The sequence below is a fragment of the Alkaliphilus peptidifermentans DSM 18978 genome (assembly GCF_900101495.1).
Taxonomy (GTDB): domain Bacteria; phylum Bacillota; class Clostridia; order Peptostreptococcales; family Natronincolaceae; genus Alkaliphilus_C; species Alkaliphilus_C peptidifermentans.
The window spans coordinates 1-101816 of record NZ_FMUS01000017.1; the positions used below are offsets into that span (position 1 = coordinate 1).

Genomic DNA, 101816 nt, shown 5'->3' on the forward strand with positions numbered 1-101816 from the left:
AGACTTAGCCGATAAGGCTAGAAGATTTATGAAAACTGAAAAAGGTAAGCGTTACTATAAACGCAGAAAAGAAACCGTGGAAAGAATCTTTGCTGACGCAAAGGAATTGCACGGCCTTAGGTATGCCCACTATCGTGGACTCCATTTAGTTCAGATGCAGTGTTTAATGACTGCTACTGCACAAAATATCAAAAAAATAGCCACTAAGCTATCAAAAGTCCAGGAATAATCTTGGGTTTTTGATAGTTTAGTAGCAGAAACAATTAAAAATTTCATTTAAATCAATTTACAAAGAATTTAACCACCAGATTAGATAAAATCTGGTGGTTTGTAATCAACCTCAGGAAAAAGACTGTCGAAAGACAGTCTTTTTCCTTTATATTTTGAATATGAAGTTATAAAACCCTTCAATAAATTAACTTTTCCCGGGAAATATGTAAATTAAAGAACTATTTTGTTTGAGATTTAATTAATAAAATGCCGTGAAAAGGAATCTATGCCCTCTGATAAAGTCTGCATCTTAGATGTAAGTGACTCTAACTCTGTAATTAAACGAGGATCCTTCACTCTACCATTATTATCATCAACCACCAATAATTGAATTGCTGCAATTGCCTCCTGAGTTTTCACGTTACTATCCCTTAACATATCAAGCTGATTCTTAATCACTTCATAATCTTTTTTGTTGTTCATATAAAAACCTCCTTCTAGAATGCTATATCTATTTTTCCCCAATAGAATAAATCAATACTAAATAAAATCCATAAAAAAAAGTATATATTGAAGAATAGGAAAGATTGGTTACCACTAAGGCATATAAATAGATATATGGTAGTACTAACTGAAAATTGAGAATGGAAGATGAATTAATGAAAAGAGAAAAATTTACAATAATCATCAAGCAGGGATGGTGAATCTGTCCAAATTAGAAATGTAATTTTAGTTATCCAAAAAGGAGGAAGATAGAGTTGACATTCATTATTATTAGAAAGCGTTGGATTTACATATCTATAGTAGCTATAGCTGCAATCCTATTGATAATTTTAACCAGTGGTCTATGGAACAGATCAATTACCACATCGAGCGTGCCAAGTACAACAAAAACCATAATTATTGATGCAGGCCATGGTGGTATAGACCCAGGAGCAATAGGTAAAAGTGGAGCTATAGAGAAAGACATTAATTTAACTATTGCCAAATATTTAAGAGAATACCTAGAACAGAGCGGAACCACTGTTATTATGACAAGAGAAACAGATACTGGATTATACACGTCATCTGGCAGTATAAGAAATAAAAAGAATGAAGACCTACGAAATAGAAAAAATCTTGTTAAGAACAGTAAAGGAGATTTATTTATATCAATTCACTTAAACAGTTTTCCCCAGGCACAGTATTATGGTGCTCAGACTTTTTATTCTTCTGATAATCCACAAGGTAAGATATTAGCTAAAAAAATTCAAGATGAATTCATAAATACCTTAGATAAAAATAATACAAGAATAGCTTTACCTAAGGATAATATGTACTTAATAAAGGGACTGGATATACCAGCAGTACTAGTAGAGTGTGGTTTTCTCTCTAATGCTGCAGAAGAGAAAAAGCTAAAAAATTCAAATTATCAAAAGAAGATAGCATGGTCTATTTATGTAGGAATTCAACAATATTATGCAGAGCAATGAAAAAAATGTGGATAAATAATGTTGATAATGTGGATAAGTTTGATATTAGTAAATCATTACTGAGATTACTACAATATAAAAAATAATATAACAAAGAAACTGTGCATATAATATCCGGTGGTTGTGGATAAATTAAATACCACCCCTTTAAATAAGAGGTGGTATTGAAAAACTTTACATAGTTTTTCCTGGTATTACAATATCTATTAATCCTATAACTATAGCACCTAAAATTGCACCTATAGCTGTTACACGCATTGCAGGTACAAAGAATTGTGTAACATATATCACTACTGCTGCTACTATGAAACCAGTGATACCTCTTCCAAAGGGTGTTGCATCAAATTTTGCAATTCTAAAGATAATGTAGTCAATTATAGTAATAACCAAAGCTGCTATCAGAACGCTCCATAACCCACCAATGGCAAAACCCGGGGTTAAAAAGGCTGCTATTGCAATAACAATGGCTGATACTATAAATCTGATAATAACACCAACCCAGCTTTGCGAATCCTGAGTTCTAGTATCCCTTCTCTCATTAGACATAATCATTCTCCTTTCATATGTTTATCAGTATTAGCATTAGAATAATATATGATTTTTATACTTTTTTATAAAATTGTTATTAGAAAGAAGGTGTTTTTTAAGATGAAAAAAATGTACCTACTATCCATATCAAAAAAAGTGTTATTGTATATTTTGCTATGCTTTTTTTTGATAGCTATTTTGATAATAGTTAGTAAGTTAAAAGAAGCATATTTCGATAATAGCAGAAGTAGTTCTTTAAATACTGGTGAAATCAAAGGAAGAGTAGTTATAATAATAGATGACTTTGGGAACAATGGAGCAGGTACAAAGGAGATGTTACAGATCAACAGACCATTAACCTGCGCAGTCATACCTTTCTTAGAATATACTAAAAGTGATGCTAGAGAAATTGTTCTACATGGACATGAAGTAATTATTCATATGCCTATGGAGCCCCATAAGGGGAATCCTAAATGGCTGGGAGATAAAGGAATAACAGTAGATCTAGATATAGACACCATTCAAAATATAATCAAAGATGCTATAGAGGATGTACCCTTTGCTGTGGGAATGAACAATCATATGGGTTCAAAGGTAACGGAAAATAGAGTAATTATGGAAACTATTATCATGATGTTGAAGGAAAACAATATGTATATTGTAGATAGCAAAACAAGTGAGAATTCTATTGTGAAGGAAGTAGCTATTGAAAATAATGTTCCCTATTTAGAAAGATTAGTTTTTTTAGATAATGACAAAAGCTTGCTATCAATTAAAAAACAATTAAAATTACTGGGAGAATTAGCCATTAAGCATGAAACTGCAGTAGCAATTGGTCACGTGGGTCCAGAAGGTGGAGTAGTTACTGCACAAGCAATCAAAGAGATGATTCCTGAGCTTGAAGCAATGGGAATAGAAATAGTACCAGCATCTATGATATTAAAAAATTGATAAATCTTACATTTTGTTTAAATCCATAGTATAAGGAAATAATTGTAATAAAATCCTATGCGATTGGAGGAAAAGCCTGTGGAAAAATGTCAAGGTTGTGAGTATTTTAAAGATGGTGAATGTGGATCATCAAGCTGTACTTTTATAGAAAAGGGTAATGAGGCCAATAAAATTAAATATGTAATTGGAATCATGAGTGGTAAAGGCGGAGTAGGAAAATCTTCAGTTACAGCTATGATGGCTAATGTACTTAAAAATAATAATTATAAAGTAGGGATACTTGATGGCGATATAACAGGTCCAAGTATAGCAAAAATGTTTGGAGTAAGGGGGCCTGCAAGGAATGTCGAGGGTGGCATACAGCCTGTAATAACTGAAAATGGTATATCCATAATGTCTATGAATCTGTTACTGCCTAATGAAACAGATCCAGTAATATGGAGGGGGCCAATAGTTAGTGGCGTTATTAAGCAATTTTGGAATGACGTAATTTGGGGAGAGTTAGATTACCTTCTAGTGGATTTTCCTCCCGGAACAGGAGATGTTGCATTAACAGCAATGCAATCATTACCCCTAAATGGCGTTGTCATGGTTGCTTCTCCTCAAAATCTTGTTCATATGATAGTGAAAAAAGGTATAAAAATGGCGGAAGGTATGAAAATACCGATTATTGGGTTAATAGAAAACATGAGCTACGTTCAGCCACCTGGCCTTGATAAACCTTACTATTTATTTGGTGAGGGTAAAACAGAAGAAGTCGCTAATGAGCTTGGATTAAACTTCTTAGGTAGAATCCCTATTGAGAGAGAATTTGTTGACTTAATGGATTCTGGCGAAATATATAAATATAAGCATTCAGCTTTTGAAAAATTAATAGAACATTTATTAGATATTATCAAAGTAAGTATTTATTGAGTAATAGATTATAATATTTAAAAATATTAAGTAGATAGTAATATAAACCAATTGGGATTGAATCCATTAAATCGGATTTAATCCTTTTTAATTGCATAAGTCATTCGAAACTTCCTATGAAAACCATTTTTTTACATTATTACAACTCATTAAATGCTTTTGTCTTTTAAATGCAAATTTATTTAAATAATTACCATTAAGTGATAAATATCAAAAAAGAAGGTGACACACATCACAGTTGTATACAGTGCACCATGATAATATATAGATAAAGAAAAAATCAATTAAAGAAGGGATGATATAATGAATTCAGCAGAAATGTTTTGTCATCAATGTCAAGAAGCAGCAAAAAATACAGGATGTACCGTTAGAGGTGTTTGTGGAAAAACCAGTGATGTATCGAATCTTCAAGATCTTTTAATATATGCATTAAAGGGAATATCAGCATATAACCTTGAAGCTAAGAAATTAGGAATTAATACTAATAAAACAGACAGATTTATCACTGATGGTTTATTTGCAACAATCACTAATGCCAACTTTGATAAAAAAGAGTTTGTTAATAGAATAAAGACAGCTTTATACTTAAGACAGGAAATTAAAGAAGAAGTAATTAAGGCTGGTGGTAAGGTTGAAGACATTAATAATGATTCAACCCAATGGTTTGCAGATTCAGAGGAATCATTTGAAGAAAAGGCTAAGTTAATCGGATTTTTATCCATTGAAAATGAAGATGTACGTTCGTTAATTAGCTTGATTACTTTTGGATTAAAGGGATTAGCTGCTTACACAGAGCATGCATTTAATCTTGGATATGAAGATGAAGAAATCTATACATTTATTCAGCAAGCATTAGTAGATACATTAGATGCTACTAAAACAGCAGATGATCTAGTTGCACTAAACCTAAAGGCTGGAGAGGTTGGAGTTAAGGCTATGGCTTTACTTGATAAGGCCAACACATCCACATATGGACATCCAGAAATAACAAAAGTTAACATAGGTGTAGGCAATAAGCCTGCCATCTTAATCAGTGGTCATGATCTAAAGGATATGGAGGAACTATTGAAACAAACAGATGGTACAGGGGTTGATGTATATACCCACAGTGAAATGCTACCTGCAAATTACTATCCAGCCTTTAAGAAATACCATCATTTCATAGGAAACTATGGAAATGCTTGGTGGAAGCAGGATAAAGAATTTGAAAGCTTTAATGGGCCAATTCTTATGACAACAAATTGCTTAGTACCACCTAAGCCATCCTATAAGGATAGAGTATATACAACAGGAGCAGTAGGCTTTGAAGGACTAACTCACATTGAGATAAATGAAGATGGAACAAAGGATTTCTCGGTTATTATTGAGCATGCAAAAAAATGTCAACCACCTACAGAAATAGAAAAGGGAGAGATTATAGGCGGTTTTGCCCATAATACAGTACTAAGCCTTGCTGATAAAGTAGTAGATGCTGTAAAATCAGGTGCTATTAAACAGTTCTTTGTAATGGCAGGCTGTGACGGAAGAATGAAGAGTAGAGATTATTATACTGACTTTGCTCAAGCATTACCAAATGACACAGTAATCTTAACTGCTGGCTGTGCAAAGTATAAATATAATAAACTAGATCTAGGTGATATTGGCGGCATTCCAAGGGTATTGGATGCAGGACAATGTAATGACTCATATTCCTTAGCAGTAATTGCTCTAAAGCTTAAGGAAGTATTTGAATTGAATGATATTAATGAACTGCCAATTTCATATAATATTGCTTGGTATGAGCAAAAAGCTGTAATCGTTCTATTGGCGTTACTGCACTTAGGCGTTAAGAATATTCATTTAGGGCCAACACTTCCGGCCTTCCTATCACCAAATGTAGTAAATGTCTTAGTAGAAAACTTCGGTATTGGTGGAATAACCAATGTTGAAGATGATATTAAAATGTTTTTAGGATAATTGATTTAAAAAAATGAGAGCTACCCGTTACTAAATGGGTAGCTTTAACTTTTTATTGACCCTTATAGAATAAAGAGTAATCAGCAATATTTCATTTGCTCCCACCCATTATAGATATTTTAAACTTATATGGAAATAATAATTTAGAAAAAATAATAAAAAAGAGGTGTAAAGATGATAAATATAGCAACAAAAGAGTTAAATTATCTGAAGGATTTCTTGTCATGGGAGCTATTAAATACTAAAAAATGCTATCAGTACGCTCAACAAGAAACAGATCAAAAAGCGCAACAAATATTCTTGAACTCAGCAAAGGTGCATCAAGACAACTACATGAATTTATTAAACTATGTTGAGCAAATGAACAATCAACAAAACAATATTAATTTCCCAAATATGAATTAGGAGGAAAACAATATAATGAATACAGAACAAACAGTAACCTCAAAAACTGGCGTATTAAAAATTGGCAAATCAGTATCTGATAAATTGCCTCAAGTTAAAGATCCATCAATAAACATAAGGGATAGACTAAACGATGTATTATTATTAGAAAAACATAGTTTAGTAAGCTATCAAATTGGAATAAACGAAATAATTAATGATGATTTAAGACAGTTAGTCATAAAAAATAGAGATAATATTCAACAATTACATACCCAATGCTTTAATGAATTATTTAACTTAGGTGAGTACCAGGCAAATGCTGCAACAAAGTCAGAAATCGCAGACCTAGTAGAGATTTTTAAAGGCTACCAAGTACAGCTTCCTCTTCAACAATAAAAAATAGCATAAGAATTGGAGGAAAGATATGAAGATAGCAATTATGGGAGCAGGGCTATCAGGACTAGCCTGTGGTATTACATTAGAGAAAAATGGTATAGAAGATTTTACTATATTTGAAAGTAGGAATGAGGTAGATGATAGATTTGTAAATGGCGAAATTTTTCTTAGTGCATTAAATGCCCCTATTGAGGACAGTATTTCATATTTATCAGAAGAATTTGGTATCTATTTGCAACCAGTTGGTGATATTAAGAAACTAATTATTAGATCAGAAAATGAAATGACTACGATAACTGGCACTCTAGGCTTTAATGTAGTAAGGGGTAGAAGAGGTGATTCCATAAGCAAGCAAATGGAATCACAGCTACACAGTAAAATAGTATTTAATTCTAAGCATACATATGAAGATTTAAAAAAGGGATATACACATATTATATTAGCTACAGGTGATGCCTCATATAGCGAAAAAATGTGGAACTATAATAGAGACTTTACTGTATCATTAAAGGGAGGAATCGTAAAGGGGAGCTTTGATAGATACGCCACAATGGCATGGCTCAATAATAACTTTGCACCAAAGGGATATAGTTATTTAATCCCTTTATCAGAAACAGAGGCAAATATTGTTATTGCCTACCCAGATCTTGAAGAAAATACTTATTTAGACTTTGATATGCTTTGGAATAGGTTTTTTGAAGCTGTTAAAATTGATTTAAAGGAAAAAATGGAGTTGGTAGATAGCTTTGAGATTACTAAGTATATAATAGGCCACTGTAAAGAGGCTAGAATAGGTAATACTTTTTTTACTGGAAACTGCTATGGTGCAATTATGCCCTTCTTGGGTTTTGGACAGTTTTCCTCAATTATGACGGGTATTTATTCTGCACATGATTTATGTGGTAAAGGAAAATATGATAAGCTAATAAGAACCTTTGATAAAAGCTATGAAAATTCTCTAATTTTAAGGCGAGCTATGGAAAAAATGGATAATAATGATTTTGACTTTTTAGTAAAGCATTTAAACGGTCATATTGGTAACATAGTATTAGATTTTAACAATATAAATTTTTTAAATATAATCAGTAATATTTTAAAGTCGGTAGGGCTATTTAATAGTAGGGAGAGCTAACCAAATGTAATAATATTAAAAGGCAAGAGTATAAGTCAAATAACAAAACTCTTGCCTTGTATTTATCTATTTTTCAGCATTAGGAATAAATAATGATTGACCATAAATATCCTTGCCAAACTCACCAATAAGCTGTTGGCCCTTTTCTGAAAGAATCCAATTTATAAGTTCCTGTGCACCAGAATGATTAATTTTTGCACTTTTTTCAGGGTTAACGGCTATAATTCCATATTGGTTGAAAAGCCTATTATCGCCCTCGATTATAATTTCCAATTCAATTTTATCCAGCATAGATAAGAATGTTGCCCTATCAGATAATGTATAGGCAAGTTTTTCATTAGCGATTTGTATTACCTGACCCATACCTTGACCCACGGAAAAATACCAATCCCCCTGTGGTTCAATACCTATCTCCTGCCATAAGGACAGCTCCATCTTATGGGTACCTGAATCATCTCCTCTAGAAATGAAGGTAGCATTATGTTCATGTATACTATATAAACCCATAGCTATATCCGCCGAAGCAAACTCCTTAACATTTAATGGATCATTAACTGGCCCAATTAGAATATAATCATTATACATAACATTAAATCTTTCCAATCCATGACCAGCTTTTATAAATTCTTCTTCTGAGCTTTTGGCATGTACTAATAAAACATCTGCATCTCCATCCTCACCCATTTTCAGGGCTTGACCTGTACCTACAGCCACTACCTTTACCTCGATTCCAGTGTCCTCTGTGAAAGTTGGAAGCAGAAAATCTAAGAGTCCACTATTTTCGGTGCTGGTGGTGGTCGATAAAATAATACTAGAACCGCCAGTAACTCCTGTTGCTTTAACTAGACCTTCATCCCTACAGGCAATAGTTAAAGATAATATAAAAACAAGAATAAAAATAAAGTACACCTTTTGACGAAATTTTTTTTTCATGTTACATCTCCTCTTTAATAGTATATCTTCTAATAAGTGTGATTTCCTCAGCATGGCAGGGGGAATGTCCATAAAAAAAAGCCTATAAAGGCGTATTTATGTAAACATATAAACCAGTAGTTTATATATACGCTCCTTTCCACACTGGGAGGCATTATAGTTTCCTATAACACCCTATAGGTCTATACGCCGTAGAGAAAGCTCTTTAGGAGTATAGACTCGGAGTTATTCAATTAACCACATTGTAATATATTTAATATCCTTTGTCAATGTATTATCAGTAACAATGTTGCATCCTCAAAAGAGCACAAGAGGCCTCTTTAAAAATCATATTATGGAAGGATTACCTATATAGCATGTAGAATATTGGATATTGTTAAACATTAAATTATTGACTATATGGGGGATATAGTTGATAGGAGGGGGACACATTAATGCTTTATAGAGAAAAAAATGCTACAAATGATAGTGTTATTAAAATGCTATTTTTCATTATATTATCCTTATCAGTCGCTACATATATAAGTACAATTAATTATTTGCTTTTCCATACAATAGTTGAGCTATTTAGCGTAGTAGTGGCTTGCAGTATATCACTTATGGCATTTAATAATTATAATATAAGTAAAAACCATTATATTACATTTTTAGGAATAGCCTATGGATTTATAGCGGGCTTTGATTTACTTCATACCTTGGCCTTTGAAGGAATGGGAGTTTTCAAAGTAGGTGGAAATAATCTAGCAACTCAGCTTTGGACTATAGCAAGATATATGGAGAGTATTTCTTTACTTATTGCATTATTATACTTAAAGAAAAAGTTGAATACTAAACCTGTAATTATTACTTATCTTATTACTTCACTAACCTTTTTAATGGTGGTATTTTACTGGAGTATCTTTCCAGATTGCTATGTTGAGGACATTGGGTTAACAATGTTTAAAATTGTAAGCGAGTATATAATATCTATTATTATAGTAATAACTATTGTTTTATTAATGTATAATAGAAGATACTTTAAATCGCAAATTTTTTGGCTTATATGCTTTTCCTTAATAGCTACAATATTATCAGAGCTAGCTTTTACCCTTTATGTAGATGTATACGGTATTTTTAATATGACAGGCCATCTCTTAAAGCTATTATCATTTTACTTTATCTACAAAGGGATAGTAGAGGTTAATTTTAAGCTTCCCTATGAAGAAGCTCATAAAAGTCAAGAAAGCTACAAAAACCTCGTTGATATAATTCCCACTGGGATTTGCATAATAAATGAAGGGACGCTATGTTTTGCCAATTCTGGATTTCTAAAGCTTTTAGGGGTTAATGCTTTAGATCAAATATTAGATAAACCTATTTTAAATTATATAGACAGTAGTTCTCATAATTTACTTACTGAATGTATTAATCAAATCAAAGAAGAAAAGATTAATGAATCTAAGGAGATAGAATTGCGTAGACACGATGGTAAGATTCTCTTTATAGAATTTAAAGGAACAAAATATGTGGATTTTGCAGAAAATGCAATTCTAATTATAATGCAAGATATAAGTGCACAAAAAAAAGCAGAAAAATTAGAAAACAACTTAATAAAACAAAAAAATCTATTAAGACAATCAGAGGAATATGATAGGTTAAAAACAGAGTTTTTTAATAATTTATCCCATGAGCTTAGAACACCTCTAAATTTAATTTTCAGCACTATTCAATTACTGGAAATTAATTTACAGGCTTTTAAGGATGTAAAGGTCAAAAAATATATGGGGTCATTAAGGCAGAATTGCTATAGAATGTTAAGATTAATAAACAACCTATTGGATATAACAAAGCTTGATGAAGGCTACTTTAAACTTAACTTAAGAAACCATAATATCGTTGCTATAGTCGAAGATATAACATTATCTATAGCTCAACAGGCAGAAAAAAATGGGATAAATTTAGTCTTTGATACAAATGTTGAAGAAAAGACTTTGGCTATTGATCCCAATGCAATTGAAAGGATTATACTTAATCTACTATCGAATGCCTTAAAATTCACAAATAGAGGAGACGAGGTAATAGTGACATTACTAGATAAGGGTGAAACTATTACTATATCAGTTAAAGATTCAGGAATAGGGATTCCGCAAGATAAATTAAATGACATTTTTGATAGATTTAAACAAGTGGAAAAGCCCCATAAAGGAAATCATCAAGGAACAGGAATTGGCCTGGCTCTAGTTGAGTCACTAGTTAAAATGCATGAAGGTGTAATTATTGCACGCAGTAACTATGGTGAAGGTGCAGAATTTATTATTAGTTTACCAGTTAAGGAAATGAGAGAAGACAATCAATTAAGCCTTTCAAACCAAAGTGAAGATAATCTAAAGAGGCATGTCGAATCCATTAGAATCGAATTCTCTGATATATATTCCCTAGAGCATCTAGGCCAAAATTAGTTATAAATATGAAGGATAAAACTATTTCTTAAACAAATAATATACTTAAGCTAGTCTTTATTAAAAATTTAGTATTTAGGAGGAAAATTAATGAAAGCTAATAAAAACATAGGTTGCACAGTAAATGAGTGTAAATTTCATTCGAAAAACGATTCCTTCTGTAGCTTAGATCATATAAATATTGTGAAGCATGAAAATAAGGCTACAAGACAGGAAACCACCGATTGTGGAAGCTTTGAGGCGGATAAATAGAAAAGACTATTTTAAGGTATTTTAAATAATAAACTTCAAAAAGATAACAGCTATTCATTTGAATGTCTGCTATCTTTTTCTTTTATTCACTATTCCATTGGCTAATGGTCAATAAGCGTAGATAAGAAATTCAGAGACAAGTAGAGGTTATTGAAGGATTAAATAGAGGAGATATTGTTATGCTCTCACCAAACACAAAGCTGGAGGAAGGAGTTAATGTAAAGCTAAGGTAAATCCTGTTTACTACCTTCGGAAAAGATGCTAAAAATACGCAATAATTTACATACTAAATATATATATCGGAAAATTCTATATTGATCATCTCAATTTTTGCATTTTTATTGCCATTAGAATATGCTTTTTCTTCAAATGTTGTAACATCTTTTGCTTTTTCTGAGATAGTACTATTAGGTAGTGATAATATAAATTCACTACCTTCTCCTTCTCTACTATTTAAAGCTACAGTTCCATTATGCATTTCCATTATTAGCTTTACTAAAGATAAACCAATTCCACTACCTTCTTGTTTTCTTCTTGTTGACTGATTTACCTGAATAAATCTGTCAAATACCTTTTCTTGCATATCAATAGGGATGCCAATACCAGTATCCTTTACAGAGACATTAATTGTTTCAACTTCATCATAGATATTAATATATATACGCCCATTCTCAGGAGTAAACTTTATTGCATTTGAAATTAAATTCAACAATACTCTTTCGATTTTGTCGGGGTCACATGCTATTACTTTTTCCTCAACCTCAGTATCAAAAATAATATCAATAGCTTTGGCTTTTACAAAAGGAACCACCGATAATGTTATATCTTCAACTATTTGGACAATATCATAGTTTCCTAGACGAACCTCAAAGCTACCAGAATCAAATTTTGTAATGTCTATTAGGTTGCTCTGTAACCTAATTAACCGGTAACAGTTTTGTCTAATAGCCTTTGTGTATTTTAATAGAGAAGCAGTTTCTTCATTAAATGAATTTTCAACAATTTTGTAATTCATAAGCTGTTGAGCTGATAGAATTACATTAAGAGGAGTTTTAAGCTCATGAGATATATTGGCAAAGAATGTATTTCTTAAGCTTTCATATTCCTTTGCCTTCTTTAAAAGTCTTTCCTTCTCTTCATATTGAAGTCTTCTTTGTATAGCTTCTATTTCAGCAACATGCCTTAAATTAATTTCGTCGATGAGTTTTTCATTAGATTTCATCAATTCTTTCGCCCGCTGCTTCACTGCTTCTTCTAATTTTTTATGGGATATGTTTAATTCATTATTTTTTTCGGTTATAATTTTTTGATGTACAAAATTATTTGCGTGGGCTTTATATTTTATTAAAGTAACCCCAAAAGCCAAAATAGTAAGGAATAATCCATTTATTATATGCGCAGTCAGCTCTTGGGAACCAATGCTCATTTTAAAAAGGCCTAATATAAAAAGTAATAAGGTACTTGCATATAAGAATAAACCCTCAGTTGGACTCAAAATTATGACTGATGCTAGGCAAAATATACCAATGATATATGCAGAAATCTGGCCATGAATCTCCTGTGCATTTATAGCTAAAAAAACACACCACATCAAAGCAATTACAACAAACATAAAATTCCATGCCTTACTCGTTAAATAATTGCTATTAGATATCTTTATTAAATTAATTAGGCATAAATATATTGATGAAAATATTATTATGAGAAGATGGGAGTAAAACAAGTATTTATAGTTGGGAATTGTATCCCATAGAATTGAATAACGTGTAATATCAATATATAACAAAGCTATATTTACAATTATAATGATAACAGCAATAATCTTTATTCTTAAGCTATTTATTTTAACCTTTTCCTGCGAGAAAGCATCATAATATTGCGGATAACCATTGAAATAACGGAGATTTAATATTTTTGATCTCGTATCAGAATCTAATATACTAAACATAAATTATTAATCCCCCTTTATGGAACAGGCTTTACATAAATAGTTATTCTGCGTAATCTAATAGAATCCTTCTAATAATGATGTATTTAATACAGTGAAGGATAATTTGTTTTGCACTAAATTATTAGTCAGTAATTAAATTAGTTGAAGTTTTATCTATTCTAGCCCATAATAGTAATAGAAAGAATTCTTTAAATATATATACTAAAAAAGAAATTGTAAAAGGAAGGTAGCCTATGTCTGAAGAAAATATTACTAGAATAGATTTAGATGGTAAGGAAATTATCTTAATAGGAACAGCCCATGTATCAAGGCAAAGTGCTGAACAAGTAAAGGAAGTTATTGATTTAGAAAAACCCGATTCAGTTTGTGTAGAATTAGATGAGCAAAGATATCAATCTATTGTGGCAGGTAATAAATGGAGAGAAATGGATATATTTAAGGTTATTAAGGAAAAGAAAGCAACCTTCCTATTAATGAATCTAGTTATATCCTCCTTTCAAAAGCGATTAGCAAAGCAATTTGATATAAAGCCTGGACAAGAAATGATTCAAGGGATTGAATCAGCTAAAGAGGTAGGTGCTAAACTGGTTTTAGCTGATAGAAACATACAAGTAACCTTTGCAAGAATTTGGCATGGCATTGGGTTAAGAGGAAAGGCGCAGCTTCTTGTTCAAATTTTCTTTAGCATCTTTAATGATGAAAACATTTCAGAAGAGGAGCTTGAAAAGTTAAAATCTCAGGATATGCTTAATTCTATGCTTAATGACTTCACTGAGTCATTTCCTAGGTTAAAGGTTCCCTTAATAGATGAGAGGGATCAGTATCTAGCTCAAAAGATTAAGGAAGCGCCAGGAAACAAGGTTGTGGCTGTTCTTGGGGCGGCACATGTTCCTGGAATTAAAGAAGAAATTAATAAAGAAAATGATGTAATAGCCTTATCACAAATTCCAGCAAAATCAAATATACCTAAAATCATTGGCTGGCTAATTCCTATTTTAATACTTAGCATTATTAGCTATACATTTTATGTAAATCGTTCTGCTGGAATCAATCAGACAATGAGCTGGGTTCTATGGAATGGCTTCGCCTCAGCAATTGGTGCATCCATTGCATTCGGTCATCCTCTTGCCATCATTACTGCCTTTATTGTAGCCCCACTCAGCTCACTGAACCCTCTATTGGCGGCTGGATGGTTTGCCGGAATTGTTGAAGCATATTTTCGACGCCCAAGCGTAGCAGACTTTGAACAACTGTCAGAGGATGTATTTACCATTAAAGGATTCTGGCGAAACAAGGTAACCCGTATTCTACTTGTGGTAGCACTTACAAATTTAGGCAGTACCCTTGGTACATTTATTGGTGGTGCAGAAGTAGTTAGGTTATTCATTAAAACAATTTTGGGGTCATAAATATTATAACATTTTTCTATTGATTAAAAATGCAAAAGCACTTTATGGCTTAATCAGCTATTAAAGTGTTTTTTTCTTTCTCATGTTATATATCCCCAATTAAATCATAGCTTTTTTGATTTCAGCCTTCAACTCCACCAATAAATACCAGTATAGGCTATAGTAATGCAATAAATACTAATGGTGTAAAAATTAGTGATTTTTTCCACAATACAATTAGTATTGTGTAGTCTAATAGTAAATCTGAAACTGGTTCTATTATGGCATGAGAGGGAGGATATAATGGATAAAGAAAAACAGCAACAACAGTTTTCACTACATGAAAATAGCAAGAATGAGGGTCTGGAATTTTTCCGTGTAAGCCATGGCGAAAAGCTTCTTACTACAAATCAAGCAGTAGGAGTTTCCAACACAGATGATTCTCTAAAGGCAGGGGTTCGGGGACCTACCCTTATGGAGGATTTTCATTTTAGAGAAAAGCTTACCCATTTCGACCATGAACGTATCCCGGAGCGTGTGGTTCATGCCCGTGGATTTGGAGTACACGGTTACTTTCAAGCCTATGAATCAATGAATGAGTTTACTAAAGCAAAATTTCTTCAAGATCCAACAGTTAAAACCCCAGTTTTTGTGCGTTTTTCTACAGTTGTTGGTTCCCGTGGTTCGGCAGATACTGTTAGAGACGTTCGAGGGTTTGCTACTAAATTCTACACAGAAGATGGTAACTACGATTTAGTAGCTAATAACATCCCAGTATTCTTTATTCAAGATGCAATCAAATTTCCAGATGTGGTACATGCAATTAAACCAGAACCTCACAATGAGATACCACAGGCCTCAGCCGCCCATGATACATTTTGGGATTTCGTAGTTAATACTCCAGAGACTGCCCATATGATTATGTGGTTACTTTCTGATAGAGCTATTCCAAGAAGTTTTCGTATGATGGAGGGCTTTGGTGTCAACACCTTTAGATTTATTAATGACCAGGGTAAGGCACGCTTTGTTAAATTTCATTGGAAGCCTTTACTGGGTATACATTCCTTGGTTTGGGACGAGGCTCAAAAACTGGCTGGCAAAGATCCAGATTATCATAGAAGAGACCTTTGGGAGGCCATTAACATGGGAGAATATCCTGAGTATGAGCTTGGGGTACAGATGTTAGAGGAAGAAGAGGAATTTAGCTTTGACTTTGATATTTTAGATCCTACCAAGATTTGGCCTGAGGAAATTATCCCTGTGAGACGAATTGGAAAGATGACACTAAATGGTAACGTAGATAATTTCTTTGCTGAAACAGAGCAGGTTGCTTTTCATCCTGGCCATGTAGTACCAGGTATCGATTTTAGCAATGATCCTTTACTACAGGGCAGACTGTTTTCCTATCTGGATACACAGCTTATTCGACTGGGTGGTCCAAATTTTCATGAGATACCAATTAATCGACCTGTGGCACCAATACATAATAACCAAAGGGATGGCTATCATCGTATGACGATTGACCGTGGCTCCGTTAGTTATTCACCAAACACCCTTCAAGGGAATGCGCCACTACCAACCCCAGAGAATGGCTATGTTCACTATACAGAGAAGGTTGAGGGTCAAAAGATCCGTCAGCGTAGTGATAGTTTTATGGATCACTATAAACAGGCAACGCTTTTCTGGAACAGTATGTCTAATGCAGAGAAACAACATATTATTGAGGCATTTCACTTCGAAGTGGGGAGCGTAATGGATAAGGGAATAAAGCAGCGGGTAGTAGATATGTTTAATAATGTGGATGGTCAGTTGGCAATACAGATAGCTGCGGGTGTCGGTGCAACACCACCGTCAGCTCCCGGCGGAACTGGAGTTACGACTTCATCCCCCGCCCTAAGTCAAGAGAATACTGTTATGAATCCACGCACAAGAAAAGTTGCTATACTTTTAGAAAATGGATTTAATTATCAGGATATTAGTCAGGTAATGGAAGCATTAAAAGCTAATGGACTACAAGCAGAAATTGTCAGTAAAAATCTTGGTATCCTCACAGGTATAGAAGGACAACAATTAGAAGTAGGTAAAAACTATTTAACCACTGCATCAATAAAGTATGATGCGGTTTATATACCTGGAGGACAACAAAGCATAAAAACTTTAATGCTACAGGGAGATGCCCTGCACTTTATTAATGAGGCATTTAAACATGCTAAAACAATTGGAGCAACAAATGAAGGAGTAGACCTGTTGCTGAACTCTGCTATTCAAGGTGTTGCTATGGCAGGTACAGATACTCAAGACCAGTTAATTACTGAAATGGGAGTAGTAACAATTCGAAATGTTACTGACATAAATACTTTTAGTCAGGAGTTTATAAATTTAATCTCTCAGCATCGCCATTGGATTAGACAAAATAAAAAACAAATGATACCTGCCTAATTTGATATAAAGAATAAACATCTTATTATAAAAAGAACCCTATAGAGTAGACAATAAAAAAAAGTCTACCCTATAGGGTATTTTATATATGACTACTTTTTCTTTTCAAATATTAGTTCGTGAAATTCTGCTACTCCATATCCAGAAATAGGTGGTGCAAATACTTGAACCAATCGCCAACCTTCAGAAGCATGCTGCTCAATTACTTTATGATAGTCTTCTACTGGGCTTCTTCCTTTCCAGTTAGTATTTAAGTCTATTTTTATAAACATATATTCATACATATCGATCTTTCTCCTTCCATGTTTCTTATTTTATATTAATCAATTCAACGGAGTATAAAACTATAACTACCTCTACAGTAACACTTATATGAAAACATTACAATAACTATAACATAATGATACCTGTTGGTGGATAATTATATGAAGCGAATTTTCAGAACCTTTTCACAATAATATTGACGTTTATATTGAGAGCAGGATATAATAAGAATAAAATTTGGTGGTAATACCACAGATAATGTATGGAGGTGATTTGATGAAAAAAAAGTCTGCTGAGGCAACAGCGGAGGAGTGTTTAGTGAAGGAAATTCTAAATGGTAATCTAAAGGCACATTCAATGCTCAGACCAGAACGGGAATTGGCAGAAATGCTGGGTTATAGCAGGCCTGTTATACACAAAGCCATAATTCGACTAGAGGCCTGTGGATTGGTAACCATAATTCCACGGCGTGGCGTTCGGGTTAACGATTATAGAGAGTCTGGAAAGCTAGGACTATTGGAAAGCATTTATAATCTCTATCGCACTGGAATAAGTAGAGAGCTAAATATTGCCATGCTAAAATTCATACAGAATAATCTAGAGGCAATACTTATGGCTATAGTGGATGGTGACCAAGAAAAACGAGTGGAATGTTGTGCAATTCAAGAGGATTGTTCAATTGACTCACCAGAGGATGTTTTTAGATGGATGCATTCCTATGCACTATATTGTGGAAATCCCATTTATCCTATGCTTATTAACGAATTTAAAATAGGAATCATTAACGTTGGTAATGTTGTGTTAAATGGATCTCAGCGTCAGGAATTTATAAAGCTGTTGAGGGAGGTCAATGGAGATTTGAAGGTTGGGCATGGGCCCAGCTTAAAGGATAAGTTAAAGGCGCTCTTCATATTTATTGAAGTAAATTGGCTTAGTTATGATGAAAAAGAAGGGGATTAAGAAGGGATATTAAAAGAATTTTTAAAGGGGGAATTATTTTGAATTTTAATTTGAACAGCGGGTTTTTATTTCTTGTTGCATTCATCGTAGTTGTATTTGTCTTAGCACAATCATTCTTCTTTCTCATAAAAGCTGTTAGACAAGCAAAAAAAATGAAGCTAAGTCCCGACGTAGTAAAAAGCACCATTTTATCAAGCGCTGTATTTACAATAGCACCAGCGATCTCAATTTTGCTAGGAGTTATTTCATTATCTAAATTTCTAGGGTTGCCTTTACCATGGATTAGACTGAGTATTTTAGGAGCCCTAACATATGAATTGACTGCAGCAGCATCTGCAGCAGCTTCTGTAGGAGTTGTAGTAACGGAACAGATAACCGATCCAAAGGCATTTACAACTATTGTTTGGGTCATGACTATAGGGATTATTCCCAGTGTAGTCTTAATTCCTTTATTCCTTAAGAAGATTCAAGGAGGCATAGTTCGAGTTAAGAATAAGGATTTAAAGTGGGGAGACCTATTTATTACCGCTATCTTTCTGGGAATGATATCTGCTTTTTTAGGAGTTGTTTTTGCAGAAATTCGAAGTGGATTACAGGGCTGGATACCCGTATTTGTCCTATTGTTTTCAGCACTAATAATGATGATATGTGGTTTATTGCTAAAAAAATACAAAGTAAAATGGATAGAAGATTATGCCCTACCCTTTAGTATTTTAGGCGCCATGGCTTTTTCTATCTTCATTACTAATCTGATAGGTTAGGGGGATATGCTATGAAAAAGGTAAACTATGAAGAAGCTGTTCACGTTTACGGTAGAATATGGATGCTTTCAGCCTTTGTGATGATGCTGATGATTCCAACATCCATAGGTGTTTATTATGGAGCTTGGCCAGAGCTCAGTGGAGTAGTTAAAGGGCTATTGGGGGTTGCGCCCATATTTTGGACAGTAGCGGTAATTGAAATCATTACTTATACACCCATGTTGGGGTCTGGAGGCTCCTATTTAGGCTTTGTAACTGGCAATTTGACGAACCTAAAGGTTCCATGTGCCCTTTATGCAATGGAAAATGCAAAGGTTAAACAAGGAACACTTGAGGGAGAGGTTATATCCACCATTGCCATTGCAACATCCTCTATTGTTACAACCATCATTATAGCAGTTGGAGTCTTGATGCTAACGCCACTTACTCCTATCTTAAATTCTGATTTTTTAAAACCAGCCTTTGACAATATTTTACCTGCACTATTTGGTGGGCTTGCTGTCGTATATGTAAGTAAAAATTGGAAAATTGCAATGGCACCTCTGATTTTTATGATTACATTGTTTGTATGGATTCCAAGCTTGGCACATTCAGTATCAGTTCTTGTTCCTGTGGGATCTCTAATTGCCATTGTGGTTGCACGCTTGCTATATGTGAAGGGACATTTATAGAAGGGAGAGAATGGGATGATATATGCTATATTAGGTGTTATATCGGTGTTAGTTGTAGTAATTCTTGTTAGAACTTTGCTATTTAAGCCAACAGAGGAGAATATTGTTGAAACTGAAGCTGTAGATCTAAATATTGATAAAATTGTTTCTAATCTTTCTAGGATGATTCAATGTAAAACAATTTCCCATAATGATAGAGAGAAAATGGATTTAGAGGAATTTAAGAAATTTAGAGAATTGCTTAAAACACTGTATCCAAATCTTCACAGACTGTGTAAAAGGGAAGAGATTGGAGACAGTGGAATCTTATATCACTGGAAGGGAAAACAATCTGATCAGGTAACAATATTAATGTCACATTATGATGTGGTTCCAGCCAATGAAGAGCTATGGTCAAAGGAACCCTATGGGGGAATTGTTGAAGATGAAACCATATGGGGACGAGGAACCCTAGACACTAAAGGTACCCTTTGTGGTGCCCTTGAGGCAGCAGAATATTTAATAGAAAAAGGATTTGTACCCCAGCAGGACATTTACTTTTCATTTTCTGGAGATGAGGAAATCAGCGGTGAATCGGCACCTGCCATAGTTGAATATCTAAATAAAAAAAATATACGCCCTGCACTTGTCCTAGATGAAGGTGGTGCAGTGGTGGAAAACATCTTCCCTGGAGTGAAAGAGGCTTGTGCCTTAATAGGAATTGGTGAGAAGGGATATATGGATGTAGAGCTGGAAATAACAGGTCAAGGCGGACATTCGTCGGCACCACCTCCCCATTCTTTGGTGGGTATTTTGGCAAAAGCAGTTGTGAAAATTGAGAAAAATCCCTTCAATGCACATTTGACACCACCATCTCTAGAGATGCTAAATACCCTGGGGCGCCATTCCAGCTTTGGCATGAGAATTATATTTGCTAATCTTTGGTGTTTTGGGCCATTACTTGGGCTTCTATTTAAGAGAAAGGGTGGAGAAATGAATGCACTACTGCGAACAACCTGCGCTGTAACTAAGATGGAGGGTAGCAAAGCCTTTAATGTGTTACCACCAAAGGCAAGGGTCGGCTTGAATTTACGTCTTTTGGCAACAGATACAGTTGAAGATGCTTTGGAATATTTGAGGAAGGTCATAAATGAAGAGAGAATTAAACTAAGTGTGATTGAAAGCAGAAACGCATCTCCATATGCCAATACAAAGTCGCCTCAGTGGGGTAAAGTAAAAAATGCTATTTCTCAAACCTGGCCGGGAGCCATTGTATCACCTTATTTAATGCTGGCTGGCAGCGATGCTCGACATTTCTGCAAAATTAGTGATAATGTACTACGATTTTCAGCCATGAAGCTTTCAAAGGAAGATATTGGACTTATTCATGGAAATGATGAGGGAGTACGTATAAGTACTTTAATGGAAACTGTCTCCTTTTATGTAAGATTAATAAAACAATGTTAAGCTTTATAAATAATAAAAAGGCATAGATCTCAAAGATTTATGCCTTATTTATATTATAATAAAATAAGTTGTTTAGTATTAGAATACCAATATCAGATCATACCTAAATATTAAATTAATATTTTGAAAATTTTTAATTGACAAAAAAATTCTAAAGAAATACAATTGAAGTGAAACTAGAAAAACCAGATAGGTTTCAACGGTGAGAAACAGTAGGTTATATGCAACTTATTAAAATGGAGGAGGAGTAAGTATGAAGGATTACTTGGTAATTGCCAATAGTAAAGTGTTTTTTATTTGCGGAGCCGTAATTATTTCTTTCATTATTTTACAATCACTTATGTATATGAGATTGGCCTATAAAGAGGGGCTAAAAATTGGTTTATCAAAAGATAAGATGGTTAAGGCATTCAGAACAGGGGTTATATCTACTATTGTTCCCACCATTGCAGTTATAGTGGCACTTATGACCATGACTCCAGTGCTTGGAATTCCAATTCCATGGATAAGGCTTTCAATAATTGGATCAGCACCCTATGAGCTTATGGCGGCAGGAATTGGTGCTAAGTCTATGGGAGTAGATACATTAGGAGGAACAGGCTATACAAAGGAAGTATTCGCCTCCTCAATATGGATTATGTGTGTAGGCTCAATATGGGCAATTATGATTGTGACTTTCTTTTTAAAGAAGATAAAAGCACGATATGCTAGGGCAGTCAATACAGATCCCAAATGGAGATCTATTTTAATGAATGCCGCCTTCATAGGGGTCTTTTCAATTTTCATAGCAGATCCCTTAACCACAGGAGGATTACCTCTTGCAACCTTACTTTCTGGTGCCGCCATAATGACACTCTTTGCAATGTTAATAGTAAAATTTAAGCAAAACTGGTTGAGGGAATTTGCCCTTGCCTTTAGCATGATAGGTGCAATGGTGTGTACTGTACTTATTGCAAAATTATTTTAGGAGGGAAAGTTAGATGGCTATAAAAACCCAAAGCAATTTTCATGAAAATCAATATGAAAATAAAATACATACCATTGGAAGGATTACTTTAATTATGGGACTAATCCTCTCCTTTCTTCCGCCTATAATATTATGGCTAGTTTATGATATAATTCCACCCGTAAATAGCTTATTAAATGGAATTATAAGTATTTCATCAGTAATGATAGCTGTTTCGATTGTGGAGGTATTAACCTTTGCTCCTATACTTGGATCAAGTGCAATGTATATGTCATATCTTACGGGAAATATTTTAAATATGAAAATACCATGCGCTGCAATTAGTATGGAGGTTGCTGAGGTAAAGCCCTCAACTAAGGAGGGTGACATTATTGCAACCATAGCAATTGCTGGATCTGTTATTGCAAGTCAAGTAATTATAATATTAGGCGTTATTATGATAGTACCTATTACAGCTAAACTTAATAATCCAATAATCCAACCTGCATTTGAACAGATTCTACCAGCTTTATTTGGATCTATAGGTGCCTATTATATTCTAAAAGAATGGAAATTGGCAGTAGCACCTCTTTCCATTGCCGTTCTATTAAGTTTTATTCCTAATCTTCCTACTGCCATAACAATACCTATTGGTGTTGGAACAGCAATAATTGCAGCTAAATATCTATATAAGAGAAACATGCTGAAGACTATTGATTAATCTAGATAATCAATCTCAAAGGAGTGACCCATAACATGAAATATCTATTACTAAAGGGCTTATTGTATATAATAGGGTTTTTTAAGGGAGAAAAATATAAATACTCACAGGAATATGAAGACAACTTTAAATATATGGACATCCAAGAAAAAATCTGGTGGGGATATAAGTCAGTTGTTAAGCAGATTGAAAATGCAGAAAAAGATAAAGGCATTGAGGAGTATTTTGCAAATCAAGATCTTAATTTTAAGGATGACTCATTTCAGATCAATAATACCATAACCATAACAGCAGGAGGAGACTTAAGCTCATCAGAGATGATAACTCCTGAAAACACTATTAATCTATGGGATGATGTAGAAAGCTTTTACTTTGCAGCAGATATCGTATGTGCAAATCTTGAATCTCCAATCGTTCCATCAAAGCCAGCAGTTGGAGTGCCTAGCATGTGTTTGACAGCACCAAAGCTTAACACCACCCCGGAAATGTTTGAAAGATTCATAAGTGGCGGTAGGGGTGTAAACTTCTTTGCAACTGCCAATAACCATAGCCTAGATCAAGGAGAGAAAGGAATAATCGACACATTAGATTTTCTCGATTCTAAGGGTTATGGTCATGTAGGTACTGCAAGAACCAAAGAAGAACAATGGGACATACCAGTTTTTGATAAGGACGGTATTAAGGTTGCCTTTATTTCATACACATATTGCCTCAACGGTGAGGACTCTATACCAGGTAAGGAATACATGGTGAATAATCTCCGACTCAACAAACCTGATACTGATATTTCCCTTATTCAAAAGCATGTAAAAATTGCTAGAGATAAGGGGGCAGATATGGTTGTTGCAATGCTCCATTGGAGCTTGGAGTTTGAAACCTATCCAATCGAAAACATAATAAAAATGGGGCATAGCATTATGGAGTGTGGGGTTGATATAATTTTTGGAGGTCATCCTCATGTTGTTCAACCGCTGGAAAAGTACAGATTTTATGATCCGATACAAAAAAGACATAAAGAGGGGTTGATTGTTTATTCATTGGGGGAATTAGTATCATTAAATCTTTTTACTAAAAACTCAAGATTGGCTATGTTGGTTAAGTTAGAGTTATCGGAAGGATTCGAAAACAATGAAAGGGTTGTAAAAATTACTGAGCTCAAGGTATTGCCAATATATATTTTTTATAGAAAAGAAAACATAAATGAAAGTATATATAGAGTATTGGATTTAAAGAAAACTCTACAGGAAATAGAAAATGGAAACAATAAGCATAGATTCACTGAGGGGGATATCAAAGAACTTAAAAGACTTGACAGGTTATTTAGAGAGAAGATAATGCCTAGAGATAGCATTGAAATTACCTGCTCCTATATTTAAGAATATTAGAAATCTATTGTAGAATAAGAAAAAAACATGTTATTATTAATCATAGCATTTTCTTTTGAGGTGATTAGAGTGAAAGACAGAATAATAGAATCATGTGGAAAGTATATTAATTTACATGGGGTTAAAAGGTTTACCCTGGATGATATAGCAAAGGATCTATCCATTGCTAAAAGAACAATATACAAATATTTTAAAAGCAAAGATGAACTTGTAAGTGAGTTTGTTAATACTAGTATAAAAGACAATATCGAAAATACTATAGAAGCAGTTAATAAAGAAAATACATTAATAGATAAAATCAATGCAGCTTTATTATCTCATCATAAGTACGAGATTCCTTTAGATATTTTAGAAGAAATAGAAAAACACTATCCCAATGATTGGAAAAATATAGAAGAACAACGTAGCTTTAAACTGAATATAGTAAGAGATCTTATAAAAGAAGGGATAGAGACTAAAGAACTTAGAAGTGATATAAATATAGAAGTATTATCCCTTATATTAGAGAGAACAACCAGAGCTATTCTAGAGTATAATTTTCTTATAGAAAGTAACCTTAATATAAATAATGCAGTAAAAGAGATTGAAAATATACTGTTGTATGGTATTTTAGAGAAATCAAAGGTTGATTAATATTTGATGAAAAGCTTAGAAATAAGCTTTTTTTTATACACATTTTCCAAAAGATAAGACATCAGTAAATCACATTAATTATGGTATGATAAAATAGCACATCGAATGGAGGACAAGCTATTGAATGGTAAAATAATTGAAAAAATTAAAAAGCTATTAAGCTTGAGCGAAAGTAGTAATCAGCATGAGGCAAGACTAGCAATGCTTAAAGCCCAAGAGCTACTAGTAAAACATAAATTATCTTTGAGGGAAATTGAAGATTATAAAATAGATAGTAACAAAATTAAAGATTTAGCCAGCAATATTACATTCACAAAGGCTAAATGGAAGGCGATACTAGCTGGCTTGATTGCAGATAATTTCGGCTGTTACATTTATTTTAAAACAAGAAATGTAAATACCATTACATTCTTTGGTAGAGAAGAAGACATTGCTGTATGTAATCTAGTTCTTGAATATGCTGTAGATTGCATTGAAAGCACTATTAAAAGAATACAATATAAATATAAGAAAGCGGGATACAGTACTAAAGGTGTAGCCAATGACTATGCAATAGGTTTTATTAAAGGAATGACTGAACAGTTTGATGAACAAAAAAGAACCAATCAAGAATGGGGATTGGTTTTATCAAAGGATAAAGAGGTTGTTGATGCATATAATAAGAAGGTTTTCAAAAAATCCATTAATACAAACACCAGATATAAAGGTAATTCAAATGTATTTAATCAAGGACACAAAGATGGTAAGAAATTCAGTATATCAGATAAAATATCAGAGGGAGAAACTCAGTGCCGAGGGGACAGACTTATGGGGTGAGGCTGCAACCCTACGGAGCCTAGCTAATAGTGCAAAGTTACTTGAAAATAATCCAACCCTACTTCAACTTAGAATACTTCAGGCCATAGGAGAGTCTACAGGGAATACAATCCTTTTGAATACTAGTAATGACGGGATAGGCAGGGTAGCTAAGTAGGCTAGCCTCAGATATTAGACAGGTAATTGTAAGAATAAATTAACTATTAATTCAGTAAGTTGCTGTCATATAGTGTTTTTAAAATTTATACTATAAAGGGAGAAAATATGTTATAATGATATGAAACATAAACGCTTGCCCAAGCGCAGATTAATATTATTGAGTAATATTAATCACTAAAAAAGCAGTTTTGAATCCTATGATTCAGAACTGCTTTTTTCTGTTCGCCACCAACTTCTAGATAATTTAAGTTGAGTAAAAATTGAGAATGATTAATCATAGGACTTCATAGGAAGAAGCATTAATGAAAAAAGCTTGTAATAGTAGACTTTATTATAAAATTAGGGCAAAATATAACATGTACTAAGAAAAATACTAAATTTAGTCGTGAAGATAGGTGCTGGGAGGGTTAGATAGTTTTGTTAGAGTATTATCAACATAGAGAAATACAAAAGATAAAAAACGACCTACATAATTAAACATGATTGAAAGTGACAGAGACGGTAAGGAGTGACCCCCTGAAAGGAAAGCTATAAATGTCTTAATGTCCATTAAGTGAAAATAGGTGGTTAGTCAATAAGTGGTTCTTCAATAAGTCCGCCATGCATAGAGATAAGTGCAACAAGAGCTCAGGTGGAGAAAAATTCAATCGGAACTAAGTTTTCTTTATGAAATATTGAAGGAGTATTATGAGAAACATAGAAAAGATAAGAGTAGAGAAACTAAAAATCGAAGAGAAAAATTTGTACCGATTACCAAAGGTTAAAATTGACCTTTTTATCACTTAGTAATATAAAAAAATAAAAAACTACTAAAGTAAAGAAGAGATAATAAATGAAGGATTATGTCATAGAGCAAATAATAGAAACACAAAATGAAAACAAAATAAATACAAAATAAATACAAAATAAATACAAAATAAATACAAAATAGAAAAGATGATATAACAGAAATAACCCGGTATAGCAGGAGAAAATCCTATTATCAGAGTTTATCATCAGGTGAAGATGAAGAGAGTAATACAGTAGCCTTAAATTATTATAATGGTCTTAATCAGCTCATAAAAACACAGTAGGTGAAAAAACTATTAACTTCACCGACAAATGAAAACTGGCTTAAAACCAGTAAAGAAATAAATGACTTTGTATACTAAGAAAAATGAGGGAAGAGGGGAAGAGTACAATATGCGTAAACATGTTATTATTATCAGTATATCGATTATTATTATACTTTCTGTTGCATCCATTTACTACTTTTTTTTTCAGGAGCCGGAATATATTACAAATATGAATAATAACGGTATAGGCATAACAAGGCATCTTGATGCACTTGATTTTTCAAGAGGAGAAATGAAAAAACTGCCTGAATATAGTCCAGCATCTTCAATTTGGAAGATGGATCTTAGAAGTTATGACCTTTCTAATCTCAATCTGGAGGACAGATTGAAGGATCTAGAATTTGCACATTTTGACAGCAAGACAAAGTGGCCTGATGCTTTGCCTGATGAATTTAAGCCTTACGAAATACTGGAAAATTGTAAAAATCCAGGGCTAAACATAAGAGAACTTCATAGAGAAGGAATCGATGGAAAAGGAATTGGCATTGCAATTATTGACCAAGGTCTTTTAATAGATCATATTGAGTATCGGGAACAACTTAAATTATACGAAGAAATTCATAGTTCGGATATAGTAGCTACCATGCATGGAAGTGCTGTTTCTTCCATCGCAGTCGGTAAAACTGTAGGTGTTGCCCCGGGAGCTGATTTGTATTACATTTCATGTTCATTTGGAAACGTTCATCGACTAAGATATAATTACAATTATATATGGGTGGCTCAATCAATCGAACGTATAGTGGAAATTAATAATACCATTCTTGAAGATAACAAAATCAGAGTCATTGCTATTTCCAAAGGCTTTGAAAAATATGAAAGGGGATACAAGGAAATAAAAAATGCCATAGAGCTTGCTGAAAAAAATGGTATTTTTGTAGTTTCATGCTCATTAAGTGATTTTTATGGGTTTGATTTCCACGGTCTGGGTAAAACCCCACAATCAGATCCTGATGATTATACATCTTACAAACCTGGTCTTTGGTGGGAAAAAAAGTTCTATGAAAGACCTAATTATCTGAGAAATACAACTTTGCTGTTTCCTATGGATTCGAGAACAACCGCAAGTCCTACTCATACAACAGATTATGTGTTTTACAGGAACGGGGGATTGAGTTGGACTGTTCCATATATAGCAGGTCTTTATGCATTAGCCTGCCAGGTTAATCCTGAGATAGCACCTGAACAATTCTGGCAAAAAGCGATAGAAACGGGTGATTCTGTTATGATTACCCATGATGGTAAGGAATATGAGCTGACAAAAATTGTGAATCCCATAAAACTGATAGAAACAATTAAGGCACAGCAGTAGAACAGGCAAGTTAGATATCAACCTAGGAAATAGTCTCCAATAAATCGAATAATGCATTTTGGCAAAGGTCTTTACCTTTGATTTGAAGAATATACTATAGCAAGTGGTAAACCAGGCTCACCTTCACCCTTAGGCTCCTGGAAAATAACAAACAAGGCAAGGTGGGGAAGCGCCTTCAGAAGCGATGGATGGGACTGAAGGTACTGGAGTACATGTCAACAAGAAGAAATTTGAATAACTACCTTCCAAACATTAGAAAAGCTTAGAGATAGGCTTTTTTTATTTTAAGATAACTACTAATAGGTGTACTATATGAGTAGTTCGATGTAAATTTTTTGAAAAGAATGTAATTATTTATCCAACGGTTTATAAAGGTTTTATATAATCTTAGGGAGAATAACCTTTATAAAGTTATAAATTGAAAGTTTTTGTAGAATGATGAATGCCTTAATAACATAGAATTGAGGTGTATACTTTGCTAATTTTCCTAGCAGTATCTGATGATTTAACAACAGAATATGATATTTATAGATTCTTCTATTTACCCTAATTTATCCAACATCTTTACCAGAAGGCTACATATTAAGAAATCACTGAGTTATGATAAGGTTCAACTTTGACCGGATATCAAAAAAAGTCTAACCAATACTAAAATATAAATTGGAGATGTGATTAAATGCAAAAAGGCTTTGTTTTTGGGTTGATTGCTGGGATAATTTTCGCTTTTGCGTTTTCTTTATTAATAACTAATGGGAATATAAAGAAATCACTTTTGATTACAATAGTTTCTGTGTTATGCGTCTTAGTTCAACATGGTGTAAGAAGAGTATATAATAAAGAATGAAGAGAATAAAAAGGAATGGTTTGTCAAAACTCTCATCCATTTTATTTCAATATTGTTTATTTTTAAGTAAGATCTTTTTTACTTAAATGCAATAGCACCCACCCCGCTGATCAAGATTTAATACAGGATCAACAAATGCAACTCCCTTTATACTGCCAGAACCAAATTTAAGCCATAGCCCTTCAATTACACTATTTAGGGCTCTTTTTCTATCTAATAACCTATTTGTAAACAATATACTCGTATTATGAATTTCTCTGCCGCATATAATGTTATGTGGAGGAGGGATTAAGTTGTTTAGGAAATGTAAACCAATACTTTTTTTGATTATTGTTACAGCTGCTATTTTCGCAATAGGACATTTTCAGGTCATAGGTTATTTTTTAAATAGAGGTGATGTAAGAGGTTTAAATGAATACATAGAATGGGAAAATCAAATGATATTAGATAATCCAGATTACGATGATTTAAAGATTCTTGTAGATATATCCGTAAAAAAGCTGTACTTACTTAATGGAAAAGAACTAATTAAAGAATATACTATAGCAAGTGGGAAACTAGACTCACCTTCACCCTTAGGCTCATGGAAAATAACAAATAAAGCAAGGTGGGGAAGTGCCTTCGGAACCCGATGGATGGGACTGAACGTACCCTGGGGTAGCTACGGAATACATGGCACAAACAAACCAGACTCAATTGGATACGATGCGTCAGCAGGCTGCATTCGGATGCATAATAAAGATGTTGAAGATTTATACCAATATGTTAAGCATGGCACGCCAGTTGCCATTATAAATGGAGAATTCGGACCCTTTGGCTATGGGCTAGATACCATTCGACCCGGTGATTTTGGGTCCGATGTATACGAAGTCCAAAGAAGATTACAGGTATTAGGCTACTATCAGATAGACTATTTAGATGGTAAGTATGGACCCCATATGGAGAATGCTCTATATCAATTTCAAAAAGACAATGGCCTACCTAAAAACCCAAATATCAGCTACGAAACCTATAAAGCCTTAGGTGTTGTTTTGATGGAATAATTAAGATTAATCATTCATTTCTCATATACTATCATTATCTAGCACATATGATATAATTTAGTCATATGAGCACTTTGTCCTTTAGAATTAGACAAAGAGCTAGAGGTGATAGTTATTTTTATACACTAAATTATGCCAATAGCTACATTGTATTTTTTTATGCTAGGACATATTTTATCGAATAAATTGGTTAAACAAGCTTTACTATGTTAAACAGAGGAAAGAAATTTTAAAGTCATATTAAAAACTAGAGAGGAGACTTCTATGAAAATCCAAAGAATTATAGTAGGTATAAATGAAACAAATACTTATATTCTCCATGATGAAAATACGATGGCAGCCCTAATTATTGATCCCGGTGACGAAGGAAAAACAATAATGAGGTATATAGATAGAAATTCATTAAATCCTATGGGAATTGTATTAACTCATTACCATCATGATCATACAGGAGCAGCTGAAGAACTAAAAAATAAGTATAATTGCCCCATTTATGCCCACAAGAAAGAAGCAAAGGGGCTACAAGATCCAGAAATAAATAGATCTATATCAGTGAGAAGAAAAATAATATCTATAACACCAGAAAAATTAGTAATAGAAGGAGATGTTATAAGTATTGATGAAATAGCTCTTGAAGTTATCCATACACCAGGTCATACACCAGGGGGTATATCCCTTAAGGTGAAGGGCTCAAACATTGTTTTTACTGGTGATACTATTTTTAGTGACGATTTAGGACGAACTGATCTAGAGGGCGGAAGTGAGGAGGCGCTAAAAAAAACAATAACCAATAAGGTATCAAGATGGTCAAATGATACAGTTATATATCCAGGCCATGGTGAAATCTCTACAATGGCAGCAGTTAAAGGGAGAAACATTCAATATTTAAAATAATAAATACTTATTTAAAACAATTCCTAAATTGCAATAGCAAATTGAACTAATTATAAAATTATTGCGTACTATTTTATAGAAGGAGTAATGGAGGTGAAAAAATATGAAAAATAATAGATTTTCTTCTTTGGTGTGGCTTTTGATTATGATTAGTCTCTTAATTTTAGTTATAAGTGGGTGCGGAGGAAAAAACGACACGGCAATAGAACTGGAAAAATTTATGGAAGCTTACAATGAGAATAGCAGTTATAAGTACAGCGGTACCATATTAGTAGCTAAAGGAGATGAAATTCTCTTAAATGAAGGCTATGGAATTGCAAATTATGAAAAAAACATTCCGAATAGACCAGATAATGTATTTGCTATAGGATCAATCACTAAATCCTTTACAGCCGTAGCAATTATGCAGCTTCAGGAAAAGGGGTTTCTAAATGTAAATGACCCAATATCAAAATATATTGATGGGCTAGATAGAGGAGATGATATAACCATACACCATCTTTTAACCCATACTTCAGGTTTAGACAGAGAGGGTAGATTTTTAGGTAGACAAGAAGTATTGTTGGAAGAAAACATTAATTTAATTAATAAACGAATGATGCTATTTGAGCCAGGTGAAGATTACTCATATAGTAATGCAGGTTACATAGTTTTAGCGGCAATAATTGAGAAGGTTTCAGGTGAGTCATATAATGATTATATACATGCCAATATATTTACACATTTGAGTATGGATAATACTAGAGGTGGAATTGATGATACCTATGCTGAAAATCAATCCATTGGATATAACATAATGTCAAATGATGCAAGACCTCAGTCGATATACAATTTTTCCTGTATAATTGGCAGTGGAAATATATATTCTACTGTTGAAGATTTATATAAGTATGATAGAGGGCTTAAATATGATAAATTACTAAAAAAAGAGTCTATCGAAAAAGCTTCTTCACCCCACTGGGGAGATTTAAGTAACGGTTACGGATATGGATGGATCATATCAGAGAAATATGATAGAAAGAGGCTTAGTCATGGCGGTGCCATTGGTGGTGGAGGCTATAATTCATTTATTATTAGATATCCTGACGATGACTATGTACTGATTTTTTTAAGTAATAACTCTGATGTAACTGCACTTATGGTAGTCTCTGAGACTATGGAGGCTATTGTCTTTGGAGAGGAATATATTTTCCCGCAGAAAATAGAAACAGCAGAGCTAGACTCAGGAATTCTACAACAATATGCTGGTGATTATAAATTTGAAGAAGGTTTTACAATATCAGTATTCTATAAAAATGATAAGCTTTATGCAACTGCAGATGATGGTAATCTATATCAACTATTACCAGTAAATGAAACATGCTTTTATTACGAAGGTCATCCATGTACTAAGGTTGAGTTTGAATTAGCTGATGAAGAGAATGTAGTAGCGTTAAAGGTATGGAGTAGCACTAGATACTACGAAGGAAATAAAACACATGAATTTTAAAAGGATGAGTGGCACATTTTCATAGAAGAGCTGTAAATTATTTGAGAATATCAGTGATATTATAGAGTCGTAAAAAAGATATTAGGAAATATTGATATATGACATACAGTTGTCAAGGTATGTTTATTAGAATAGATTTATAATACTTTATAACTTCGGGTCAATTGAAAGGAAGATATGTATGCATTATAAAGAATATAAATCAATTTTATCACCAAAAAACGGAATGAATATATATCGTGGTTGTAGTCATGGATGCATTTACTGCGATAGTAGAAGTAAATGTTATCAAATGAAGCATCAATTTGAGGATATTGAAGTAAAGAAAAATGCTCCTCAAATGCTGGAGATGGAGCTGTTGCGAAAACGGAAAAAATGCATGGTAGGTACAGGTGCTATGGGTGATCCTTATATTGAACTGGAAGAAAAGTTATGTTATACGAGGCAATGTATAGAGATAATTGATAGATATGGGTTTGGGCTTGCAATACAGACAAAATCCAATAGGATTTTACGAGATATCGACTTACTGAAATCAATAAATAAAAAGTCAAAATGTGTTGTGCAGCTGACACTTACAACCTATGACGAGGACATGTGTAGAATAATTGAGCCAAATGTTTCAACTACAAAGGAACGATTTGAAGCACTTAAAATATTCAGAGATAACGGAATTCCCACTGTTGTGTGGTTGACACCTTTTCTACCATATATAAATGATACTGAAGAAAATATAAGGGGGCTCTTAAAGTACTGTATAGAAGCAAAGGTGTATGGTATTATCAGTTTTGGCATTGGACTAACCTTACGGGAGGGAAATCGTGAGTTTTTTTATAATAAGCTTGATGAAAAGTTTCCACAACTAAAGCAAAAGTATATAGATAAATTCGGGTATTCTTATATATGTAACAGTGATAATCATAATCGGCTTATGAAAATATTAAACATGGAGTGTAAAAAGCACGGTATAATATGCAACCCAAATAGTATTTTTTCTTATATGCATACATATGAGAGTAAAATAGAAAGTAATCAGTTAAGTTTGTTTTAAATATCAGATATTGAACTAATTAAAAAAAGAACGTAAGAGTAATGGAGTTTTTAAGTCAATGGATACTATGAAAAAGAAGTCTACAATAATTAATATAGGCTAAGTTAAATATTAAAATGGAATAAGGGGAGAAGTGTATGTTTGAAATTCGAAGGATAACAACTGAAGAAATGGATGATGCTATAAAACTATCTGAGTATTCATTTAAGTACAAACTTAAAGATGAAGAACGAGAAAAAAAGACAAGCTTTATGGAGGATCATATAATATTTGGTGTATTTGATGACCAAGAAATGATAGCAAAGACCCATGTGATTCCCCTATACGTCCTTATTAATAATAAGGAACATACTATGGGAGGAATAGCCAGTGTTTCTACCTACCCTGAATATAGAAGAAAAGGAATTGTAAACAGACTCATTAATCTTTCCATTGAAACCATGAAGGAAGAGGGGCATATATTAAGTTATCTACATCCCTTTGATATAAATTTTTACAGAAAATACGGTTATGAGCTTATATCAAACTTAAAGAAGACAACAATTTTAAACAAAGATTTAAGTTATTATAAAGGCATTGAAGGTAAAGTGGAAAGGAAAAAAGGCTTAGATGGTCTTAGTACAGTCAACGAAATTTATACTAAGTACATAACAAAATATAATGGGATGCTTATTAGAAGTGAAAAATGGTGGAGGGATAATCAATATGATGGGGAACATATACCAGCCATTTACTATAATGAAGATAATGAACCCAAAGGATATCTATTCTATAAGATAATTGAAAACAAGATGGAAGTTAAAGAATATATATATTTAGATGAAGATAGCAGAAGAGGACTATGGAACTTCATAGCTAATCATGACTCTATGATAGAAGAAGTAGAGGTTATTACTGCCGACGATGAACAGATGGCTTTTTTATTCAATAATCCAGCAGCAAAAATACAATTAGTACCTTACTTTATGGCAAGAATAGTGCTTGTAAAGGAATTTTTAGAAAGATATATTGACTTTTCAAGACTTGATAGAGAATTGGTACTAGGATTAAAAGACCAATGGGCTACTTGGAACAATGGGATTTATACCATTTCATCTAATGGAGTTTCGTTTGAATCTGTAAATAAAGAAGCTTTAGAAGATCAATTACATAAATCAAAGGCACTATACATGGATATTAATACTCTAACCGTAATAGCATTAGGTTTTCAAAAACCAGATTTTATGTATGAGTGCAGAAAAATATCAGGTGATACAAATACACTAGAGCTTTTAAAGTCTTTACTATCCAAGAAATATTGCTCCTACTTAGATTATTTTTAGACATTATTTACTAATTAAAAACAAATTTTGACTAATATAAGAAAAAATTGACAATTCAAAAACTTTCAAATATAATTAATATATCTAAATACCTTGTAATTACTTAATTTAGAACGATTTTATCATTTTATAAATCAACCAATGCCAGTAATATTCAACTAGAAAGAAGGGTTCTATATCTATAAGTATCAAATCAAAAGTTAATCGTATATTACTTAATTGGCTTTATGGATATCTAGTCAACAACAAAATACATTTAAAGATTGGAGGAACTCCATGAAAAACATTACAAATAACATCAAAATCACTACTTATATAATAGTAATCATGATTGTGAGCTTAATAGCTATTATAGGTGTTGGAGTTATGGGATATTATGGTGTAGGCACAGTGAATGACAACGTGGCAAATATGTATGAGGATGCACTTATTCCTATACAGCAGGCTAATGATTTAGCAAATAAAGTAATGCTATTAAGAATTGAGATGATGAGGCTTAGTGAGTTAGGTTATAGCTCCAGCATTGCAAACAGTATTTCTAGTTTAGACGTTGAAGTAAGAGAAATGATTGAAGCATATGAAATTGTCGATGAAGAATCTAACCATTACTTAATGTTCTCAATATTCCAGAGAAATTATGATGGATTTATGAAGTTTTTCGATGATTTTAGAGATAGACTTTTCAATGGAGAAGAGGCAACGCCAGAAGATAAATTAAGGCTTACAACCCAAGGAAACCAGATGATTACAAATCTTTCTATGGTTATAGATTACAATAGAACTGCAGCTGAAGAGCTTAGTATAAATAGTAACAATATTTTTAATAAAACGAGAAATGATATGTTGGGTGTATTTGCTGGAGCAGGAATAGTTATACTGCTATTCTGTTTATTCCTAATAACCAACATAAAAAAAGCAATAAAAGAGACTATAAATGACTATGAAACTATATCAAATGGTGATTTTTCAATAGAAATAGAGGCAAATGGTAAGAATGAATTTAATGTTATGCGAAAATCTCTAGGTAATACCATAGGTACCATTGCAACTATGCTGACTGAAGTAAAGGGTAGGTCATTTAAAGTTAATCAACACTGTCAGGAGCTTGCAACTGTCTCTGAACAAATGGCATCTTCGTCAGAGGAGGTAGCGATAACTATTCAAGAAATAGCTAAAGGTTCTGTTACCCAAACTGAGGAGTTAAATAATATTAATCATATTATAGTGCCATTCAATGATAAGCTACAAAAAATGGTTAGTTCCATCAATGAAGTAAATAGCTATACCCAAAAGACCGATACCATGGTCTCTGATGGAAATGAAACATTACAGGACTTAGTAGAATCGATAAATAAGTTCAATGAGTTATTTATTGAAGTTAGGGAAAAGGTTAATGAATTCAGCGGTAGTATGAATAATATTAAATCCATAACGGTATTAATAAAAAATATTTCCGACCAAACTAATCTATTAGCTTTAAATGCTGCCATAGAAGCTGCAAGGGTAGGAGAAGCAGGAAAAGGCTTTGCCGTAGTGGCTAATGAGATAAGGAGTCTTGCAGAAGAAACTAAGATAGCGTCAGAAGACATCAATCAATTACTGGTGACTTTAAGTGCTAGCAACACAGATATAATTAATTCAACAAGTGAAATTCAAGCTGATACAGAAAATCAAACAAAAGCTCTACAAAATATGCTTGAGTCATTTGGAATAATAAGTCAACAGATATCGGGTATTTTACCAAAAGTCAATGAAATAAGCAAATCTATCTTAGAGATTAATGAAGATAAAGACATAGTTATTGCTAAAGTTAATGATGTTATAAATATTGCAGAAGGAACATCAGCTTCAGCTCAGCAAATATCAGCATCTTCAGAAGAAATGAGTGCTGCATCCCACGAAGTAGCCCTAACGGCTCAGTCATTGAAAGAATTAATGGATTCCATGGAGAGTGAAGTTAATAAATTTAAATTGTAACCTAGATTCTACGTGTAAAGAATCTTAATAGTCCTTTAACCAAGTGTTTGAAATAATTATGCGAAGTCCGCTCATTCACCCAATGGGTGAATGTAAACAGCAGCAAAAAATCCAACTTTACATGTTTTTTGTCTTGCCTATTGGGTAAGAATGTAGCAATAAAAACGTTGCGTAGGGGATGGATTATGATTAACTAAATTGATTTCAGCGCAAAAATTTAACCTCAAATGCTGGACTTTTCCTTCTGCTAGAAAATGCAAAAGCAAATGGCATTTTTGATATAATAGAGAAAGATCTCCCCAAAACAGTTTTACTCTTCTGAAAAAAGAGGTATCTTCACAATAAACATGTTGAGAAAGGGGGGGAGATACAATGTTATAATATAGAAAAAGGTGCTTATATTCTTCGTAAATGCATATAAATAAAGAATTTTAATGTTGGCGTAGAATTTAGGTATCAAGTCGTTAAAAACTAGAATATTTTACTTAGAAAGCCAACGGGAGGAAATGTAAAATGAAGAATATAAAATTAGCCGGAATACCCATGAACTCGGGAGGATTATATACTGGAACTGAAATGACTCCTAAAACTCTTAGAGAGGCAGGGTTAATTGAAGAATTAGAAAAACGAGGAGTCAAAGTATTGGATATTGGCGATGTTAGCATTCCTAGTTATATACCTAGACACAATGTACCTCCTATTAGAAACTGGCCTAGCCCTCGTGTAGTGTGGGAAGAGATATATAATCAATCTAAAGACTGGTTTAATGAAGAAGAAATACTATTAATATTTGGCGGAGATTGTAGTATTGTTACTGGTACTATGCATAGCTTATATAGAAGATACGCAGAGGATATTCATCTAATCGTAATTGATGCACATATAGACTCTTACAGGCCTTCTGCAGATAGGTGCATAGGTGCAGCTGGGGCGGGATTGTGGTTTCTTTTAGAAGAAAATGATTTTTTTAATAGCTTGAAGGGATTTAGTGGAAACAATATAACGATTGTGGGTTATCAGCATGAATCAGAAATTAATAACGATGTAAAGAAGCACAGTTTATCTGAACTTAGGGAAAAAGGATTAAGGCAAGTTATACAAAAGGTTCTTAAAGAAATCCCACAAAATAGAAAAATATTGGTTCATTTGGATATAGATGTGATTTCCAAGGAAGAATTGCATGCAGTTTATTCTCCAAGCAAAATAGGGCTTTCTATTTTAGAAACGACGAAACTTCTCAGAGAGATTCTTGCTGATTCTAGAACCGTAGGGATAGAGTTTACTGAATTTTTCCCCCTATATGATAGTGACGGAAGTCAGTCTGAAAAGTTAATTAATATGCTTGTTGAGATATTTAGAGAATAATATTTCCTGAAAAATTTATCTTAAATGAGTATTTTTTGATAGAATTCCTTTATAATTACTGATTTACGGAGGTTAGTGTGAAAAATAAACCCAGGCCCCTCAAAAAGGGCGCACGAAATAAAGGTAAGCCAAAATAAACGTTTTAGCTTTAGTAAGCTAGGGGACACAAAACTACCCGCTAGAAGCGGTGCAGGCGCGGATGCTAGTTATAAGTAATTAACGCAAAATATATAATCATTAAGTCGATATCAGTAATAAGAGAATTCTTAAGCCAAAACAAGAATTCTTTTTTTGTGCATAGGAGGGTTCGATATGAACTTTCCTAAAGAACTCAGAGGATGTGTCGCAAAATATAGTATACTATTATGGAAAACTATTATACCAGATGTTATAATTATGTATAGTTTAAAAATTATCAATCTAGTATAGTTATAATTGCAATCGGTTTACTAACCTTTATAATTAAACAGAGAAGAGAGAGAGCGGTTTATATGAATACTGATAAAACAATGTCTCAGTATAATAAAATACATAATAAATCAAATATAATTAAATTTATAATATTTAGTTTTATTGGCATTTTTGTATATTTTATTCCATTTACAATTAGTGGAACAAAAACTATTATGCTAGATCATCTAGTTACCGCCATTACAATAGCCATGCCAAGGTTAGGGTCAAGCTTTGCCTTAGGTATGATTATACTTGGAGGGTTAGTTCCTTTTTATGAGAAAAACTGGAATAAAGATATAAACTCAGTTATAATGTCGGGACTAAAGGCGTTGGGTATACTCCTTGGTATGATGGCATTTTTTAACTTGGGACCTGAATGGTTGATGCGAGAAGATATGTTACCTTTATTATTTAACACAATTGTAATACCTGTAGCCATAATGGTTCCATTAGGTTCACTATTTTTAACTTTTATTACTGGATATGGATTGCTTGGATTTTTAGGAGTTATATTGAAACCAGTGATGCAGCCTATATGGAAGGTGCCAGGGACAGCTGCTGTAAATGTTGTAGCATCTTTTGTGGGTAGTTTTTCAGTTGGAATTTTAATGACCAATAACCTCTTTAAAGAAGGTAAATATACAAGAAGGGAAGCTGCCATCATTGTTACAAGCTTTTCAACTGTTTCAGCAACCTTCATGGTTATTATAGCTAAGAGACTTGGGTTAATGTCAATATGGAATACCTTTTTTTGGACTACTCTTATAATAACATTTATAGTTTCAGCCATTACAGCAAGACTAAAACCACTCAGTGCTATAAAGAGTGAGTATATTAACGATTATGGAATAATTGAGGCAGAACCGAAGGAAAAGATACTAAATAGTGCCCTTAATGCGGCTCTAAAAGAAATAGAAAATAATAAATCTACCTGGAGAAGCATAATTAGTAATCTTAAAGAAGGCATTTATATGACATTACGGTTTCTCCCATTAATTTTATCTATTGGAGTAATATCATTTTACTTAGTAAAGATGACCTTCTTTTTTGATATTATAGGCTATATTTTTTATCCTATTATTTATATTTTAAATATTCCAGAGCCATGGATGGTAGCTAAGGCAATATCTACTGTAGGGGCTGAGGTATTAACGCCGGCAATTATTATGTCCAGCATCGAAGCACCTATAGCAGCAAGATTCGTTACTGGTGTTGTTTCTATATCCTCCATTCTATTCTTTTCTGGATCTATTCCTTGCATCATTAGTACAGATATTAATATAAGTATTAAGGATATATTTTTAATTCTAATGGAGAGGATAATTATAACCCTTGTGCTAGTAACACCCTTGATGAAAATACTATTTTAAGAGGTTGAAAATAATAAAACAGGGGCTTGCCAGAGAAATTTGGCAAGCCCCTGTTTTATAAGATTTTAACTAAACGCTTCACATAATTATTTACAGCTTCAGTAAGGTCATATTTACCGTCGTGTAAACACCAGTCATAAACAACACCTCTAACGGCTATAAAAAGAAATCTTACAGTTTCCTCTGGGGTTATATCGGTAGATATATCTCCCTTACTTTGCCCATCTTCAATAATAGCTTGTAAAACATTTTGCATAGGTCTTCCTTTTGTTGCAAAAAGATTATTCTTAACGGTATATAACTGTTTTACAAAATCAATACCTCGTTCTTTATTATAATCAGCATAGTATTCAAAAAAACGAATGACTCTTCCTTGTGTGTTGCCTTCTTTGATTTTACCCGCCACATCATTCACAAAGTAATCATCAGCCAGCTTGAAAATCCAATCTAATATCTCATTCTTTGATTTAAAACAGTTGTAAAAAGACCCCACCGATACACCTGCTACCTTACATATTTCGTCTACGGTAATATTTTGAAAACCCTTCTTTTCTATTAATTCAACAGCAATACGATATATTTTATCCTGGGTATTGAGGGCTTGAATTTGTCTATTTGTAAGTTTTTTTCAGACATAGTAGTTCTCCCATATTTTATTTACTCAATAGATTATAACAAATATGTTCAACGAAGTAAATTATAGAATGACTTCATTTGATAATGCATTGAAAAAAAATTAACAAAATGCATTGACTATTAATTAACAATTTAATATAATGAATACATTCAGTGAATACATTCTATGAAAAAGCTTTATTATATCTATAATAGACAATAACTTAGGTTTAGAGAGTCTATTTACTGAAGCATCACAGTGAATCATACTAATTTCATTTACAATTATTAATGTAAATGAGGGTGTAAGAAGAATTCAAAGATGATAATGATAAGGGGAGGATGAAAAATGTTAAAATTTAAAAAAACTTTTTCTGTATTGTTATGTATTATACTGGCGATATCAATAATCGGCTGCCAATCAAAATCTGAAGAATCATCAGGTGAAGCTTTATTTAAAGCTGGTACATATACGGCATCTGCCGCTGGACACAACGGCGATATAACAGTTGAAGTTACTGTAGATGAATATGAAATTAAAGAGGTTAAGATAGTAAGTCATAATGAAAGTCCTAGTATTACAGATGCTGCAATAGAAAGAATACCACAGGCAATTGTGGACAATCAAACCTTAGCTATAGACGCAATAACTGGTGCAACAATTACAAGTGATGCTATTATTGTTGCTGTAACTGAAGCCCTTAAGTTAGCCGGAGCAGATATAGCTGCATTAAGTGTAAAAAAGGACAGTGATGCAGTTGCAGGTGAAACCACTGAGTATAAAACAGATGTAGTTGTTATCGGTGGCGGCGGTGCGGGTCTTGCAGCAGCAGTATCTGCTCATCAAAATGGAGCAAAGGTTATAGTACTTGAAAAAATGCCAAGACTCGGAGGAAACACAATCCTTTCTGGTGGAGCCTTCAATGCAGCCAGTTCTCCAAGGCAGGTAGCTCAAGGAATAGAGGACTCAATCGACAAGCATTTTACTCAAACCTATGAAGGCGGAGATAAGCTTGGAAACCCAGAATTGATAAGAACACTTGTTGAAAATGCATATCCAGCTATTGAATGGCTTGAAAGCTTAGGTATGAAGTTTAATGATGAAGTCTTTACTGTGCTAGGCGGATTATGGCCAAGAGCTCATAAACCATCAACACCATTAGGAACAGGATTTATTAATACTTACCAAGATTACATCAATGCTAATAATGATATAGAAGTACTACTTGATACTGAGGCATTAGAGCTTATAGTAGTAGATGGTAGAGTAGCAGGTGTTAAAGGAAAGGGTCTTAAGGGAGATGTAATAGTACATGCCAACAACGGTGTTGTTTTAGCTACAGGTGGTTTTGGCGCTAATACTGATATGATAGAACAATATAATCAAAGCTGGCCATCTCTTGCAAATGTTAAAACAACCAATCATCCAGGGGCAACAGGTGATGGTCTAGCAATGGCTGAAACTGTTGGAGCAAATCTTATTGGATTAGAAAACCTTCAATTACTGCCATTGGGAGATCCTAATACAGGAAGTCTTAGTGGAAATATTGAGCAAGGTGTTGAAAACAGAATTTTTGTAAATAAATCGGGTAATCGATTTGTAGACGAAGGTGCCCGTAGAGATGTTATGACAAAAGCATTACTAGAGCAAGAGGACGCCTATTTATGGGTAGTACTTGACAAAAAAAATTATCCAACACCTGAAACTAAAAACAACTTTAATGAAACAATAGAAGAGTTAATTGCTCAGGGTCGAGCTTTTAAAGGTGATACACTTGAAGAGTTAGCGGAAAAGATTAACGTTAATCCAGATAATCTTGTAAAAGCAGTTGAAGAGTTTAATAAAGCAGTAGCAACAGGTGGACCAGATGAATTTGGTAGAACATTGTTTGACACTAAGATCGATACACCGCCATTCTATGCAGGACCACGGGTTCCAACAGTGCACCATACTATGGGTGGAATAGAGATCAATACAAATGCTCAGGTACTAAATAAAAATGGTGAAGTAATACCAGGCTTATATGCAGCAGGAGAAATTACAGGCGGAATTCATGGAAGCAATCGTTTAGGTGGAAATGCCTTAGCTGATATAACTGTATATGGTAGAATTGCTGGAGAAAGTGCTGCAGCTAAAAAATAATAAACAAAGTTTTATTTAAAATAAGTACACTTTTAAAGCTAATACCAAATGGTTTCAATGATCAATACATTGTAACCATTTGGTATTTAAATATTTTCAATAATGGATTAAGTGAATTAATAGAAGAAGCAAGGAAAATATGCAAACACTATTATAGATACCTCTAGGAGGTAATAAGAAATGAAGAAAAGAGATATACAAATTATTATGGTATTACTTTTTGTAGCAATAGTGGCACTTGTTACGGTAAGAGTAGTGGGACAAAACGATAGTGCTGATAGCTACGTTAATATTAACGTAGGTGAAAATGAATATAAAAAGGTATTACTCAGTGAACCCCAGACTGTAATTATTAACATTGATGGTAAGTATAATGAAATCAAAATTGATGCCAATGGTGTTTTGATGCATGATTCCAATTGTGAAAACAAGGACTGCTTACACCAGGGAGAAATTACATTGGAGAATATAAGTACACGAATTATGGGTGGATGGATTATTTGCCTGCCCAACCATGTCTCCATTGAATTGGTGAAAGGAAGGGATGAATGAATACAAAGTTGATAGCGAGATTTGGATTATTAATTGCAGTTGCACTGGTGTTAGGCTATTTTGAAAGATTTATTCCAATTGCATCTGGATTACCAGGAGTCAAATTAGGACTTGCCAACACTGTTTTGTTGTATGCTCTATACCTTATGAATGTCAAAAACGCCTTTGGCCTTATGCTAATTAAGGTATTGATGAGTGGCCTACTTTTTGCTGGAGTGAATGGAATGTTATACAGCTTTGCAGGTGGTTTGTTAAGCTTGAGTATGATGGTGTTGATTAAGCGACTTGAAAATGTGGGGATTGTCGGTGTCAGTGTAATTGGTGCTGCCTTTCATAATGTAGGTCAGCTAATGGTTGCTAGTATGGTTGTACAAACCAAAGGAGTAATATTTTATATGCCGATACTATTGGTTTCAGCAATTATTACCGGTACACTAACTGGTATTATATCAAAATATGTATTTAAGGGACTGTCAGCCGCTAGTCTTCATCCTTCAAGGCTTAATAGTAATGAAATAGGAGTTACAAATGAGTATTTGAAAAAGCATTCAACAAAATATCTTTAAAAAAAGCATGCCTAGAAAAATTACTGATTTAACTAATAATTAAAATGAATAATAACGTTAAATTCACATGAATTTAGCGATTTTTTTATGGAATTCTATTTTGATGTACTTATATAATTTTTATTTATTAATATTAATGGTATTATATAAGAAAAAAAATAATAGGTAATATATTAATTTAGGGGGATAAAAATGATGGTCAAAAACTTTTCGTTAGACTCCAAAGATGGACATAGAATTTTTGCTAAAAAGTGGCTTGTTGAGAATAAACAACCAAAGGCAATAGTTCAGATTGCCCATGGGATGGCAGAGCATAAAGAGAGATATGACAGCTTTGCTAAATTTCTTAATAGAGAAGGATGTGATGTATATGCAAATGATCATAGAGGCCATGGGGAAACAGCAGGAAACATAGAAAATCTAGGATATTTCGCAGAAGATGAGGGCTGGAGCAAGGTAATTGCAGATATGAATCAGCTTACTACTATTATAAAAGAGGAAAATCCTAACATACCTGTTATACTTTTTGGACACAGTATGGGGTCATTTCTAACAAGAGGATACATTCAAGCCTATGGTACTGACGTTTCTGCAGTGATTCTTTGTGGTACAGGAGGGAGTCAGGGAATATTAGGTGATATTGCTGTATTACTTGCAAAACTAGAGGTTAATAGATTAGGAAAGAGAAATAGAAGTAAAGTAATGGATAAGCTTCTCTTTGGAAGCTTTAATAAAGCCTTTAAGCCTAATAGGACAGGATACGATTGGTTAACCAGAGATGAAAAACAGGTGGATAAGTATATAAAGGATAAGTATTGCGGTGAAATAGCCACTGCTGGATTTTATTATGATTTACTTAAGGGTATTAAAGAGATTAATAAAAAAGGAAACATGCAAAAAACACCTAAGAAACTGTCAATGCTTATTATTTCGGGAGATAATGATCCAGTAGGCGGAAATACAAAGGGTGTAATGGAGGTTTACAATAGCTACAGGAAATTAGGTATGGAAAATATAAGCTATAAATTCTATGAAAATAGCAGACATGAAATTTTGAATGAAATAAATAAAGAAGAAGTTTATAACGATATTGCTAGATGGATTAAAAATTTATTTGAAGTAAACCTTTAGCTATGAGTCAGTTTTTTACTGACTCATTTTTTTAAAGACTCTTGTGTTTATACCCACTAAAAAAGTATAATAGTAACGGTGATAATAAATTTGAAATGAGGGGTATTAGATGGTCAGAAGTAGTTTAACAGAAGGAAGTATATCAAAGGCATTAATTAAGCTGGCTCTTCCCATTATGGGAACATCCTTTGTTCAAATGGCCTACAATCTTACTGACATGATGTGGGTAGGACGTCTGGGCAGTCTTTCTGTGGCAGCTGTTGGCACAGCAGGATTTTTCACTTGGTTTGCAATGGCTCTTATATTTATATCAAAAATAGGCGCAGAGGTGGGTGTAGCTCAATCTGTCGGTAGAGAGGATATTGAATCTGTAAAGAAATATGTTAAAAGTGCTATACAAATAAATGTGGTTTTAGCATTAATCTACGGTAGTGTTTTAATATTATTAAGAAATCCCCTAATTGATTTCTTTAATTTGGGAAATCAAGATGTAATAGATAAAGCTAAGTCATATCTAATAATCATTGCATGTGGAATGATTTTTAGCTTTATGAATCCAATTTTCACAGCCATCTTTAATGGTTATGGAAATAGTAAAATTCCCTTTGCAATTAATACAGTTGGATTAATAACTAACATGATTTTAGATCCTTTACTAATATTTGGTGTAGGCCCATTACCAGCTTTGGGAGTGAAGGGTGCTGCATTAGCTACTGTATTTTCTCAATTGGTGGTTTGTAGCTTATTTATATATTTTATAAAGAATAATAGGGTGCTATTTTCGAATCTTAATCTGTTTAAGTCAATTGATAGGGTGAAAATAAAAGAGATAATGACCCTTGGACTTCCGGTAGCACTTCAGAATGGACTATTTACCATTTTTGCTATGTTTATTGCTAAGATTGTTGCTCAATGGGGACCAACACCAGTTGCTGTTCAGCGGGTGGGTAGCCAAATTGAAGCTATCTCATGGATGACAGCAAGTGGATTTGCTACAGCCTTAAGTGCCTTTACCGGGCAAAATTTTGGTGCTAAGAAAATGGATAGAATATATAAAGGCTATTTTAGTGCCATCTTATTAGTAAGTGTAGTTGGTATCTTTGCAACTGTTCTCTTTATATTTGGAGGCAAGCAAATATTTGCACTGTTTTTGTCGGAGGAAGAGGCCTTAAGGCTAGGAATTGTTTATTTAAGGATTTTGGCATACTCACAGCTGTTTATGTGTCTTGAAATTACGACATCAGGGGGCTTCAATGGCCTAGGAAAAACTATTCCACCATCAATTGTAGGCATAGTGTTTAACTTCCTACGGATTCCTGCCGCCATAATCCTATCATCTATAGATAGTCTAGGATTAGATGGTGTGTGGTGGAGCATTAGTATGTCCAGCGTTTTTAAGGGAATTATATTAACTACATGGTTTGTAATTGTACTAAGCAGGCAACAATCAAAAATAAAGGATCAATCACTTCAACCATTGAAGATATAATAAAAGTGTAAACAAAACAGCATGTTCTATTTTAGTAACTTTACCGATGCTCTTTATAAGCATCGGTTTTAAAATATAATAATTTCTCAGGATATGAAGGTAATTGTGAAGATAAATAGAATTATATAAATAAAAAATGTGGTGTATTGCCCTATACTTTATTGTGAAGACTAGAAACAAATTTGACTTCAAAACAGAAAAAATTATTAAATAATTAATAAAGAATACTAGTATTGATAAATGGGGGATAAAAAGATGAAAAAAACCAACGCTGGACGTATTCTTGACAAACTAAAAATATCTTATAAGCTCCTTCAGTACGAGGTGGATGAGAATGATTTAAGTGCTGAAAATGTAGCAGGAAAGCTTCAAATACCATTAGAACAAGTTTTTAAAACCTTAGTTTTAAGAGGAGATAAAACCGGTATTATAATTGCATGTTTACCTGGTGGAGCAGAGCTAAATTTAAAGTTATTAGCTAAGCTTAGTGGAAATAAAAAGGTAGAAATGATATCTATGAAGGAGATTCAAACCATAACAGGGTATATTCGAGGAGGAGTTTCTCCAATAGGTATGAAGAAGAATTATCCAACCTACATTCATGAAAGCTGTGTTGAATTTTCCACTATTATGATGAGCGCAGGGCAACGGGGGTTGCAAATACTCTTATCACCCAAAGATTTAATAGCTATAATAGATGCTACATTAGGAAATATAATAGTAGAAGATATCTAATATGTACTTTCAAATAAAAAAAACATTGAGATAATTATTAAATAATTGTATAATATGACTAAGCGGTCATATTATTTTTATTAATACAAATAACAAGAATAGGTGATAAATTATGCCAAAAAACACTTTCTTTAACCTGCCAGAGGAGAAAAAAGATAGAATTATAGAAATAGCAATAGATGAGTTTTCAGAGCATGACTATCATAAGGCCAGCATATCAAGAATTGTAAAAAAAGCGGAGATAGCTAAAGGGAGTTTTTATCAATACTTTGAAGATAAAAAAGACCTATATAAATATATTTTATTAACTGCTGGTGAAAAGAAATTCTCTTACCTTACACATTTAGTAAGTAGCGTTACTACTATGGATACCTTTCAAATTTTGAGGGAGCTATATAGTGGAGGTGTTATTTTTGCAAAGGAGAACCCAAAGCTTGCGATAATAGGGAACAACTTTGTGAAAAATAACGATGCAAATTTTAAAGAGGAAATGCTGGGGGAATCTACGCAAAAAAGCAATGCTTTCCTAGGTAGTATTTTAGCTAAAGGAATTGCTGCAGGTGAAATTGACCCTGAAATTGATGTAGAATTTGTTTCCTATATATTAACTACTTTAAGTATGTCAATAGGAGAATACTTCATAAAAGAAATGCAGACTAATGATTATAATGATATGATAAATTTGTCAGATAAGATGATTTACATTATTGAAAATGGCATAGCAAAAAAGAATTAGATATAAAAAGCAAAATCCAGTAAACCGTTAGTATAGAATAGATACTTAGGGATACTGGATTTTTAAGTAATTTTTATGTTGCCATTTCATTAAATTGTGCTTTATATAACTTGGAATATACCCCAGATTCACTAATTAAGGAATCGTGATCTCCCTCTTCAACAATACCCTCTTCAGTTAAAACCATTATTCTATCAGCATTTCGAATGGTTGCCATACGGTGGGCTATTACAAGTGTTGTACGGCTTTCTGCCAATTTTTCAAATGATTCCTGTATTACCTTTTCTGTTTCATTATCAAGGGCAGAGGTTGCTTCATCGAGAATTAAAATTGGTGGATTTTTAAGAAAAATCCGTGCTATAGATAATCTCTGTTTTTGTCCCCCAGAAAGCTTTACTCCACGTTCACCAATGTAAGTGTCGTAGCCCTTTTCTAAAGACATAATAAACTGGTGGGCGTTGGCCATCTTACTGGCCTCAATAATTTCTTCAGCACTTGCACCAATCCTGCCATAGCTGATATTATCCCTAACAGTACCTGAAAAAAGGAAGACATCCTGTTGTACTATTCCAATATTCTCTCTTAATGAGCGTTGTGTCATTTTACGAATGTCGATACCATCGATTAAAATAGCACCCTTATCAATTTCATAAAATCGTGGTATAAGACTGCAAAGTGTGGTTTTACCAGCTCCAGAAGGGCCCACAAAGGCCACAGTTTCACCGGTTCGTATATTAAGATTAATATTTTCCAATACAGTACCTCTATTGTTATAGCTAAAGGTAACATTGTCCAACACTACATTTCCCTTTAATCGACCAACAGCAATTGCATCCTTATTATCAATGATATCTGGGTCTATATCCAATGTTTCTAGGAAACGATTAAAGCCTGCCATACCTCTTTGATAATTTTCCACCAAAGCAGTTATTCGTCTGATTGGTTGAAGGAACATAGAAACGTAAAGCAGAAAGCCAACTAAATCACCAACGGATAAGCGATCATAGTAAATAAATAAGCCACCTGCTATTAATACTAACAAATTTATAGCATTAGAAAAGAAATTTATGCCAGAGAAAAACTGAGCCATAACCTTAAAGGCATTTTCTCTTGAAAGTCTAAAATTATCGTTTCCAACAGAAAATTTCTCCTGTTCATACCATTCATTTGTAAAGGATTTTACCACACGAACTCCAGAAATACTATCCTCTACCTGTGCATTAATATCAGCTATCTTTAGGCGCATATCCTTAAAGGCAAGCTGCATACGCTTATTTTTCAAAATAGCAAAGCATATCATAACCGGAACCATAGCAAATACAATGAGGGTAAGCTGCCAGTTTACTGTCAGCATTATGATGAAGGAACCAACTAAAGTTACCGTTGCAATAAAAAGGTCCTCCGGTCCATGATGGGCAAGCTCTGATATTTCGTTAAGATCATTAACTAATCTAGACATAATATGGCCTGTTTTTGTGTTGTCAAAATAGTTAAAAGAGAGCTTTTGCAAATGGGCAAAAAGGTCTTTACGCATATCATGCTCCATTCGTGCTCCTAAAACATGCCCCCAGTAATCAACTATATAATTAAGTATGTAACGTACTATATACATTAATAGCATTCCAACACCAATTATAATAATTAGGTTAAGGTTTTTATCAGGAATAACATCATTAATGGTCCAACGGGCCACCTGTGGGAAAATAAGATCTAGTATTGCCATAAGGAATGCACATCCAAAGTCTAAACAAAAAAGTGGCAGATGGGGTCTGTAGTATTTTATAAATCGTCTTATCATGATCATCACCTTTTTATAGTTTTTTTCGATTGTCTAACGAATTTATTATATCATAATATATTTGTTTGAAAACTAGTTTTATTTTCACAACATAAAAAAAAGAATCAAAAAGATTCTTATCAAACAGATTCCTATTATTTATGCAAAAAGTCTATCCTATAGCTTAGTATATATGTCTGAAAACTCAATGTTTATTCTTTCGATTCTTCCTTCAGATGAAGCCTCAAATACCTCCTCTGCAATTTTGAAATCATCATCCAAAGTTTTTATTGGAAGGGTGATAATAAACTCGCTTCCTTTTCCATATTCACTATTAATTAAAATATTTCCACCATGAAGCTCAACAAGGGATTTCACTAAAGATAATCCAATTCCACTTCCTTGATGATCCTTTGTTAGACCCTTATCAACCTGCTTAAAGCGTTCAAAAATTGTATTTAATTCTTTTGACGGAATACCAATTCCTGTATCTATCACCGATATAGTAACTGATTCATAATTACCCCTAACCTTAACATGTATAGTACCATTTTTAGGAGTAAACTTTAATGAATTTGACAATAAATTAAGCATAATACGTTCTATTTTATCAGGGTCACAGGCTATAATCTGTTCCTTTATAGAGCTATCAAAGTGAAGATGTATTGATTTATTCTCAATATATTCAGCAACAGACATAGTAATATCTTCAACCAAACTAACTATATCAAAATTACGCAAATCTAATTTTAGAAAGCCAGAATCTATTTTCGATATATCAATAAAATTGTTAATAAGCCTTAAGAGCCTATAGCAATTTTGCTTCATTATATGTATATATTTATGGCTGGTCTGTTTTTTATCCTCAGATAATGAGTCATTAAGAAATAGATTGAAAAGCTGGAGAGTAGAATATATAACATTTAATGGCGTTCTAAGGTCATGGGAAATATTTGATAAAAACTCTGTTTTCATCCGGTCCTGAGTAAGTATTTCATTCAACAAAAGTTCCTTCTCCTTCAAAGCTGCTTCTAAGCTTTTTATAGCTTGTTGATTGTATGAACTATTTGACTTAGACTTCATAGCAACTGACATAATTATTCCCACCATTTCATTAAGAAATAATTGACATAATATTCGGAAAAAACATGCTACTATTTTAAACATTCTATAAATGTTAATTGTTTCCTTCTTATTATACAAATTAGTGTTCGACTACTTTCAGTGAAAAACTGTATATTTTCATATATGCTGTAGAGTTTTGACTAAATTATGCCATATTATACATTAGTCAGTTTTTGTACTAATTTGATTACAATAAGAATAATATTAAATTTTAGAGACAAATATCAACAATAGTATTTTTACATATGCTAAATATATGGGAAAAAGCTATTGTTTAAAAGGAGATGAGAATATGTGTGGTATAGCTGGATGGATTAATTTAAAGGAGGACTTGACTGATAAAGTTAAGGTTATCGAAACCATGACAAATACATTATCAAAAAGAGGACCCGATGCTTTTAATATCTATAAAAGTAAAAATTGCTTGTTAGGACATAGGCGACTAATAGTTGTTGACCCAGAAGGTGGGGGGCAACCCATGATACGTAAGGTGGAGGATAGAAGCTATAGTATTGTATATAATGGAGAGCTATATAATACAGAGGTAATAAGACGAGAATTGCTAGACAAGGGGTATCATTTTAAGTCCTACTCCGATACTGAGGTTTTATTAATGTCTTATATAGAGTGGGGATTTGATTGTGTTAAGAAGCTAAATGGAATTTTTGCCTTTGGCATTTGGAATGAATATAAAAAAGAGCTATTTATGGCTAGAGATCGTTTAGGGGTTAAGCCGCTATTTTACTCCCAGATAAATAATAATTTATTTCTGGCATCAGAAATAAAGGCAATATTAGCTAATCCAGTAGTAGAACCAATAATTACAAAGGACAGTATAATGGAATTGTTTGGTTTGGGGCCAGCAAGAGCACTTGGAAGTGGTGTGTTTAAAGACATATTTGAAGTACCACCTGCCTATTTTTTAATATATAATGACGACGGAATTAAACTAAAGCAATATTGGCAATTAGGAAGTAAGCCACATACCGATGATTTTGATACCTCTGTAAATAGAGTAAAGGAGCTATTGGTGGATGCAGTTGAAAGACAGCTAATATCTGATGTTCCTGTCTGCACCTTTCTATCGGGAGGCTTGGATTCCAGCTGTATATCTGCAATTGCTGCCAAGTCCTTTGAAGGGAAAGGGAGGGGAAAACTTAACACCTATTCTGTAGACTACTTAGATAACGATCACTATTTTAAGCCCAGTATATTTCAACCCGATTCAGATATAAGCTATATAAAACAAATGAGCCAGTTTATAGACTCTAACCACCATTCTATAACCATCGATACTCCGCAGCTGGCCGATGGATTATATGAAGCTGTTAAGGCCACTGACTTACCAGGAATGGCTGATGTAGACTCATCCTTATACTTGTTTTGCAAGGAAGTTAAAAAAAGCTCTACAGTAGCTTTATCGGGGGAATGTGCAGATGAAATATTCGGTGGGTATCCTTGGTTTACTAGGGAAGAATTTATTAATGCAAATACATTTCCATGGTCACAGGCAATAAAAGAAAGAAAAGGTATACTATCAAAAGAATATGTGAATCTCCCTATAGAAGACTATGTCCATCATCAGTACCAAAAGACCTTAAGAGATGTTCCCAAGCTTGAAGGAGAGACTTTAGAAGAAGAACGAATTCGAGAGATATTCTACTTAAATCTCAAATGGTTTATGGTAACTCTATTAAATAGAAAAGACAGAATGAGTATGGCAAACGGACTAGAAGTAAGAGTTCCCTTTGCTGATCATTGGTTGGTTGAGTATGTATGGAATATACCCTGGAATATGAAATACCATAATAATAGAGAGAAGGGAATATTGAGAGAAGCTCTTCAAGATATACTACCTCCTGAGATAATAAATAGGAAAAAGAGTCCCTATCCTAAAACCCATAATCCTTCCTATTTAAAGGTAGTACAGAGCAGGCTAAGTAAAATCATTAAAGATACGAATTCTCCTCTTTTGCAGCTTATTGATGGAAATAAAGTGAAAGAAATAATAGAATCTGATGGAAAAGCATTTGGTAGACCCTGGTTTGGCCAATTAATGACAGCACCACAGTTAATGGCATACTTAATTCAAGTCGATATTTGGATGAGAGAATACAATGTAAAAATACAGTAAGGAATATTAAACAGCACTTTCTTCAAAATCAAAAGTGCTGTTTTACTATTTTGCTATTTAAAATTTAGGATCTCAAACTGTTTCAATTTCTGTAGGCTTTGCATTAAACCTAAGAATTCCTGGTGATACAATAATGGCAACTAGTGAAACTAATAGTCCAGAAAATAATAGAGTTGTTGGAATAGGTAAGAGAGTTAGAATAAATGTGCCAAACATTGTACCCAATGGTACAGTTATGCTTAGAAGCATACCAATTAAGCTGATTACTCTACCAAGCTTCTCCTTAGGAATCATCTTTTGATATAATGTTCCTATTCCGATGGTTGCTATACTTACCCCAAAGCCCATTACAGCAGCAACAATAAGCAGAGCAAAGTAATTATTAGTAAATAAGCCCAAGGCTATTAAAGTTAGACCCTGTACAGATATACCGAAAATTGTCATTTTGAATATGTCCTTAAAAATATTAGCTAATACTGCAAAAGTACCAATTAAAGCACCTATAGAAACTAAAGAAAAAATAATGCCTAGCCCTGTTGAACCAACTGTAAGTATTTCAGAGGTAATAATTGTTATATACACGTTTAAGGGAGCTAAAAAGAAATTAATAAAAATTCCTGCAAAGACTAGTAATAGTAGACCTTTATTTGATAGGGTGCACTGTAGACCCTCTTTAAAGTTAGCCATAAAGCCTTCATTATTTGTTTTTGAAACTATCTTAGGAACTTTAATAAAGCATTCAGAAAAAGCTGATAGAAGGTAAGAGATACCATTTATCAAAACTAAAAGCCACATATCTGCAAATGCAATCATTACACCTGCTAGGGCAGGGCCTATAATATTAGTGATTTGACTACTGAGCTGAGATAATGAATTTGCTTTAGGTAAATCCCTATCATCAACAATAAGAGGTATACTTGCAGTTATTGCAGGGCTAAAGAAGGCAGTAATGGAAGCGACTATTACAATAAATAGGTATATTATATTAAGAGATTGGTTACCTGATAACAATAAATAAGCTAAAAATACCATAGATAAACCATTAAGTAAATCAGAAAGTACTATAATTTTTTTCTTGTCGATTCTATCAGAAAGAACACCAGCTATAGGGGAAAATATAATAGTAGGTAGTGTATTGCAAAGAACACTTATTCCTAATGCAAGGGGAGAGCCTGTTAACTGATAGATATACCACATCATTGCAATTGCATAGAATCGGTCGCCAAGCTTTGACACGCTTTGACCAATCCATAAAAGCATAAAATTATAATTTTTAAATACTGATGGAATTTTGAAACTCATTTTTATACCTCCTATATATTTAGCATTATACATTCTATTAATATCGAATGTTTCTTTAAAAAAATAACATCATGTTAAAAATTCACCTGCTCTATCCAGTATATATTTAATACTTTCTTTATTCACCTCATAATAGACTTTGTTTTCAATGCGTTTAGATGTGATAATACCTAAGGATAAAAGCACAGAAACATGATGGGCCACAGTGGAATTGGATAGATTTAGTTTTTGTCCCAATTCATAACCATAGCTTGGAGTGGTATTAAGTATACGAATTATTTTTATACGATTTTCATCAGATAATGCCTTTATTGAATCAATAAGTTTTGCATCGTCTATAGGTTCCTTAAACTTAATATCGGGTCTCCTGGTGCCATAAAGAAATATTAAGGCTTCAATTTCTGCATAGTATGAAAATAAGCCAGCAGTTAAGTAATAATACGATGGAATTAAAACTATTTGCTTTAAGTCTTTAAACTGACTAAAATCTATATCACAAAAAGAATTAATTTTAGTCTCGATATCATTTGTAAGTATTACTTTCATCTGCTCTATACTTTCTTCATGAAGCTTTGAAATAAAATCCATTTGTTTAATAAAATACTCTTCATAAAAGCTTCTAATCAGATTAATTAGACGTCCTTTTGTGTTATCAGCATCATGATACATAAAGAATAGCTTCCATTTCTCAGCTTCAGGTAGATTTCTACCTTTAATGAAGTCCATAACCGCATCAGGACTATTAAGAGACCAAATAATTTCCTTCATACGGAGGCTTTCACCATAGCCAGTAGCAAAAAAAGATCTAACTAAATCTAGTGATGGTGTAGACTCCAAAAGTTGAATAAAGGAATCAATACTTTTATATATGTTTTTTTCCCAGCTATAGGAAACCAGTATCATGGCTAAATAACTCTCATAATTAAAGAAGATTTCCAGATCTCTTTTCATATCCGCTGACATAGATTTTCTGGTTTCATGAACCCATTGCTCTAATTCATCAGGCATATACTTATGATATTCATGATTTTCGGGAGTTAATTCTTCGTGGCATTGTATCCTTAGCATTGCAGCCAGTAGATCAAACACAGGAGATGTCTCAAGATAAATATTCTCATAATATGGCTTCATAGGATACCTCCTTCTATATATATCGAATGTTATGTTCTATATATATATTAATATGATAAAAGGATGATTTTGTCAATAGTTTTTAGAAAATATAATCATTTTGCATTATGTATCTATTATAGTAGGTTTCATGGTATAATTTAAAAAAATCTTTATTTGAGGTGTTGTATTAATGAGTAAAATTAAAGTAATTAAAATAAAACAAAAGGATGCTAAAGAATTAGGTATAGAAAGCTGGAACAGATGGCAATGCGATGTCAGCTCATTTGATTGGGAGTACCCAGAAGAAGAAACTGCATATATATATGAGGGTGAAGTAGTCGTTACTACAGATGAAGAAAAGGTACATATAAAAGAAAACATGCTGGTGATTTTTCCAAAGGGTCTGAAATGCCATTGGGAGGTAAAACAAAAAATTGATAAGGTATATACATTTCATTTCAATGAAGAATTATTAGCTAAGCTATAGAAAAATCAGATAAGGCTATTGAAAAATATAATTATTTCCATTACAATGGTATATGTACTAAATTTATAGGTGATGGAGTTCGCCTTCAACTACTGTCAAACAGTTAATGACTCCTACAAAGCATTTGTTTTGTAGGGGTTTTTTGTTTTTTCTATAGCGCAGGGGCATAATTAAATATGAGGAGTGATAAAATGGCATTTAGCTTGGCAGCAATAATATTACTTGGCCTATTGGCAAATAAGTTATTTACTAAAATCAAGCTTCCAGGGCTACTTGGAATGCTTTTATTGGGTGTCTTAATAGGACCCTATGGATTAAATTATATAGATGATAGCCTAATGAATATTTCTGCTGATCTTAGGAAAATAGCTTTAATTGTAATTTTACTTAGGGCAGGATTAGGTATAAAGAGGGATGAATTGAACAAGGTGGGCAGGGCAGCTTTTCGGCTATGCTTTATACCTGGAGTATTTGAAGGTGTAACAATTATTATTTTCAGTCATATGGTATTGGGCTTTACCATCATTGAGGCTGGTATTCTAGGCTTTATTATAGCGGCTGTATCGCCAGCAGTAGTAGTGCCACAAATGCTTAAATTTATTGAAGAGGGCAAAGGAAAGGAAAAAGCAATTCCAACCATAATGTTAGCTGGAGTATCAGTTGATGATGTGGTGGCTATAACAATTTTTTCAGCTTTTTTAGGTATGTATGGAAATGAAGGAGTCAGCTTCTCAATACAGCTACTTAAAATACCTATATCAATAGCCACTGGCATTATTCTAGGTATAATAACAGCTACACTGTTTTTGCATCTTTTTAATAAATACTCAATTCGACATACAAAAAAAGCACTTATGCTAATAGGGGCGGCAATAATTATGACTACCCTCGAAGATGTATTACAACCCATTTTACCAATAGCAAGTCTTTTAGGGGTAATGACAATAGGGTTTATATTATTAGAAAGAAAGCCTAAGCTGGCAGAGGGTCTCGCCAGTAAATATAATAAGATTTGGGTATTCGCTGAGTTATTACTCTTCGTTCTGGTTGGGGCACAGGTAAATATATATGTTGCATTTGATGCAGGAATGATTGGATTAATAATCATTTTACTAGGTCTAACGGCTAGAAGTATTGGTGTGTTCCTATCATTGGTTGGTACAAATTTAAACCTTAAAGAGAAGCTTTTTTGCATAATGGCATATACACCAAAAGCAACAGTACAGGCAGCAATTGGTGCAATTCCAATGGCGGCAGGCGTACCTCAAGGAGAGTTGATTTTAGCCTTGGCCGTTTTATCAATAATCATCACAGCTCCACTGGGTGCTATTGGTATAAAATATGCAGGAGAAAAATTTTTATAGTAGAAATATAAAAAAAATATAATGTTAAAAGGAGTCTTAAAATGAAAAACCATCTGACCATAAATGAAATGCAAAAAATTGTTGACGAATATATCAGTCAGTTTAAAGAAGGATACTTTAGTCCTCTTGCTTTGATGGCAAGGCTAACAGAAGAGACCGGTGAGTTAGCAAGGGAGGTAAATCATTACTATGGAGAAAAGCCCAAGCGTAAGGATGAACCCCACAATACCATTGATATGGAGCTGGCAGATTGTCTTTTTATTCTTGCTTGCTTTGCAAACTCCTTAGATATTGATTTAGAAAAGGCCTTTTTTGATATGATGGAAAAATTTAATACAAGAGACATAGATCGTTGGACTAAAAAATAAAAAAAGCTAGTAATGTGAGTTGAATCAAAGTAATTTAATATTTTGTGGGTTAAGATATAACTATAAAAGAAATGGAGGGAAGAAATATGGAAAATGTATTTACTAGCACCCACAAAATTGGAGATATTGTAACTAAGCTTCCAAGGGCAGCAGAAATATTTAAAGCCCAGGGAATTGATTTTTGTTGTGGTGGAGATCGACCACTATCTGTTGCCATCCTTGAACAAAATCTAAATGAGGATATTATATTGGCTCAATTAAACCAAGCCTATGCAGAGGCTAAGGAGCTAAAAGATAAGGGGATAGACTGGGAGAATGCAGGCTATAGTCAACTAATTGATTATATTATCGATAAGCATCACACCTATGTGAGAAAAGAGCTTCCAAGATTAAGCGATTTAACTGCAAAGATTCTAAAAGTTCACTGGGTAGATAATGGAGAAGTTCTAACTAAAGTACACAAAGATTTCCACATGCTAAAGATGGAATTAGAGCAACACCTTATAAAGGAAGAGGAAATACTTTTTCCAATGGTTAAGGATTATGAAAAGAACCCATCAAGGGAGCTTCTAGAAAAAATTCTACAAGTAAATAAAGAGCTTGAGGATGAGCATGATGGAGCCGGTGACCTGCTAAAAAGCTTAAGGAAAATAACAACTAACTTTACAGTTCCAGCAGGGGGGTGCAATAGCTACATTTTAACCTTTAAGGGATTAGAAGAATTGGAATGGGACTTGTTTCAGCATATTCACCTGGAAAATAATGTTCTATTTAAGCGATTAGAGGAAGAATTAGAATAAAAAATAATAGAGCCTATGAAGGGCTCTGAGGTTGTTGAAAAAGTCAACAATATCCAGACTGTTCAAAATTCTTCAGATTCAAGGCGCAAGAAAACCCAGCGACTGCAGCGTATACGTAATACGTAAGGGTGCTGGGTTTTTGCAGTAACGAAGAAGATGGAGGATTTTCAACAGTCTGAGAGCCTATGAAGGGCTCTGTTATCTTACTATTGATATTATAACAACTATACAACCTATGGTCCATGTATAAAAGGAGAAGTAGTAGAGCTTCTCTTTTTTTATAAAATTGATCAAGGTTCTGATGGCAAACACACCAGAAAGAAAGGCTGCTAAAATTCCTGCAACTAATACTCCAAAGGTCATATCACCTAAGCCAACACTAAAAGCATCTCTAGTTTCAAGTATCGTTGCTCCAAGTATTGCAGGTATTGAAATTAAAAAGGAAAACTTTGTAGCAAGCTCCTTATTAAATCCTCTAAATAGTGAACCTACAATAGTGGCTCCAGACCTAGATATACCAGGGGTCATAGCAAAGCCCTGAAATAAACCTACAATAACTGCATCATACCATTTCATTTGATGAATATTTCGAATTCCTTTGTTGTATTTTTCAGCTAACCATAATAGAGTACCGGTAATAATTAATGAGACTCCTATAACAAGTGAAGATGTGTAAAAACCAGAAAAGACATCCTTTAGAAATAATCCCATCAGTCCTGTTGGAGTTGTAGCAACAATAATCATTATGGCAAGCCTTCGATATTGATTATTAATTTTAAAGCCCTTCCCTGTAAACAGCTCTATAATAAGCAATAAGCTTTCCTTAATGATATTAAAAATATCCTTATAATAAATAAAGAAGACAGATACTAATGTTCCAACGTGCAGCATTACAGTAAGAAAAAATATTTTATCCTCAGGAACCTTAAGCAGCTGCTGAGTTATGGCAAGGTGTCCAGAGCTGCTGACGGGTAAAAATTCAGTTAAGCCCTGTACAATTCCCAGAATAATTGCTTTTATAATTGTCATAATATCACCTCTAGAGATAGTATATTTAACCGTATTTGATTATAACACAAAAAGAAGTAAATCTACTAGTATTACTAGTATGAGGAGTAGTATATTAATTACAGACTGGAAATGGAAAATATGTAATTATGTGAGTTTGAAACTAACATTAACTATTGAGAAATTCTTATGACAAATTCTTAAAAAATAAATGGTTTTATCCAACAACTGGGTATTAAATTCTTTAGAGGAAATAATATGAAATATGTTGAAATATAATATTTAGATGATTATAGGTGAAGCAGTAATCTGAGAAATGCTATGCTATGAAATTTACATAAACAGTTACTTTGGAAAAGAAAGGGGATTTAAATGATAAAATATAAAATGTTTATTCAAGGTCAATGGGTAGAAGCTGAGGGTGGCAGTACCATTGAGGTTAATAATCCTGCAACTGGAGAGGTAATTGGTTTTATACCGAAGGGTGCAGCTAACGAAGCAAAAGCTGCAATCGATGCAGCATATGGGGCATTAGAAGAATGGAGAACCCTTACCGCCAATAAAAGGGGAGACCTATTAAAGAAGCTATATGATTTAATGCTTGAAAACAAAGAAGAAATAGCAAAAATTATGACCCTTGAGCAGGGTAAGCCTTTACAAGAGGCCAGAGGAGAGGTTGTTTATGGAGCTGGTTTTCTTGAATGGTATGGTGAAGAAGCCAAAAGAATTTATGGAGAAACAATACCTTCATGGAATAGAAATAAAAGAATTATGGTGTTAAAACAGCCAATTGGAGTAGTTGCTGCAATAACACCCTGGAACTTTCCAGCAGCAATGATTACACGAAAGATAGCACCAGCATTAGCTGCTGGCTGTACAGTAGTTTTGAAGCCTGCTACTCAAACTCCATTAACGGCTGTCAAAATAATGGAGCTAATTGAGAAGGCAGGATTCCCCAAGGGAGTAGTAAATATGGTAACAGGTGATTCCGGTGAAATTGGTAAAACCCTTATGGCGGATAAAAGGGTTAGAAAATTAACATTTACAGGATCTACTGAGGTTGGTAAGTATTTAATGAAGCAATCGGCTGATACAATGAAAAACCTATCATTGGAGCTTGGAGGGCATGCACCCTTTATAGTGTTTAATGATGCCGATATCGAAAAAGCAGCAAAGGCAGCAGTTGCTTCAAAATTTCGAAATTGTGGACAAACATGCATTTCCACTAATAGATTTTATGTACATGAAAGCATTAAGGATAATTTTATTGAAAATGTAGTTGGTATTTTAAAGAACCTTCGCATTGGAAATGGAATGGAGGATGGGGTTGAAATTGGTCCTCTCATTGATAAAAACAGCTTTGTCAAAGTTAAAAGCCATATTGACGATGCAGTAGAAAAGGGTGCAAAAATAGCCTTTGGCGGTAGGGTAATGCATAGTGGCGTAAATGAGCTGGGTGGGTATTTTATTGAGCCAACCCTTTTAGTAGATGTAACAGAAAATATGATAATAGCCAATGAAGAAACATTTGGACCTGTGATGCCAATAATTACTTTTGATGGTGATGAGGAAGTAATTTCTATGGCTAATAATAGTGATTATGGACTAGCAGCCTACTTCTTTACAGAATCAATATCTAGAGGATTTAAAGTAATGGAAAGGCTAGAGTATGGAATAGTAGGTTTTAATGATGGAATGCCCTCAACACCACAGGCTCCCTTTGGTGGATATAAGGAAAGTGGAATGGGTCGTGAAGGAGGGCATCATGGAATAGAGGGGTTCTTAGAAGTTAAATATGTATCAATAGATTTATAAACACCATTTAAATTGTCCAGAATGAGTCGAAGATTTTTTTCGACTCATTTTCTATTTTCTCCAGCACTACTAAAGAGATTTTGATTTTATTACTTTTCAGATTAAATAATATAAAAACTAAAGAGGGTAATAATAAGTTGGTAATACAATGATATTTGGCAGGTTATAAATGCAATATTAAGTGGGAGTTGAAGAAATGCTGATAATCTTTACGCGGGCTTTTATATTATATTTTATTGTGGTTATTGTAATGAGAATGATGGGTAAAAGACAAATTGCACAAATGCAGCCCTTTGAATTAGTAATAACTATCATGATAGCAGAGCTGGCAGCCACCCCAATGGAGAATGCATCAATACCCTTAATAAATGGAGTAATACCAATATTAACTCTATTATCTGTTCAAGTCTTGGTATCCTTCTTATCGTTAAAAAGCGAAATTTTCCGTGAAGTAATATGTGGTAAACCCAGTGTATTAATTTATAAGGGGAAAATTGTGCAGTCTGAAATAAGAAGATTGAGGATTAATATGAACGATCTATTGGAGCAACTAAGAGGAAAAGATTATCCCAATTTACACGACGTAGAATATGCAATATTAGAAACAAACGGGCAAATTAGTGTTATTCCACGATCAGAAAAGCAACAGGTGCTAAGGGAAGATATGAAAATATATACCCCACAGGAAGAATTACCAGTAACCTTAATAGTAGATGGAAATCTAATAAGAAAAAACCTAAAAAAAGCTGGCTTAGATGAAGACTATGTAATAAAGCAACTAAAAATGATGAAAATAGACAAAGTTGAGGAGACTTTTTTTGCGTTTTTATCTTCCGATCAAAAATTTTATGCCCAGAAAAAAACTCTTCAGTAGGGAGGCTATATGAAAACAGTAATAATTACTCTAGTTATCTTAATAACATTTTTTATAGGTGCAGTAATATTTCAACAGTATGTCGAGAATAGCTGTAAAACACTTTTAGCTCATATCGAAAGATTAGACGAGAGCATTTTAGCTGAAAACTGGGAGGAAGCAGAAAATAATATACAGGATTTAAGAAAGGAATGGGAGCAAAAGAAAAAGATATGGGAAGTTGTACTAGAACACTATGATTTAGATGCTATCGAAATTGCAATAACAAAAATTGAGAGGTATACGGAGGTAAATGAAAAAATAATGACATTAGGTGAAATAGTGCAGCTAAAGTTCTTAATAAGACACGTTTCAGATAGAGAGTCCTTTAGATTATCAAATCTTTTATAATTAATTCAATATATAATAACTATATTAAAGTGAGAGTAAAAAAATAGAACTTTACCACAACAGATAAAAGTATTAAAATTATACCATGTGAGTGAATTATGAGACCCATATTTCCCAAACAAAATATCACATGGAAGAGGGCGCATCTTTAGATGGAACTGATTAAATTGTTGGCTATTTTTTTGCTCATCATTTTGCTTCTTAGATTAAAGCTGAATTTGGGCATTTCCATGACAGCATCAGCTATTGTTATGGGTTTGGTTTTCGGTATGGATTTATACGAGATAACAAATATTGTAATTCAATCCATCATATCAATGACTACAATTAAAACAACCCTTCTATTATTAATAATAATGTTTTTAGAAAATATAATGAGAAGAAAAAATTTATTGCTTAAAATCGTGGAATCATTAAGAATTATTATTGGAGATTATCGCATTGTAATGCCAATATTGCCAGCTTTTTTGGGACTACTACCATCGGCTGGCGGAGCAATGTTTTCTGCTCCTTTAGTGGCTGATGTTTGTGAGGATGACCATATAACACCGGAAAGAAAAAGCGTTATAAATTTTTGGTTTAGGCATATTTGGGAGTGCGTTTTACCTTTATATCCTGCTGTTATAATTACTAGCGAAATTTTAAAGGTAGATTTACTTATTTTCATGAAGATTCTTTTTCCATTTTGCCTATTAACAATATTACTGGGTTTACCCTACATATATTATGGTCTGAGGGCACCAGAAACAGATTGTAGGCAAAGAAATAAGGCTAGCTTAAATAATTATATTAGTTTGATTAAGGGTACCGCACCAATTTTAACTATTCTAATGCTTATTTTATTATTTAAAATAGATATAATCATTTCTTTGCTATTTGTAGTAGTAGCCTTATTAATTATTTACCGCTACAAATGGAAGGACTTAGCTAATTCTTTAATCGAAGCATTTTCATTAAAAATCATTATGCTTGTTTTAGGGGTAATGCTTTTTAAAAATATGTTAGAAGGTACAGGAATTGTTACTCAGCTACCCTTGATATTTAGTAATATGGGAATACCAACAATTGCTGTTGTCATACTGTTACCCTTTATCGTAGCTTTTTTAACTGGAATGTCCCAAGCCTATGCAGCAGTTGCATTTCCTATTTTAGTTGGTTTGTCCCCTACTTTAGATTTAAAGCTTATGGCATTAGGTTTTGTCAGCGGCTTTGTTGGAATCATGCTTTCACCGATGCACCTATGTTTAGTATTAACGACAGATTATTTTAATGCAAAGCTAGAAAAAGTAATAGTAATGATGTTACTGCCATTAGGTGTTATAATGGGTTGTGGTTATTTATATTATAGTATATTTTAGTTATTTACTAAATCTGCATCTAAATACTTTATCTACAACCTAAAAATCCACCTATCTGGTGGATTTTTTATCTTAGTATTTATTCCAATGAAGAACTTCCTCGAGGCTTCTTTTATCTACATTTGGTTTTTCATCACTATAGCCTAATGAGACAACAGAAACCAACTGTAGGTTTTCAGGTGCATCTAATATCTTCCTGATTTCTTCACCATAGCTACTTGGAGTATAGCATGGAATACCTTCACATAAAGGAACCTCAGCATTTTCATAGTATGAGCCCTGATAACCAGCTATCCAACAACTTCCTAATCCATGAAACCTTGCTGCAGATAGAATATTTTGTGTGGCGGCAGACCCATCTTCAAGAAAATAATTAGTATCTTTACTACAAAAGACAACTATAGCCACAGGAACATCTTTAAGAAAATTTCCACTTGGTACAATTTCAGATAAATCCTTTAAGCGATCTTCATCAGTAATTACAATAAATTCCCACGGTTGGCGATTGTTGGCTGTCGGAGCCATTCTTGCACAATCAATAATATCGGCAATAATCTTTTTGTCAACCTTTGTATCTTTATATTGTCGGATACTACGAATGTCCTTTAATACTTCAACCTGTTTAATATTATCTAGCATATATGAAACCTCCCTTTATTCATAGTAAAAATTATTTACATATGAATTTAAATTACACAAATTTGAGACAATATATTATAGCAGATAAAATTAATATACAAGGAGTGAATAATAATGGATATGGAAAGAGCAAATGAAATTTTCAATTCCCCTAGTCGTATTCCAGTACATTATAAAGGAAAATCTATCTGGATTGCAGAATTAAATCCCCAAAGTCATATGGTAAAAATTAAGGATGATTTATTTTCAGAAGAAGTTTCAGAAGTACCTGTTACAGAACTGGTAGAATAAGCAGTATTTGACTGGGGAAACTTTTATATTTATGGTATTCAAAAGCCTGCCAATTAGGCTAAGATATATATCCTTTGAGGGCAGGTTTTTTATTATTTTTATTCAACAATCTCACCATTAAGTAGCTTATCTAAATTCCCTTGCTTTTCTAATAAAACCATATCATCGCATCCACCAATAAACTTATCCTCGATAAATATTTGTGGAACCGTATCCCAGCCGGTTTTTTGTATTACTTCACGAAAAGTATCAAAATCATCGGTAACATCAATCTTTTTATAAGAAACACTCTTTTCCTCTAATAAAGCTATTGCCCTCTTACAATATGGACAATATTCCTTTGTATAGATAACCACATTTTTCATAATATCACCCTTTCTTCTTTATCTTAATTATATGATACCCAACTACTGGAATACAATCATAATTATAGTTGTTTATTAATTAACAATATTATCAAACAAGTAAATATTAATAATATCAAAATAAACTAAAGACGTACTGGCATGTGTAAAAATCAGGTATAAAAAATTACATCTACTTAAAACATAGTACTATAAGGTGTTATTCTGGAGAGGTTTTTGAGTATATATGAAAAAGAGATAATTATTTTATTGAAAGGAGTGTTTCAATGAAGGAAAAAGAGAAGAGGGTACTAACAGGCAATGAAGCAATTTCAAGAGGTTTCTATGAGGCTGGGGGAATAATAGCTGCAAGCTATCCGGGCTCACCTACAGTAGAGGTGGTGGAAAAATTAAAGGAATATGAAGAGGTATATTCCGAGTTTTCTACAAATGAGAAGGTTGCCCTAGAGGTTGCCATTGGGGGATCATTTTATGGAGTCAGGTCTATGGCAGTTATGAAACATGTTGGTGTCAATATTGCGGCTGATCCCCTTATGACTTTTACTCAAACCCCGATTAATGGAGGTTTTTTACTGATTTCTGGTGATGATCCAGGTCTAGCAAGCTCCCAAAATGAACAAGACAATAGATTGTTTGCAAAGTTTGCAAATATTGCAGTTCTTGATCCTTCCAATAGCCAAGAAGCAAAGGATTATACAAAATTGGCGTTAGATATTAGCGAAAAATTCCAAATTCCTATGATGCTTCGTATTACCAGTAGAATATGCCATAGTAGAAGTATTGTTAGTCTTGATGAAAGAATAGAAGCTGAAGTCAAGGGGATTAATAGAGACAAGGACAAATTCTGTATGATTCCACCAGGATCAAGAAGAGCTCAATTTTTTATGAAGGAGAGAATAGAAAAGCTGGAAGAATATGCATACGACTTGGAAATAAATACTTTGGAAGAAATAGAAAGTGATACTTTAATAATTACATCAGGTATGGTTTATCAAAACTTAAAAGAAGTCAATCCCAACGCCAGTATATGGAAACTGGGTTTAATATATCCAATATCAAATAAGAGGGCTAAAGAAATTACCGCCAAGTATAATAGGGTAATTATAATTGAGGAAATGATGCCCTTCATTGAAAATGAATTAAAGCTAATGGGAATAAAATGTGAAGGCAAGGAGCATTTTTCATTCACAGGTGAATTGGACATAAAAGATATAGAAGCTGGACTACATAATGCTGGAATCATTAAGGATAAGAGGTCATATAGTGAAAGATTTGTAGAAACTGTGCCACGACCTCCTTTGTTTTGCACTGGATGTCCCCACAGACCAGTATTCGATATATTAAAAAAATCTAAGGCTAAAACAATAATAGGTGATATTGGCTGCTACTCAATGGCCTTCTTATTCCCATTTGAGCAATCAAATATAATTATAAGTATGGGGGCATCTATTGGAATTACAAAAGGTATTAAAAAAGCAATGTCCAAAAAGGAAGATAATGAGCCTTTAGTAGCTGTAATTGGTGATGGAACCTTCTTCCACTCTGGTCTGCCAACCTTCGTTAATTTACTCCATAAAAAACAAGAGGGAGAAAACATGACATTCATTGTACTGGACAATAGAACTACTGCAATGACGGGTGGCCAGCCAAATGCCAGCTCTGGTTTATATAATGATAGGGATGATATGAAGGTAGGAATTAAAACCCTTTTAGAATCAATGGGATTCGACAGAGTTAATGAAATCAATCAATATGACTATAAGGCAGCGGCAAAGCTTTTTAAAGAAGAGATTGCCTATGATGGATTATCAATAATAGTAGCCAACGGCCCCTGTGCATTAAAGTATAACATTGAAGAACCTTACTATTACGTTGATCCAACCATATGTATTAGTTGTAGAGCCTGTATAAAGACCAACTGTCCACCCCTTAGAATGATCAAGTATGAAGGAATTGAAAAACTTAAATCTTCAATAGATGAGGATATGTGTGTTGGTTGTAGCGTATGTGCTCAGGTTTGTCCTGTTAATGCAATAAAATCATCTAAAGAAATAAATAGGGAGGATGAGAAAATTGACAACTAATATTATGCTTGGAGGGGTGGGAGGACAAGGATTAATTTTAATGACAAAAATTATTTGTCAAGCAGCACTAGCTGATGACTTTGATGTAAAGAGCAATGATGTGGTAGGTTTATCTCAAAGGGGCGGAATGGTTTGGGGTAACGTTAGGATAGGAAATAGGGTATATTCTCCTAATATTCCCCCTGGTGAAGGTGATATTTTAGTTGCAATGGAGCCTATTGAAGGGCTTAGATGGAGTAGCGTTTTGAAGGAAAAGGCCACCATCATATTAAATTCAAAGCGATTTTATCCCACCATGGTACAGCAGGAAAAACATGAATATCCTATAGCAGAAGTGGAAAACCTAAAGGAGGCATTTAAAGTCATAGAGATTAATGCCTTCGATGAAGCACTTAAAATTGGAAAGAAACAAGTTTCAAATGTTATTTTATTAGGGATACTGTCAGTATTTATAGATATAAAAGTAGATACTTGGAAAAAAGCAGTTGCCAATAATGTTCCCAATAAGACCATAGAAATGAATTTAAGAGCATTTGACTTTGGAGTATCCATCGGAGAAGGATATAAATGATAAAATTTATTAATTAACAAAATTTTATGTTTAGAAGGAAGTCCTACTGGATATAAAATATACTGGTTTTAAAATAGTTAAAAATCAAACTAAAAACAGGAGGGTGTTTTATATGGCGGAAAGACTAGTAGGAAAAAATGCACCATATTTTGAAATGAATACAGTTGACGGAGAAGGTAAGGAATTTGGCAAGGTAACATTAGACCATTACAAAGGCAAATGGTTGGTAATGTTCTTCTATCCATTAGACTTTACATTTGTTTGTCCAACAGAAATCAAAGGATATAACAGCAGAATTGAAGACTTCAAGAATATGAACGCAGAGATTTTGGGTGTAAGTACCGATAGTGAACACTCACATAAGGCATGGATTAATACAGCCCACGATAAGGGTGGTTTAGGAAAGCTTTACTTCCCCTTAGCATCAGATATGACTCAAAAAGTAGCAAAAGAATATGGAATATTAATGGAAGATGAAGGAATTGCATTAAGAGGATTATTCATAATTGATCCAGAAGGAATTTTAAGATACTCAGTTGTACATGATCTTAATGTTGGACGAAGCGTTGATGAAACCTTAAGGGTACTTCAAGGTTTAAAATCTGGCGGGTTATGCCCAATTGATTGGAAGCCAGGGGACGAGCTTCTATAAAAAGATATACTTTAACATATTTTTATAATTAAAACATTATAATACTGTTGTTCTGGAGAACTGGGCTTTACAGTTAACAGAATACTTTCTAATAACCTGAGATGCTGATTAATTCAGTGTTTCAGGTTATTGTCATAGTCATCAAAATGTAGACTGATGAAAAAACTATAATATTTTTCATAAATAATATTTGAAATTTTTAAAATATATGATACAATGATGTTAAATTGGAAACGTTACCAGTAACGTTACCGGTAACGTTATCGAAACGGAATAGAGGGTGTACTAATGAATATTAAGGATATTGCAAAAATATCAGGAGTTGGTGTTAGCACTGTTTCAAGGGTTTTAAATGAACATCCCGATGTGAATGTAGAAACAAGAAAAAAGGTGTTAAAGGTAATGGATGAATATGGATACATACCTAACAATAGCGCTAGAAATTTAAAAAGAAGTGTTTCAAAAAACATCGGAGTATTAGTAAAGGGTGTTTACAATCCCTTTTTCGCCAAAATTATACAGATTATTGGAGAGGAAATACATAAAGAAGGCTATTCCATGATGCTTCATTATAATCACAGTGATTCTAGTGACTTTGAAGTTGCGGCAGAACTTGTGAAGGAGAAAAAGCTGAGGGGGCTTATTTCTTTAGGAGGAGAATTTCAAGACTTGAGTGAAGAGCAATTATTGGGTATGAAGGTACCGATTATATTAACCTCAACTAAAATTAATGGAAAAGTAAATAGAAAGCTATTTTCAACTGTAACAATAAAAAATCAAGACGCTGCCTTCGAAGCAGTAGATTATTTATGCAAGCTGGGACATAAGAAAATAGGAATTATTACTACTGGTTCGAGAGATATAAGTATAGGGCAGATGAGATTAGAGGGCTACAAAGAAGCATTAACAGCTAATAATATTCAAGTTAATAATGACTTGATTGAAATAGGTAAGTATACCTTTGAGTCAGGTTATGAGGCAATGACAAAGCTACTAAATAATGATTTAGGCGTAACAGCTATATTCGTAACTTCGGATATCATGGCCATTGGCGCAGCAAAGGCTATCACCAATAAAGGGCTTCAGATACCTAAAGATATTTCTCTTGTGGGCTTTGATGGTATAGACTTTGCAGAATATTTCAATCCTTCCCTTACTACAGTTAAGCAGCCGGATGAATATATGGGTCAGAAAAGCGTGGAAATATTATTCGACTTAATAAAAAAGAAAAACAATCATCAGCATGTTGTTTTAGACACTAAGCTTTTAATAAGAGAATCCTGTAAAAACTTAATTGATACATTAGAAGATTAATACTAGAAGAACATTAAACTATAAAGGGGGGAATAATCTCAACAATCATGTAACTTGTTTTCTTATTGTACTAAAAAAAGGGGGATTATATTATGTTAATACGCAAGAAGTCTTTATCTTTAGCGGTAATTCTAATTTTATTATCAAGCTTACTACTTACTGCTTGCTCAGGTGATGGCAAGCAATCGTCAAATGGTGGTCAAGAAAAAGTCGAAATAAGTATTTTTCAATTCAAAGTAGAAATTGCAAATGAATTAGAGGCTGCAGTTAAGGAATATCAAGACAAAAACCAAAATGTTAAAATAAATCTTGAAACAGTTGGTGGTGGTGATGACTACGGTGCAGCATTAAGGGCTAAGTTTCAATCGGGAAATGAACCTACGATATTTAATGTAGGTGGGCCTCAGGACGTAGAGGATTGGACCCACAAGCTTGAGAACTTATCAGATCAGCCATGGGTAGATTTAGCTCTTCATGGTGTATTATCTGGAGTTACAGTAGATGGCAAAGTTTATGGCTTGCCCTTTAATATGGAAGGATATGGGCTGATTTATAATAAAAGAATATTTGAGGCTGCAGGAATTAACCCTTCAGAAATCAGAGATTTTGCATCACTAGAAGCAGCAGTAAAGCTTCTTGATGATAAGATTAACAATGGAGAACTTAAAGAACAGTTTCCCTTGTTAGAGGCTGTATTTGAGTATCCAGCTAAAGAAACATGGGTAACGGGCCTTCATACTTCAAATATGTTTTTAGGTCAAGAATTTGAGAGCTCATTGGCAGCATTTGATGCAAAAACATTGGATTTTAAATATGCAAATCAATTAAAAAGTATTATAGATCTTCAAGCTGACTATTCACCGAATGCAAAAACTAAAAATAGACTTAATGCAGTTGACTATTCAACTCAAGTAGAACAAGGTCTTGCAATGGAAAGAGTAGCAATTATTCAACAGGGAAATTGGGTTTTTGGTGGTGTTAACAGTATAAACAAAGAAGTAGCTGAAAACCTTGGTTTATTACCAATGCCAGTAGTTGGTGTTAAGGAAAATACAATACCGGTTGGTATACCAATGTATTGGACTGTAAACAAAGACTCCAGTGATGCACAAAGAGAAGTTGCAAAGGATTTCTTAAACTGGCTATATACTTCTGATACAGGAAAAGAGTACATCGTAAATAAGTTCTACTTTATTCCTCCATTTGAAGGCTTTGACAAGCTTCAACCAAGCGATCCATTAAGTGCAGACATTTTAAAATTTGCTGAAGCAGGAAACACAACACCTTGGGTATTTATGGGTTATCCTACAGCATGGGGAATGGACGTTTTAGGAGTTAATATTCAAAAATACTTTGCTGGAGAATTCACTTGGGAACAAGTAGTAGAAGACTCAAAAGCTAAGTGGCAAGAGATGAGATAATTTATGAAGAAGAGATTTCGAGGGTACAAGTACCCTCGAAATCCTTATATAGAGGAGGCTATTATGAAACAATCAAAGCTATGGTTTACTCTTTTTATAGCTCCAATTTTATTTGCATTTATTGTTGTAGTAATAGTACCAATGATTGTAGGAATCTACTACTCCTTTACTGATTGGGATGCTATTAGAACCGGCTCATGGGTAGGCTTCGATAACTATGCTAGAGTATTTAAGGATAAAGACTTCTTTAATTCCTTTGTATTTACAACTAAATTTGCAATTATATCTGTTATATCCATTAATATAATAGGCTTTATATTGGCATTACTTGTTACACAAGATCATAAAATAAGCAACTTTTTACGAAGCGTTTTTTTCTTGCCCAACCTAATAGGAGGTCTAATTTTAGGCTTTATATGGCAGTTTATCTTTACAAGAGGGTTTGATGCAGTTGGAAAGTTGATGGGAATTGAGTTTTTACAAGGCTGGTTATCAGATACTACTACAGGATTTTGGGGCTTAGTAATATTAATGTCTTGGCAGATGTCGGGATACATGATGGTAATCTATATTGCAGCTCTACAAAATATACCACAATCATTATTGGAGGCAGCAGATATAGATGGAGCAAATAGCTGGCATAAGTTAAAGCATATTACTATTCCATTAGTTGCACCTGCCTTTACGGTTGGAGTTTTTCTAGCGTTGTCTTGCTCCTTTAAATTATATGATCAAAATCTTGCATTGACAGGAGGCGGACCCTACAACTCTACTCAAATGCTAGCATTAAATATTTACAATACAGCCTTTAGATTTAGAGATTTTGGTGGCGCCCAAGCAAAGGCTGTTATCTTTTTACTAATAGTGGCGGCAATAACATTAACACAGGTATACATTGGTAAAAAAAGGGAGGTAGAAATGTAATGTCGAGTAATAAACATAGATCAAAAAAAGTCATTTTAATAATAAGTATACTACTGGCAATTATTTTTTTAGCACCCTTTTATTTAGTTTTAACGAATTCCTTTAAAACTCAGCAGGGTATCTTTCTCAATGTAATGAGGCTACCCTTTGGTGACTTCTTTAATCCTCAAAACTATATTGAGGCCTTCAAACAATTAAATTATATTAGATCCTTTCTAAATTCACTATTCATTACAGTATTTAGTACAATAATAATAATCATTTTCTCATCTATGGCTGCATGGATGCTGGTGAGGACCAAAACAAAGCTAAGTACATTTTTGTTTTTTCTATTTACCTCAGCAATGCTAATTCCATTTCAATCAGTAATGCTACCCCTGGTAAATATAATGGGAAGACTAGGCCTACTAAATCCTATTGGTTTAATATTTATGTACTTAGGCTTCGGGTCCAGTTTATCAATCATACTATATCATGGCTTTGTAAAAAACATTCCTATTGAGCTTGAAGAAGCAGCTACAATAGATGGATGCAGTCCAATTCAAATCTTTTTGTATATAATATTTCCTCTGCTAAAACCAATTACCGTTACCGTTAGTATTTTAAACGTAATGTGGATTTGGAATGACTTTTTACTTCCCCAATTAGTAATTAACAAACCCCAATGGCATACAATTCCATTAAAAATGTTCTACTTCTTCGGTCAGTACTCTAGAAGATGGGATTTAGCCTTAGCAGGTCTTGTAATTTCAATGATTCCAATTATTACTTTTTACTTTATTGTACAAAAGCATATTATTAAAGGTATTACTCAGGGTTCCATTAAATAACCAGTAGGAGGAGAAGATGAAAACTTATAAAATAGACGAGAGATCAAGAAAATATAGATTTGGTGCTCCTATAGAGACAGAGAGTTTAGTAATAAATAGTATGCAAAAAATGACTGATAACACCTTAAAGTATTTTAAATTAAATCGAAAGAAAAATCAACTTCAATTTATATATAAAATGAGTAAAAGTGATATTGTACTAGGGTTAGGCGAAAATCAAAGAGGTATGAACAAAAGAGGTGGACTATATGAATCCTTTTGCTCAGATGATCCAGTCCACACACCAGACAAAAAGTCACTATATGGAGCCCACAATTTCTTTATTCTTGATGGCGCCGAGAAATTTGGAATATTTGTTGATTATCCTAGTAAAGTTATCTTTGACATTGGTTTCAGCCAAGCAGATGAACTTAATATAACAATAGAGGATGAAAACTTGGATTTATACATTATAGAGGGAGAGGGTCCAAAGGAAATAGTAGAAGCTTTTTTAGTATTACTGGGAGATTCCTATGTACCGCCTAAATGGGCCTTTGGATATCAGCAATCACGATGGAGCTATCCTGATAGCAAGGAAATTGAAAGAATTGCCGACTCTTTTTTGCAGAATAAAATACCCTGCGATGCCATTTATCTAGATATAGACTATATGGAAGCATATAAAGATTTTACCATCGATGAGAAAAGATTTCCGGAATTTAAAGAGTTTGTGGAAAAAATCAAAAATAAAGGATTTAGATTGATACCAATTATAGATGCTGGTGTGAAAATTGAAGATGATTATATTATATATGAAGAAGGTAAAAAGAATGACTTTTTTTGTGTAGATGAAGATGACACCCCTTTTGTTGCAGCAGTCTGGCCTGGAAAGGTACATTTTCCAGACTTCTTAAATCCTGAAGCTAGAAGATGGTTTGGTCTAAAGTATAAGCTGCTTATAGACAACGGGATAGAAGGCTTTTGGAATGATATGAATGAGCCTGCTATTTTCTATACAGAGGATAGTCTGAAGAAGGCTATATCTATGGCAAAAGATAGTGAAGACAAAAATTTAGATATAAATTCATATTTTAATTTAAAGGATCAATTTTCTAATTTGATTAATAATGTAGAGGACTATAAAAGGTTTTATCATAAAATAGATGGCAAAAAAATTAGCCATTATGATGTTCATAATTTATATGGCCATAATATGACTCGATCAGCAGCAGAAGGATTTAAAGAAATTGATCCTAATAAGAGGTTTTTACTTTTTTCAAGGGCCTCCTATATTGGGATGGGCAGATACGGAGGAATATGGACTGGAGACAATCATTCATGGTGGCAGCATATTCTGTTAAATATTAAAATGATGCCAGCTTTAAACATGTGCGGTTTCTTATATATAGGTGCAGATACCGGCGGCTTCAGTGGTGATGCAAATAGTCAATTGCTGATTAGGTGGAGCCAATTTAGTATTTTCACTCCTTTGTTCAGGAATCACTCAGCTTTAGGAACAAGAAGTCAAGAGCCCTATGCATTTGATGATGAAAGCACAAATATAATGAAAAAAGTAATTGAACTTAGATATAGTCTCATTCCATACATATACTCCGAATATATGAAGGCAGCAATTAAAAAAATTCTATATTTTATGCCATTATCCTTTGAGTACAAGGATGAAATGTCAAAACGAGTAGAAGATCAACTGTTGGTTGGTGATTCTTTAATGATAACACCTATTTATGAGGAAAATGCTATTGGAAGATATGTATGGCTTCCAGAGGATATGCTTTTATGTAAAATTAAAAGCCATCAAGATACAAGATGCCATGTGTATAAAAAGGGACATGCCTATATAGATGTAGAATTAGAAGAAACACCTATGTTTATAAGAAAAGATAAAATGATGATACTTGGAAAGCCAGCACAAAATGTAGAAAAAATAAACTTGGATGAGCTCAAGATAATTGCCTTTATAGAGGATGGAGGAAGCTACACCTACTTCGATGATGATGGAAGTACCCATAGCTATAAAGATGGCAATTATAGCGAGATACTTATAGAAATTAAGAAAAAAGCAGAAGAATATATCGTTGATGTTGAAAATAAAGGAAATTACATGGTGAAAAAAATACACTTTGAGATTATCGATATAGAGGGAAATGTAATAGAAAAAACAGTTAATTTAACAAAATAGATATTAGAAATAAGGTAGAAGGAGAAGAGACATGAAAAGAGGTAGCGGAATTTTAATGCATATAACATCATTGCCGAGTCCCTATGGAATAGGAACCTTAGGTAAAGACGCGTATGACTTTGTTGATTTTTTAGAGGATGCAGGGCAAAAATATTGGCAAATACTTCCCATAGGACCCACCAGCTATGGAGATTCACCTTATCAATCCTTTTCCTCCTTTGCAGGGAATCCATTTCTAATTGATTTAGAGCTTTTAGTCCAGGATGGAATACTTAAACAAGAAGACTTTGATTATACTGATTTTGGTGATAATACTGAAAAAATAGATTATAGCAAGATATTTGAAAATAAAATGCCTATATTACAAAAAGCATACTTTAAGGGCTATGAAAGATTTCAAAGGGAGGTACGGGCATTTGTTGAGGAGAATACTGAATGGTTAGATAACTATAGTCTATACATGGCAATTAAGCAACATTTCTGTCTTAAAGCTTGGAAGGAATGGGATGAAGAAATTAAGTTTAGAAGAACAGATGCACTACATTATTATAAAAATTATTTGAAAAGTGAAATAGAATATTGGCAGTTTATACAGTATTTATTCTTTAAACAATGGAATGAATTAAAAGACTATGCCAATAAAAAGGGAATTCAAATTATAGGGGACATACCAATTTATGTGGCAGAGGATAGTGTAGATACATGGGTCAACAGTGATATGTTTTTATTAGATGATAAAAAAGAACCTATAAAGGTGGCAGGATGCCCTCCAGATGCATTTTCAAAGGATGGGCAGTTATGGGGAAATCCTCTATACAACTGGGAGAATCATGAAGACAGTGGTTTCCAATGGTGGATAGATAGAATCGAAGGAAACATGAGATTATATGACATAATTCGAATAGATCATTTTAGAGGCTTTGAATCCTTTTGGACTGTTGATAATGGAGCTCAAATAGCTGCAACAGGCCAATGGGAAAAAGGACCAGCCATGAAGCTTTTTAATGCAATTAAAGAAAAGCTTGGGGAGGTACCTATAATTGCAGAAGATTTAGGCTTCTTAACACAGGAGGTAATCAATTTTAAAAATAAAACCGGGTATCCGGGAATGAAGGTCCTGCAGTTTGCCTTTGACCCAAGGGAGGAAAGTGATTATCTACCACACAATTACGAAAAGAACTGCATAGTCTACACCGGAACCCACGACAACGATACAGTACTAGGATGGATTAATAATACCAATAAAGATGACGTGGAATTTGCAATAGATTATTTAAAGTTAAATAATGAAGAAGGATATCATTGGGGATTTATAAGGGGAGCGTGGAGCTCAGTAGGAGACTTGGCTATTGCGCAAATGCAGGATTTTCTTGGTTTGGGCAGTAATGCAAGAATGAATATTCCATCTACACTGGGGGGCAATTGGCAATGGAGAATTAAAAAGGAAGCCCTGACTTCAACCCTTGCTAAGCAAATTAATGTACTGACGAAATTGTATGGGAGGTAAAGGGTATGATCAATAAAACAGAGTTAAAGAAAAGTATAGAAAGAATACTAAAGGTAGAATTCATGTCAACCATAAAAACTGCATGTATAGAAGAAAAATACTATGCTGTTTCAAAGGGGATAATAGAGCAAATAATAGATAACTGGCAAAAATCTACAGAAAGCTATAGGAGGCAAAAACAAGCATTTTATCTTTCGGCAGAGTTTCTGATGGGTAGAGCCTTTGGAAATAATTTAATAAACCTAGGAATATATGATGATGTAAGGTCGGTATTGGATGAAATTCAAATAGATATTAATGAGATAGAAGCAGCAGAGGAGGATGCAGGTTTAGGAAATGGTGGACTAGGGAGATTGGCTGCATGTTTTTTAGATTCCTGTGCAACACTGAATTTACCAGTGACAGGATACGGTATTCTATATAAGTATGGAATATTTAAACAAAAATTTATTGAGGGATTTCAAGTAGAAGAAGGGGACAGTTGGCTAAAGGATGGATATCCCTGGGCAGTAAAAAAAGCTAAAGAGTCAGTTATTATAGAATTTTCAAATGAAAGAGTTAAAGCAGTACCATTTGATATTCCAATCATAGGCCATGCAACAAAAAATATCAATACATTAAGATTATGGCAGGCAGAGCCTATTAGAGCTTTTGATTTCCAGCTTTTTAATGATCAAAAATATAATGAAGCAGTTGAAGAAAAAAACAAAGCTGAGGATATTTCCAAGGTGTTATATCCTAATGATTCTGACGATAGAGGTAAAACTCTAAGATTAAAGCAGCAATACTTCTTTGTTGCAGCTTCTATAAAAGATATAATAAAAAATTATAAGATGAGATGCTATAAATCCTTCGACGATTTTAACCTATATAATGCAATACAGCTTAATGATACCCATCCAGTAGTTGCAATACCAGAGTTGATGAGGATATTGGTTGACGATGAAAAGATGGAGTGGCAAAAGGCATGGGAAATAACCCGAAATACCTTTTCCTATACAAATCATACAATTCTTTCAGAAGCCCTTGAACAATGGGACTGCCAGCTTTTTAAAGGTCTAATTCCCAGGGTCTATGAAGTAATTATCAAAATAGATACTCAATTGGCAAGTGAGCTAAAAATCAAAGGATATTCCGACGACAAAATTCAGGGTATGAGGATTATAGAGGATGGCAAAATCAGAATGGCTTCTTTAGCCATCTATGGAAGTCATACCACCAATGGTGTTGCTGCCCTCCATACAGATATACTGAAGGAAAAAGAATTAAAGGATTGGTATCAGCTATATCCTGAACGATTTCAAAACAAAACCAATGGGATAACACCAAGAAGATGGTTGGCTCTATGTAATAAGGAGTTAGCGGAAATGATAACTGAACTTTTAAAATCCGACCAATGGATTAGAGATTTATCAATGCTTAAGGAGTTGGATAAATACTCGGAGGATGAGTCTGTATTAAAGAGATTTATATGTATTAAGAATCAAAAAAAACAGCAATTAGCAGAATACATCAAAGCCTATGAGAATATTGAAATCAATATAGATTCTATATTTGATATACAAATTAAGCGTCTACACGAATATAAGCGTCAGCTGTTAAACGCATTTCAGATATTAGATTTGTACTACAAGCTTAAAGAAAATCCTCATATGGAAGTTCCGGCTAGAACCTTTATCTTTGGTGCAAAGGCTGCCCCAGGTTATTTTAGGGCGAAGGGAATTATAAAGTATATTAATGAAATAGCAAGGCTAATAAATAATGATAAAAGCATCAATGAAAAAATAAAGGTAGTATTCATACAAAACTATAGAGTTTCATATGCAGAAAGGCTATTTCCTGCGGCTGACGTATCGATCCAAATTTCTACAGCCGGTAAGGAAGCATCAGGAACAGGAAATATGAAGTTTATGCTAAATGGTACCCCTACTGTAGGAACCTACGATGGGGCAAACGTTGAAATTGTTGAAGAAGCAGGAGATGAAAACAATTTTATTTTCGGAGCAAGAATGGAAGAAATTGAAGCAATAAAAGATAATTATAATCCTAAAGATTATTATAACAAAGAACCAAGAATAAAGAGAGTTGTAGATACATTAATCGATGGTACATTTGATGACGGTGGTACAGGTATGTTTAAGGAATTGCATAATGCATTACTGGAGGGTGCAAGCTGGCATAAAGCTGATAACTACTTCATCCTTAGAGATTTTATGGAATACACTAAAGTACAAGAAAAAGTTGACGAAGCATATAATAATAGATTGGAATGGGCAAAAAAATGCTGGAAAAATCTAGTTAACTCAGGAAAGTTCAGTACAGATAGGACAATTTCTCAATATGCTGAAGAAATTTGGAATATAAAGCATACACCAATTCTTATAGAAAGTGAAGAGAGAAGAGTTAAGAGTGAAGAATGAAGAGTTAAGAGATAAAGAGTGAAAAAAGGGCACGACGAAACTGTCGACTCTAATGCAAATGTCTTGTAAATACAGATAATAAAACTACAAAATATTTGTGCAACTTGTCAATATATTTTATACTATATTTATAATACAATAAAGATCAAACAAGGAAATCATTGTCTAAGGAGGAATTGTAATGGCAGGACTTAGTCTAAAAAACATTTATAAAATATATCCCGGTGATGTAACTGCTGTTAAAGATTTTAATCTAGAAATAAAGGATAAAGAATTTATTGTATTAGTAGGACCATCTGGATGTGGTAAATCGACCACATTAAGAATGATTGCAGGACTTGAGGAAATTACTAAAGGAGAGCTTTTTATAGAGGACCGCATAGTTAACGAAGTCGCGCCAAAGGACAGAGATATAGCTATGGTATTTCAAAATTATGCCTTATATCCTCATATGACAGTATATGACAATATGGCTTTTGGATTAAAACTAAGAAAAACCCCTAAAGCTGAGATACATAGAAGAGTTAGTGAGGCAGCTAAAATATTGGATATTGAGGAGCTGCTGGAAAGAAAGCCAAAGGCTTTATCTGGTGGACAAAGACAAAGGGTAGCTTTAGGTAGGGCTATAGTTAGAGAACCAAAGGTATTTCTAATGGATGAACCCCTTTCAAATTTAGATGCTAAGCTAAGGGTTTTGATGCGAACAGAAATTTCAAAGCTCCATTATAAGCTTCAAACTACATTCATTTATGTAACCCATGATCAAACAGAAGCCATGACAATGGGAGATCGTATTGTAGTAATGAAGGATGGGTTAATACAGCAAGTAGATACCCCATTAAACCTTTATAACTCACCAGTAAATGTTTTTGTAGCTGGTTTTATTGGAAGCCCACAAATGAATTTTATTACTGGACAAATTGAAGCAACAGGAGATTCAACCTTCTTTGTATTTGATAATTATCGCATCTTACTAACGCCTGAAAAATCTAAGGTTTTAAAGGATAAAGGATATGTAAATAAAGAAGTAGTTATGGGTATTAGGCCAGAAGATATCCACGATGAAGAGTCCATTATTGAAAAATACACTGGGTGTGTTGTAGATGGAAATATTGAAGTGTCTGAGCTTATGGGAGCGGAGGTTTATCTTTATTTAAAAATTGGTGAGCATAATATTACTGCTAGAGTTGGTTCCAATTCAAAATCTGATCCTAATACAATAACGAAGCTAGCATTTGACCCAAATAAAATTCATATGTTTGATAAGAAGTCAGAATTAGCCATATTCTAAAACGAGGGATAACTTTGAAATCAATTAAAACGCTATTTACCCAAATTGAAGATATTTTCCCCTATTACCTAGCTCTTTATAATGATGAAGGGCAGATGGTGGCCAGTACAGAGAATATATCAGAAGACCGTCAGCAGGATAAAGTAATTTACCGGTTTTGTCTTGTTGATGGTACCACCTTCTTTTTGCATTCTCAGGAGCCATTGAAAGAAGAATCTATAAAGCTGCTGCAGCTTATGATAAACCAATCATTACACAATATGAGTTCCTATGGCAAAGGGCAGATAGTAAAATTAATGGCAGAAGGAAATTTTGACTCAAAAATACTAAAACGAGCAGAACAGTTGCTATTAAGAACAAAGGACTATTACACCTTAATATGGATTGAATTTACAGGTGATGATGAACTTAAAGCCTTACATCAAGTTATCGTAGAAAGCTTCAAAGGATATAAGCAGATCACAGTAGTCCCTATAACAGATGGTATTCTGCTTTTTATTGAGGGTGAAGAAACAAAGGAAAGTCTTCATGAAAAAGGTAAAAGGATTAGAGCTATAGTTAACTCTGAGCTTTTTTTAGATGTTAGTATAGGAATTAGTAATAAATATACAAAATTAAATGACCTATATAATGCTGTCATGGAAACCAAAAAATCTGTTGAAATAGGTAATGCTCTTTATCCTGGAAAACGACTTTATATTACTGAAGATTTAAAGGTTGAGAAGCTATTATATATGATTTCTCAGTCTGATAGAAAAAATATATATATTGAATTATTCCATAAAGAGTTTTTCGATTCAATAGAGGAAGAAATTTATAAAACCATGGATGTCTTTCTGGAAAAGGATTTAAATTTAGGTGATACAGCTAGGGAACTCTATATTCATCGTAATACATTAGCCTATCGGTTAGATAAAATCCAAAAGGAGTCAGGACTTGACCTAAGAAAGTTTGAAGATGCTATGTTATATAAAATTAGCTTGTTACTGAAGAAAAGTTTAGACTAATGGAGAGAACAATACTAGGTGTTGTTCTTTTTTTATTGCTATGAAAGTTCGTAAATATATCTATAACATAGATATAAGTAAAGAGGATAATATAATGAAAAAATAGACTAAGCTATGCCGCCACAGAATTACTGTTAATTTTGATAATTAAAGAAATTTAAGATATAATTTTTGCATAAAGATTTTATAAATATAGCTTAGTTATTCAAAATAGAAGAACATATATAGCTACTATAATTGATAACATACACAGCGAAATACATAATTATATTATAGGTGGAGGTGTAAGATGGTGTACTTCGGATGGGGTCAAGGAAAGATAAAAAGAAAAGCAGAAATCGTTGGGGAGGTTAAGCAAAGCCAAATGTTTAAGCCCAATTCGCAGGAATGGTTGCTACAGAGGATAAACCCTAAGTGCGAAAACTGTAATAGTAATAGTCATTATATTATCGACAGATCGTTTATAAGGTTACTAGGGTTTGTGTCATTTGTAAAAATGGAGGAAATTTTTAGAATAGTATGCCCTAATTGTCAAGAGACAATTGAGCTTGACATAGAAGAGTACATTGGAATTAAGCCATTTATTAAAATTAATAAATTGTTAGATACAGGAAAAATAGACGAATATGAGTATAAAAACAGATTAAAGAAGATAGAAGAAAAAATAACATAGCTTTGAAGCTTATAAAAAAAGACCGTATAAAAACGGTCTTTTGAGGTTGTTGAAAAAGTCAACAATATCCAGACTGTTCAAAATTCTTCGGGATTCAAGGCGCAAGAAAACCCAGCGACTGCAGCGTATACATAATACGTAAAGGTGCTGGGTTTTTGCAGCAACGAAGAAGATGGAGGATTTTCAACAGTCTGGAAAGACCGTATAAAAACGGTCTTTTAGATTATTTGTTATCCCAATATTTAAAGTATTTTGATAGAAAAAATATTAAAACTATAGTAATTACTGTTACAATACCCTGAGCAAGTGCCCGTGCTGGTAACAGAACAAAAAAGCTATTTCCTAGTAACTGTGTTAGCCAATAGGTGTTTAAGCCAAGAGAAATAACTAGGTAAACAAGTACATTTGCCATTAGAATATTCAAAAATGAATATTTGTTTCTTTGGTTAAATGCTACAATCATTCCTGGTATAAGGCCAGTTAAAGCTGCACTTAGGGTAAAACCAGGATGAAAGCCACCTTGAGATAAAATCAATACTCCCAGCAAATCACTAACAACACCAGTTAGTGCACCAGCTATAGGCCCTAATAATATACCAGAAAGTATAATTGGTAGATTACCAAAGCCTAATCGAATACTACCTCCCGCCAGCATAATAGAGCCATAACGGGTTAAAACAATTGTAAGTGCAGATAGAAATGAAGCCATTACAAGCTTTTTGGTTGAAAGTTTACTGCTGGAATGAAATGTACCAACAGCAGTTTTTTGAGAGACTCCCATCTTTACACCTCCCTTCTCTTAAGTTAGGCAATTACCTCACATTAAGAGAAGTTTGGTTTATCTCTCAAATGTGCAGCGGACGCAACATTATATCGCGAATGCATAATTCTTCGTTTAGGAGCAACTTCCCATCTCCTAACACTTAACGCATAATGTCTACTCTGCCTTCACCCCTATAATACTATGAAAATAAAATTGTGTAAACTGTGAAATTTCTACAAAAAAAAATAAAATGGAAAAAGGTCTTTTTATGTTAGAATAAAGTGAGTAAATTTCAATATTTAATTTCATAAATTTTCAGCATAATTATTCAGCTTTCGACTATAACAATAATCAACAATAGTGAAAGGATTGTAGCAATGAAAGAAATAAGTCAATCAACAATTACCATTCTTCTAATTGTAATTTTATCAGGAATACTTTTAGGAATAAGACTGTTTAATTCGCCAGCCTATGGGCTAATCCTAGGAATTATTTTAGTTTATATTATAGCACGAAGGCAAGGCTACGAAAAAAGAAGTCTGTTAAAGATGATGGAGCTAGGTATACGTAAAGCGTCGATAATACTGGGGATAATGATTTTAATAGGAATGATATCTGCATTATGGATGATGAGTGGTACAATTCCAGCAATGATGCTTTTAGGGTTTCGTTATTTATCCAGTATGAATTTTCTTCTGGCAACCTTTTTAATAACCAGTGGAATTTCAATTGTTTTGGGGACAGCCATCGGTACCATGAGCACTGTAGGGATACCGCTAATGGAACTGGGAAAAGCCATGGGTATGCCGTTACCCTTAGTGGCTGGAACTATTATTTCAGGGGCCTATTTAGGAGATCGATCGTCACCAATGTCAAGTAGTGCCAATTTAGCTGCCAATATTACAGAGACAAAATTAATAGACATGCTGAAGCATATGTTGGACACACTACTTCCAGCTTTTTTCATAACAATTTTAGCTTATTATTTTATAGGAAGGCCCTATACCTTGCATGAGGCTGGTTTATACAGAATTCAGGAGACGCAGCAGCTTTTGACAAGTAGCTTTCAAATAGGATGGTTTTCTTTTATACCACCTATACTAATAATCATATTAGCCATAACTAAAGTTCCTATAGTTTACTGCATGTTGGCAGGACTACTGTCAAGCATTGTATTGGTTTTTGTTCAGCAGGAGGTTTCTGCAGTATTTATAATTAAAGTACTTGTTTTTGGATATAGCCCTGATAATTTAGAACTATCAGCTATTTTGAAAGGAGGGGGTCTCCTCTCCATGAGAAATGTTATCTTAGTAATAGCATCCTCAACAGCATTAAATGGGTTATTAGAGTCGCTAAAAATATTAGATGGAATAATGGAAAAATACCTGAAGGGAATTAAGCGGGCAGGCGGTCTTATTTTTAGAACAGTATTTTTAAGCTTTATGATGGCGGTTATGACCTGTAATCAGAGCTTAGCAATAATAATTCCCGGTAGATTTATGAAGAAGGAATTTGAAAAAAGAGGTATTTCTGCCAATACATTAGCTAGATCCATAGCCGATACAGGTGCAGTGGTGGTTCCATTAATACCATGGAATGTTAATGCCATTGCAACGACATTAATACTAGGGGTTGGCACTTTGAATTATTTACCATATGCATTTTTATGCTATTTGATTCCCCTTACTACTGTTATATATGGGTATTTAGGTTTTATACAATTAGAGAATAAGAAAAAGATTAATGAAAAAGCATAGTGATTTTAATATTAGTAAAATATCATGGTTATTGAATAAAATATTTAATTTTTTGTACCTCCTTAAACTGCAATATCATGCTATCCAATTTTTATTATATGAATAGAATACATTTTTTTATTTATTTCTACAAGTCTTTCTGATATTATAAGATAATGTAGAAATATGTAAAAATGGCACTTATAATTAAGGAGGAAAGTGAATGTCAAAACAGAAACTTTATCGAGGTTGGATTGTGACAATAGCGGGGTTGGGAGTTAATCTTATGCTGGGGGTATTGTATGCTTGGGGGGTTATTTCGGCGGCATTGATAGATCAATTAAACTGGAATGCCACCATGACTCAGATACCATATATGGTTGCATGTGCTCTTTTCGCCCTCTCCATGGTTCCTGGTGGTCGACTGCAGGATAAGCTAGGACCTAAACCTATTATTATGGCATCTGCTATTTTAGCAGGTATTGGTTTTATATTTTCTGGAATTTACCTAACAACAATAGGGCTGACTATATTTTTTGGTATTGTATTTGGAGCAGGTATGGGGATTGGTTATGCAGCACCCACACCAGCAGCGGTAAAGTGGTTTGACACTAAAAAAAGAGGTGTCATTTCAGGTATAGTAGTTAGTGGATTTGGATTAGCACCAGTGTATATTGCACCATTAACTACAAGCCTTTTAAATAACTATGGTATTAAAACGACTTTCTTCTTTCTAGGTATCGGATTTTTTACAGGAATTATGCTGTTAGCTCAATTTATCTCTAACCCACCTAAGGATTATGTACCTCAAGGTGCATCTCCAGTTGTTAAGAAAGCAGATACAAACAGCTTAAAGGTGGACTATGAATGGCAAGAGGTCTTGAAAACAAAGCAATTTTATCATTTGTGGATTATGTTCTGCTTCGGGACATTTGCAGGGCTACTAATTATCGGTCAACTGTCTAAGATTGGTCTTGAACAGGCAGGGATGAGAAACTCCTATATGTTAATTTCTATTTATGCCTTCTTTAATTTTGCAGGCCGCATAGGCTGTGGAGTTATCTCAGACAAATTGGGAAGAATGAAGACTTTGTTTATTATGTTTCTACTACAGGTGGCAGCATATGTATTCTTCCCAAGCTTTAACACACCAGGAACCTTAATGTTTGGTATTGCAATAGTTGGCTTTACCTTTGGAGGAATGCTAACTATCTTCCCATCAGTTACTGCTGACTACTTCGGTCTAAAAAACTTTGGAGTTAACTATGGACTGGTTATTACAGCATGGGGTATAGGTGGAGTATTTGGACCATTACTAGGTGGTATTGTTAAAGACGTTACTAATGCTTATACCTTAAGCTATATCGTTTCAGGTGTCCTAAGCGCTGCAGGAGCTATTTTAACATTGTTTATTAAGGCTCCAAGTCCTGTTACTATCGAGGATGAAGAAACTAATATTGGAATGATGTTACAACAAAATGATTAAAGATTAAATAAAAAAAAGTAGGATTCTTTCTTAAGAATTCTACTTTTTTTTATTTGATTATCTAATATATTAATCTAACTTTTACCTTCATTTAATTGCTTCAGCGCAGATAGAGCCTCTTCTATATCTGTAGTACTCATCCATCGTCTATAGACATCGTCCAGTATGCGATAATGATGGGAAATGATATTTTGCTGTATACGATAATTTCCTTCTACTAAAATGTCACCCCACCACACTCTACCACCAAGGGTTTTCTCCTTTGGGAATAAAGGCTTAGAATGACCTATCACCTCAACTAGCTCTATTGGATCACCGCCAAGCAAAGCATGTAAGGTTTCACTATGACGAAAGAGAGTACATAAAACAACTGATGTGGCCCAGCTAGGTAAAATTCTTTCCTTCTCTATTTGAACCAACGTTTTTTTAGAGAGACCAAGGACATCAGCCATTTCATCTTGTGTATAACCACTTTCTATCCGTATCAATTTTATATTTTTCCCTATTATATCTATAAATGCTTTTCTGTCCATAATAACCTCTTTTTAAATAAAGAATTTTTGAAACTTATCAGGATGAAGCCTATACTAAGGAATACACTTTATTATCTACTATTATAGTGTAATATTACACAAATAAATATAAAGTGTCAATTATGTAAGTGACGCTAAAGCAGAATAGAATAGAGGGCACAGCAATATAATTAATTAATGCTTAGGATTCATAAGGGGGGAATATAATATGGAAATTATACCTACTTTAGCTTTGCTGGCCCATCATATAGTAGTAGGACTATTTATATATGTGTTTTTATATAATAGGTTTTTAAAATCATATTGGACAGAGGAAGAGTTAGTGATAATAGACTATAAAGACAAAACAAAGGGAATAACTTTTCTAATGGCAGCTTACTACCTTGTAATCATTATTTCGATACTATTAAGCCTTACCTATAATAATCAATTATCTAATCTACAATCAACAATAATAGGACAACAATACAATACTAAAACTCAGCGTCAGGAAGATACTAAACAGGAAGAATATATAAGCTTAATATCACAAGATATTGTCTTTACAGACGAGAATTATTTGGAAAATATTATTAAACTTATGTATAATTTCAATCAGTACCACGGTGGTGCAATTGAAATTTCAGGTTTTATTTATATGGAAGAAAGTAAAGATGAGCATAGCTTTATAATAGCAAGAGAAGTAATAACCTGCTGCGACGCTCATGCAGAGATAATAGGAATACAATGCTATTGGGAAAATCAACTACCTAAGGAAAACTCATGGGTTAAAATTACAGGTTATTTACAATCAATTTATGCTTTTGACGAGAAATTAAAAGGAGAGGTAAATCTACCTCTCATAATAGTGGATTCAATTGAAGAGATATTGCCTCCAGAAGATCCATATCTTTATCCATAATAGATTAAATACTTAAAATAGAAATGCTTTAAACTGGTCTAGGGTTGTTAAAAAAATATTACCAAGGCCTGTATTTATTTCAAACCAGTAGATAATTAATCCAAATATAATTGCGGGGATTGTCGAAATCACAGTAGCCCATATGGCAGATCTTCTATCTATAGCAATAAGAGGAAGTAATGCATCACCATCCTGAGAAACAGCATTTGCAAAGAGTGCAGCAAATGGAACTAAACCTCGTGTAAATAGAGTTACAAATATAATTTGAGGTCCACAACCAGGAATCAACCCAATAGATGCACCAATAATTATAGAAAGAATACCTGTAGCCAGTAGCAATGTTTCGATGGTAGCTTCTCCTACTGCATAGTCTCCGCCACCCATTAGTAAAATCATCATTTCATAGGCTAAAAAGCCAACAAAAACCCAGGTTACAACAAAGGCTGTATCCTGTGCATTATGAATAAAGGTTTCCTTCAAAGACATAACCTTTAATTCCGTCTCTTCATGGGTGTCATCCCCAAGAAATTTTTTAGCCATAATCATCATAATGATGGAGAAAACAGTCCCTAAACCGCCAAATATAAGGCCCAAATTAGGAATGCTCCATTCATTAATTTCAATTTGGAATAATTGCATAACCCCCAATACTAAACCAACGGCGATGAAGCCCCAGTATAAATAGAAGGCATTGTGGGTAAAACGATATCCAAATGTATCTGGGTGCTGGTGACCCTTGAGCTTATGATGTAACAATAGATCAATTTCATCCCCTTCTTCATGGCCAATATGATTAATCACAGGACTTTCGCAGCTGCCATGTTTTCCACACTCATATTGCTGCATGGAGTGATCAAGGTTCGTATGAAGGGCATCAACCTTATCCTTCTTAAGCTTTCTTTCATCGTATTTTTTTAGAATGCTGTTTCCCAGCCCTGTCATATCAACTATATAACCAGTAATTATTGCAACAAAAAATGACAATAAACTTATTATTAAGTACTGTATAGGATGACTGGCAATAATAACAAATGCAGAATCTCCCATAGTTGCAATTAGAGTTGCAACTACAGTACCAAAGGTAACAGCTTTTTTAAAGAATAATGGCATAACAAATATAGCACCGCCACAGCCAGGAGTTAGCCCCAATAGGGCTCCAATTACGGGTTGCCATTTCTTTGAATTTTGAATAGTAGCTATAAAACTACCAGATTTCCTATAATTAACATAACCAAACAATAACAATACTGCACCAACAAATGCTCCAACCTCTAGAAAAGCACCTTCAGCACTATCTAATATAAGCTCTAGCAAAATTGACAAAAATAACCCTCCTTCCTATCCTGTCATTGATTATACCCCCATAAGAAGGAAAAAAACAATATTATTTTTCTTTATTTTCTTTTTGCTTAAGCTTACGTTTATTCATAATACTTTCTCTGATTTCTTCATCCTGATGAATTTCCGAGGTGATTTCCCAATGTATTACATAGGTAAGAATAACCCTCAATACAATTATCGCTGCCAAAACCTTAATTTCATCCATAGTTCTAACTAAAATTGTTCGCAGTACCTCTCCGCCCAGTTTGAATTCTAAGCCTAAGGCTAGGCCCTTTGCTATTTCAATTTTAATACAAGTATCATTAAATTTTAGCCTTTCCTTAATATAATTTATGAAACCTCTTATGGCAGAGTAAGCAATAATAAAAATCCCTATAACTTCAAGTACTAAAATAGTGTAAACAACTAATATTTCTAGATATACCTCCAAAACATTATGGGCAAAATCCATTTTTTACCTCCTGCAGCTTGTGTTTTCTTTAGTATATCCAGTTTTGCATAAGCTCATTTATTTAAAGATACGCAATAATCCTAGAAGAATTAATATACAGCCAGGTATAAAGGAGGTTTTATCTCTAAATCTATTGGATAGTAGCTTATTACCCAAGTTGATTCCAATAATTAAAAATAATAAATTCATTATGGCAACTAGAATCAGTGTTAAAGAGATAAGAGAAATAGATGCAATTGATACGGCTACACCCACAGCCAGAGAATCTACTGCTAAAGCAAAGCCCAGCAAAATTGCCTCTTTAGTATCAATAATGCCAGATATATCACAATCCACCTTTGAAGGGTCTCTTAAAACATTAATTGCAATACCTAAAGATTTTATACTGATAATTGCAATCGAAGTAGGGTTACGTAGCTCACATGGTGGATATCTATGGTTAAGCCAACCTTGAATTAAATACCATATACCTATTCCAATAATAATAATGGCTCCAGATAACTCTGCTATTGCTGGTGGAAAATATCTAGTTAAAAGGTTTCCTGCAAAAAAACCTATGCTTAGAAGTGACACAGATATTAAATCTAGAATAATTAAAGAGTGGAGGGGTACCTTAATGTTTCTAACTCCGTAGGCAAAACCAACGCTAAAGCTGTCAATGCTAATTGCAATAGCTATTAAAATAGCTTGAAGCATAAATAACCCTCCTTATTTGATAATAGATATAATTACTTTATGCATATTACAAATCCATGGTGACTAATGTAGTAAAGAAGTTTACAAAGATATCAAATAAGTATTATAATGAACTGAAAAGAACAAACAAAGGAGACATAATAGATGAAGAACAAAAAAATATCAGCAACTATAGCTATCCTATTCACTATATTCTTTTGGGGAATATCTGCATCGAGCAACAAAATTGCATTAAGGGAAGTACCACCAGCAACCCTAGCACTAATGCGCTTTGTAATAGCATCATTATTTCTTGCTATAATCAACCTCAAGGTGAATTCTGGAGTGAAAATAAATTCTGTAGATAGAAAAAGAATTGTGCTGTGTGGGCTCATCGGAGTCTCGGTATATTTTATATTTGAAAACTACGGGTTAAGGCTAATAAGTGCATCAAATTCAACTATTTTATTGGCATCAATACCATTGTTTACAGTAGCTATAGAAGCTATTATATATAAAAAACCTATTGGTTATAAAAAGATGATAGGTGTATGCTTATCACTAATAGGAGTTATTTTGGTTATAGGCAATTCAATATCTGTCAATACTAATCTTCAAGAAATTACAGGTAGCTTACTGATAATAGGTGCAGCATTAAGCTGGGCTATTTATTCTATTCTCAATAAGCCATTGGAGGGAAAGTATCCCACGATTGTCTTAACCCTTAAGCAGGGTATATATGGAGCAGTATTTTTGACGCCATTTGCCCTTTTCGAAAGAGGACAATGGCAGTCCATATCACTAATATCATGGATTAATATTTTGTATCTTGCTCTTTTTTGTTCTGCCCTATGCTACTTTTTATATTTATATGCTCTTAAGCATTTAGGGGCATCTCAGACTAATGTTTATATAAACCTAATGCCCTTTATAGGAGTTATTGCTGCATTTGTATTATTGGGAGAGCGTCTGTACCTCTTGCAACTGCTTGGTGGAATTGTAATATTATCAGGTATATTTATTGTTAATAATAGTAGGGATAAGGAGACTATTAAGGCTACAGAAATTGCTGCTGAAGTTTCAAATAAAAGTGCTTGAATTGTTAATTAAGATATGTTATTGTTTAGTTATAAATTGAATAAAACCTTCAGGGCGGGGCGAAATTCCCCACCGGCGGTAACGCATTATGCGAAGCCCGCGAGCCTTATGGCTGATCTGGTGCAACTCCAGAGCCGACAGTATAGTCTGGATGGAAGAAGGAATTGATTAAGTATATTTTTTTGATATATACTTTTGTGCAAATCTATACCCTGAAGACACTTCAGGGTATTTTATTTTGCTTAATTTGGAAAGCTAAAAAGAGGTGATTATATGTACAATCAGTATATGAAAAGGGTTATGGAGCTAGCAACGCAGGGCTGGGGAAAAACAAGACCAAATCCTTTGGTGGGTGCAGTTATAGAGAAAAATGGTAAAATTTTAGCAGAAGGCTATCATGCTGGATATGGACTTGATCATGCAGAGGTTGATGCATTAAAACAAATAAATTATGAAGCCGACGGAGCAACGCTTTATGTTAATCTAGAGCCCTGCTCCCATTACGGCAAAACACCTCCATGTGTAGAAGCAATTATAAAGAGTAAGATTAAGACGGTTATTGTAGGAATGACAGATCCCAATCCATTGGTTGCTGGCAGAGGTATAGAGATATTAAGAGAGAATGGAATAGAAGTAATAAGCGGTGTTATGGAAAATGAATCACAAAGGCTCAATGAAATTTTTATAAAGTACATAACAACAAACAGACCTTTTTGCATACTAAAAACAGCCATGACATTAGATGGAAAAATAGCTACAGCAAGTGGAGCTTCAAAATGGATTACTGGAGAGGTTTCAAGGGAATACGTTCATCATATTAGAAATAGAGTAGCTGGAATTATGGTAGGAATTTCAACAATAATGAAGGACAATCCTCAATTAAACACTAGATTATTAAATTCGGAGGTTAATCAGCCTATACGGATTATAGTGGATAGTAGCTGCAAATTGCCTTTAACCAGCAATGTAGTAACAACTGCTAAAGAACAACCAACACTGGTGGCAACTACAATAAAGGCTCCACCAGAGAAAATAGAAAAGCTACAAAAAATGGGTGTAGAATTTCTAGTACTACCAGAAGAAAATGGAAGGGTTGATTTAAAGGAACTAATGGTTCAATTGGGAAAAATGAAAGTTGACAGTGTATTACTTGAAGGTGGAGGCACTCTAAATTATTCAGCGTTAGAATCTGGCATTGTTGATAAAGTAATGACCTTTGTTGCTCCCAAAATACTAGGTGGAGATACTGCAATTACACCTGTAGAAGGAGCAGGAAAAGACAAGATTGAGGATGCTTTTGTTCTTAAGAATCTGTCTGTTCATAGATTTAATCAAGACATTATGATTGAAGGTTATATAGAAGGGAAAGATTAAGATGTTTACCGGAATTATAGAGGAAATTGGTCAAATAATGGCCATAAAGAAGAGTGGTGATGGAGCAAGTATTATTATTGCTGCCAGCAAAATCCTGGAGGATGTTAAGCTTGGAGATAGCATAGCAACCAATGGAGTATGCTTAACAGTTAATTACTTTAATTATAATAGTTTTCAGGTGGATGTAATGGCAGAAACCATGAAAAGAAGTAATTTAAAGGATTTAATGATTGGAAGCAAAGTAAACCTAGAAAGGGCAGTGGCAGTTGGAACCAGGCTAGGGGGACACTTGGTAAGTGGTCATATCGATGATGTGGGTATTATACTCAATTACGAAAAGGAATCTAATGCAGTATGGATAACAATTGAGCCTCATCCAAAGCTACTAAAATATATTATTGAAAAAGGCTCCATTGCAATTGATGGAGTTAGCCTAACGGTAGCATATATAGATGAAAGAGTTTTTAAAGTATCAATTATTCCCCATACTAAAGATGAAACTACTTTAATTGATAAGATGGTTGGACAATTAGTGAATCTTGAATGCGATATGATAGGAAAGTATATTGAAAAGCTAATGATCTATGGTACAGAAAAGAAGCAGGAGAAAAAAGACATTACTCTAGATTTTCTTACTATGCATGGATTTGATCAATAAAGAGGGAGGCGAAGAATATGAAATACAAATTTAATACAATTGAAGAAGCCATTGAAGATATTAAAATGGGGAAAATGATAGTTGTTGTAGATGATGAAGATAGGGAAAATGAGGGGGATCTTGTAGCGGCAGCAGAGCTAATAACACCTGAGACAATAAATTTCATGGCGAAATATGGAAGAGGATTGATTTGCTTGCCAATGACAGGTGAAAGATTAAATCAATTAGACCTACCACAGATGGTTACCCATAATACCGATGACCATTGTACTGCCTTCACAGTCTCTATTGATGCTATAGAAACTACAACCGGTATATCTGCCCATGAAAGAGCATTAACTATCCAAAAAGCAGTTTCAGAAAATACACAGCCTAAGGAATTTAAAAGACCAGGACATATTTTCCCTCTTGCTGCAAAAGATGGTGGAGTTCTATTCAGAGCCGGTCATACAGAGGCTTCAGTGGATCTGGCAAAACTGGCAGGGTTATATCCAGCAGGGGTAATTTGTGAAATTATGAGTGAAGATGGTACTATGGCAAGGGTGCCGGAGCTAATGGACTTTATAGCAGAGCATAATTTAAAAATTATAACTATAGCAGATTTAATTGCCTATAGAAGAAAAAATGAAAAGGTTATAAAAAGAGTCACCGAAGCAAATATGCCTACAAAGTACGGTAGCTTTAAAATTGTTGGCTACGAAAATGTTCTTAATAACGAACATCATGTTGCTCTTATAAAGGGAGATATTTCTAAAGATCAGCCTGTGCTTGTAAGGGTTCATTCAGAATGCCTAACTGGAGATGCCTTCGGATCTTTACGCTGCGACTGTGGCGACCAACTGGCAACAGCTATGAAAAAAATAGAGGCAGAAGGAAGGGGCATCATATTATATATGCGTCAAGAAGGTAGAGGCATTGGCTTGATAAATAAGCTAAGGGCCTATGCCTTACAGGATGAAGGCTACGACACGGTAGAAGCTAATTTAGCCCTTGGCTTTCCAGAGGATATGAGGGACTATGGAGTGGGAGCTCAGATACTAAAGGATTTAGGTATACAAAAGATAAACCTAATGACAAATAATCCGAGAAAATTGGTGGGGCTATCTGGTTATAACTTAGAGATTGTTGAAAGAGTGCCAATACAAATGAACCACAATGAAAAAAATGAATACTATTTAAAAACTAAGCAAAATAAGCTTGGACATATGATGGAATTTAAGAAGGAGGAGCAATAATGAAAACATATGAGGGTAAATTATTATCAGAAGGATTAAAATTTGGTATTATAGTAGGAAGATTTAATGAGTTTATTGGAGGCAAATTGCTACAGGGTGCACTGGATGCAATTAAAAGACACGGTGGAAATGAAGATAATATAGAAATTAGCTGGGTACCTGGAGCATTTGAAATTCCATTGGTAGCAAAAAAAATGGCCAAGTCAGGTAAATATGATGCAGTAATTTGTCTTGGCGCAGTAATTCGTGGATCAACCCCACACTTTGATTATGTAGCTAATGAAGTAACTAAGGGAGTAGCTATGGTGGGGCTAGAAACTGAAGTTCCAACTATATTTGGTGTTTTAACTACAGATACAATTGAGCAGGCTATTGAAAGAGCTGGAACTAAAGCTGGAAATAAAGGATTTGAGGCAGCAGCAACGGCGATAGAGATGATTAATCTACTTAAAGATTTTTAGTAACGTATTCCGATTGGCGATAACGATGCTATATGGAAATGTAACCAGGAAGAGCCTATGAATTCAATTGCGATGCGATACTAGCATACACAATAAAGGACTATAATAATGAAGAGATTGAAAAATATTAGAAGCTAATTACTTGGTATAAACCATAATTAGCTTTTAGTTTTAGATAAACCCTGATATTTTCAAAACTACGTAAACCCACTCAGAACCAAAGTGGAATGAGCCCAAGAAAATAAGGAATTTTTAAAACTCGCTTCGGCTCAAACAGTTGAAAATTTATATCTGATTATCTTTAGCTTTTTTAATCTTAACTTCGTTAACCCTTTACTTTAGTTTTAAAAATCGGGTTTGTTAATAAAATATACTTTGTCTTAAGTATGAAGCTAATTGCTTGGTATAAACCATAATTAGCTTTTTTGAATTTTGTGATTTATGTACAGAATGATATAATGATATGGAAAATAAAATTTATATGGGAGGTGTTTGTATGGGTAAAATCTCAAAGATACAGGAAATAGGTAAGGAAATACATGAATTACAGGTTAATCTTGGTAGACTACAATGGTCAATGTTTACAACGGGATACGATTTTGGTGTTGAGGACGCTTATTCAAAGTTTATTGATGGTTTAAAAAATAAGGCTCATTATGAGGAAATACTTAATTATAAAGAAAAAGAGCTTGAAATTGTTGAAAAGAGAAATGTAGAAATTTTATATAATCTGTTTAAGCCCTACCATCTATCGGAAGACTTAAATAAATTGGATATGGAAATTCAACAAAAAGTAAATGAGCTTTCAAAAATTCTAAATACCTTTAGAAATACCTTTGACGGTAAATCAATTTCATCAGTTGAACTAAATCAAATCCTTAGCACAAACAAGGATAGAGAAGTAAGAAAGAGGGCTTATTTCACCAAAAATCAAATAGATAAGCCAATGGTGGATGCAGGATTCATTGACTTAATAAACCTAAGAAAAGAATATGCCAAACTATATGGAGCAAAAGATTTTATTTCCTATAAGCTTGAAGAGGATGAGCTTGATGTAAACATCTTTGACAATTGGATTAGTCAATTACACGAAATGCTTCCTACAATGAATGAGGCCAGAGAAAAATATGCTAAAAAAATAATATGTGACGATAGGATTATGCCGTGGGACGAACAATACATAGATTCAATAATTTCTCCTTCACTTAATAAAACAGTAGACATGTCAAATTATTATACTAATCTAAAAGAGATGTTTGACACATTTGGAATAGATATATCAAAATTCAATATAACCTATGACATTTTTCCTAGAGCAAATAAATCGGAATGGGGATATAATTTTCCTATAGAAACTGCTAAGGATTCGAGGATTCTAGCCAATGTAAAAAATAAATACTATGAGTATGGAGTGCTTCTTCATGAAACGGGACACGGTATTCATTCCTTTCTACTAAACCCAGAAGAAATTATATTAAATGAAGGTGTTAGTGGAATTATTAGTGAGGGTATAGCAAATTTATTTCAAGGCTTTTTATATAAACCAGCCTTCTATAGTAAATTTTTTACTGATGCAGACAAGGTTGAAAATGAATTCTCTGCACTAAGAGAATATAGAAAACTTAACTCCTTAAGAGCCATTAATAGAATATTCTTTGATCATAGTCTATACAAAAATAACATTACTAGCTTAGATGATATTTATGATTTATACTGGAAAAACTCAAAGGAGGTTCTAAAGGAAGAACCCTTTGGTGAGGCTCCACCTTGGGCATATACAATTCATTTTACCACCCATCCTATCTATTTACATAATTACTTCATGGGAGATGTAACCTGTGAAATGCTGACAAAGGTTTTTAAAGAACGATTTAATGCCGAGATAACTGAAAAGCCCAAGGATTTTGGAGAGTTCTTAATAAATGAGATTATAAAGCCATCGGGAAGGTATAAATATAACGAGCTATTTAAGAAAATAAGTGGTAATGATTTTTCATTAAAATATATGCTGTAAAAAGCCTAGCGATACCAAGGGTTAGCCCCTTGGTTTTTTGCTTTTAAGATTTGCTTTCCAAAACAAATTAGATGCACTTGATGTTTAATTACATATAAGATAAACTATTAATATACGATACTCGAATCATACGGAGGGTGAATAATGAACAATCAACAGTTAATTCATAAGCTAATAGATATTATTAAGTATAAGGAGACCTTTCAAAACAATACATCTAGCCTTTTGCCCCAAGACATGTATATTCTTGAAAGGATATATATGCATGGGAAAATCAATCAAAAAACAATTAGTAGCAAGTATCATATTCCACCATCTACACTAACGGGGATTGTAGATCGTCTTGAATCCAAGGATTTAATACAGCGGGTTAGAGTACAAAAAAATCGTAAAATTGTATTGTTGAGTATAACAGAGCAAGGAAAAGAAATTGTAGAACAGCACATTAATGAAGATGAAGTTTTTACTGAAAACCTATTTAATACATTGCCGATTCATAAACGGACATTACTAAAGCAACTGATGGTAGAGCTTGTTGAAAAAATTGATATGGATGCATTATTCAATACGAAGGAGTTAGACAAATGATATCTATCAAAAATCTATATATTAAAAGAGAAACACAAGAAATACTAAAGGATGTATCCTTAAAAATAGTTGCCGGTGAATTCGTAAATATTATGGGGCCATCTGGTGGAGGGAAGTCTACGCTGTTAAGAACACTTAATGGATTAGAATCCTTTGACGAAGGGACAATTGATTTTAACAATAAAAATATAATGGAGATAGATCCTATAAGATTAAGACAAGAAATTAGCTATGTTTTTCAGATACCATATTTATTCGGAGACAAGGTTCGGGAAAACATTGAATATCCTTTAAAGCTACACAAGAAGCCAATCCAAGAAAAGAAAATTAGTAAACTGCTTGAAAATCTAAATTTGACCCCGGATATCCTTGAAAAAAACTGCAAGGATTTATCTGGTGGAGAACAACAACGAATATGCCTATTAAGAAGCATAATACTAGAACCCAAAGTGATTTTATTGGATGAAATAACATCCTCCCTCGATCCAATAAACACTAAATTGGTGGAGGACTTCATCAAAAAAACATATGAATTACAACAACCAACAGTTATATTAGTAACCCATAGCGTAGAACAAGCAAAGCGTATGGGAAATAGAACCGTATTTTTACACGAGGGTAAAGTGAAATTAGATACAACCACCGAAAGCTTTTTTTTGGACCCAAAAGAGGAATATATAAAAGAATTTATCGGATAGAGACTGGGAGGAATATTATGAGTATACTAACCTTATCATTAACGACCATACTAGTATTTATTGCATTAATTATATCTAAAACGCAAAAAATACAATTGGAGAAGGATATTATAATCGGCGTAATAAGAGCAACTTTGCAATTATCCTTTATAGGAATTGTTTTAACCTATATTTTTAGCGCTGCCAATTGGCTTATAACAACTATTCTACTGCTGGTTATGATATTTAATGCTAGCCAAATTGCTGCTAAAAGGGGAGGTCGAATTAAAGGAGGAAAGCTAACAGCATTTATTTCGATTTTTATGGGTGCATCAATTACAATTATGATTCTAGTATTAACAAAGGCTATAAGCTATCATCCTTCGGAGGTTATTCCTGTAAGTGGAATGATAGTGGGTAATGCCATGGTGGCCTTAGGACTTACCTTTAAACAGCTACATCAAAATTTTAAAAATAAATATCAAGAGGTGGAAATAAAGCTTTCTTTAGGTGCTACAGAGAGGTCAGCATCGATTGATTTAATAAGAGATTCCATCCGCACTGGAATGCAACCAACGGTTGATGCTATGCAGACGCTTGGTATAGTTCAACTGCCAGGGATGATGACGGGGCTAATTTTAGCAGGTCTTTCTCCTGTAATGGCAATTAGATATCAAATAATGGTAACCTTCATGTTATTATCAACCGTAGCCATCGCAACATTTATTGGAACATTAATTTCTTATAAAAAATACTTTAATGATAGAAGACAGTTAAATAAAAGCATGATCTAGAATGGATATTTGATAGATAAGTTTCGAGCTATTATTACAAAATCGACATGTTTATTTTTTGACAAAAAAGCATTGTGTATAGTTAACTAATTAGATATAATAGTTTTGGCATTAAAATAACTATTATAATATAGATCTTTTTATTTGAGTTAAGGGGGAAACATAATGCAGGAATCTATTGAATTAAAACTTAAAGTAAGGGAAGGTGAAGAAGACGTCGCAGATATAATAGTAATAAATGAAGATATAAAATACAAAATCATGACAGCGTTTGCAGTATTTGTATTAATCTCATCTTTAGTTTTTAATAGTCCTAGAGAGATATTCGATGGATTATTGAGTATTTTAGTTGACCCCAGTATTTTGGTCTCTGACTATATGGCAATAGGCAATATAGGAGCAGCTTTATTTAACAGTGGAGCTTTAATGATTATAGCCATAGTTATTGCTAAAAAGAACAGGGTGGATATGAACGGAACCACCATGGCTGCTGTGTTAACTGTTGGGGGTTTTGCTCTATTTGGTAAAAACCTTTATAATGTATGGCCTATTATTATGGGAGTTTATTTTTATTGTAAGTATAAAAACGAAAAGTTTAATAAATTTATATTGATAGCCCTATTTGGAACAGCCCTAGCCCCTTTGGTAAGTCAAATAAGCTTTGGGTTAGGATTTCCAATTCTAATAGCTGTTATATTGGGAAACATATTTGGATTAGTTGCAGGCTTCGTGCTTCCTGCACTTGCCCATCATTTTATTAAGTTTCATCAAGGCTTTAACCTATATAACATTGGTTTTACGGCAGGTATGGTGGGCACATTCTTCATGGCAGTCTTAAGGGCCTTTGGAGTAGAAAATGAAAGAAGACTAGTGATAGCAGAAGGATATAACCAAATTCTTGGCATATATTTGGCTTTAATCTTTATTGCTATGTTTATACTAGGGTTTGTGTTAAACAAGAACTCTTTAAGGGGTTATAAAAGATTGCTGAAAAGAACAGGACGACTAGTGCAGGACTTTGTTATTCTTGACGGCTTCGGGTTATCCTTAATTAATATGAGTATATTGGGTATAATAACAACAGGATATGTTCTTATGGTTAGAGGACAATTAAATGGACCAATTATTGGAGGTATATTTACAATAGTAGGCTTCGGTGCATTTGGTAAGCATTTAAAAAATGTTCTTCCTGTTATTATAGGCGTGTTTCTTGCAAGCTTAATAATGACTTGGGAGGTAAATACCACCGGACCTTTACTGGCAGCACTATTTGGAACAACATTGGCGCCAATTGCTGGTGAGTTCGGTTGGAAGAGTGGAGTAGTTGCAGGTTTCCTTCACATGGCCATGGTAATGAATGTTGGTTACTTACATGGTGGCATGAATCTGTACAATAATGGATTCTCGGGAGGTATGGTGGCTGCTGTACTTGTTCCGATTCTAGAGGCTTTAAAAAGAGGAGAATAACATTGAGTGATCATCATTCTAGAATATACAAAATTATAAACGAATTAACCAACTTTATATTGAAATCTGGTGCAAGGCACTGTGATATCAAACTAGAAGAAGAAAATGAAAGTATAAAGCTTACCATTGCTGGCTATTCAATTGATCTATCACCTGAAGAACTGGAGGAATTACAAAACTCCTTATCTATTCCAAGACAGCAACCGGTAGAAGAATATTTATGGGAACTAGCAGGAGAAAATGAAAACTACGAAGAATTAAACTTGATTGGAATGATGATTGATAGTGCAAGTGTTAAATATAAAGATAGATGTTTAACCATAATAATCACTAGAAATGAAGGCGATGGGGCGTAAGCACCATCGCCTTATTTATTACATAGGATAGTTCCTTCAGAACTTCCTATGTAATACGGGGTTGTTAAGGGGCATTCCCCCTTATGATCAATATTTTAGAGCATGAAATGCTTTTGTGATTTCTACTTAATATATATTAATAACTTCGTATGTAAAAAGAAGAATATTTCTTGTTGAATTGGAATAAACTACAAGTTGTAATGTTACTACATAAATGGTATAGTAGTTAAGTCGCCCAAACAAAGGGTGTGGAACACAAATAAAAGTTTTTATTAGATAGAAAAAAGTATTGACAATAGAATTTAGATGTGATATATTATATAAGCTGCTCAAATGACAAGTTGTTTCTGAGGGTAGCAATCGCAAAAAAAGTAATTGACAACACAAACAAAACATGCTATATTATTTAAGTCGCCACTTAATGGCGGATGGGGCTGAGGCCCTAAAATAGGTCCTTGAAAACTAAACAGTATAGATATTAAGCCAGCAAAAAAAAACACATCTTTTTAAAAGATGTACCCAGAAATTTTGATTAAGAGTTTGATCCTGGCTCAGGATGAACGCTGGCGGCGTGCCTAACACATGCAAGTCGAGCGATTCAAATGTTCAACACTGAGTATTCGGTGGCATTCATTGAGTATTGAGTGTTGAACATTTGAATAGCGGCGGACGGGTGAGTAACGCGTGGGCAACCTACCCTGTACAGAGGGACAACAACGGGAAACCGTTGCTAATACCTCATAAAACCCTAAAGGGGCATCCCTTATGGGTCAAAGAATTTCGGTACAGGATGGGCCCGCGTCTGATTAGCTAGTT

General features: G+C 33.6%; 92 protein-coding genes, 1 rRNA gene and 4 riboswitches. Of the genes, 75 read left to right on the top strand and 18 right to left on the bottom strand.

Annotated features, from left to right (window positions below):
* Positions 1 to 229, top strand: a 229-nt coding sequence (locus tag BLP68_RS12420; RefSeq protein WP_176758958.1) for a transposase, incomplete at its 5' end; no start/stop codon positions are given.
* Between the two features lie 236 nt (positions 230 to 465).
* Here the strand turns inward: BLP68_RS12420 and BLP68_RS12425 are convergent.
* Positions 466 to 693, bottom strand: coding sequence for a hypothetical protein (locus BLP68_RS12425; RefSeq protein WP_091544063.1), 228 nt, complete (start codon positions 691 to 693; stop codon positions 466 to 468).
* A 275-nt stretch (positions 694 to 968) separates the two neighbouring features.
* Between BLP68_RS12425 and cwlD the strand changes: the two genes are divergently transcribed.
* The gene (gene cwlD / locus BLP68_RS12430) at positions 969 to 1682 is read left to right on the top strand and encodes an N-acetylmuramoyl-L-alanine amidase CwlD (protein ID WP_091544066.1); all 714 of its coding nucleotides are present in this window, start codon (positions 969 to 971) and stop codon (positions 1680 to 1682) included.
* 174 nt (positions 1683 to 1856) lie between these two features.
* On the opposite strand, the gene BLP68_RS12435 is transcribed toward cwlD, so the two are convergent.
* On the bottom strand, positions 1857 to 2228 hold the full coding sequence (locus tag BLP68_RS12435; protein ID WP_091544068.1) for a phage holin family protein: 372 nt from the start codon (positions 2226 to 2228) through the stop codon (positions 1857 to 1859).
* A gap of 102 nt (positions 2229 to 2330) precedes the next feature.
* Here BLP68_RS12435 and BLP68_RS12440 point away from each other — a divergent pair, with 102 nt between their 5' ends.
* The 6 genes from BLP68_RS12440 to BLP68_RS12465 all read left to right on the top strand — a co-directional run bounded on the left by BLP68_RS12440 (position 2331) and on the right by BLP68_RS12465 (position 7947).
* A complete protein-coding gene (locus tag BLP68_RS12440) occupies positions 2331 to 3161 on the top strand; it encodes a divergent polysaccharide deacetylase family protein (RefSeq protein WP_091544071.1) in 831 nt (276 codons plus the stop codon).
* Positions 3162 to 3239: 78 nt separating this feature from the next.
* Positions 3240 to 4076 carry an Mrp/NBP35 family ATP-binding protein gene (locus BLP68_RS12445; protein WP_242876978.1) on the top strand — a complete coding sequence of 279 codons (837 nt, stop codon included), beginning with the start codon at positions 3240 to 3242 and terminating at the stop codon, positions 4074 to 4076.
* 303 nt (positions 4077 to 4379) lie between these two features.
* Positions 4380 to 6032 (top strand): hydroxylamine reductase, encoded by a 1653-nt coding sequence (hcp, locus tag BLP68_RS12450; protein ID WP_242876979.1) that lies wholly within the window; start codon positions 4380 to 4382, stop codon positions 6030 to 6032.
* A gap of 174 nt (positions 6033 to 6206) precedes the next feature.
* Complete coding sequence (locus BLP68_RS12455) at positions 6207 to 6437, top strand: hypothetical protein (RefSeq protein WP_242876980.1); 231 nt, start codon at positions 6207 to 6209, stop codon at positions 6435 to 6437.
* Positions 6438 to 6452: 15 nt separating this feature from the next.
* On the top strand, positions 6453 to 6815 hold the full coding sequence (locus BLP68_RS12460; protein ID WP_091544077.1) for a spore coat protein: 363 nt from the start codon (positions 6453 to 6455) through the stop codon (positions 6813 to 6815).
* A 28-nt stretch (positions 6816 to 6843) separates the two neighbouring features.
* Complete coding sequence (locus BLP68_RS12465; protein WP_091544080.1) at positions 6844 to 7947, top strand: NAD(P)/FAD-dependent oxidoreductase; 1104 nt, start codon at positions 6844 to 6846, stop codon at positions 7945 to 7947.
* 66 nt (positions 7948 to 8013) lie between these two features.
* On the opposite strand, the gene BLP68_RS12470 is transcribed toward BLP68_RS12465, so the two are convergent.
* Positions 8014 to 8880, bottom strand: a complete 867-nt coding sequence (locus BLP68_RS12470) for an ABC transporter substrate-binding protein (protein WP_091544083.1) — start codon at positions 8878 to 8880, stop codon at positions 8014 to 8016.
* Positions 8881 to 8996: 116 nt separating this feature from the next.
* Positions 8997 to 9117: riboswitch (molybdenum cofactor riboswitch) on the bottom strand.
* Positions 9118 to 9314: 197 nt separating this feature from the next.
* On the opposite strand from BLP68_RS12470, the gene BLP68_RS12475 reads away from it, so the two are divergent.
* Positions 9315 to 11318: a sensor histidine kinase gene (locus tag BLP68_RS12475; protein ID WP_091544086.1), complete on the top strand. Its 2004-nt coding sequence runs from the start codon at positions 9315 to 9317 to the stop codon at positions 11316 to 11318.
* 90 nt (positions 11319 to 11408) lie between these two features.
* Entirely contained in the window at positions 11409 to 11570 is a 162-nt protein-coding gene (locus BLP68_RS12480; RefSeq protein ID WP_091544088.1) for a DUF1540 domain-containing protein, read from the top strand.
* Positions 11571 to 11856: 286 nt separating this feature from the next.
* Here BLP68_RS12480 and BLP68_RS12485 read toward each other — a convergent pair whose 3' ends face one another.
* Positions 11857 to 13518 (bottom strand): ATP-binding protein, encoded by a 1662-nt coding sequence (locus BLP68_RS12485; protein WP_091544091.1) that lies wholly within the window; start codon positions 13516 to 13518, stop codon positions 11857 to 11859.
* Positions 13519 to 13754: 236 nt separating this feature from the next.
* On the opposite strand from BLP68_RS12485, the gene BLP68_RS12490 reads away from it, so the two are divergent.
* Together BLP68_RS12490 and BLP68_RS12495 are read left to right on the top strand one after the other, a co-directional pair.
* Positions 13755 to 14930: a TraB/GumN family protein gene (locus BLP68_RS12490; RefSeq protein WP_091544093.1), complete on the top strand. Its 1176-nt coding sequence runs from the start codon at positions 13755 to 13757 to the stop codon at positions 14928 to 14930.
* A gap of 282 nt (positions 14931 to 15212) precedes the next feature.
* Positions 15213 to 17348 carry a catalase gene (locus BLP68_RS12495; RefSeq protein WP_091544096.1) on the top strand — a complete coding sequence of 712 codons (2136 nt, stop codon included), beginning with the start codon at positions 15213 to 15215 and terminating at the stop codon, positions 17346 to 17348.
* A 92-nt stretch (positions 17349 to 17440) separates the two neighbouring features.
* Here BLP68_RS12495 and BLP68_RS12500 read toward each other — a convergent pair whose 3' ends face one another.
* The gene (locus BLP68_RS12500) at positions 17441 to 17632 is read right to left on the bottom strand and encodes a DUF4177 domain-containing protein (RefSeq protein WP_091544099.1); all 192 of its coding nucleotides are present in this window, start codon (positions 17630 to 17632) and stop codon (positions 17441 to 17443) included.
* A 256-nt stretch (positions 17633 to 17888) separates the two neighbouring features.
* Between BLP68_RS12500 and BLP68_RS12505 the strand changes: the two genes are divergently transcribed.
* The 18 genes from BLP68_RS12505 (at position 17889) to BLP68_RS12590 (ending at position 40342) form a co-directional block, all read left to right on the top strand.
* Positions 17889 to 18572, top strand: a complete 684-nt coding sequence (locus BLP68_RS12505) for a GntR family transcriptional regulator (protein ID WP_176759017.1) — start codon at positions 17889 to 17891, stop codon at positions 18570 to 18572.
* Positions 18573 to 18610: 38 nt separating this feature from the next.
* Positions 18611 to 19333 carry a DUF5058 family protein gene (locus BLP68_RS12510; RefSeq protein ID WP_091544105.1) on the top strand — a complete coding sequence of 241 codons (723 nt, stop codon included), beginning with the start codon at positions 18611 to 18613 and terminating at the stop codon, positions 19331 to 19333.
* 11 nt (positions 19334 to 19344) lie between these two features.
* The gene (locus BLP68_RS12515; protein ID WP_091544108.1) at positions 19345 to 20004 is read left to right on the top strand and encodes a hypothetical protein; all 660 of its coding nucleotides are present in this window, start codon (positions 19345 to 19347) and stop codon (positions 20002 to 20004) included.
* Positions 20005 to 20019: 15 nt separating this feature from the next.
* Positions 20020 to 21450, top strand: a complete 1431-nt coding sequence (locus BLP68_RS12520; RefSeq protein WP_091544110.1) for a M20 family peptidase — start codon at positions 20020 to 20022, stop codon at positions 21448 to 21450.
* 253 nt (positions 21451 to 21703) lie between these two features.
* Positions 21704 to 22417 carry a DUF5058 family protein gene (locus BLP68_RS12525; protein WP_091544112.1) on the top strand — a complete coding sequence of 238 codons (714 nt, stop codon included), beginning with the start codon at positions 21704 to 21706 and terminating at the stop codon, positions 22415 to 22417.
* Between the two features lie 13 nt (positions 22418 to 22430).
* Complete coding sequence (locus BLP68_RS12530; protein ID WP_091544114.1) at positions 22431 to 23117, top strand: hypothetical protein; 687 nt, start codon at positions 22431 to 22433, stop codon at positions 23115 to 23117.
* 35 nt (positions 23118 to 23152) lie between these two features.
* Complete coding sequence (locus BLP68_RS12535) at positions 23153 to 24493, top strand: CapA family protein (protein ID WP_091544117.1); 1341 nt, start codon at positions 23153 to 23155, stop codon at positions 24491 to 24493.
* Between the two features lie 78 nt (positions 24494 to 24571).
* On the top strand, positions 24572 to 25135 hold the full coding sequence (locus tag BLP68_RS12540) for a TetR/AcrR family transcriptional regulator (RefSeq protein WP_176759018.1): 564 nt from the start codon (positions 24572 to 24574) through the stop codon (positions 25133 to 25135).
* Between the two features lie 120 nt (positions 25136 to 25255).
* Positions 25256 to 25951, top strand: coding sequence for a DUF2786 domain-containing protein (locus tag BLP68_RS12545; RefSeq protein ID WP_091544123.1), 696 nt, complete (start codon positions 25256 to 25258; stop codon positions 25949 to 25951).
* Positions 25952 to 27292: 1341 nt separating this feature from the next.
* Positions 27293 to 28534, top strand: coding sequence for a S8 family serine peptidase (locus BLP68_RS22140; RefSeq protein ID WP_242876981.1), 1242 nt, complete (start codon positions 27293 to 27295; stop codon positions 28532 to 28534).
* 1137 nt (positions 28535 to 29671) lie between these two features.
* On the top strand, positions 29672 to 30421 hold the full coding sequence (locus tag BLP68_RS12555) for a L,D-transpeptidase family protein (RefSeq protein WP_242876982.1): 750 nt from the start codon (positions 29672 to 29674) through the stop codon (positions 30419 to 30421).
* Positions 30422 to 30685: 264 nt separating this feature from the next.
* Positions 30686 to 31315, top strand: a complete 630-nt coding sequence (locus tag BLP68_RS12560; protein ID WP_091544129.1) for an MBL fold metallo-hydrolase — start codon at positions 30686 to 30688, stop codon at positions 31313 to 31315.
* Positions 31316 to 31418: 103 nt separating this feature from the next.
* Positions 31419 to 32804, top strand: coding sequence for a serine hydrolase (locus BLP68_RS12565; RefSeq protein ID WP_091544131.1), 1386 nt, complete (start codon positions 31419 to 31421; stop codon positions 32802 to 32804).
* A gap of 181 nt (positions 32805 to 32985) precedes the next feature.
* Positions 32986 to 33855 carry an SPL family radical SAM protein gene (locus BLP68_RS12570; RefSeq protein WP_091544134.1) on the top strand — a complete coding sequence of 290 codons (870 nt, stop codon included), beginning with the start codon at positions 32986 to 32988 and terminating at the stop codon, positions 33853 to 33855.
* A 137-nt stretch (positions 33856 to 33992) separates the two neighbouring features.
* Positions 33993 to 35177 carry a GNAT family N-acetyltransferase gene (locus tag BLP68_RS12575; protein ID WP_091544137.1) on the top strand — a complete coding sequence of 395 codons (1185 nt, stop codon included), beginning with the start codon at positions 33993 to 33995 and terminating at the stop codon, positions 35175 to 35177.
* 276 nt (positions 35178 to 35453) lie between these two features.
* The gene (locus BLP68_RS12580; RefSeq protein WP_091544138.1) at positions 35454 to 37154 is read left to right on the top strand and encodes a methyl-accepting chemotaxis protein; all 1701 of its coding nucleotides are present in this window, start codon (positions 35454 to 35456) and stop codon (positions 37152 to 37154) included.
* A gap of 513 nt (positions 37155 to 37667) precedes the next feature.
* Positions 37668 to 38519 (top strand): arginase family protein, encoded by an 852-nt coding sequence (locus BLP68_RS12585; RefSeq protein WP_091544140.1) that lies wholly within the window; start codon positions 37668 to 37670, stop codon positions 38517 to 38519.
* Between the two features lie 491 nt (positions 38520 to 39010).
* Positions 39011 to 40342 (top strand): YjiH family protein, encoded by a 1332-nt coding sequence (locus BLP68_RS12590; protein WP_091544143.1) that lies wholly within the window; start codon positions 39011 to 39013, stop codon positions 40340 to 40342.
* A 55-nt stretch (positions 40343 to 40397) separates the two neighbouring features.
* Here the strand turns inward: BLP68_RS12590 and BLP68_RS12595 are convergent, their stop codons facing one another.
* Positions 40398 to 40949 (bottom strand): TetR/AcrR family transcriptional regulator, encoded by a 552-nt coding sequence (locus BLP68_RS12595; protein WP_091544146.1) that lies wholly within the window; start codon positions 40947 to 40949, stop codon positions 40398 to 40400.
* Between the two features lie 357 nt (positions 40950 to 41306).
* Between BLP68_RS12595 and BLP68_RS12600 the strand changes: the two genes are divergently transcribed.
* From BLP68_RS12600 to BLP68_RS12630, 7 genes are all read left to right on the top strand, one after another.
* Positions 41307 to 43100 (top strand): flavocytochrome c, encoded by a 1794-nt coding sequence (locus tag BLP68_RS12600; RefSeq protein WP_091544150.1) that lies wholly within the window; start codon positions 41307 to 41309, stop codon positions 43098 to 43100.
* Between the two features lie 180 nt (positions 43101 to 43280).
* Positions 43281 to 43652 (top strand): NusG domain II-containing protein, encoded by a 372-nt coding sequence (locus BLP68_RS12605; RefSeq protein ID WP_091544153.1) that lies wholly within the window; start codon positions 43281 to 43283, stop codon positions 43650 to 43652.
* Positions 43649 to 44218, top strand: a complete 570-nt coding sequence (locus BLP68_RS12610; protein ID WP_091544155.1) for a Gx transporter family protein — start codon at positions 43649 to 43651, stop codon at positions 44216 to 44218. Before BLP68_RS12605 ends, BLP68_RS12610 begins: the two co-directional genes overlap by 4 nt.
* Positions 44219 to 44410: 192 nt before the next feature.
* Positions 44411 to 45349, top strand: coding sequence for an alpha/beta hydrolase (locus BLP68_RS12615; RefSeq protein WP_091544158.1), 939 nt, complete (start codon positions 44411 to 44413; stop codon positions 45347 to 45349).
* Positions 45350 to 45458: 109 nt separating this feature from the next.
* Positions 45459 to 46838 carry an MATE family efflux transporter gene (locus BLP68_RS12620; RefSeq protein ID WP_091544160.1) on the top strand — a complete coding sequence of 460 codons (1380 nt, stop codon included), beginning with the start codon at positions 45459 to 45461 and terminating at the stop codon, positions 46836 to 46838.
* Positions 46839 to 47093: 255 nt separating this feature from the next.
* On the top strand, positions 47094 to 47573 hold the full coding sequence (gene ybaK, locus BLP68_RS12625) for a Cys-tRNA(Pro) deacylase (protein WP_091544163.1): 480 nt from the start codon (positions 47094 to 47096) through the stop codon (positions 47571 to 47573).
* 112 nt (positions 47574 to 47685) lie between these two features.
* Complete coding sequence (locus tag BLP68_RS12630) at positions 47686 to 48309, top strand: TetR/AcrR family transcriptional regulator (protein ID WP_091544166.1); 624 nt, start codon at positions 47686 to 47688, stop codon at positions 48307 to 48309.
* A gap of 73 nt (positions 48310 to 48382) precedes the next feature.
* On the opposite strand, the gene BLP68_RS12635 is transcribed toward BLP68_RS12630, so the two are convergent.
* Both BLP68_RS12635 and BLP68_RS12640 read right to left on the bottom strand, forming a co-directional pair.
* A complete protein-coding gene (locus BLP68_RS12635; protein ID WP_330389160.1) occupies positions 48383 to 50113 on the bottom strand; it encodes an ABC transporter ATP-binding protein in 1731 nt (576 codons plus the stop codon).
* Positions 50114 to 50263: 150 nt separating this feature from the next.
* Entirely contained in the window at positions 50264 to 51181 is a 918-nt protein-coding gene (locus tag BLP68_RS12640) for a sensor histidine kinase (RefSeq protein ID WP_242876984.1), read from the bottom strand.
* Between the two features lie 322 nt (positions 51182 to 51503).
* On the opposite strand from BLP68_RS12640, the gene asnB reads away from it, so the two are divergent.
* The gene (gene asnB / locus BLP68_RS12645; protein ID WP_091544171.1) at positions 51504 to 53345 is read left to right on the top strand and encodes an asparagine synthase (glutamine-hydrolyzing); all 1842 of its coding nucleotides are present in this window, start codon (positions 51504 to 51506) and stop codon (positions 53343 to 53345) included.
* A 72-nt stretch (positions 53346 to 53417) separates the two neighbouring features.
* On the opposite strand, the gene BLP68_RS12650 is transcribed toward asnB, so the two are convergent.
* Both BLP68_RS12650 and BLP68_RS12655 read right to left on the bottom strand, forming a co-directional pair.
* Positions 53418 to 54647, bottom strand: a complete 1230-nt coding sequence (locus BLP68_RS12650; RefSeq protein WP_176759019.1) for an MFS transporter — start codon at positions 54645 to 54647, stop codon at positions 53418 to 53420.
* A gap of 69 nt (positions 54648 to 54716) precedes the next feature.
* The gene (locus tag BLP68_RS12655) at positions 54717 to 55778 is read right to left on the bottom strand and encodes an ArsR/SmtB family transcription factor (protein WP_091544175.1); all 1062 of its coding nucleotides are present in this window, start codon (positions 55776 to 55778) and stop codon (positions 54717 to 54719) included.
* A gap of 172 nt (positions 55779 to 55950) precedes the next feature.
* Between BLP68_RS12655 and BLP68_RS12660 the strand changes: the two genes are divergently transcribed.
* From BLP68_RS12660 to ric, 4 genes are all read left to right on the top strand, one after another.
* On the top strand, positions 55951 to 56247 hold the full coding sequence (locus BLP68_RS12660) for a cupin domain-containing protein (RefSeq protein WP_091544178.1): 297 nt from the start codon (positions 55951 to 55953) through the stop codon (positions 56245 to 56247).
* 59 nt (positions 56248 to 56306) lie between these two features.
* Positions 56307 to 56370, top strand: a riboswitch (Fluoride riboswitch).
* Positions 56371 to 56438: 68 nt separating this feature from the next.
* Positions 56439 to 57611, top strand: a complete 1173-nt coding sequence (locus tag BLP68_RS12665) for a cation:proton antiporter domain-containing protein (protein WP_091544180.1) — start codon at positions 56439 to 56441, stop codon at positions 57609 to 57611.
* Positions 57612 to 57652: 41 nt separating this feature from the next.
* Positions 57653 to 57979: a nucleotide pyrophosphohydrolase gene (locus tag BLP68_RS12670; RefSeq protein ID WP_091544183.1), complete on the top strand. Its 327-nt coding sequence runs from the start codon at positions 57653 to 57655 to the stop codon at positions 57977 to 57979.
* Between the two features lie 86 nt (positions 57980 to 58065).
* Complete coding sequence (ric, locus tag BLP68_RS12675) at positions 58066 to 58779, top strand: iron-sulfur cluster repair di-iron protein (protein ID WP_091544185.1); 714 nt, start codon at positions 58066 to 58068, stop codon at positions 58777 to 58779.
* A gap of 198 nt (positions 58780 to 58977) precedes the next feature.
* On the opposite strand, the gene BLP68_RS12680 is transcribed toward ric, so the two are convergent.
* Entirely contained in the window at positions 58978 to 59808 is an 831-nt protein-coding gene (locus BLP68_RS12680; RefSeq protein ID WP_091544187.1) for an undecaprenyl-diphosphate phosphatase, read from the bottom strand.
* A 351-nt stretch (positions 59809 to 60159) separates the two neighbouring features.
* On the opposite strand from BLP68_RS12680, the gene BLP68_RS12685 reads away from it, so the two are divergent.
* From BLP68_RS12685 to BLP68_RS12700, 4 genes are all read left to right on the top strand, one after another.
* Entirely contained in the window at positions 60160 to 61602 is a 1443-nt protein-coding gene (locus BLP68_RS12685; RefSeq protein ID WP_091544189.1) for an NAD-dependent succinate-semialdehyde dehydrogenase, read from the top strand.
* 196 nt (positions 61603 to 61798) lie between these two features.
* The gene (locus BLP68_RS12690; protein ID WP_091544191.1) at positions 61799 to 62476 is read left to right on the top strand and encodes a YetF domain-containing protein; all 678 of its coding nucleotides are present in this window, start codon (positions 61799 to 61801) and stop codon (positions 62474 to 62476) included.
* A gap of 9 nt (positions 62477 to 62485) precedes the next feature.
* Positions 62486 to 62866, top strand: coding sequence for a DUF4363 family protein (locus BLP68_RS12695; protein WP_091544193.1), 381 nt, complete (start codon positions 62486 to 62488; stop codon positions 62864 to 62866).
* A 152-nt stretch (positions 62867 to 63018) separates the two neighbouring features.
* Positions 63019 to 64224: a DUF401 family protein gene (locus BLP68_RS12700; protein ID WP_091544194.1), complete on the top strand. Its 1206-nt coding sequence runs from the start codon at positions 63019 to 63021 to the stop codon at positions 64222 to 64224.
* 72 nt (positions 64225 to 64296) lie between these two features.
* Here the strand turns inward: BLP68_RS12700 and BLP68_RS12705 are convergent, their stop codons facing one another.
* Positions 64297 to 64863, bottom strand: coding sequence for a nitroreductase family protein (locus tag BLP68_RS12705; protein WP_207647921.1), 567 nt, complete (start codon positions 64861 to 64863; stop codon positions 64297 to 64299).
* A gap of 114 nt (positions 64864 to 64977) precedes the next feature.
* Between BLP68_RS12705 and BLP68_RS12710 the strand changes: the two genes are divergently transcribed.
* Positions 64978 to 65154 (top strand): H-type small acid-soluble spore protein, encoded by a 177-nt coding sequence (locus BLP68_RS12710; RefSeq protein WP_091544197.1) that lies wholly within the window; start codon positions 64978 to 64980, stop codon positions 65152 to 65154.
* A 98-nt stretch (positions 65155 to 65252) separates the two neighbouring features.
* On the opposite strand, the gene grxC is transcribed toward BLP68_RS12710, so the two are convergent.
* Entirely contained in the window at positions 65253 to 65519 is a 267-nt protein-coding gene (gene grxC / locus BLP68_RS12715; protein WP_091544200.1) for a glutaredoxin 3, read from the bottom strand.
* Between the two features lie 266 nt (positions 65520 to 65785).
* Here grxC and BLP68_RS12720 point away from each other — a divergent pair, with 266 nt between their 5' ends.
* From BLP68_RS12720 to BLP68_RS12780, 13 genes are all read left to right on the top strand, one after another.
* Positions 65786 to 67603, top strand: coding sequence for a thiamine pyrophosphate-dependent enzyme (locus BLP68_RS12720; protein WP_091544203.1), 1818 nt, complete (start codon positions 65786 to 65788; stop codon positions 67601 to 67603).
* A complete protein-coding gene (locus tag BLP68_RS12725) occupies positions 67584 to 68174 on the top strand; it encodes an indolepyruvate oxidoreductase subunit beta (RefSeq protein ID WP_091544205.1) in 591 nt (196 codons plus the stop codon). Before BLP68_RS12720 ends, BLP68_RS12725 begins: the two co-directional genes overlap by 20 nt.
* Before the next feature lie 112 nt (positions 68175 to 68286).
* The gene (locus BLP68_RS12730) at positions 68287 to 68826 is read left to right on the top strand and encodes a peroxiredoxin (RefSeq protein WP_091544208.1); all 540 of its coding nucleotides are present in this window, start codon (positions 68287 to 68289) and stop codon (positions 68824 to 68826) included.
* 288 nt (positions 68827 to 69114) lie between these two features.
* Entirely contained in the window at positions 69115 to 70140 is a 1026-nt protein-coding gene (locus BLP68_RS12735) for a LacI family DNA-binding transcriptional regulator (protein ID WP_091544210.1), read from the top strand.
* Positions 70141 to 70232: 92 nt separating this feature from the next.
* Positions 70233 to 71561, top strand: a complete 1329-nt coding sequence (locus BLP68_RS12740; protein ID WP_091544212.1) for an ABC transporter substrate-binding protein — start codon at positions 70233 to 70235, stop codon at positions 71559 to 71561.
* 63 nt (positions 71562 to 71624) lie between these two features.
* Positions 71625 to 72485, top strand: a complete 861-nt coding sequence (locus BLP68_RS12745; protein WP_091544214.1) for a carbohydrate ABC transporter permease — start codon at positions 71625 to 71627, stop codon at positions 72483 to 72485.
* Positions 72485 to 73315, top strand: a complete 831-nt coding sequence (locus tag BLP68_RS12750; protein WP_091544216.1) for a carbohydrate ABC transporter permease — start codon at positions 72485 to 72487, stop codon at positions 73313 to 73315. Before BLP68_RS12745 ends, BLP68_RS12750 begins: the two co-directional genes overlap by 1 nt.
* 16 nt (positions 73316 to 73331) lie before the next feature.
* Positions 73332 to 75494, top strand: coding sequence for a TIM-barrel domain-containing protein (locus BLP68_RS12755; RefSeq protein ID WP_091544219.1), 2163 nt, complete (start codon positions 73332 to 73334; stop codon positions 75492 to 75494).
* A gap of 31 nt (positions 75495 to 75525) precedes the next feature.
* Positions 75526 to 77001, top strand: coding sequence for a 4-alpha-glucanotransferase (malQ, locus tag BLP68_RS12760; protein ID WP_091544222.1), 1476 nt, complete (start codon positions 75526 to 75528; stop codon positions 76999 to 77001).
* A 5-nt stretch (positions 77002 to 77006) separates the two neighbouring features.
* Complete coding sequence (locus BLP68_RS12765) at positions 77007 to 79421, top strand: glycogen/starch/alpha-glucan phosphorylase (protein ID WP_242876985.1); 2415 nt, start codon at positions 77007 to 77009, stop codon at positions 79419 to 79421.
* Positions 79422 to 79602: 181 nt separating this feature from the next.
* On the top strand, positions 79603 to 80712 hold the full coding sequence (locus BLP68_RS12770; RefSeq protein WP_091544225.1) for an ABC transporter ATP-binding protein: 1110 nt from the start codon (positions 79603 to 79605) through the stop codon (positions 80710 to 80712).
* A 14-nt stretch (positions 80713 to 80726) separates the two neighbouring features.
* Positions 80727 to 81719 carry a PucR family transcriptional regulator gene (locus tag BLP68_RS12775; RefSeq protein ID WP_091544228.1) on the top strand — a complete coding sequence of 331 codons (993 nt, stop codon included), beginning with the start codon at positions 80727 to 80729 and terminating at the stop codon, positions 81717 to 81719.
* 289 nt (positions 81720 to 82008) lie between these two features.
* Positions 82009 to 82392 (top strand): hypothetical protein, encoded by a 384-nt coding sequence (locus BLP68_RS12780; protein WP_091544230.1) that lies wholly within the window; start codon positions 82009 to 82011, stop codon positions 82390 to 82392.
* Positions 82393 to 82615: 223 nt separating this feature from the next.
* Here BLP68_RS12780 and BLP68_RS12785 read toward each other — a convergent pair whose 3' ends face one another.
* Positions 82616 to 83173: a folate family ECF transporter S component gene (locus BLP68_RS12785; protein ID WP_091544234.1), complete on the bottom strand. Its 558-nt coding sequence runs from the start codon at positions 83171 to 83173 to the stop codon at positions 82616 to 82618.
* A 71-nt stretch (positions 83174 to 83244) separates the two neighbouring features.
* A riboswitch (THF riboswitch) is annotated at positions 83245 to 83339 on the bottom strand.
* A gap of 193 nt (positions 83340 to 83532) precedes the next feature.
* On the opposite strand from BLP68_RS12785, the gene BLP68_RS12790 reads away from it, so the two are divergent.
* Both BLP68_RS12790 and BLP68_RS12795 read left to right on the top strand, forming a co-directional pair.
* Complete coding sequence (locus BLP68_RS12790) at positions 83533 to 84912, top strand: Na+/H+ antiporter NhaC family protein (protein ID WP_091544237.1); 1380 nt, start codon at positions 83533 to 83535, stop codon at positions 84910 to 84912.
* A gap of 202 nt (positions 84913 to 85114) precedes the next feature.
* Positions 85115 to 86377: an L-lactate MFS transporter gene (locus BLP68_RS12795; RefSeq protein ID WP_091544239.1), complete on the top strand. Its 1263-nt coding sequence runs from the start codon at positions 85115 to 85117 to the stop codon at positions 86375 to 86377.
* A gap of 74 nt (positions 86378 to 86451) precedes the next feature.
* Here BLP68_RS12795 and BLP68_RS12800 read toward each other — a convergent pair whose 3' ends face one another.
* A complete protein-coding gene (locus BLP68_RS12800; RefSeq protein ID WP_091544241.1) occupies positions 86452 to 86910 on the bottom strand; it encodes a helix-turn-helix transcriptional regulator in 459 nt (152 codons plus the stop codon).
* A 208-nt stretch (positions 86911 to 87118) separates the two neighbouring features.
* Between BLP68_RS12800 and BLP68_RS12805 the strand changes: the two genes are divergently transcribed.
* On the top strand, positions 87119 to 87811 hold the full coding sequence (locus tag BLP68_RS12805; protein ID WP_091544244.1) for a TIGR03943 family putative permease subunit: 693 nt from the start codon (positions 87119 to 87121) through the stop codon (positions 87809 to 87811).
* 12 nt (positions 87812 to 87823) lie between these two features.
* Here BLP68_RS12805 and BLP68_RS12810 read toward each other — a convergent pair whose 3' ends face one another.
* From BLP68_RS12810 to ytaF, 3 genes are all read right to left on the bottom strand, one after another.
* A complete protein-coding gene (locus tag BLP68_RS12810; RefSeq protein ID WP_091544246.1) occupies positions 87824 to 89134 on the bottom strand; it encodes a putative manganese transporter in 1311 nt (436 codons plus the stop codon).
* Positions 89135 to 89195: 61 nt separating this feature from the next.
* A complete protein-coding gene (locus BLP68_RS12815) occupies positions 89196 to 89603 on the bottom strand; it encodes a DUF1622 domain-containing protein (RefSeq protein WP_091544248.1) in 408 nt (135 codons plus the stop codon).
* 57 nt (positions 89604 to 89660) lie between these two features.
* Complete coding sequence (gene ytaF / locus BLP68_RS12820; protein WP_091544250.1) at positions 89661 to 90299, bottom strand: sporulation membrane protein YtaF; 639 nt, start codon at positions 90297 to 90299, stop codon at positions 89661 to 89663.
* A gap of 144 nt (positions 90300 to 90443) precedes the next feature.
* Between ytaF and BLP68_RS12825 the strand changes: the two genes are divergently transcribed.
* The 12 genes from BLP68_RS12825 to BLP68_RS12880 form a co-directional block, all read left to right on the top strand.
* Positions 90444 to 91376 carry a DMT family transporter gene (locus BLP68_RS12825; RefSeq protein ID WP_091544253.1) on the top strand — a complete coding sequence of 311 codons (933 nt, stop codon included), beginning with the start codon at positions 90444 to 90446 and terminating at the stop codon, positions 91374 to 91376.
* A 41-nt stretch (positions 91377 to 91417) separates the two neighbouring features.
* A riboswitch (FMN riboswitch) is annotated at positions 91418 to 91543 on the top strand.
* A gap of 106 nt (positions 91544 to 91649) precedes the next feature.
* Positions 91650 to 92750, top strand: a complete 1101-nt coding sequence (gene ribD / locus BLP68_RS12830; RefSeq protein WP_091544256.1) for a bifunctional diaminohydroxyphosphoribosylaminopyrimidine deaminase/5-amino-6-(5-phosphoribosylamino)uracil reductase RibD — start codon at positions 91650 to 91652, stop codon at positions 92748 to 92750.
* A gap of 1 nt (position 92751) precedes the next feature.
* Positions 92752 to 93408, top strand: a complete 657-nt coding sequence (ribE, locus tag BLP68_RS12835; protein ID WP_091544258.1) for a riboflavin synthase — start codon at positions 92752 to 92754, stop codon at positions 93406 to 93408.
* Positions 93409 to 93425: 17 nt separating this feature from the next.
* Positions 93426 to 94643 carry a bifunctional 3,4-dihydroxy-2-butanone-4-phosphate synthase/GTP cyclohydrolase II gene (locus tag BLP68_RS12840; protein WP_091544261.1) on the top strand — a complete coding sequence of 406 codons (1218 nt, stop codon included), beginning with the start codon at positions 93426 to 93428 and terminating at the stop codon, positions 94641 to 94643.
* Positions 94643 to 95104 (top strand): 6,7-dimethyl-8-ribityllumazine synthase, encoded by a 462-nt coding sequence (ribH, locus tag BLP68_RS12845; RefSeq protein WP_091544263.1) that lies wholly within the window; start codon positions 94643 to 94645, stop codon positions 95102 to 95104. The genes BLP68_RS12840 and ribH overlap by 1 nt, the downstream gene beginning before the upstream one ends.
* A 496-nt stretch (positions 95105 to 95600) precedes the next feature.
* Positions 95601 to 97118, top strand: coding sequence for a M3 family metallopeptidase (locus BLP68_RS12850; protein ID WP_091544267.1), 1518 nt, complete (start codon positions 95601 to 95603; stop codon positions 97116 to 97118).
* Positions 97119 to 97262: 144 nt separating this feature from the next.
* The gene (locus tag BLP68_RS12855) at positions 97263 to 97706 is read left to right on the top strand and encodes a MarR family winged helix-turn-helix transcriptional regulator (protein ID WP_091544271.1); all 444 of its coding nucleotides are present in this window, start codon (positions 97263 to 97265) and stop codon (positions 97704 to 97706) included.
* Positions 97703 to 98404 carry an ABC transporter ATP-binding protein gene (locus BLP68_RS12860; protein WP_091544274.1) on the top strand — a complete coding sequence of 234 codons (702 nt, stop codon included), beginning with the start codon at positions 97703 to 97705 and terminating at the stop codon, positions 98402 to 98404. Before BLP68_RS12855 ends, BLP68_RS12860 begins: the two co-directional genes overlap by 4 nt.
* A 17-nt stretch (positions 98405 to 98421) precedes the next feature.
* Positions 98422 to 99177, top strand: coding sequence for an ABC transporter permease (locus tag BLP68_RS12865; protein ID WP_091544277.1), 756 nt, complete (start codon positions 98422 to 98424; stop codon positions 99175 to 99177).
* 165 nt (positions 99178 to 99342) lie between these two features.
* Positions 99343 to 100644, top strand: coding sequence for a DUF1576 domain-containing protein (locus BLP68_RS12870; protein WP_091544279.1), 1302 nt, complete (start codon positions 99343 to 99345; stop codon positions 100642 to 100644).
* Between the two features lie 2 nt (positions 100645 to 100646).
* Positions 100647 to 101000 (top strand): hypothetical protein, encoded by a 354-nt coding sequence (locus BLP68_RS12875; protein WP_091544282.1) that lies wholly within the window; start codon positions 100647 to 100649, stop codon positions 100998 to 101000.
* Between the two features lie 528 nt (positions 101001 to 101528).
* Positions 101529 to 101816: ribosomal RNA gene (locus BLP68_RS12880) — 16S ribosomal RNA — on the top strand; the annotation flags it as partial.

Coding starts and splice junctions, on each gene's coding strand:
- BLP68_RS12425 (WP_091544063.1), bottom strand. CDS start 693: ATGAACAACAAAAAAGATTATGAAGTGATTAAGAATCAGCTTGATATG.
- BLP68_RS12435 (WP_091544068.1), bottom strand. CDS start 2,228: ATGTCTAATGAGAGAAGGGATACTAGAACTCAGGATTCGCAAAGCTGG.
- BLP68_RS12440 (WP_091544071.1), top strand. CDS start 2,331: ATGAAAAAAATGTACCTACTATCCATATCAAAAAAAGTGTTATTGTAT.
- hcp (WP_242876979.1), top strand. CDS start 4,380: ATGAATTCAGCAGAAATGTTTTGTCATCAATGTCAAGAAGCAGCAAAA.
- BLP68_RS12455 (WP_242876980.1), top strand. CDS start 6,207: ATGATAAATATAGCAACAAAAGAGTTAAATTATCTGAAGGATTTCTTG.
- BLP68_RS12460 (WP_091544077.1), top strand. CDS start 6,453: ATGAATACAGAACAAACAGTAACCTCAAAAACTGGCGTATTAAAAATT.
- BLP68_RS12465 (WP_091544080.1), top strand. CDS start 6,844: ATGAAGATAGCAATTATGGGAGCAGGGCTATCAGGACTAGCCTGTGGT.
- BLP68_RS12470 (WP_091544083.1), bottom strand. CDS start 8,880: ATGAAAAAAAAATTTCGTCAAAAGGTGTACTTTATTTTTATTCTTGTT.
- BLP68_RS12475 (WP_091544086.1), top strand. CDS start 9,315: ATGCTTTATAGAGAAAAAAATGCTACAAATGATAGTGTTATTAAAATG.
- BLP68_RS12480 (WP_091544088.1), top strand. CDS start 11,409: ATGAAAGCTAATAAAAACATAGGTTGCACAGTAAATGAGTGTAAATTT.
- BLP68_RS12485 (WP_091544091.1), bottom strand. CDS start 13,518: ATGTTTAGTATATTAGATTCTGATACGAGATCAAAAATATTAAATCTC.
- BLP68_RS12490 (WP_091544093.1), top strand. CDS start 13,755: ATGTCTGAAGAAAATATTACTAGAATAGATTTAGATGGTAAGGAAATT.
- BLP68_RS12495 (WP_091544096.1), top strand. CDS start 15,213: ATGGATAAAGAAAAACAGCAACAACAGTTTTCACTACATGAAAATAGC.
- BLP68_RS12500 (WP_091544099.1), bottom strand. CDS start 17,632: ATGTATGAATATATGTTTATAAAAATAGACTTAAATACTAACTGGAAA.
- BLP68_RS12505 (WP_176759017.1), top strand. CDS start 17,889: ATGAAAAAAAAGTCTGCTGAGGCAACAGCGGAGGAGTGTTTAGTGAAG.
- BLP68_RS12515 (WP_091544108.1), top strand. CDS start 19,345: ATGAAAAAGGTAAACTATGAAGAAGCTGTTCACGTTTACGGTAGAATA.
- BLP68_RS12520 (WP_091544110.1), top strand. CDS start 20,020: ATGATATATGCTATATTAGGTGTTATATCGGTGTTAGTTGTAGTAATT.
- BLP68_RS12525 (WP_091544112.1), top strand. CDS start 21,704: ATGAAGGATTACTTGGTAATTGCCAATAGTAAAGTGTTTTTTATTTGC.
- BLP68_RS12530 (WP_091544114.1), top strand. CDS start 22,431: ATGGCTATAAAAACCCAAAGCAATTTTCATGAAAATCAATATGAAAAT.
- BLP68_RS12535 (WP_091544117.1), top strand. CDS start 23,153: ATGAAATATCTATTACTAAAGGGCTTATTGTATATAATAGGGTTTTTT.
- BLP68_RS22140 (WP_242876981.1), top strand. CDS start 27,293: ATGCGTAAACATGTTATTATTATCAGTATATCGATTATTATTATACTT.
- BLP68_RS12560 (WP_091544129.1), top strand. CDS start 30,686: ATGAAAATCCAAAGAATTATAGTAGGTATAAATGAAACAAATACTTAT.
- BLP68_RS12565 (WP_091544131.1), top strand. CDS start 31,419: ATGAAAAATAATAGATTTTCTTCTTTGGTGTGGCTTTTGATTATGATT.
- BLP68_RS12570 (WP_091544134.1), top strand. CDS start 32,986: ATGCATTATAAAGAATATAAATCAATTTTATCACCAAAAAACGGAATG.
- BLP68_RS12575 (WP_091544137.1), top strand. CDS start 33,993: ATGTTTGAAATTCGAAGGATAACAACTGAAGAAATGGATGATGCTATA.
- BLP68_RS12580 (WP_091544138.1), top strand. CDS start 35,454: ATGAAAAACATTACAAATAACATCAAAATCACTACTTATATAATAGTA.
- BLP68_RS12585 (WP_091544140.1), top strand. CDS start 37,668: ATGAAGAATATAAAATTAGCCGGAATACCCATGAACTCGGGAGGATTA.
- BLP68_RS12590 (WP_091544143.1), top strand. CDS start 39,011: ATGAATACTGATAAAACAATGTCTCAGTATAATAAAATACATAATAAA.
- BLP68_RS12600 (WP_091544150.1), top strand. CDS start 41,307: ATGTTAAAATTTAAAAAAACTTTTTCTGTATTGTTATGTATTATACTG.
- BLP68_RS12605 (WP_091544153.1), top strand. CDS start 43,281: ATGAAGAAAAGAGATATACAAATTATTATGGTATTACTTTTTGTAGCA.
- BLP68_RS12610 (WP_091544155.1), top strand. CDS start 43,649: ATGAATACAAAGTTGATAGCGAGATTTGGATTATTAATTGCAGTTGCA.
- BLP68_RS12615 (WP_091544158.1), top strand. CDS start 44,411: ATGATGGTCAAAAACTTTTCGTTAGACTCCAAAGATGGACATAGAATT.
- BLP68_RS12620 (WP_091544160.1), top strand. CDS start 45,459: ATGGTCAGAAGTAGTTTAACAGAAGGAAGTATATCAAAGGCATTAATT.
- ybaK (WP_091544163.1), top strand. CDS start 47,094: ATGAAAAAAACCAACGCTGGACGTATTCTTGACAAACTAAAAATATCT.
- BLP68_RS12630 (WP_091544166.1), top strand. CDS start 47,686: ATGCCAAAAAACACTTTCTTTAACCTGCCAGAGGAGAAAAAAGATAGA.
- BLP68_RS12635 (WP_330389160.1), bottom strand. CDS start 50,113: ATGATCATGATAAGACGATTTATAAAATACTACAGACCCCATCTGCCA.
- BLP68_RS12640 (WP_242876984.1), bottom strand. CDS start 51,181: ATGTCAGTTGCTATGAAGTCTAAGTCAAATAGTTCATACAATCAACAA.
- asnB (WP_091544171.1), top strand. CDS start 51,504: ATGTGTGGTATAGCTGGATGGATTAATTTAAAGGAGGACTTGACTGAT.
- BLP68_RS12650 (WP_176759019.1), bottom strand. CDS start 54,647: ATGAGTTTCAAAATTCCATCAGTATTTAAAAATTATAATTTTATGCTT.
- BLP68_RS12655 (WP_091544175.1), bottom strand. CDS start 55,778: ATGAAGCCATATTATGAGAATATTTATCTTGAGACATCTCCTGTGTTT.
- BLP68_RS12660 (WP_091544178.1), top strand. CDS start 55,951: ATGAGTAAAATTAAAGTAATTAAAATAAAACAAAAGGATGCTAAAGAA.
- BLP68_RS12665 (WP_091544180.1), top strand. CDS start 56,439: ATGGCATTTAGCTTGGCAGCAATAATATTACTTGGCCTATTGGCAAAT.
- BLP68_RS12670 (WP_091544183.1), top strand. CDS start 57,653: ATGAAAAACCATCTGACCATAAATGAAATGCAAAAAATTGTTGACGAA.
- ric (WP_091544185.1), top strand. CDS start 58,066: ATGGAAAATGTATTTACTAGCACCCACAAAATTGGAGATATTGTAACT.
- BLP68_RS12680 (WP_091544187.1), bottom strand. CDS start 59,808: ATGACAATTATAAAAGCAATTATTCTGGGAATTGTACAGGGCTTAACT.
- BLP68_RS12685 (WP_091544189.1), top strand. CDS start 60,160: ATGATAAAATATAAAATGTTTATTCAAGGTCAATGGGTAGAAGCTGAG.
- BLP68_RS12690 (WP_091544191.1), top strand. CDS start 61,799: ATGCTGATAATCTTTACGCGGGCTTTTATATTATATTTTATTGTGGTT.
- BLP68_RS12695 (WP_091544193.1), top strand. CDS start 62,486: ATGAAAACAGTAATAATTACTCTAGTTATCTTAATAACATTTTTTATA.
- BLP68_RS12700 (WP_091544194.1), top strand. CDS start 63,019: ATGGAACTGATTAAATTGTTGGCTATTTTTTTGCTCATCATTTTGCTT.
- BLP68_RS12705 (WP_207647921.1), bottom strand. CDS start 64,863: ATGCTAGATAATATTAAACAGGTTGAAGTATTAAAGGACATTCGTAGT.
- BLP68_RS12710 (WP_091544197.1), top strand. CDS start 64,978: ATGGATATGGAAAGAGCAAATGAAATTTTCAATTCCCCTAGTCGTATT.
- grxC (WP_091544200.1), bottom strand. CDS start 65,519: ATGAAAAATGTGGTTATCTATACAAAGGAATATTGTCCATATTGTAAG.
- BLP68_RS12720 (WP_091544203.1), top strand. CDS start 65,786: ATGAAGGAAAAAGAGAAGAGGGTACTAACAGGCAATGAAGCAATTTCA.
- BLP68_RS12725 (WP_091544205.1), top strand. CDS start 67,584: ATGAGAAAATTGACAACTAATATTATGCTTGGAGGGGTGGGAGGACAA.
- BLP68_RS12730 (WP_091544208.1), top strand. CDS start 68,287: ATGGCGGAAAGACTAGTAGGAAAAAATGCACCATATTTTGAAATGAAT.
- BLP68_RS12735 (WP_091544210.1), top strand. CDS start 69,115: ATGAATATTAAGGATATTGCAAAAATATCAGGAGTTGGTGTTAGCACT.
- BLP68_RS12740 (WP_091544212.1), top strand. CDS start 70,233: ATGTTAATACGCAAGAAGTCTTTATCTTTAGCGGTAATTCTAATTTTA.
- BLP68_RS12745 (WP_091544214.1), top strand. CDS start 71,625: ATGAAACAATCAAAGCTATGGTTTACTCTTTTTATAGCTCCAATTTTA.
- BLP68_RS12750 (WP_091544216.1), top strand. CDS start 72,485: ATGTCGAGTAATAAACATAGATCAAAAAAAGTCATTTTAATAATAAGT.
- BLP68_RS12755 (WP_091544219.1), top strand. CDS start 73,332: ATGAAAACTTATAAAATAGACGAGAGATCAAGAAAATATAGATTTGGT.
- malQ (WP_091544222.1), top strand. CDS start 75,526: ATGAAAAGAGGTAGCGGAATTTTAATGCATATAACATCATTGCCGAGT.
- BLP68_RS12765 (WP_242876985.1), top strand. CDS start 77,007: ATGATCAATAAAACAGAGTTAAAGAAAAGTATAGAAAGAATACTAAAG.
- BLP68_RS12770 (WP_091544225.1), top strand. CDS start 79,603: ATGGCAGGACTTAGTCTAAAAAACATTTATAAAATATATCCCGGTGAT.
- BLP68_RS12780 (WP_091544230.1), top strand. CDS start 82,009: ATGGTGTACTTCGGATGGGGTCAAGGAAAGATAAAAAGAAAAGCAGAA.
- BLP68_RS12785 (WP_091544234.1), bottom strand. CDS start 83,173: ATGGGAGTCTCTCAAAAAACTGCTGTTGGTACATTTCATTCCAGCAGT.
- BLP68_RS12790 (WP_091544237.1), top strand. CDS start 83,533: ATGAAAGAAATAAGTCAATCAACAATTACCATTCTTCTAATTGTAATT.
- BLP68_RS12795 (WP_091544239.1), top strand. CDS start 85,115: ATGTCAAAACAGAAACTTTATCGAGGTTGGATTGTGACAATAGCGGGG.
- BLP68_RS12800 (WP_091544241.1), bottom strand. CDS start 86,910: ATGGACAGAAAAGCATTTATAGATATAATAGGGAAAAATATAAAATTG.
- BLP68_RS12805 (WP_091544244.1), top strand. CDS start 87,119: ATGGAAATTATACCTACTTTAGCTTTGCTGGCCCATCATATAGTAGTA.
- BLP68_RS12815 (WP_091544248.1), bottom strand. CDS start 89,603: ATGGATTTTGCCCATAATGTTTTGGAGGTATATCTAGAAATATTAGTT.
- ytaF (WP_091544250.1), bottom strand. CDS start 90,299: ATGCTTCAAGCTATTTTAATAGCTATTGCAATTAGCATTGACAGCTTT.
- BLP68_RS12825 (WP_091544253.1), top strand. CDS start 90,444: ATGAAGAACAAAAAAATATCAGCAACTATAGCTATCCTATTCACTATA.
- ribD (WP_091544256.1), top strand. CDS start 91,650: ATGTACAATCAGTATATGAAAAGGGTTATGGAGCTAGCAACGCAGGGC.
- ribE (WP_091544258.1), top strand. CDS start 92,752: ATGTTTACCGGAATTATAGAGGAAATTGGTCAAATAATGGCCATAAAG.
- BLP68_RS12840 (WP_091544261.1), top strand. CDS start 93,426: ATGAAATACAAATTTAATACAATTGAAGAAGCCATTGAAGATATTAAA.
- ribH (WP_091544263.1), top strand. CDS start 94,643: ATGAAAACATATGAGGGTAAATTATTATCAGAAGGATTAAAATTTGGT.
- BLP68_RS12850 (WP_091544267.1), top strand. CDS start 95,601: ATGGGTAAAATCTCAAAGATACAGGAAATAGGTAAGGAAATACATGAA.
- BLP68_RS12855 (WP_091544271.1), top strand. CDS start 97,263: ATGAACAATCAACAGTTAATTCATAAGCTAATAGATATTATTAAGTAT.
- BLP68_RS12860 (WP_091544274.1), top strand. CDS start 97,703: ATGATATCTATCAAAAATCTATATATTAAAAGAGAAACACAAGAAATA.
- BLP68_RS12865 (WP_091544277.1), top strand. CDS start 98,422: ATGAGTATACTAACCTTATCATTAACGACCATACTAGTATTTATTGCA.
- BLP68_RS12870 (WP_091544279.1), top strand. CDS start 99,343: ATGCAGGAATCTATTGAATTAAAACTTAAAGTAAGGGAAGGTGAAGAA.